Annotated in this window: 104 protein-coding genes (2 of these 104 cut by a window edge); 46 read left to right on the top strand and 58 right to left on the bottom strand. The window is 69.7% G+C overall.

All coding sequences use genetic code 11. The annotated features are described in order from the left end of the window. Window positions 1-959 carry the start of a helix-turn-helix transcriptional regulator gene (locus tag Q0Z83_RS09820; RefSeq protein WP_317793530.1) on the bottom strand. Its footprint begins 1612 nt before the window's first position, so only the first 959 of its 2571 coding nucleotides appear in the window; it begins with the start codon at window positions 957-959; its stop codon lies off the left edge, out of view. A gap of 305 nt (window positions 960-1264) precedes the next feature. Between Q0Z83_RS09820 and Q0Z83_RS09815 the strand changes: the two genes are divergently transcribed. Next, window positions 1265-1666: a DUF7144 family membrane protein gene (locus Q0Z83_RS09815; protein ID WP_317793529.1), complete on the top strand. Its 402-nt coding sequence runs from the start codon at window positions 1265-1267 to the stop codon at window positions 1664-1666. Here the strand turns inward: Q0Z83_RS09815 and Q0Z83_RS09810 are convergent. The 5 genes from Q0Z83_RS09810 to Q0Z83_RS09790 all read right to left on the bottom strand — a co-directional run bounded on the left by Q0Z83_RS09810 (window position 1663) and on the right by Q0Z83_RS09790 (window position 10800). Further along, entirely contained in the window at window positions 1663-4290 is a 2628-nt protein-coding gene (locus Q0Z83_RS09810; protein WP_317793528.1) for a LuxR C-terminal-related transcriptional regulator, read from the bottom strand. The genes Q0Z83_RS09815 and Q0Z83_RS09810 overlap by 4 nt on opposite strands. Window positions 4291-4402: 112 nt before the next feature. Then, complete coding sequence (locus Q0Z83_RS09805; protein WP_317793527.1) at window positions 4403-5872, bottom strand: alpha-amylase family glycosyl hydrolase; 1470 nt, start codon at window positions 5870-5872, stop codon at window positions 4403-4405. Then, the gene (locus Q0Z83_RS09800; protein ID WP_317793526.1) at window positions 5869-8538 is read right to left on the bottom strand and encodes an MGH1-like glycoside hydrolase domain-containing protein; all 2670 of its coding nucleotides are present in this window, start codon (window positions 8536-8538) and stop codon (window positions 5869-5871) included. Before Q0Z83_RS09800 ends, Q0Z83_RS09805 begins: the two co-directional genes overlap by 4 nt. A 30-nt stretch (window positions 8539-8568) precedes the next feature. Continuing rightward, the gene (locus tag Q0Z83_RS09795; protein ID WP_317793525.1) at window positions 8569-10239 is read right to left on the bottom strand and encodes a SulP family inorganic anion transporter; all 1671 of its coding nucleotides are present in this window, start codon (window positions 10237-10239) and stop codon (window positions 8569-8571) included. 66 nt (window positions 10240-10305) lie between these two features. Further along, window positions 10306-10800, bottom strand: coding sequence for a DUF1269 domain-containing protein (locus tag Q0Z83_RS09790; RefSeq protein WP_317793524.1), 495 nt, complete (start codon window positions 10798-10800; stop codon window positions 10306-10308). Window positions 10801-10935: 135 nt separating this feature from the next. On the opposite strand from Q0Z83_RS09790, the gene Q0Z83_RS09785 reads away from it, so the two are divergent. The 5 genes from Q0Z83_RS09785 to Q0Z83_RS09765 are packed head-to-tail and all read left to right on the top strand — an operon-like array spanning window position 10936 to window position 14630. Continuing rightward, window positions 10936-11163: a hypothetical protein gene (locus Q0Z83_RS09785; RefSeq protein ID WP_317793523.1), complete on the top strand. Its 228-nt coding sequence runs from the start codon at window positions 10936-10938 to the stop codon at window positions 11161-11163. Window positions 11164-11203: 40 nt separating this feature from the next. After that, window positions 11204-11647: a DUF7144 family membrane protein gene (locus Q0Z83_RS09780; protein WP_317793522.1), complete on the top strand. Its 444-nt coding sequence runs from the start codon at window positions 11204-11206 to the stop codon at window positions 11645-11647. After that, window positions 11631-12776: an AI-2E family transporter gene (locus Q0Z83_RS09775; RefSeq protein ID WP_317793521.1), complete on the top strand. Its 1146-nt coding sequence runs from the start codon at window positions 11631-11633 to the stop codon at window positions 12774-12776. The genes Q0Z83_RS09780 and Q0Z83_RS09775 overlap by 17 nt, the downstream gene beginning before the upstream one ends. Continuing rightward, window positions 12739-13233, top strand: coding sequence for a DUF1269 domain-containing protein (locus Q0Z83_RS09770; RefSeq protein WP_317793520.1), 495 nt, complete (start codon window positions 12739-12741; stop codon window positions 13231-13233). The genes Q0Z83_RS09775 and Q0Z83_RS09770 overlap by 38 nt, the downstream gene beginning before the upstream one ends. Next, window positions 13230-14630: a DUF2252 domain-containing protein gene (locus Q0Z83_RS09765; protein WP_317793519.1), complete on the top strand. Its 1401-nt coding sequence runs from the start codon at window positions 13230-13232 to the stop codon at window positions 14628-14630. Before Q0Z83_RS09770 ends, Q0Z83_RS09765 begins: the two co-directional genes overlap by 4 nt. Here the strand turns inward: Q0Z83_RS09765 and Q0Z83_RS09760 are convergent. After that, on the bottom strand, window positions 14567-15964 hold the full coding sequence (locus tag Q0Z83_RS09760) for a hypothetical protein (protein ID WP_317793518.1): 1398 nt from the start codon (window positions 15962-15964) through the stop codon (window positions 14567-14569). The genes Q0Z83_RS09765 and Q0Z83_RS09760 overlap by 64 nt on opposite strands. A 150-nt stretch (window positions 15965-16114) precedes the next feature. Here Q0Z83_RS09760 and Q0Z83_RS09755 point away from each other — a divergent pair, with 150 nt between their 5' ends. From Q0Z83_RS09755 to Q0Z83_RS09730, 6 genes are all read left to right on the top strand, one after another. Further along, window positions 16115-16534 (top strand): DUF6325 family protein, encoded by a 420-nt coding sequence (locus Q0Z83_RS09755; protein WP_317793517.1) that lies wholly within the window; start codon window positions 16115-16117, stop codon window positions 16532-16534. Window positions 16535-16543: 9 nt separating this feature from the next. Further along, on the top strand, window positions 16544-16999 hold the full coding sequence (locus Q0Z83_RS09750) for a DUF6325 family protein (protein WP_317793516.1): 456 nt from the start codon (window positions 16544-16546) through the stop codon (window positions 16997-16999). Window positions 17000-17004: 5 nt separating this feature from the next. Continuing rightward, window positions 17005-17286 carry an SHOCT domain-containing protein gene (locus Q0Z83_RS09745; protein ID WP_317793515.1) on the top strand — a complete coding sequence of 94 codons (282 nt, stop codon included), beginning with the start codon at window positions 17005-17007 and terminating at the stop codon, window positions 17284-17286. 346 nt (window positions 17287-17632) lie between these two features. After that, the gene (locus tag Q0Z83_RS09740) at window positions 17633-21481 is read left to right on the top strand and encodes a ThuA domain-containing protein (RefSeq protein WP_317793514.1); all 3849 of its coding nucleotides are present in this window, start codon (window positions 17633-17635) and stop codon (window positions 21479-21481) included. Between the two features lie 36 nt (window positions 21482-21517). After that, window positions 21518-22141 (top strand): hypothetical protein, encoded by a 624-nt coding sequence (locus tag Q0Z83_RS09735; protein WP_317793513.1) that lies wholly within the window; start codon window positions 21518-21520, stop codon window positions 22139-22141. Between the two features lie 59 nt (window positions 22142-22200). Next, window positions 22201-23223, top strand: a complete 1023-nt coding sequence (locus Q0Z83_RS09730) for a hypothetical protein (RefSeq protein WP_317793512.1) — start codon at window positions 22201-22203, stop codon at window positions 23221-23223. A 743-nt stretch (window positions 23224-23966) separates the two neighbouring features. On the opposite strand, the gene Q0Z83_RS09725 is transcribed toward Q0Z83_RS09730, so the two are convergent. The 4 genes from Q0Z83_RS09725 to Q0Z83_RS09710 all read right to left on the bottom strand — a co-directional run bounded on the left by Q0Z83_RS09725 (window position 23967) and on the right by Q0Z83_RS09710 (window position 27301). Then, window positions 23967-24191 (bottom strand): metallophosphoesterase family protein, encoded by a 225-nt coding sequence (locus Q0Z83_RS09725; protein WP_317793511.1) that lies wholly within the window; start codon window positions 24189-24191, stop codon window positions 23967-23969. Next, on the bottom strand, window positions 24188-25270 hold the full coding sequence (locus tag Q0Z83_RS09720) for a metallophosphoesterase (RefSeq protein WP_317793510.1): 1083 nt from the start codon (window positions 25268-25270) through the stop codon (window positions 24188-24190). The genes Q0Z83_RS09725 and Q0Z83_RS09720 overlap by 4 nt, the downstream gene beginning before the upstream one ends. 148 nt (window positions 25271-25418) lie before the next feature. Beyond that, window positions 25419-26582, bottom strand: a complete 1164-nt coding sequence (locus tag Q0Z83_RS09715; RefSeq protein ID WP_317793509.1) for an aldo/keto reductase — start codon at window positions 26580-26582, stop codon at window positions 25419-25421. Window positions 26583-26905: 323 nt separating this feature from the next. After that, window positions 26906-27301 carry a peptidase inhibitor family I36 protein gene (locus tag Q0Z83_RS09710; protein WP_317793508.1) on the bottom strand — a complete coding sequence of 132 codons (396 nt, stop codon included), beginning with the start codon at window positions 27299-27301 and terminating at the stop codon, window positions 26906-26908. A gap of 226 nt (window positions 27302-27527) precedes the next feature. Here Q0Z83_RS09710 and Q0Z83_RS09705 point away from each other — a divergent pair, with 226 nt between their 5' ends. Next, the gene (locus tag Q0Z83_RS09705; RefSeq protein WP_317793507.1) at window positions 27528-29174 is read left to right on the top strand and encodes a carboxylesterase/lipase family protein; all 1647 of its coding nucleotides are present in this window, start codon (window positions 27528-27530) and stop codon (window positions 29172-29174) included. Between the two features lie 55 nt (window positions 29175-29229). On the opposite strand, the gene Q0Z83_RS09700 is transcribed toward Q0Z83_RS09705, so the two are convergent. The 6 genes from Q0Z83_RS09700 to Q0Z83_RS09675 all read right to left on the bottom strand — a co-directional run bounded on the left by Q0Z83_RS09700 (window position 29230) and on the right by Q0Z83_RS09675 (window position 35301). Further along, a complete protein-coding gene (locus tag Q0Z83_RS09700; protein ID WP_317793506.1) occupies window positions 29230-30387 on the bottom strand; it encodes a (R)-mandelonitrile lyase in 1158 nt (385 codons plus the stop codon). 17 nt (window positions 30388-30404) lie between these two features. After that, window positions 30405-31388 (bottom strand): aldo/keto reductase, encoded by a 984-nt coding sequence (locus Q0Z83_RS09695; protein WP_317793505.1) that lies wholly within the window; start codon window positions 31386-31388, stop codon window positions 30405-30407. Window positions 31389-31455: 67 nt separating this feature from the next. Then, complete coding sequence (locus Q0Z83_RS09690) at window positions 31456-32343, bottom strand: aldo/keto reductase (protein ID WP_317793504.1); 888 nt, start codon at window positions 32341-32343, stop codon at window positions 31456-31458. Between the two features lie 13 nt (window positions 32344-32356). After that, the gene (locus Q0Z83_RS09685; protein ID WP_317793503.1) at window positions 32357-32752 is read right to left on the bottom strand and encodes a DUF2255 family protein; all 396 of its coding nucleotides are present in this window, start codon (window positions 32750-32752) and stop codon (window positions 32357-32359) included. 107 nt (window positions 32753-32859) lie between these two features. After that, window positions 32860-33897, bottom strand: a complete 1038-nt coding sequence (locus tag Q0Z83_RS09680; RefSeq protein ID WP_317793502.1) for a zinc-dependent alcohol dehydrogenase family protein — start codon at window positions 33895-33897, stop codon at window positions 32860-32862. Window positions 33898-33921: 24 nt separating this feature from the next. Then, window positions 33922-35301, bottom strand: coding sequence for a DHA2 family efflux MFS transporter permease subunit (locus Q0Z83_RS09675; RefSeq protein ID WP_317793501.1), 1380 nt, complete (start codon window positions 35299-35301; stop codon window positions 33922-33924). 100 nt (window positions 35302-35401) lie between these two features. On the opposite strand from Q0Z83_RS09675, the gene Q0Z83_RS09670 reads away from it, so the two are divergent. Then, on the top strand, window positions 35402-36286 hold the full coding sequence (locus Q0Z83_RS09670) for a helix-turn-helix transcriptional regulator (RefSeq protein ID WP_317793500.1): 885 nt from the start codon (window positions 35402-35404) through the stop codon (window positions 36284-36286). A gap of 57 nt (window positions 36287-36343) precedes the next feature. On the opposite strand, the gene Q0Z83_RS09665 is transcribed toward Q0Z83_RS09670, so the two are convergent. The 3 genes from Q0Z83_RS09665 to Q0Z83_RS09655 form a co-directional block, all read right to left on the bottom strand. Next, window positions 36344-37024, bottom strand: coding sequence for a flavodoxin (locus Q0Z83_RS09665; protein WP_317793499.1), 681 nt, complete (start codon window positions 37022-37024; stop codon window positions 36344-36346). A 46-nt stretch (window positions 37025-37070) separates the two neighbouring features. Then, a complete protein-coding gene (locus Q0Z83_RS09660; protein ID WP_317793498.1) occupies window positions 37071-37931 on the bottom strand; it encodes a helix-turn-helix transcriptional regulator in 861 nt (286 codons plus the stop codon). 79 nt (window positions 37932-38010) lie between these two features. Further along, window positions 38011-39189 (bottom strand): aldo/keto reductase, encoded by a 1179-nt coding sequence (locus tag Q0Z83_RS09655; protein ID WP_317793497.1) that lies wholly within the window; start codon window positions 39187-39189, stop codon window positions 38011-38013. Between the two features lie 506 nt (window positions 39190-39695). Between Q0Z83_RS09655 and Q0Z83_RS09650 the strand changes: the two genes are divergently transcribed. Next, the gene (locus tag Q0Z83_RS09650; protein WP_317793496.1) at window positions 39696-40691 is read left to right on the top strand and encodes an alpha/beta hydrolase; all 996 of its coding nucleotides are present in this window, start codon (window positions 39696-39698) and stop codon (window positions 40689-40691) included. Between the two features lie 47 nt (window positions 40692-40738). Beyond that, a complete protein-coding gene (locus Q0Z83_RS09645) occupies window positions 40739-40945 on the top strand; it encodes a hypothetical protein (protein ID WP_317793495.1) in 207 nt (68 codons plus the stop codon). A 4-nt stretch (window positions 40946-40949) separates the two neighbouring features. Here Q0Z83_RS09645 and Q0Z83_RS09640 read toward each other — a convergent pair whose 3' ends face one another. From Q0Z83_RS09640 to Q0Z83_RS09590, 11 genes are all read right to left on the bottom strand, one after another. After that, window positions 40950-41783, bottom strand: coding sequence for an oxidoreductase (locus Q0Z83_RS09640; RefSeq protein WP_317793494.1), 834 nt, complete (start codon window positions 41781-41783; stop codon window positions 40950-40952). A 107-nt stretch (window positions 41784-41890) separates the two neighbouring features. Beyond that, the gene (locus tag Q0Z83_RS09635; RefSeq protein ID WP_317793493.1) at window positions 41891-42748 is read right to left on the bottom strand and encodes an aldo/keto reductase; all 858 of its coding nucleotides are present in this window, start codon (window positions 42746-42748) and stop codon (window positions 41891-41893) included. An 81-nt stretch (window positions 42749-42829) separates the two neighbouring features. Continuing rightward, a complete protein-coding gene (locus Q0Z83_RS09630; protein WP_317793492.1) occupies window positions 42830-43894 on the bottom strand; it encodes an NAD(P)-dependent alcohol dehydrogenase in 1065 nt (354 codons plus the stop codon). Window positions 43895-43906: 12 nt separating this feature from the next. Further along, complete coding sequence (locus Q0Z83_RS09625) at window positions 43907-45364, bottom strand: aldehyde dehydrogenase family protein (protein ID WP_317793491.1); 1458 nt, start codon at window positions 45362-45364, stop codon at window positions 43907-43909. A gap of 76 nt (window positions 45365-45440) precedes the next feature. After that, a complete protein-coding gene (locus tag Q0Z83_RS09620; protein ID WP_317793490.1) occupies window positions 45441-46196 on the bottom strand; it encodes an IclR family transcriptional regulator in 756 nt (251 codons plus the stop codon). Between the two features lie 38 nt (window positions 46197-46234). Then, window positions 46235-46981, bottom strand: coding sequence for an enoyl-CoA hydratase/isomerase family protein (locus tag Q0Z83_RS09615; protein ID WP_317793489.1), 747 nt, complete (start codon window positions 46979-46981; stop codon window positions 46235-46237). Beyond that, window positions 46978-48552 (bottom strand): class I adenylate-forming enzyme family protein, encoded by a 1575-nt coding sequence (locus tag Q0Z83_RS09610; RefSeq protein ID WP_317793488.1) that lies wholly within the window; start codon window positions 48550-48552, stop codon window positions 46978-46980. The genes Q0Z83_RS09615 and Q0Z83_RS09610 overlap by 4 nt, the downstream gene beginning before the upstream one ends. Further along, window positions 48549-49718 (bottom strand): FAS1-like dehydratase domain-containing protein, encoded by a 1170-nt coding sequence (locus Q0Z83_RS09605; protein ID WP_317793487.1) that lies wholly within the window; start codon window positions 49716-49718, stop codon window positions 48549-48551. Before Q0Z83_RS09605 ends, Q0Z83_RS09610 begins: the two co-directional genes overlap by 4 nt. 27 nt (window positions 49719-49745) lie before the next feature. Beyond that, on the bottom strand, window positions 49746-50912 hold the full coding sequence (locus Q0Z83_RS09600) for an iron-containing alcohol dehydrogenase family protein (RefSeq protein ID WP_317793486.1): 1167 nt from the start codon (window positions 50910-50912) through the stop codon (window positions 49746-49748). Window positions 50913-50916: 4 nt separating this feature from the next. Continuing rightward, the gene (locus Q0Z83_RS09595) at window positions 50917-51990 is read right to left on the bottom strand and encodes a zinc-binding dehydrogenase (protein ID WP_317793485.1); all 1074 of its coding nucleotides are present in this window, start codon (window positions 51988-51990) and stop codon (window positions 50917-50919) included. 45 nt (window positions 51991-52035) lie between these two features. Continuing rightward, a complete protein-coding gene (locus tag Q0Z83_RS09590; RefSeq protein ID WP_317793484.1) occupies window positions 52036-53223 on the bottom strand; it encodes a CaiB/BaiF CoA transferase family protein in 1188 nt (395 codons plus the stop codon). A gap of 233 nt (window positions 53224-53456) precedes the next feature. Between Q0Z83_RS09590 and Q0Z83_RS09585 the strand changes: the two genes are divergently transcribed. From Q0Z83_RS09585 to Q0Z83_RS09540, 10 genes are all read left to right on the top strand, one after another. Next, entirely contained in the window at window positions 53457-54380 is a 924-nt protein-coding gene (locus Q0Z83_RS09585) for an NAD(P)-dependent oxidoreductase (RefSeq protein ID WP_317793483.1), read from the top strand. 26 nt (window positions 54381-54406) lie between these two features. Beyond that, entirely contained in the window at window positions 54407-54802 is a 396-nt protein-coding gene (locus tag Q0Z83_RS09580; protein WP_317793482.1) for a carboxymuconolactone decarboxylase family protein, read from the top strand. Between the two features lie 87 nt (window positions 54803-54889). Continuing rightward, window positions 54890-57124 carry a beta-glucosidase family protein gene (locus Q0Z83_RS09575; RefSeq protein ID WP_317793481.1) on the top strand — a complete coding sequence of 745 codons (2235 nt, stop codon included), beginning with the start codon at window positions 54890-54892 and terminating at the stop codon, window positions 57122-57124. 273 nt (window positions 57125-57397) lie between these two features. After that, window positions 57398-58054 (top strand): flavodoxin, encoded by a 657-nt coding sequence (locus Q0Z83_RS09570; RefSeq protein ID WP_317793480.1) that lies wholly within the window; start codon window positions 57398-57400, stop codon window positions 58052-58054. A gap of 7 nt (window positions 58055-58061) precedes the next feature. Next, entirely contained in the window at window positions 58062-58205 is a 144-nt protein-coding gene (locus tag Q0Z83_RS09565; RefSeq protein ID WP_317793479.1) for a hypothetical protein, read from the top strand. Between the two features lie 5 nt (window positions 58206-58210). Then, complete coding sequence (locus Q0Z83_RS09560; RefSeq protein ID WP_317793478.1) at window positions 58211-59482, top strand: FAD-binding oxidoreductase; 1272 nt, start codon at window positions 58211-58213, stop codon at window positions 59480-59482. A gap of 188 nt (window positions 59483-59670) precedes the next feature. Beyond that, a complete protein-coding gene (locus tag Q0Z83_RS09555) occupies window positions 59671-60528 on the top strand; it encodes a helix-turn-helix transcriptional regulator (RefSeq protein WP_317793477.1) in 858 nt (285 codons plus the stop codon). 326 nt (window positions 60529-60854) lie between these two features. After that, a complete protein-coding gene (locus tag Q0Z83_RS09550; RefSeq protein ID WP_317793476.1) occupies window positions 60855-62177 on the top strand; it encodes an extracellular solute-binding protein in 1323 nt (440 codons plus the stop codon). Beyond that, window positions 62174-63097, top strand: a complete 924-nt coding sequence (locus tag Q0Z83_RS09545; RefSeq protein WP_317793475.1) for a carbohydrate ABC transporter permease — start codon at window positions 62174-62176, stop codon at window positions 63095-63097. The genes Q0Z83_RS09550 and Q0Z83_RS09545 overlap by 4 nt, the downstream gene beginning before the upstream one ends. 1 nt (window position 63098) lies before the next feature. Continuing rightward, entirely contained in the window at window positions 63099-63968 is an 870-nt protein-coding gene (locus tag Q0Z83_RS09540) for a carbohydrate ABC transporter permease (protein WP_317793474.1), read from the top strand. 329 nt (window positions 63969-64297) lie between these two features. Here Q0Z83_RS09540 and Q0Z83_RS09535 read toward each other — a convergent pair whose 3' ends face one another. Continuing rightward, window positions 64298-65719 (bottom strand): aldehyde dehydrogenase family protein, encoded by a 1422-nt coding sequence (locus tag Q0Z83_RS09535; RefSeq protein WP_317793473.1) that lies wholly within the window; start codon window positions 65717-65719, stop codon window positions 64298-64300. A gap of 451 nt (window positions 65720-66170) precedes the next feature. Here Q0Z83_RS09535 and Q0Z83_RS09530 point away from each other — a divergent pair, with 451 nt between their 5' ends. The 4 genes from Q0Z83_RS09530 to Q0Z83_RS09515 all read left to right on the top strand — a co-directional run bounded on the left by Q0Z83_RS09530 (window position 66171) and on the right by Q0Z83_RS09515 (window position 70028). Then, window positions 66171-67448: an MFS transporter gene (locus Q0Z83_RS09530; RefSeq protein WP_317793472.1), complete on the top strand. Its 1278-nt coding sequence runs from the start codon at window positions 66171-66173 to the stop codon at window positions 67446-67448. After that, on the top strand, window positions 67445-68194 hold the full coding sequence (locus Q0Z83_RS09525) for an N-acyl homoserine lactonase family protein (RefSeq protein WP_317793471.1): 750 nt from the start codon (window positions 67445-67447) through the stop codon (window positions 68192-68194). Before Q0Z83_RS09530 ends, Q0Z83_RS09525 begins: the two co-directional genes overlap by 4 nt. Before the next feature lie 68 nt (window positions 68195-68262). Then, complete coding sequence (locus tag Q0Z83_RS09520) at window positions 68263-69306, top strand: MBL fold metallo-hydrolase (protein ID WP_317793470.1); 1044 nt, start codon at window positions 68263-68265, stop codon at window positions 69304-69306. Further along, entirely contained in the window at window positions 69306-70028 is a 723-nt protein-coding gene (locus tag Q0Z83_RS09515) for an alpha/beta hydrolase (protein ID WP_317793469.1), read from the top strand. The genes Q0Z83_RS09520 and Q0Z83_RS09515 overlap by 1 nt, the downstream gene beginning before the upstream one ends. 421 nt (window positions 70029-70449) lie before the next feature. On the opposite strand, the gene Q0Z83_RS09510 is transcribed toward Q0Z83_RS09515, so the two are convergent. The 6 genes from Q0Z83_RS09510 to Q0Z83_RS09485 all read right to left on the bottom strand — a co-directional run bounded on the left by Q0Z83_RS09510 (window position 70450) and on the right by Q0Z83_RS09485 (window position 76494). Continuing rightward, complete coding sequence (locus Q0Z83_RS09510; protein ID WP_317793468.1) at window positions 70450-71478, bottom strand: carboxylate-amine ligase; 1029 nt, start codon at window positions 71476-71478, stop codon at window positions 70450-70452. Further along, entirely contained in the window at window positions 71447-71950 is a 504-nt protein-coding gene (locus Q0Z83_RS09505; protein WP_317793467.1) for an RDD family protein, read from the bottom strand. The genes Q0Z83_RS09510 and Q0Z83_RS09505 overlap by 32 nt, the downstream gene beginning before the upstream one ends. Then, a complete protein-coding gene (locus Q0Z83_RS09500) occupies window positions 71947-72321 on the bottom strand; it encodes a hypothetical protein (protein ID WP_317793466.1) in 375 nt (124 codons plus the stop codon). Before Q0Z83_RS09500 ends, Q0Z83_RS09505 begins: the two co-directional genes overlap by 4 nt. Beyond that, window positions 72318-74999, bottom strand: a complete 2682-nt coding sequence (locus Q0Z83_RS09495) for a cation-translocating P-type ATPase (RefSeq protein WP_317793465.1) — start codon at window positions 74997-74999, stop codon at window positions 72318-72320. Before Q0Z83_RS09495 ends, Q0Z83_RS09500 begins: the two co-directional genes overlap by 4 nt. A 9-nt stretch (window positions 75000-75008) precedes the next feature. Further along, a complete protein-coding gene (locus Q0Z83_RS09490; RefSeq protein WP_317793464.1) occupies window positions 75009-75506 on the bottom strand; it encodes a DUF6069 family protein in 498 nt (165 codons plus the stop codon). Between the two features lie 88 nt (window positions 75507-75594). Next, window positions 75595-76494 carry a hypothetical protein gene (locus Q0Z83_RS09485; RefSeq protein WP_317793463.1) on the bottom strand — a complete coding sequence of 300 codons (900 nt, stop codon included), beginning with the start codon at window positions 76492-76494 and terminating at the stop codon, window positions 75595-75597. A gap of 210 nt (window positions 76495-76704) precedes the next feature. Here Q0Z83_RS09485 and Q0Z83_RS09480 point away from each other — a divergent pair, with 210 nt between their 5' ends. Further along, window positions 76705-77055: a MerR family transcriptional regulator gene (locus Q0Z83_RS09480; protein ID WP_317793462.1), complete on the top strand. Its 351-nt coding sequence runs from the start codon at window positions 76705-76707 to the stop codon at window positions 77053-77055. Window positions 77056-77118: 63 nt separating this feature from the next. Here the strand turns inward: Q0Z83_RS09480 and Q0Z83_RS09475 are convergent, their stop codons facing one another. The 6 genes from Q0Z83_RS09475 to Q0Z83_RS09450 all read right to left on the bottom strand — a co-directional run bounded on the left by Q0Z83_RS09475 (window position 77119) and on the right by Q0Z83_RS09450 (window position 82340). Then, window positions 77119-77901: an ABC transporter permease gene (locus tag Q0Z83_RS09475; RefSeq protein ID WP_317793461.1), complete on the bottom strand. Its 783-nt coding sequence runs from the start codon at window positions 77899-77901 to the stop codon at window positions 77119-77121. Further along, a complete protein-coding gene (locus Q0Z83_RS09470) occupies window positions 77898-78860 on the bottom strand; it encodes an ATP-binding cassette domain-containing protein (protein WP_317793460.1) in 963 nt (320 codons plus the stop codon). Before Q0Z83_RS09470 ends, Q0Z83_RS09475 begins: the two co-directional genes overlap by 4 nt. A gap of 178 nt (window positions 78861-79038) precedes the next feature. Further along, window positions 79039-79884, bottom strand: coding sequence for a DUF4097 family beta strand repeat-containing protein (locus Q0Z83_RS09465; protein ID WP_317793459.1), 846 nt, complete (start codon window positions 79882-79884; stop codon window positions 79039-79041). A 44-nt stretch (window positions 79885-79928) separates the two neighbouring features. Further along, entirely contained in the window at window positions 79929-80462 is a 534-nt protein-coding gene (locus Q0Z83_RS09460) for a toxin-antitoxin system HicB family antitoxin (RefSeq protein WP_317793458.1), read from the bottom strand. A 57-nt stretch (window positions 80463-80519) separates the two neighbouring features. Further along, the gene (locus Q0Z83_RS09455) at window positions 80520-81401 is read right to left on the bottom strand and encodes an aminoglycoside phosphotransferase family protein (protein ID WP_317793457.1); all 882 of its coding nucleotides are present in this window, start codon (window positions 81399-81401) and stop codon (window positions 80520-80522) included. Window positions 81402-81464: 63 nt separating this feature from the next. After that, on the bottom strand, window positions 81465-82340 hold the full coding sequence (locus Q0Z83_RS09450; RefSeq protein WP_317793456.1) for a LysR family transcriptional regulator: 876 nt from the start codon (window positions 82338-82340) through the stop codon (window positions 81465-81467). An 84-nt stretch (window positions 82341-82424) separates the two neighbouring features. Between Q0Z83_RS09450 and Q0Z83_RS09445 the strand changes: the two genes are divergently transcribed. Next, window positions 82425-83594: an MFS transporter gene (locus Q0Z83_RS09445; protein ID WP_317793455.1), complete on the top strand. Its 1170-nt coding sequence runs from the start codon at window positions 82425-82427 to the stop codon at window positions 83592-83594. Between the two features lie 34 nt (window positions 83595-83628). On the opposite strand, the gene Q0Z83_RS09440 is transcribed toward Q0Z83_RS09445, so the two are convergent. Beyond that, window positions 83629-83952, bottom strand: a complete 324-nt coding sequence (locus Q0Z83_RS09440; RefSeq protein ID WP_317793454.1) for a hypothetical protein — start codon at window positions 83950-83952, stop codon at window positions 83629-83631. Between Q0Z83_RS09440 and Q0Z83_RS09435 the strand changes: the two genes are divergently transcribed. Next, a complete protein-coding gene (locus tag Q0Z83_RS09435; protein WP_317793453.1) occupies window positions 83951-84577 on the top strand; it encodes a maleylpyruvate isomerase family mycothiol-dependent enzyme in 627 nt (208 codons plus the stop codon). The two genes, Q0Z83_RS09440 and Q0Z83_RS09435, sit on opposite strands and share 2 nt — an antisense overlap. Here the strand turns inward: Q0Z83_RS09435 and Q0Z83_RS09430 are convergent. Beyond that, window positions 84547-85350, bottom strand: coding sequence for a TetR/AcrR family transcriptional regulator (locus Q0Z83_RS09430; protein ID WP_317793452.1), 804 nt, complete (start codon window positions 85348-85350; stop codon window positions 84547-84549). The genes Q0Z83_RS09435 and Q0Z83_RS09430 overlap by 31 nt on opposite strands. A 102-nt stretch (window positions 85351-85452) precedes the next feature. On the opposite strand from Q0Z83_RS09430, the gene Q0Z83_RS09425 reads away from it, so the two are divergent. The 4 genes from Q0Z83_RS09425 to Q0Z83_RS09410 all read left to right on the top strand — a co-directional run bounded on the left by Q0Z83_RS09425 (window position 85453) and on the right by Q0Z83_RS09410 (window position 89641). Beyond that, window positions 85453-85710 carry a hypothetical protein gene (locus Q0Z83_RS09425; RefSeq protein ID WP_317793451.1) on the top strand — a complete coding sequence of 86 codons (258 nt, stop codon included), beginning with the start codon at window positions 85453-85455 and terminating at the stop codon, window positions 85708-85710. Window positions 85711-85823: 113 nt separating this feature from the next. After that, the gene (locus tag Q0Z83_RS09420; protein WP_317793450.1) at window positions 85824-87815 is read left to right on the top strand and encodes a sensor histidine kinase; all 1992 of its coding nucleotides are present in this window, start codon (window positions 85824-85826) and stop codon (window positions 87813-87815) included. 99 nt (window positions 87816-87914) lie between these two features. Further along, on the top strand, window positions 87915-88679 hold the full coding sequence (locus Q0Z83_RS09415; RefSeq protein ID WP_317793449.1) for a SigB/SigF/SigG family RNA polymerase sigma factor: 765 nt from the start codon (window positions 87915-87917) through the stop codon (window positions 88677-88679). Between the two features lie 59 nt (window positions 88680-88738). Then, window positions 88739-89641, top strand: coding sequence for a M56 family metallopeptidase (locus Q0Z83_RS09410; RefSeq protein WP_317793448.1), 903 nt, complete (start codon window positions 88739-88741; stop codon window positions 89639-89641). On the opposite strand, the gene Q0Z83_RS09405 is transcribed toward Q0Z83_RS09410, so the two are convergent. The 6 genes from Q0Z83_RS09405 to Q0Z83_RS09380 form a co-directional block, all read right to left on the bottom strand. Next, on the bottom strand, window positions 89638-90291 hold the full coding sequence (locus Q0Z83_RS09405; protein ID WP_317793447.1) for a hypothetical protein: 654 nt from the start codon (window positions 90289-90291) through the stop codon (window positions 89638-89640). The two genes, Q0Z83_RS09410 and Q0Z83_RS09405, sit on opposite strands and share 4 nt — an antisense overlap. Beyond that, the gene (locus tag Q0Z83_RS09400) at window positions 90288-90947 is read right to left on the bottom strand and encodes a hypothetical protein (RefSeq protein ID WP_317793446.1); all 660 of its coding nucleotides are present in this window, start codon (window positions 90945-90947) and stop codon (window positions 90288-90290) included. Before Q0Z83_RS09400 ends, Q0Z83_RS09405 begins: the two co-directional genes overlap by 4 nt. Next, the gene (locus Q0Z83_RS09395; protein WP_317793445.1) at window positions 90937-92328 is read right to left on the bottom strand and encodes a hypothetical protein; all 1392 of its coding nucleotides are present in this window, start codon (window positions 92326-92328) and stop codon (window positions 90937-90939) included. Before Q0Z83_RS09395 ends, Q0Z83_RS09400 begins: the two co-directional genes overlap by 11 nt. Continuing rightward, entirely contained in the window at window positions 92325-92606 is a 282-nt protein-coding gene (locus tag Q0Z83_RS09390; protein WP_317793444.1) for a hypothetical protein, read from the bottom strand. Before Q0Z83_RS09390 ends, Q0Z83_RS09395 begins: the two co-directional genes overlap by 4 nt. Next, complete coding sequence (locus tag Q0Z83_RS09385) at window positions 92606-96991, bottom strand: FtsK/SpoIIIE domain-containing protein (protein ID WP_317793443.1); 4386 nt, start codon at window positions 96989-96991, stop codon at window positions 92606-92608. Before Q0Z83_RS09385 ends, Q0Z83_RS09390 begins: the two co-directional genes overlap by 1 nt. 82 nt (window positions 96992-97073) lie before the next feature. Then, window positions 97074-97370, bottom strand: coding sequence for a WXG100 family type VII secretion target (locus Q0Z83_RS09380; RefSeq protein ID WP_317793442.1), 297 nt, complete (start codon window positions 97368-97370; stop codon window positions 97074-97076). Between the two features lie 224 nt (window positions 97371-97594). Between Q0Z83_RS09380 and Q0Z83_RS09375 the strand changes: the two genes are divergently transcribed. Then, the gene (locus tag Q0Z83_RS09375) at window positions 97595-98935 is read left to right on the top strand and encodes a hypothetical protein (protein WP_317793441.1); all 1341 of its coding nucleotides are present in this window, start codon (window positions 97595-97597) and stop codon (window positions 98933-98935) included. A gap of 318 nt (window positions 98936-99253) precedes the next feature. Here Q0Z83_RS09375 and Q0Z83_RS09370 read toward each other — a convergent pair whose 3' ends face one another. After that, window positions 99254-100252 (bottom strand): heme-binding protein, encoded by a 999-nt coding sequence (locus Q0Z83_RS09370; RefSeq protein WP_317793440.1) that lies wholly within the window; start codon window positions 100250-100252, stop codon window positions 99254-99256. Between the two features lie 206 nt (window positions 100253-100458). Between Q0Z83_RS09370 and Q0Z83_RS09365 the strand changes: the two genes are divergently transcribed. Both Q0Z83_RS09365 and malQ read left to right on the top strand, forming a co-directional pair. Next, window positions 100459-102075, top strand: coding sequence for a tetratricopeptide repeat-containing diguanylate cyclase (locus tag Q0Z83_RS09365; RefSeq protein ID WP_317793439.1), 1617 nt, complete (start codon window positions 100459-100461; stop codon window positions 102073-102075). Between the two features lie 106 nt (window positions 102076-102181). Then, window positions 102182-104029: a 4-alpha-glucanotransferase gene (gene malQ, locus Q0Z83_RS09360; protein WP_317793438.1), complete on the top strand. Its 1848-nt coding sequence runs from the start codon at window positions 102182-102184 to the stop codon at window positions 104027-104029. Here malQ and Q0Z83_RS09355 read toward each other — a convergent pair. Next, window positions 104004-105038 carry a hypothetical protein gene (locus tag Q0Z83_RS09355; RefSeq protein WP_317793437.1) on the bottom strand — a complete coding sequence of 345 codons (1035 nt, stop codon included), beginning with the start codon at window positions 105036-105038 and terminating at the stop codon, window positions 104004-104006. The genes malQ and Q0Z83_RS09355 overlap by 26 nt on opposite strands. A gap of 21 nt (window positions 105039-105059) precedes the next feature. Further along, window positions 105060-105737, bottom strand: a complete 678-nt coding sequence (locus tag Q0Z83_RS09350; RefSeq protein WP_317793436.1) for a hypothetical protein — start codon at window positions 105735-105737, stop codon at window positions 105060-105062. Between the two features lie 70 nt (window positions 105738-105807). Between Q0Z83_RS09350 and Q0Z83_RS09345 the strand changes: the two genes are divergently transcribed. Beyond that, entirely contained in the window at window positions 105808-106086 is a 279-nt protein-coding gene (locus Q0Z83_RS09345) for a chorismate mutase (RefSeq protein ID WP_317793435.1), read from the top strand. Between the two features lie 134 nt (window positions 106087-106220). After that, window positions 106221-107555: an aromatic acid exporter family protein gene (locus Q0Z83_RS09340; RefSeq protein ID WP_317793434.1), complete on the top strand. Its 1335-nt coding sequence runs from the start codon at window positions 106221-106223 to the stop codon at window positions 107553-107555. A gap of 26 nt (window positions 107556-107581) precedes the next feature. On the opposite strand, the gene Q0Z83_RS09335 is transcribed toward Q0Z83_RS09340, so the two are convergent. Continuing rightward, on the bottom strand, window positions 107582-108397 hold the full coding sequence (locus tag Q0Z83_RS09335; protein WP_317793433.1) for an SAM-dependent methyltransferase: 816 nt from the start codon (window positions 108395-108397) through the stop codon (window positions 107582-107584). A gap of 99 nt (window positions 108398-108496) precedes the next feature. Here Q0Z83_RS09335 and Q0Z83_RS09330 point away from each other — a divergent pair, with 99 nt between their 5' ends. From Q0Z83_RS09330 to Q0Z83_RS09320, 3 genes are all read left to right on the top strand, one after another. Then, window positions 108497-109741 (top strand): hypothetical protein, encoded by a 1245-nt coding sequence (locus Q0Z83_RS09330; protein WP_317793432.1) that lies wholly within the window; start codon window positions 108497-108499, stop codon window positions 109739-109741. 19 nt (window positions 109742-109760) lie between these two features. Further along, entirely contained in the window at window positions 109761-110633 is an 873-nt protein-coding gene (locus Q0Z83_RS09325) for an aldo/keto reductase (RefSeq protein WP_317793431.1), read from the top strand. 152 nt (window positions 110634-110785) lie between these two features. Next, on the top strand, window positions 110786-112399 hold the full coding sequence (locus Q0Z83_RS09320) for a xylulokinase (protein ID WP_317793430.1): 1614 nt from the start codon (window positions 110786-110788) through the stop codon (window positions 112397-112399). 39 nt (window positions 112400-112438) lie between these two features. On the opposite strand, the gene Q0Z83_RS09315 is transcribed toward Q0Z83_RS09320, so the two are convergent. Both Q0Z83_RS09315 and Q0Z83_RS09310 read right to left on the bottom strand, forming a co-directional pair. Continuing rightward, a complete protein-coding gene (locus tag Q0Z83_RS09315) occupies window positions 112439-113602 on the bottom strand; it encodes a hypothetical protein (RefSeq protein WP_317793429.1) in 1164 nt (387 codons plus the stop codon). A gap of 56 nt (window positions 113603-113658) precedes the next feature. Continuing rightward, window positions 113659-115134 (bottom strand): M1 family metallopeptidase, encoded by a 1476-nt coding sequence (locus Q0Z83_RS09310; protein ID WP_317793428.1) that lies wholly within the window; start codon window positions 115132-115134, stop codon window positions 113659-113661. A gap of 171 nt (window positions 115135-115305) precedes the next feature. Between Q0Z83_RS09310 and Q0Z83_RS09305 the strand changes: the two genes are divergently transcribed. After that, on the top strand, window positions 115306-115343 hold the start of the coding sequence (locus tag Q0Z83_RS09305) for a DoxX family protein (protein WP_317793427.1). It continues 367 nt past the right edge of the window; only the first 38 of its 405 coding nucleotides appear in the window; its start codon is at window positions 115306-115308; its stop codon lies beyond the right edge, outside the window.

Raw genomic sequence — 115343 nt, 5'->3', positions numbered from 1 at the left:
GGTGGCGAGTCGGGCCAGCGGCGGGCCACCCGGCGGCGCAGCGCGGAGCGCAGCATCGGGTGGTAGCGGAACCAGCGTCCGGTGCCGGTGCGCTCGACGAACAGGTTGCCCCGGGCGAGGTCCTCGAGCAGGTACTGGCCGTGCGGCTCGCCGCTGAGTGCGAGGGCGAGGTCGCCGCAGATCCGGTCCGGGATGCTGGTGCGCAACAGGAACCGGCGGACCTCGTCGGGCTGGGTGCCCAGCACCTCGCGGAGCAGGTAGTCCTCGACCAGCTCGTCGGCGCGGGCCGGGTCCGGGGTGTCCAGCAGCAGCCGCAGCCCGGCGCTCCAGCCCTCGGTCCGGCGGACCATCGTGGTCAGTCGGTCGGCCGGCATGCTCCGGCCGGTGAGGGCGAGCAGCTCGGCCGCCTCCTCCAGCCGGAAACCGAGGTCGGCGGGGCGGATCTCGGTCAGTTCGCCGCCGGCCCGCAGCCGGTGCAGGGGCAGGTCCGACTCACGGCGGGTGACCAGCACGAACCGGGCCTGCCGCAGCCGGAGCAGACCGGTCAGCGCGCCGAGGATCTGCGGGTCGGTCACCCGGTGCAGGTCGTCGAGGACCACCACGACCGGCTTGGTCCGCCGGACCAGTGCGGCGGCCAGCGCCTGCCGGTACTCGGCGTCGTCCGCCTCGGGGCCGGGAACGGCCTGGTCGCGCGGGATGACGCCGGCGGTGTGCAGGGCGAGGTAGAGGTCGGACCAGAAGGCGTACGCGTCGTCGTGCTGATTGTCGAGTGTGAGCCAGGCGACCGGCCCGCCCATCGACCGTGCCGCCGCCCATGAGCCGACCAGGGCGGTCTTGCCCCAGCCGGGACCCGCGCAGACCAGAGTCGCGGTCCGTTGCACCCCCTCGTCGAGCATCGCCGCCAGGCGCGCGCGCCAGATCAGCCCGGCCGGGAGCCGGGGTGGCGTCGTGTGTTCCACAGGTATTCGCACCATCGCACTGCCGACTACACGCTCACGCATCACGGCCCCCAGATCACAGATGACGCCCCCTACCGATCCCCGCTCGCGAAGCGCCTCCGGATCGGTCCCCCAGCTGACCGGCCTCACCGAAACACAAAAAGTGCTTGGCAGGCAACCCTCGGTATTTGCATACAGAGGGGAACGAACTAGTTCTCCCAGCCTGCAAGTTGCATTGATCAACAACAATTCATTCGTCTCGTACGAGGCGTTTCCACCGCTCGGGACGAGACGCTGGCCTCCCGTACCAGCAGGAGGGAACGACGATGACGACGACGACCGACGAGGCCGTGGAACCCGATCTGTCCGGAGTGGTGAACTTCGCCGGGGTCATGCTGCTGGCCCTGGGCGCCTTCCAGTTCGTGGAGGGCCTGACCACCCTGCTGCGCGACAGCGCCTACCTGGTCACCGCCGAGGGCGCCCTGATCGAGCTGGACCCGGCCGCATGGGGCTGGGGTCACCTGATCCTCGGGCTGATCTCGGCCGCCGCCGGTGCCGGGATCCTGCGCGGGCAGACCTGGGCCAGGGTGGTCGGCGTGCTGCTCACCGCCGTCGCCGCCCTGGCCCATTTCCTGCTCCTCGCCACCGCCCCGCTGTGGTGCACCGTGCTGATCTGCATCGAGATCGTGGTGATCTTCGCGCTCTGCCGGAAACCCGCCGCCCGCTAGATCAGACGCAGAGCCCGCGCCCGGCGCACTGCCTCGTTGCGCCGGGACGCGGACAGCTTGCGCAGGATGCTTCGCACGTGGGTCTTCACGGTGTTCACCGAGACGTACATCGAGGCGGCGATCTCCTCGGTCGGAAGCATCTCGGCCATGCCCCGCAGTACGTCCAGTTCCCGCTTGCTGAGCTGCTCGACCACCACCGGATCGGCACCCGCCGTCCCGGTCCCGCCGGGCGCGGGCGCACCCAGTGACCGGTACTGCTGGGCCAGTCGGTCGTCGTCGCGCAGCAGCCGCCGCAGCTCACCCCACACCTGGTTGACCGGACGCCGGCAGGACTCCGGGGCGGCCACCCGCAGAGCCCGCCGCAGCGCCTCCCGGGCGTTCGCCGTCTCGTCCCGGCCGGCCGCCACCATCGCCAGCATCAGCCAGGCGTCCAGGGCGATCGGGGCCCGGGTCCCGGCCGCGTCGGCCACGGTGCGCGCCCGGTCGTACGCCGCACCGGTCTCGCCCCGCGCCAGTAGCAGCGCCGCCCGGGCCAGCACGGCGTCCGGATCGGTGGAGTCGGCATACCCGGCCAGCAGACCGTCCGCCTCGTCGGCCCGCCCGGCCAGCAGCATCAGCCGGGCCCGGACCAGCCGGACCTCACGAGTCAGCCAGCGCGGCGCGCCGCTGTCGGTCTCCTCGACGGCCGTCAGCACCCCGATGGCCTGCCGCAACTCTCCGCGGGTCTGCAGGCGGCGGGCCCGGACCAGGGCGAAACCGGCCGGCGCGGGTCCGGTCACGCCGGTGCCGACCATCGGTTGCACGGCCCGCAGGCGCCGATCGGCGGCCTCGATGTCGTAGCGCTCCAGCGCCACCCAGGCCAGTGCGACCTCGGCGGTGGCGGGCCACCGCTCCCGGCCCAGCCCACACTGGCGGGCCAGGTCGATCGCCTGCTTGGCGGCCGTCTCGGCCCGACTCAACCGACCCCGGAACGCCTCCAACAGCGCCAGATTCTCCAGGCACGACATCCGTACCGTCTCGGCGCCCGCGGACGCGTTGGTGATCGCCTCGGTGAGCACCGTGGCCGCACCGTCGACCTGCCCGACCGCGCTGCGAGCCCGACCCTCCGCCGCGTAGAGCAGCATCGGCAGTTCGGGGTGGCGCCCCAGCCGGTGGGCGGGCGCCGCGGCCAGGAAGGTACGTGCGACGGGCGCCAGCTCGTCCACATCGTCCGGGCCGGTGTCGTGGGCGAGCAACAGCAGCCGCATCAGGAGGCAGGCCAGCGTCAGCCCGTCGTCGTCGACGGTGCCACGCAGCGTGAGCAGCTTGCCGGCCAGGGTGAACTGCTCGGCGGCCCGGGAGTGGTCGCCGTCGCCATAGGCCAGCGCGGCCCGCACGATCACCGGCTCGGGGTCGTCGAGTTGCTCGGGCAGGCCGGCGAAGATCCGGCCGATCCGCCCGGCACCACCCTCCACGATCAGCGAGCCGATCGCGTAGTCCTCGATCACCATCCGGGCCGCGCCACCCCAGTCACCGGCGTGCACGGCGTGCCCGACCGCCTCGACCAGGTGCCCGCGGGCGGCCAACCACAGCGCCGCCCGCTGGTGCAGCAGCGCCACCTCGTCCGGGTCGCCCCAGGACAGCTGGGCCCGCAGCAGCTCGGCGAAGAGCCGGTGGTAGCGGTAGAGGCCGGTGCCCGACCCGACCGGCTGGATGAACGCGTTCTCCCGGGTCAGTTCGGCGAGCATCCGGGGCGCGTCGGAGCGGGCGGTGACCGCGGCGGCCAGCTCCGGCGTGAAGGTGTCCAGCACGCTGGTCTCCAGCAGGAACCGCTTGGTCTCCGGCGGCTGCACCCGCAGCACCTCACCGACGAAGTACTCGGCGATCGTGGACTCGTCCCCGGAGATGGTGTCCACCAGCACCTTCGCGTCCGGGGTGCGTTGCAGCGCGCAGGCGCAGAGCCGGATCCCGGCCGCCCAGCCCTCGGTGTGCTCCAGCAGGGTGGCCAGTTCCGGGTCGGCCAGCTCGACGCCGTGCAGCCGCATCAGGCGGGACACCTCGGCGGCGGTGAACGCCAGGTCGGCGGTCCGCAGCTCGTGCAGCTGGCCGGCCAGCCGGTACCGGTAGAGCGGCAACGGTGGATCCCAGCGGCCGGTCAGCACCACCCGCAGCCGGCCGGCGTGGCTGAGCACGTACTCCAGGCCGATCGCCCAGTCCCGGCCGGGCAGCTGGGACGCGCCGTCGAGGATCAGCACGACCGGGGTGGCGTGCTCCTCGACGGCGGCGGCCAGACGGCCGAGGAAGCCCCTGGTCACCACACCCCCGGTTACCGGTGGAACGTCCACCCCGGCCCGGCGCAGCCCCTCCACCACGTACCCCCAGAAGGTGGGCAGCTGCTCGTCGCCGTGCTCCAGGGTGATCCACGCGACCGGCCAGTCCACCGGGACACTCCGCGCCCAGGAGGCCAGCAGCTGCGTCTTGCCGCTGCCGGCCAGCCCGGTGATCACGGTGACCGGTCCCTGCACCCCCTCGGTGACCCGGTCCAGCAGAGCCGGCCGGGTGACCATGAAGGGCGGTGCCTCCGGTACGGCGAACTTGGAGGTGAGAAGGGAACTGTCCGAGTCAGTGATCATGTCGATGGACACGTTGGCTACCTCCGATGGCCGCCGATTCGATCTCCTCGTTCAGACTCGTCTCGCCATCGGTGCCGCGCATCGTCCGGATCGGATAGTCCGGTGACGGTGAGTGTCCTTGGTGTTAACTTAACGTCACTACATGGGTTCCCCAAGGCGGCAGGTCAACGTACAGTCCGCTGCCGGCCAGTTCGCCGCCGTCGCGTTCGAAGACCTGACCGTCCAACAGGTCGATGAGCTGCCATTTCCGCCCGGCGAGACCCGGCCACGGCAGCTCGATGAGGCCCTGCGCCGGCCGATCACTGAAGTTGACCACCACAAGGTGACGCGGCGTGTCGTCGTGCCATGCCCAGGCCAGAAGGTCCCGATGACTCGGGTTGTCCGGCCACCCCCGGGTCTCCAGCATCCGCCACTCCCCCACCCGCATCGGGGCGGCCGCCGCCACCAGCCGGTGGTGGAAGGACACCAGATCCTCGTCGGCGGGCTCGTCCGGGAACCGGGCCAGGAAGACCGGCAGACGGGTCCGCCGGCCCTCGAACTGCCCGTCGTGCCACATCGTCGCCCCCGGCAACGTGGCGATCGCCACCGCCGCGGCCCGGCCCCGGCCACCCGGCAGGGCCGCCGCCGCCCGCGGCTCGTCGTGGTTCTCCAGGAACCGGATCAGCCCGTCCTGGTAGTCCCGGTCGGCGGCCAGGTGCTTGCGCACCGCCTCGGCGTCATCCCCGGCCAGCCGGTCGTAGAGCCGCTTGTCATAGCAGAAGTCGAACCCCTGCCGCTGCAGCGTCCACTCCATGTCCCAGTACGCCTCGGCGATCAGCACCAGATCCGGATGCCGCTCCCGGACCCGATCCAGCACGTACGGCCAGAACTCGACGGCCGGCGCCGCTCCCACATGCCGCCCCCAGGTCCGCGCGAAGACCTCGTTGGTCAGCAGCATCGCCATGTCGCATCGGATCCCGTCGCACTGCCCGCCGATCTCGGACAGCACCGCCGCGGTCGCGTCCCGCAGCCCCGGGTCGAACCCGTTGAGCTGGGCCACGTCCGGCCACGCCGGGAAGAACGGGTCCCGGCCGTGCGCCAGCACCCGGCCGTCCACGGTGAACCAGCTCGCCGGATCGGCCGCCAGGTCCTCCGGTGTGCCCTGGACGAACCACTCCGGATGTCCAGCGGTCGCCGGATGATCCGGGGCGACGTGGTTCGGCACGTAGTCGAGGATCAGCCGCACCCCGCGGGCGCGCAGCCGGGCGCGGGCCTCGGCCAGCCCGTCCGGGCCGCCGAGCCGGTCGTCCACCCGGTAGCGGCGCACACAGTACGGCGAACCGACCACGTCGGCGTGCCGCACGTCCGGCAGCGCCTCCCGGAACGAGCTCTGCAGTTGTTCGTCGGTGCGGGCCAGGGCCAGCCCGGCCGGGCTGCGCTCCCAGACCCCCATCAGCCAGACCGCGTCCACCCCCGGTACGGCCACCTCGTCCCACACCTCGGGCGGCACGTCGCCCAGGGTGACGTCCCGGCCGAACCGGCGACTCAGCCCGGTCAACCACGGCCAGGCGAAGATCTCGTAGACCGCCGGGGCGGACGGCCATCCGTTGCTCATTCCGGCTCCCCTTCCCGCGACCGCAACACACCGGCCATGCCGTGATCCAGCAGATCCACGCCGGTCAGGCCGGCGAACACGTTCGGGAACACGGCGACCAGGCCGGTCCAACCGGTCTGATGAGCGGCACCCAGGCCGGCCCCGTTGTCGCCGTGGAAGTACTCGCTGAAGGTGATCAGGTCACGCCAGTGCTCGGAGGCGAAGATCTGCTGGCCGCCGTGCACCGGGCGGGCGCCGTCCGGGCCGGGCAGGAAGATCCGGATGAGCCGGTCGGAGATCTCCCGGGCCACCTCGAAGAGCGTCATCTTCACCCCGGAGCCGGTCGGGCACTCCACCGTGAAATCGTCGCCGTATCCCACGTACAGGTTCATCAGCGCCCGGATCACCAGGACGTTCGCCGGGAACCAGATCGGGCCGCGCCAGTTGGAGTTGCCGCCGAACATCGCACTGTCCGACTCGGCCGGCTGGTAGTCGACCGAGAACGTGCTGTCGCCGACCCGGAACTCGAACGGATGGTCCCGGTGGTGCCGCGACAACGAGCGGATGCCGTACGGGCTGAGGAACTCCTCCTCGTCGAGCAGCCGGGTCAGGATCCGCCGCAGCCGGGTCTCGTCGAAGAGCGCCAGCAGGTGCTCCCCGTGCCGGCCGGTCACCCGCCCCCGGGACAGCACCGAACTGACACTCGGGTGCCGGTTCACGAAGTCCTGAACACCCTCGATCAGCTGCGGGTGGCGGGAGGTGAGCGCGGTCTCGTACACCGTCACCGCCGCCAGCGGCAGCAGGCCCACCAGGGACCGGACCGGCAACCGCTGTGCGCTGCCGTCCGGCAGCCGCAGCAGATCGTAGAAGAAGCCGTCCTCCTCGTCCCACATCGCCGCGCCACCGGCCTCCCGGTTGACCGCCACCGCGATCCAGGCGAAATGTTCGAAGTACGCCTGCGCCTGCTCCAGATAGACCGGGTCCTGCTGGGACAGCTCCAACGCGATCGACAGCATGCTCTGGCAGTAGAGCGCCATCCACGCCGTCCCGTCGGCCTGGTCCAGGTAACCACCGGTGGGCAGCGGCGCGCTCCGGTCGAACACGCCGATGTTGTCCAGCCCGAGGAAACCACCCTGGAAGACGTTGTTGCCGTCGTGGTCCTTGCGGTTGACCCACCAGGTGAAGTTCTTCGCCAGCTTGTGGAAGATCGACTCCAGCCAGGCGTGGTCGCCGTGGCCGTTGCGAGACTTGTCCAGCTCGTAGACCAGATAGGTGGCCCAGGCGTGCACCGGCGGGTTGACGTCGGAGAAGTTCCACTCATACGCCGGGATCTGCCCGCTCGGATGCAGATACCGCCGGCCGAGCAGCAGGTTCAGCTGGTCCTTGGCGAAACCGAGGTCGACCAGGGCCAGCGCGATCGACTGGAACGCCAGGTCCCACGCGGCGAACCAGGGATACTCCCACTTGTCCGGCATGGAGATGACGTCGTTGCAGATCATGTGGAACCACTCGCCGTTGCGGGTGCCCTGCGACGCCAGCGGATCCCGGCCGTGACCGGTCAGCCAGCGCTCCACGTCGTAGCCGAAATACTGCTTGCTCCACAGCATCCCGGCCAGCGCCTGCCGGACCACCTGCCGCTCGGCGTCGCCCAACTCGGGCGCGAGCAGCTCGCGGTAGTACTCGTCGGCCTCGGCCCGCCGCTGGTCGATCACCCGGTCGAAGGCGTCCGGGTCGGAGTCGGCGGGCGGCGCCTCGGCTGACCGGAACCGGACCACCGCCGATCCACCGGCCGGCACCTCCAGCGTGACCAGGGCGGCGGCCTTCGTACCGGTGAGGTCCGGGTTCACCGCCGCGGTGTCGCCGTGCACCACGTACCGGTGGAAGGCGTCCTTGACGTAGGGTCCGCTCCCGGCCGACTCGTTCTCGGTGAACAGCAGCGGGGCGTCACCGAGGACGGTGAACCAGCGGGTACCGAGACGATGGTGGACCGCCTCGACCGAGCCGTCGCGCGCACGGAGCACCGGCTTCGGCTCCGGCCGGTCCCACGACCAGGTGTTACGGAACCAGACCGTCGGCAGCAGCCGCAGCGATGCCGCCTCCGGGCCACGGTTGTGCACGGTGATCCGGCCGAGCAGGTTCTCCGGACCGGCCTTCGCGTACTCGATCTCCACGTCGAAGTACCTGTCCTCGGCGAAGATCCCGGTGTCGAGCAGCTCGTACTCGAAGTCCTCGCGCCCCCGGGACCGGTTGGTGGCGACCAGGTCCTCGTACGGGTACGCCTCGTGCGGGTACTTGTAGACCATCCGCTGGTAGGAGTGGGTGGGCGTGGCGTCGACGTAGAACCAGTACTCCTTGACGTCCTCGCCGTGGTTGCCCTCCCGGTTGGTGAGCCCGAAGAACCGCTCCTTGAGGATCGGGTCCCGACCGTTCCACAGCGCGACGGCCAGACAGAGGCCCTGCCGGTCGTCGCTGAACCCGCCGATGCCGTCCTCACCCCACCGGTAGGCCCGGGAGCGCGCGTCGTCGTGGCTCAGGTAGTCCCAGGCGTCGCCGCCCGGGCTGTAGTCCTCCCGGACCGTCCCCCACTGCCGTTCACTGAGGTACGGCCCCCACCGCCGCCAGGGGACGGCGGCGGAGTCGGCGTCACGCAGACGCCTCTGCTCGGCGCTTGTCTCGTTGATGGCCATGCCGCAAGGCTCGGTCACGGACCGTAGCGGCTACGTCCCCCGGCGCGGATGAAATGCGCCCACCGCGTCCTCGATCGTGGGATAGAAGTGTTCCGGGTCGATCGTTCGGGTCAGCTTGTACCTGTCGATCTTCGTCCGCACCGGGTCCTTCATCTCCGCGAAGACCAGCGAGATCCCCTTGGCGTTGAGCTCCTCGTCGAGGTCCTCCAACATGTCCGCGGCGGTGGTGTCGATGTCGGTGATCGGCTCGGCGGCCACCACGATCCACTCCGGGGCCGGCTCGAGCCGGGACAGATGCCGGACCTCGTCGCGGAACGTCCGCGCGTTCGCGAAGATCAGCGGCGCGTCGAAGCGGAACAGCACCAGCCCCGGCACCAGCTCGGCATCCGGGTAGGAACGCACGTCGTGATACCCGGCGACACCGTCGGCCCGGCCCAACACGGTGTGGTACGGCCACCAGGCCCGCCGGAACACGTTCAGCACCGACAGGCCCACCGCGACCGCGATCCCGGGCAGCACACCGAACAACGCCACTCCCAGGAACGCCGCCACCGCCAGCGCGAACTCCACCCGCCGCTGCTTCCACAACCGACGCATCCCGGCCGCGTCGGCCAGCGACAGCGACGCCGCGATCACCACCGCCGCCAGCATCGGCTGCGGCAGGTCCTTGAACAGCCCCGGCACCAGGACCAGCAGCAGCGTGATGGCGCCCGCGCCGACCAACCCGGTGACCTGGGTACGCGCACCCGCGCTCTCGGCCACCGCGGTCCGTGACCCGCTCGTGCTGACCGGGAAGCCCTGGAACAGCCCGGCCGCCAGGTTCGCCGCCCCGATGCCGATCATCTCCTGGTTACCGCGCACCTCCTGCCCGGACCGGGCGGCGAAGGTGGACGCCGTCGAGATGGTGTCGGTGACCGAGACCAGCGTGATGCCGAGCGCGCCGGCGGCCAGCAACCCCAGCTCCGACCACTCGACGCTGGGGATGGTGAACGGCGGGAAGCCCTGCGGCAGTGGCCCGACCACGCTCACGCCCCGCTCCTCCAGGCCGAGCCAGACCGTCGCCAGGATCGCGCCGAGCACCGCGACCAGGATGCCCGGCACCTTCGGCGCCCACCGCCGCAGCACCAGGATCACGGCCAGACCGCCGACACCGATCGCCAACGCGGCCGGCACCGTCTCGCCCGCCGCGACCCCACGCAGGAACGCGGTGGTCTCCCCGATCAGCCCCTCGCCGTCGGTGGAGAAACCGAACAGTTTCGGCAGCTGCCCGATCAGGATGGTCAACGCCAGGCCGTTCACATATCCGAGCTGGGTGGGCCGGGACAGCAGATCGGCGACGAAACCGAGCTTGGCCACCGCCGCCACGGTCAGCATCGCCCCGACCATCAGAGCCAGCATCGACGCCAGCGCCACCGCCTTGGCCGGGTCACCGTCGGCCACCACCAGCGGCAGCAGCACCGCGGCGATCATCGGGCCCAGCGACGAGTCCGGCCCGAGGACCAGGATCCGGGACGGGCCGAACACCGCGTACGCCACCAGGCACAGCACCGACGTGTACAGCCCGGTGATCGCGGGCAGCCCGGCCAACTCGGCGTACGCCATGCCCTGCGGCACCAGCAACGTGGTCAGCACGACACCGGCCACCAGGTCCCGCGGCAGCCATTCCCGCCGGTACCCGCGCAGCGTGCCGGCGATCTCCATCCGACCTCCTGAAACGAGGGACGCCGCCCGGTGGCCCCGGGCGGCGTCCAGACGTACCGCCGAACGTCAGTTCTGCTCGCCGCCGTGCAGGGCCTCCTGCAACTCCGCCTCAGTCTCCTTCGGCAGCGACGACTTGAGAACGGTGCCGCCGAACTGGCTCAGCGCCTCGACCGCCTTGTCCGGCGTGACCGCCTCGACGACCAGGAACAGCGCCGACGTGCCGGGCTGAAGCTCGTCACGAATCCGCTCCTGGAACTCCTTGTTGATCGCGCCCTTCGCGAGCTTGCCGGTGAGCGCGCCGAGGCCCGCGCCGACAGCCATGCCCAGGATCGGGATGAAGAACAGCATCCCGAACAGCAGACCCCAGAACATGCCCCACGTCGTGCCGCCGGCCACGGCGTGATGGTTGGTGGTGACCCGGAACTTGCCCTCGCGGTCCCGGGTGATCACCGCGATCGCGTCCGGCTGGATGATCAGGTCCTTGGCCAGGCGATTCGCTTCCTGCGAGGCCGCCGTGGCCGTGGTCTCGTCGGGGTACCCGATGGCGACCAGTGTTGCCATGTCGTTTCTCCTTCCGTGCCCTTCGAAGTCCCGCTAAGTCAGCCACGGCGGGCCCCTCATGGTCCTCATCCCTGTGGGAGGAGGTATGCGGACCGGCCGCCCGCGAGTCTCGACTCAGACGAGAGGAGAGACGCCATGCACGAGCGCTACGAGATCCGGGTCCGGGGGTTTCTCGGGCCACTGCTCCGCCGGGCGCTCGGCGACCTGCGCTGCCGGGCACTGCCGCACCAGAGCACCATCCGCGGGCGCCTCTCCGACGCCGATCTGGAGCGGTTACTGACCCGGCTGGACCGGTCCGGGGTCGAGGTGGTGTGCGTTTCATCCGTCACGGATGGCGTGCCCGCCCAGCGCCCGGCCGCATGATCGACCCGCTACAACCGACCCCCTGACTAGGGAGAAGACCATGACCGACACTGAGGCACGGAAGTCCTACGAGGACCCGTACGTGCCGCCGAGCCCTCGGCAGCCCTCCGGCTGGGTGGGGATGGTGGTGTTCGCCGGCGTCATGCTGCTGATGCTCGGCTCGTTCCAGGCGGTCGAAGGTGTGATCGCCCTGTTCCGCGACGAGTTCTACCTGACCACGAAGAGCGGTCTCGTGGTGCCGGTCGACTTCGACACCTACGGGTGGACCCACCTGCTGCTGGGTGGCATCGCGGTGCTCACCGGCCTCGGCATCCTGGCCGGTCAGATGTGGGCCCGGGTGGTCGGCGTCATCGTCGCCTGCCTGAGCGCCCTGGTGAACCTGGCGTTCCTGCCGGCGTACCCGGTCTGGTCCGTCATCGTCATCGCCATGGACGTCCTGATCATCTACGCCCTCACCGCCCACGGCCGTGAGGTCAAGGCCTGACGAAGGAACCGGCCCGGCCACGCTCCCACGCGGTGTGCTGGTCCTGCTCGGCACGGCCTGCCTGGTCGTCGTCGTAGGCGGGATGCGCGCTGTAGCGGAGCTGGTCGGGCCGGTGTTCCTTGCGCTGATGTTGACGGTGACGGTCAGCCCGCTCACGGGCTGGCTGCGCCGCCGCGGTGCGCCGGTCTGGCTGGCCGCGACGGCCACCATCCTCACCGTCTACCTGGGCCTGTTCGCCCTCGGCGGCGCCCTGGCGGTGTCGGTGGGCCGGCTCATCGACCTGCTGCCGGAGTACCAGGACAAGTTCGCGCAGCTCCGCGACGACGTGGCCACCGGGATCGGCGGACTCGGCGTCGACGTCGAGCAGATGCGGGCCGCGATGACCGGCCTGGAACCCGGCACGTTCGCCAGATTCGTCGAAGCCCTGTTCGGCGGACTGGCCGGCGCTCTCGGCAACTCACTGTTCCTGCTGGCCGTCCTGCTGTTCATGTGCCTGGACGCGGTCCACTTCCCGGCCCGGATGGCGACCGCGGTGACCGACCGGCCGCAGGTGGTCGCCGCACTGCACACGTTCGCCGTCGGCACCCGCCGCTACCTGCTCATCACGACCGTTTTCGGGCTGATCGTGGCGGCGTTCGACACCGCACTGCTGTGGTGGCTGGGCATCCCACTGCCGCTGCTGTGGGGGCTGCTGTCGTTCATCACCAACTACATCCCGAACATCGGCTTCATCATCGGCGTGATCCCGCCCGCCCTACTCGGCCTACTGGAGGGCGGGCCGGAACTGATGCTGTGGGTGATCACCCTCTACTGCGTCGTCAACTTCATCATCCAGTCGGTGATCCAGCCGAAGATCGTCGGCGACGAGGTGGGCCTGTCGGCGACGGTCACCTTCCTCTCGCTGATCTTCTGGGGCTGGGTGCTCGGCGCCCTGGGAGCGCTGCTGGCGATCCCGCTGACCCTGTTCGCCAAGGGCCTGCTGATCGACATCGACCCCTCCACCCGCTGGGTGAACAGCCTGCTCGGCGGCGCGACACCCTCGCCCGCCGAGGATGAGGCGGCAGACCCGGCCCCAGCCGACGATGACGTTCATGACGACGTTCACGGTATGGAAGTTCGACGAAGTTGAGCGGGCGGAGCGTGCCGCCTACATCATCAAGCAGGCCGAGTCAGAAGGCCTGGTCAAGGTCGTGGACTATGCGGTCGTCAGCTGGCCGCACGGCGCCCCGAAGCCGGAGACCCACCACGAGCACGAGTCGGGTCACCGGTACACCGGCTGGGGCGCCTTCTGGGGCATCGTCGTCGGTGGCCTGTTCCTGGTGCCGATCGCCGGGGCCGCGGTCGGTGCCGGCATCGGCGCCCTGGTCAAGGCCACCGAAGGCACCGGCATCGACAAGGATCAGCTGGAGATCATCCGCGCCGAGATCACCGAGGGCACGTCGGCGCTGTTCCTGGTCACCGACCACGGCGACCTGGACCGCCTCGGTGAGCGCTTCCACGGCCTGCACAAGAAGCTGATCGCCACCAACCTGACCGAGGGAGAGAAGGAGATCCTTCTCGAGACGTTCAGCGGCGGCAACCCGTGACCCCACCGATCGACCGCACCCCGGCCGCGCGCGCCGCGGCCGGGAAGGCGGCCCGCGAACAGGCGCCCCTCGACGGGCACGCCGAGTTCGCCCCGGCCGCCGACCGCCCGGACCCGGTCGCTCTCCTGCGTGCTCAGGAGGACGACCGGGTTCCGGAGCTTCTACCGATCCGGCACGAGCGGATGGCCGTGTCGCCGTTCGCGTTCTACCGTGCCGCCGCCGTGACGATGGCCAACGACCTGGCGGCCGCCCCGTCGACCGGCCTGATCAGTCGCCTCTGCGGTGACGCCCACCTGCTCAACTTCGGGGTCTACGCGTCACCCGAGCGCCGGCTGGTCTTCGACCTCAACGACTTCGACGAGTCCTATCCGGGCCCGTGGGAGTGGGACGTCAAACGCCTGGTCGCGAGCCTGGCCCTGGCCGGCCGGGAGAACGGCTTCAAACGCAGCCGGCGGGCCGCCGTCGTGCAGGCCGCGGCCCGCCACTACCGGGAGGCGATGCGCGAGTTCGCCGGCATGCGCGAGCTGGACGTCTGGTACGCCCGCGCCGACGTCGACGAGCTACGCGAACGTCTGAGCGGGCAGCGCGGCCGGCGGATCGACGCGGCCGGAGCGAAGGCCCGAACCCGCAACAGCCTGCAGGCATACCACAAGCTGACCGTCCTGGACGGCGACCGTCGGCGGCTGGCCAGCGACCCCCCGCTGCTGGTGCCGATCGCCGAGCTGATGCCCGGGGTGGCCCGCAAGCTGCTGGAGGACCAGATCCGCGAGCTGTTGGCGGGCTACCGGCAGAGCCTCGCTGACGACCGGAGGCGCCTGTTCGACGCGTTCGACTTCGTCGACCTGGCGCGCAAGGTGGTCGGCGTCGGCAGTGTCGGCACCCGCTGCTGGGTGGTGCTGCTGACCGGCCGTGACGACGGCGACCCGCTGCTGCTGCAGGTCAAGGAGGCAGGCCCGTCGGTGCTGGAGGGTCGGGTCGGCGCGGTGCCGGTGCCGGACTGGGACAGCGACGGCCGTCGGGTCGTCTCCGGGCAGCGGATCCTGCAGGCGGCCAGCGACATCTTCCTGGGCTGGCACAGCGCCGACGGCATCGACGGGCAGCACCGCGACTTCTACGTACGCCAGCTGCGTGACTGGAAGGGCGGCGCCGACCTCGCGTCGATGGATCCGGAGGGGCTGCTCACCTACGGCCGGTTGTGCGGCTGGACGCTGGCCCGGGCCCACGCCCGAGGCGGCGACCGCATCGCGATCGCCGCCTATCTGGGTTCCAGTGAGCGTTTCGACAAGGCTCTGGTGCCGTTCGCCGAGGCGTACGCCGACCAGACCGAAGCCGACTACGCCGCGTTCACGGCCGCTGCGTCCGGACGGCGCGCAATCAGCGTCACCCCGATCTCGTAGGCCGCCAGCAGAACCGCGATCACCAGTAGCGCGGTCCACGACGACAGGATCAGGGCCATTACCGCGGCGACGATCAGCCCGCCGACCCGTACCGCGTCGAGGTGCCCGGTGATGAAGCCGGGCGCCTGCCGCACCCCCACCACGGCCCAGCCCCACAGCACGACCGCACCACGCTTGATCGCACCCCGCAGCCACACCGGGAACCGGCCCGGCCCGACCAGGTAGGTCAGCGCCGCGATCGCGACCCCGATCCAGATCAACTGCTCGCCCCGGGTACGCAGCAGACTGAACACGGTGGTCATGGCCGCGTCCACCCCGGCCCGGTAGGTACCGTCCGGCACTTCGGCGAGGATCTGCCCGCGGACCGCCCGCAGCAGTGCGGTGATCGCCACCGACGCCACCACCAGCCAGAGCCCGAACTGGACGGCCGTCCGGCGGCGCCGCGGCGACACCACGAACGCGGCGATCAGCAGCAGGATCGTGCCGGCGGTGAACAGCACCAGATTCCGTTTGGCCGCGGCCAGCGCCTGCTGCGCCTCCCACAGCTGCCCCGAGTCATAGACGGTGAACTGAGCGAAGTTCGCCGGAAGGCTGACCCCGACCGCCTCCTCGACCCGCAGCCGCAGGTTCTCCGGGATGGCGCCGCTGCTCAGGTCGGGCAGCGACACCTGTTTGCCGAACAGCGTCGGCAACTGGTCGCTGATCTCCCGCAACACCTGGTTGATCAGGGGCAGCAGGTCGATCCGGATGCTGTCCTGATCGGCCGTGACGACCGTGCTGGTGCCCTCGATGACCGCGAGGACCCGCTGGTGGACCCGCCGGTTGACCTCGACCCAGATGGCCTGGAATCGGTCGCTGTCCATGATCTTGACGACCATGGTGCGGACCTGCTCGCGCAACTGGCCGGCGATCGGCCCGGCCGCGAACGCCGCCTGCGCCGGCAGCACGTCGCGCAGCCGCTGCTCCACGTTCAACACCTGGAACACCTCGGTCGTCGCATACTGCGCCACGGCCGCGTTCACCCGCGGATCCTGCGGCAGCGGCGCCACCGTGGCCACCCACCGGTCGGTGTTCAACGTCGTCCGCGCCGCCCACAGCCCGACCACACTGGTGACCAGCGCGAACGCGGCCAAGGCGGCGAGCACGGCGGCCAGCACGCCACGGACCGCGACGATCTTCGGCCGCCTCCGGCGCCCGACCTCCAGCTGCTCGCGCAATGCGGCGACTTCCGCTTTAAGGCGTTCAACTTCCTCATCCGGTACGGCCGTCGCGTCGACCGGTGACGCGGTGTCCTCCACGGGGCCGGGGGCGGTCTCCAAGGGCTGGCTCGTCATTACTCCTCCAACCTGGGCGGATTCGTCAACGACGCTCCCGGACCGGGCCGCTCGGAGCCTCATCCGGTGCGGATGAACCCCCGGGGACCACGTCGAGACTCATCCGCGGCGGATGACGTTCCGGCCGCCGTCGGCACGGACGCTGGTCACATGGCATTGGGGCCGCTCGAACTGATGGTGTTGTCGTTTCCCGCGGATCGGCTCGGTGAGGGGGTCCGTACGACGCTCGCCCTGTTGGCCGTGGCGGGCGAGATGCGTGTCGTCGACGCGCTGGTGATCCGCACCGATTCGGCCGGTGGCGCGTGCACGGTGGAGCTGAGCGAGCTCCCCTGCCTGCGCGGCGACCGCGAGATCGCCCGGCTGGCCAGCGGGCTGATCACCGAATCGGACATCGACGAGGTGGCGGGGATGGTCGACGCGCAGACCGACGCCCTCGCCGTCCTGCTGGAACATCGCTGGGTTCAGGACCTGGCCGGCCCGGTGGCCGCCTCGAGCGGAAGCATCGTGGCCCTCACCCACATCCCCGGAGCGCCGTGGCACAGCCGTGTCATGGCGACTTCCCTGACCTAGGGAGAGCGCATGGAGTTGCAGGAGATGGGACCGGTCGACTACCTGTGTGTGGAGTTCCCCGACGGGAGTCTCAACGGGAGCGCGTTCCCGCTGCTGGTGGACCTGGTGGATCGCGGAATCATCCGGATTCTGGACATCCTGTTCATCCGGAAGGAACGCGACGGGACGGTGACGGTCCTGGACGCGAAGGACGTCGAGCTGGCCGGGCTCGGCGTCTTCCACGGCGCGGCGTCGGGCATCCTCGGCGGTGACGACATGCGCGAGGCCGGCAAGTCCCTCGAAGGCGGGTCGGCCGCGGTGGTGCTGGTCTACGAGAACGCGTGGGCGGCGCCGCTGGCCATCCGGTTGCGGCGCAACGGCGCTCATCTGGTGGCGGGCGGGCGGATCCCCGTACAGGCGCTGATCGCCGCCCTTGATGAGACCGAAGCGGAGGCCGAGATCGCTGCGGCCGCGAGTGGAAGGTGATGGTGATGGGTCTTCTTCGTGGTGTCGCACGGACCGCGGTGATCGCCGGGACGGCGACCGCGGTCTCCAACCGGGTCTCGCGGCGGCAGGCCGGCCGCTGGTCCCGGCAAGCCGAGCAGCAGTACGCCGAGCAGCAGTACTACGCCGGCGGTGAGGAGGCCGAGGAGCAGCCCGACCCGACCTCGGCGAAGCTGGACCAGCTGCGTCAGCTGGGTGAGCTGAAGGCCCATGGTGTTCTCACCGAAGCCGAGTTCGAGCAGCAGAAGGCCCGGATCCTGGCCTCCTGACCCGGACTCCCCGCACCCGCGCCGGTCACCGTCGTGCAAACCAGCCACGGTGGCCGGTGCGCCGCGTTTGCGTCCATCGAGCTGCATATCTTTAGAATTCGGACTCGATTCTCATACTCGGACGTCAGAAAATCTGATCCACATATGTGGACGCAGTTCTTGACTGTGCTTTATGGCGTGTCCTACGTTCAGGCCCTCCGTGGTGGTGCCCGCCTCGCCATCACGTCCGCCGAACCTCAAGGGATCTCCCATGAAAGCGCCCTACAGGTCTGCCCGCTTCCGCATATCTACCGATTTAGCCAGGTTGTTTCGAGGTTTGTCTGGCCGGGCCGCCGTAGCTTCTGTCGTGCTGGCGCTTGTCGCCGCGACGACCGCCTCCGTCACCTTCCCCGCCACAGCACTCGCCGCCCCTGACACCGATGGCCGGCTCAACGTGTTGCTGTTCTATAAGCCCAACTTCCATGCCTCTCACGTGCAGGCGCGGCAGGCCGTGCGCGACCTGGTCAACGAACTCGGCACGCAGTACGGGCAGCCGGTGGAGATCCAGGAGACCGACGACCCCTCCGTCTTCAACACCAGCAACCTGGCCGACAAGGACACCGTCGTCTTCGCCCAGACCGGCGGCGTGCTGTTCAACGCCGCGCAGCGGTCCGCGCTGGAGGCGTACATCCGCACCGGCGGCGGTTACATGGGCCTGCACTACACCGGCTGGTCGGTCGGCGAGAGCGAGCACGACGTCAACCCGTTCTACGCCCGCCTGGTCGGCGCCGTCTCCGAAGGCCACCCGGAGAACCCCGGCGTCCGCCCCGGCCGCGTGGTGGTCAAGGACGCCGGCCACCCGCTCACCCAGGGCGTGACCGCCTCGATCACCCGCAGCGACGAGTGGTACGACTGGGTGGTCAACCCGGCACCCTGGGTTCGCACCCTGATCGAGGCCGACGAGACCTCCTACGGCATGGGCCGGCAGGGTTCCTCGCACCCGGTCACCTGGTGCCAGAAGATCGACTCCGGCCGGTCCTGGTACACCTCGATGGGCCACGAGGGCAGCGCCTACTCCGAGGCGTACATGCGGGCCCAGATGAAGAACGGCCTGGCCTACGCCGCCGGTCTGCTGGCCGCCGACTGCTCGCCTCCGGTCAAGGACACCGCCGGCGCCTGGAGCGGTGTCACACCGTGGCCGCTGGTCCCGATCAACATGGCGCTGACCTCCGACGGCCGGGTGCAGTCGTTCGGCAGCGTCGGCGGCTGGGGCAACGACACCACACCGTACGACTGGACCGGCAACAGCTCGGTCACCCAGGGCGGCCACATGGAGGTCGACATCTGGAACCCCGCGCAGCCACGAACCTTGGCGAACGTACGCGCAGGCATCATCCCGAACACCACGTACACCGACCTGTTCTGCTCCATGCAGGTACAGAGCCCGCACGACCACTCCACGATGACGGTCGGCGGCGACGACAGCCTGGGCGGCAACGCCCCCAACGACGCCGCGCTCGGTGTCACCAGCTACAGCACGAACAACGGGCTGCAGAACGAAGCACCCATGAACATCCCCCGCTGGTACCCGACCGGCACCACCATGCCCAACGGTGACGTCGTCGTGCAGGGCGGGAGCCTCCGCGGCGGTCCGGGTGGCCCCGGCGTGCTCACTCCCGAGGTCTACACCCCGGAGTCGGGCTCGGGCTGGAAGCTGCTCACCGGCGCCAGGAGCACCGCCGCGTACGGTGACGGCGGCTCCGACCACGCAGGCGCCGACGAGAACCGCTGGTGGTACCCACGGGCGTTCGTCGCCCCGACGACCGGAACGCTGTTCAACATCACCGGCACCCAGATGTACGAGCTCAACCCCGCCGGCAACGGCGGCACGGGCCAGATCGTGCTACGAGGTACCCTGCCGGGCGACATCGCCAACCAGGGCGCCGACGGCAACCCGGTCGGCGCCACGTCCACCGCCGTCATGTACCGCCCCGGCAAGATCCTGCAGGTCGGTGGCGGCTGGTGGGCCAACGGCGGCGGCCCCGACGGCGCCCGCGCCGCCTTCACCGTCGACATCACCGGCGGCACCGCCGACCCGGTCGTCGCGGCGACGAGTCCGATGAAATACCAGCGACACTGGGCCACCGCGACACTCCTGCCCGACGGCAGGGTGCTGGTCACCGGTGGTAGCCGGTCGAACAACGGCAACGACGGATACGTCACCAACCCCGAGATCTGGGACCCGGACACCGGCAACTGGACCGAGGTCGCCATCCCGCACGAGCATGCCCGGCTCTACCACTCCACGGCGCTGCTCCTGCCCGACGGCCGCGTGATGATCGGTGGCGGGGGCGTGCCCGGCCCGCGCAACTACACGGACGTCGAGTACTACTCGCCCGGGTACCTGTTCGACGGCGACAACGCCGCTTCACGCCCGGTGATCAACACCGCGCCGGAGAAGATCGGTTACAACGGCGACTTCCAGGTCACCTCGACCGGTACCGTCTCCCGGGTCACGCTGGTCCGTAACGGCTCGGTGACGCACGGCTTCAACAACGACCAGAACTTCCAGGACCTGGCGTTCAGCCAGTCCGGCAGCACGGTCGACATCACATCGCCGGTCAACGGCAACTACGCCCCGCCCGGGTCGTACATGCTGTTCGTCTGGGACGCCTCCGGTACCCCGTCGGCCGCGAAGATCGTCAAGATCGACCCGGCCGTCAAGATGACCCAGCTCAACCCGCGGGTCGTCGACCAGTTCGAGTACCCGCGGGTGCCCGCCGAGTGGCGCACCAACACCGCACCGGCCACCGTGGACGTCGCCGCCGGCAACAACCGGATGTCGCCGTGGACAGTCGAGAGCCCGGTCCAGCTGGTTCGTGGCACCGCCACGGGTCAGGGTGGTCTCGGCCTCACCGGCTACCAACTCGCTCTGGGCAACGCGGGCAGCATCGAACGTACAGTCAACGATCTCACCCCCGGCAGGACGTACCGGATCTCGTTGCGCTATGCACGTGACGCCCGGTCCGCCGGGACCGGGGCGGCGACGGCCACCCTGTCGATCGGGAACCTGAACACCACACTCACCGCCACCACAGCCCTGCCCTCGACGGCCGCCTACGGCACGTATGTCGGCATCTTCACGGCCGCGACGGCTGCACAGAAGCTCAGCCTGAAGGCTACCGGTGCCGACGCCGGCCTGACGGTCGACGACCTGGTGATCGTGGGCGACGACGCCCCACCGCCGACGGCCACCGGTATTCCGGTCCGGTATGAGTTCGAGGAGGGCGCGGGTACCACCGCCGCCAACACCGGCACCGGAGGCGGGGCCGGGGCTGCCGTCCTGACCGGGTCCACGGGCTGGTCCACCGACGGTGTGCTCGGCAAGGCGGTCAACCTGCCGGGCGGCGCGAACACCAACGCGGTGGACCTGCCGGACAACCTGCTGATGGGCGCGGCGAACTTCACCACCGCGTTCTGGGTGCGCCCCGACACGAAGAGCAACTGGACCGGACTGTTCCACATCGGTGACGGGCTCGCCGCCGCCGGGAGCTACTACCAGATCCAGATGCAGACCCAGGCCGCCGGCAACACCGGACTCGCGGTCACCTTCAAGGGCAAGACCGGCCCGGAGGAGCGGATCTACGCCACTCCGGTCCGGGACGTGGTCGCCGGCGAGTGGAACCACGTGGCCTTCACCCGGCAGGGTTCGGTCGGCACGCTGTACCTCAACGGCGAGGCGATCGCGACCCGGACCGACCTGACCGTCGGGATGACGGAGGTCGGCCCGACGACGAACAACTGGCTGGGTCGCAACGGCTACCCGGACGTGGCGTTCGACGGTCTGATGGACGACGTACGCGTGTACACGTCCACCCTGAGTGCGGCGGACGTGGCGGCGGTCTACCACGAACGCTCCGCCGAGGTGCCCGTCACCGTGACCGCCCAGCCCCGGTGCATCGCAGGCAAGGCGTACGTCGCGGTACGGGTGCTCAACGACCACGACTCGGCAGTCGACGTCGTCATGGAGACCCGGTACGGCAACCGGACCTTCGCCGACATCGCTCCCGGCGCCGCCGCCTTCCAGTCGTTCGCGGTGCGGGCGGCAACGGTCCCGGCCGGTTCGGTGACCGTCAGGGCCACCGCCACCGTCGGCGGCAAGGAAGCCACCACCACCGTCGACGCCGACTACGCCGCCGAGACCTGCGGCAGCTGACCCTCCTGTCCCCGTCCTGCCCTTTCTGGAGTACACATGAACGCACGCAACCGCCTACGCCCCATAGTCGTCGGGGTGGTCACCGTCGTCGCGGCCGCCTTCCCGTCGGCTGTCCGGGCCGAGCCCGGCGACTCGACCGACGTCGAGGTGACCGTCGACATTCCTGAGATCGAGGAGCCGGGCGTGCTCGCGCTCAGCATCGCCGGCAACGCGGTCACCCTGCGGGAGAACGGCTCGGACCTCCTCGTCCGGCAGTTCACCGGGACCCTGCCGACGGTGACCGTCACCGACACGCGCACCGCGGACGAGGTGCCGGCCGGCGCGAGCTGGGCTGTACTGGGCAGTTCGAGCCCGTTCACCGGCGCCGCAGGCCAGCCCTCGATCAGCGCCGGTCACCTCGGCTGGAAGCCGCGCCTGATCGACGGCGGCGACAGCGGCCAGGTCACCGAGGGCGAGGAGGTGGTGACGGTCATCGACGACCCGACCCAGCCCGGCAACAACGTCGGCCTGACCGACCAGGAACTCCTGGTCTCCACCTACGACTCGGCGGAGGTCGTCGGCGACTCGTACACCGTGAACGCCGACCTGTACCTGCGAACCCCGGCGGACGTGGCCGCCGGTTCGTACCGAGGGACCCTGACGATCTCCCTGTTCGAGTGATCCGATCCGGCGGGGGCCACGACGGCCCCCGCCAGCCTCCACTGTCGAAGGACTCCATCGTGACGGTCCACCTCCCGCGCCGAGCGCTCACCGCGCTCCTCGTCGCGGCCCTCGCCATTCCCCTCACCCCGGACGTGGCGACCGCCGAGCCGAACCGGGCCACGCTCACCTGGACGGTCCAGCCGGCCGCCGTCGGCGGCCCGGACGGCCGTCGCTGGATCGAGCGCGACCTGGATCCGGGTGCGGTGGTCACCGAGCACCTGGCGGTGCGCAACCTCAGCGACGCCTCCGCGGTCTTCGCCCTCAGTGCGGCCGACGGGTACCTCACGGACAAGGGCCGCTTCAACATGCTCGCCTCGGACCAGCCGTCCAAAGACGGCGGGACCTGGATCGCCGTGCAGAAAACGGTGACCGTCGCGGCGAGCGAGACGAAGGTGGTGCCGTTCACCATCACCGTGCCGCGAAACGCCATCCCGGGCGACCACCCGGCGGGTATCGCCGCGTCGGTCGTCAGCGGCGCGGGCACGGTGCAGCTGGAGAGTCGCGTCGGATTCCGGGTGCTGCTGCGCGCCGGCGGAGCGCTCCGCCCGGCCCTGTCGGCTGATCACGTCGGGGTCCGCTACGAGCGTTCCTGGAATCCGCTGCGCTCCGGCACGATCCATGTGACGTACGTGGCGGCCAACACCGGCAACGTCCGGGTCGAGCCCCGCGGCCGGGCCGAGGTCGCCGAACTGTTCGGCGCGCACGTCCGAGGCCGGGACGTCGCCGGGAGCGAACTACTGCCCGGCAGCAATCACACGACAGACGTCCGGATCGGCGGAGTGTGGGCGGTGGGCCGGCTGAAGACCACGCTCACGCTGACCCCGTCGATCCTCGGCACCACAGGAACCAGCACCGTCGCCGCCCCGACGACCGTCACGGTGACCACCTGGGCACTGCCGTGGGCGCAGCTCGTCCTGACGGCTGCGGTCGTCGCGCTGGCGCTGGCTCTGCGCACGGCGGTCCGCCTGCGCCGCCGCCGGATGACCCGGATGCTGGAACTCGCCCGTGAGGAGGGCCGCCGATCCGCGGGCTGCCCCTGACGTGTCGATCGGCAAACCAAAGCTCTATGGGGGCCGGGTCGCGGCAGAGATTTCGGGGGACGGATCAAATTCTCGTATATGAACGTCATTCGTGCTGTTCAGGGCCTGGCGAATCTGGTCGAAGCCGTTCATCCACGAGTTCGTCCGCTCGACCGCACGGGACTCCATCGGTCACGAAGCGTAGAGAACGCGCATGATCAATGGACTCTGCCTGTTTGCTTCCTGCTGGTCCCGCCTGTCCGAATCTTGGACCTATCGCCGAACGCTCTTAATACTCGGGCTGACAGGCTTTGAACCGGCGACCCCTTGTGCAAAATCGCGATGATCTTGTTCTTGTCATTGGTTACCGAAAATAAGCACTGAGCTGCGGAGATGCAGATTTCGATTGTCATCGCCCGTTAGTAGTTTTCGACAATTGGCACGGGTTTTCGAGGGGTAAACGGGGGCTGGTTACGGCGGCTTGCCGCTGGACGCCACTACACACGGATCGATTACACGTGGCCGACGATCGCCGCCAACCGCTCCTCGACGGTATTTCGCGGCCACGCAGATCTGATCCAAATATTAAGGTCCTCAGAATTTGTATCGGCCTACGCAATGCAAGTCTTCGGTTACCTCGCGCATGGTCCGCCCCTGTCCGGCTATGTCGATGCCCGACATGATTGTTGTATAGACACTGGCCGTATCGGGCGTCGTCGACGAAGACCCCGACCGTAGCTCGTCAGACGGGTGACATCGGATCCTCAAGCCTGTGGAGAGGCCAGTTCTACGACGGTGATGTCGGAGGGGGCGCCGACTCGGACCGGAGGTCCCCAGACGCCGGCGCCGCGGCTGACGTAGAGCTTGGTGTCGCCGTAGCGTTCGAGGCCGGCGACGGTGGGATTGGCCAGCCCGGCGAGCAGGGGGCCGGGCCACAGCTGGCCGCCATGGGTGTGGCCGGACAGTTGCAGGTCGACGCCGTGGGTCACGGCGTCGTCGATGACGACGGGCTGGTGGGCGAGCAGGACCGCTGTGCGAGTGCGGTCGCGGTCGCCGAGGGCCTTGGCGAAGTCGGGGCCCTGGCGGTCTGCTTCCCCATGACGTCGTTGACGCCGGCGAGGTCGAAGCCGGGCATCTCGGTGCGTGCGTTCTCCAGCGGGACGAGGCCGAGGTCACGGACCTTGGTGATCCAGTCGGCGGGGTCGTTGAAGTATTCGTGGTTGCCGGTGACGAAGTAGCTGCCGTGGCGCGCTCGGAGCTGCGTGAGCGGTTCGACGGCGTCGGCCAGCTCGTCGACGCTGCCGTCGACCAGGTCACCGACGACGGCGATGAGGTCGGGCTGGGTGCTGTTGATGGTGTCGACGACGCGCTGGGTGAAGCGACGGCCGAGGATGGGGCCGAGGTGGATGTCGCTGACCACGGCGATGCGGAAGCCGTGTGCGCTGCGGGGCAGCTTGGCCAGCGGAATGGAGAGTCGCTTGAGTTGCGGCCCGCGCATGACGCCGTAGGTGCCGTAACCGACGGTGCCGAGTGCCGCGGCGGCGGCGGTGCCGCCGACCACGCGTGAGACGAACATACGGCGTGACATCGCCGCCGACAATGCCGGTTCGGCGGTGCCGGCTTCAGCGCCGGTCTGCGAGGCCACTACAACGGGGCTGCCGTGGGCCGGGTGGTCAGAGGATCCGGTGGCGGCTTTCTGTGGTAGGTCGGGTGGCCCTGATGGGGTGCGGCTGGAGGTGTCGCGACGAGCCAGATACCAGCGCAGCGGTGGGCGTACGAGTTCACCGATGGCCAGGGCGAGGACCGTGTAAAGGAACAGGGCGAGCCACATGAAGCCGGGCCAGTCGATGACGCCCTCGAAGGCGAACGGGATGCCTGGCATGTCGTCGCGGACCGCGGCCAGCCCGAGCACCGGCCCGGCGATGAAGACCGCGGTTCCGAAGCGGCGCAGCGGACTCCGACGCGTTGTCGTGTCACGCACGAGGCGCCGCCATGCGTACCAGTGCAGTGCGACGAAGGCGGCGAGGAAGGCGACTCCCGCCACGACGAGGATGATGACGGTGGCCATGTGGTGCCGTTCTCCTGTGCTGGTGTCAACGGGGTGGGCGGGCCGACGCGGCGCGGTGGACACGACGTCGTGCTGCTGCCTGGTCTCAGTCTTTGGCACACGTGGACGGGCCGGGTCGGATATCGCGGCCCTTCCCGGCCCGTCACGGTCAGGGCAGCGGTGCTTCGACGCCGGACAGCGCGAGCACGAAAGCCGGCAGGCGCTCGCCGCTGACCGGGATCGCGTTCAAGGCGGTGGTGAACTCGCTCAGCTCGGCGGCGGTGAAGGCGAACTCCTCGGTGCCGATGTTTTCCAGTAGGTGCGACGTGCGGGTGGCGGACGGGATCGGCACGATCCACGGCTTCTGCGCCAGCAGCCAGGCCAGCGACAGTTGCGCCGGCGTGGCGCCCTTGCGAACTGCCCACTGTGACAGCAGGTTCACGATCGCCATGTTGGCGGTGAGATTCTCCGGCGAGTTGCGCGGCACCATCGGCCGGAAGTCGCCTTCGGCGAAGCGGGTGTACGGGTTGATCGTGCTGGTGGTGACGCCGTAGGCCAGCGGCGCCCAGCACACGAATCCGATGCCGAGTTCTTCGCACAGCGGCAGGATTTGCTGCTCGGGGCCACGCCACAGCAGGTTGTACTCGTTCTGGATCGCGGTGAGCGGCTGCACGGCGTGTGCGCGGCGTACCGTCTGCGGGCCCGGCTCGGACAGGCCCCAGTGCCGGACCTTGCCGGCCTTGATCAGGTCTTTGATCGTGTCGGCCACGTACTCGATCGGTACCGCCGGATCGACGCGGTGCTGGTACAGCAGGTCGATGTGGTCGGTCCTGAGACGTTTGAGCATGCCGTCCACGGCCCGTTTGATGTGGGCGGGCTGGCTGTTGAGGCCGGGAAGCTGCTGACCGGTGTCCGGGTCGATGTTCCAGCCGAACTTCGACGCGATGACCACGTCGTCGCGGACCTTGCGCAGTGCTTCGCCGACGATGCGCTCGGACTCGAACGGCCCGTAGGCCTCGGCGGTGTCGAAAAACGTGACGCCCTGGTCGACGGCCGTGCGGATGATCTTGACCATGTCGGCGCGGCTGCTGACCGGCCCGTACAGGGCGCCCGGCATGGTCTGGCAGCCGAGACCGATGCTGGAGACCTTGAGCCGGCCCAGTCGGCGGCGGCTGGTCAGCGTGGTGGCGGCGCCCGCCGGAGCGCCGTTGCCGGCGGGACGGCCGGCTGCTTGCGCGGCTGCTGCGGGGCCGGCGAGGCCCGCCACAGCGGGGGCTGCCGCTACGGCGGCTGCCCCGGCCAGGAACCGGCGCCGGCTGGTGGTGTCAGACATTGAGCACCTTCTCGTTGTCGCGACAGGGAGCATTTCCGGCCTCATGCAACCCGTGATGGCGACGAACAGGGAGGGTCTGTCTATAGGGGTGATGACAGCACCCCCCACAGGGCGTGGGATTCCCTGCGAAAAGCTTCGAAGCCTGATACAAGCACCTGAAAAGGCACTCAGGAAGGCTCTAGCGAAACGGAACCGGACCGTGTCGCCATAGTGGTATCAGTGGCGCTTCCGCTTGTCGCCGCTGTTGTAGTAAAGGCGATCCTGAGACTGGTGTTGGCTGTAAATGCGCGGCGTGGAGCTCCGTGGGCGCTGTCGCACTCGGGTCAGGGCACCCAGATGCTTGCCTGGGTGGCGGTGTCGAGGTACGGCGTTCCGCCGGGCGGCAGCTGATTCGGTCCGCCGATGCAGTCGTCGTTCATGAACAGCGCGGCGCTTGTCGGGTTGGTGTTGTATGCCGAGCGGGCGCGGCCGTTCCAGTTGTGTTCCACCAGGCTGATGCAGGCTCCGGACCCCGGCGGCCACGAGCTGAGAGTGAGCCGGGCACCGGTGTAGTTCTCGCCCTCAAACAGGCACACCGCGCTGGAGAAGGGGCAGGCGGCATCGGCGGTCGAGGCGGGATGCGCCGCGGCCGGCGTGGGTGCGCCGAGAAGCAACGTCGTGGAGAGTGCGGCGCCGATGAGGTGAGACCGGTGTCGGCGCATGGCCGTCGTGGCGTGCATTGCATTTCTCCTGTTCGGCAGGGGGATCGTGCTGCCCGGCGTGGTTCCGCGGTCAGCTTGACCGGAAGGAGGACCTGGTGGCAGGACCGGAGGTTCCGGGGAATGTCAGGTCCCCCATCGATTGGTTGCGATCTCTTGCGAGGGGTTTACCGTTTCGCGCCTCTCCGCGTAACGTCATATTTACGAATGAGAGTTCGTATATATGAACGCTATTAGCGGAGGCAACATGCTCAGAGCATCCATGCGCGCGTTACTGTGCGCCGGTACCGCCATCAGCCTGCTGTCGGGCTGGGCCTCCACCGCGGGGGCCGTCACGCCTGCTCCCGATCGAGTAGGCTCGGCCGCCCGAGCCGCTTCACCGGCCGGGCCACTGGTCGTGCGCACCTCGTCAGGCGCTGTACGCGGGTCGACCGCGGCAGGGGTACAGACCTTCAAGGGCATCCCTTACGCGGCGCCGCCGGTCGGCGCCAACCGGTGGCGGCCGACCCAGCCGGCCCAGCCGTGGAACGGCGTGCGCGACGCCACGCAGTTCGGCGCCGACTGCGCGCAGGCGCGTGGGACGGGCACGTCGGAGGACTGCCTCTTCGTCAACGTGTGGCGCCCCGAGAGGACCGCCCCCGGCGCCCGGCTGCCGGTGATGGTGTGGATTCACGGTGGCGGGTTCGTCGCGGGCAGCGGCGCTCAACCGGACTTCTCGGGTGAGGCGTTCGCACGTCGAGGCGTCATGCTGGTCACCATCAACTACCGGCTCGGCCGGTTCGGGTTCTTCGCCTTCCCGGGAATCAGCGCCGAGCAGCCCGGCCAGGTCGTCGGCAACTACGGCTACCTCGACCAGGTCGCCGCTCTCCACTGGATACGCCGCAACATCGGCGCGTTCGGCGGCGACGCCGGCAACGTGACGATCTTCGGCGAGTCCGCCGGCGGTGTCTCCGTGCACACCCTGCTGACCTCGCCGTTGTCTCGTGGGTTGTTCCACAAGGCGATCATCGAGTCTGGAGGCGGACGCGACGGGGTGCTGACCGGCCGGCCGCTGCGCGCCGACGGCACCGATCCGCTCTACCCGGTGTCGGCCGAGACGATCGGGGTCAACTTCGCCCGCCGGTACGAGATCGAGGGCACCGGCGCCGACGCGGTGGCCCGGCTGCGGGCGCTCGACACGGCCCAGATCGTCGACGGTGGTCAGGAGACCGCGGGTCCGGGCGGACCGCCGACGTATCCCGGGCCGATTCTCGACGGCCGGCTCGTGGTCGAGACTGCGGAGAGCGCCTACCGCGCCGGCCGGCAGATGCGGGTGCCGCTGATGATCGGAACCAACAGCGCCGACTTCATCGGTTTCGTCGCAGCTGACAGCAAGGATGCGCTGTTCGCACAGTTCGGAACCCATGCGGCGTGGGCGCGGGCCGTTTACGACCCCGATGGCACCGCCCCCTTGCAGCAGGTCCTGCGTGCGGTCGGGATCGACCGCGCACAGGCCGAACCGGCCCGGTTCACCGCCCGGGCTTTCGTTCGCGCGGGGTCGCCGACATATCTCTACCGGTTCTCCTACGTTCCGACCGCCCGCCGAGACCAGTGGGTGGATGGGGTTCCCCACGCCGCCGAGATCCCCTTCGTCTTCGACACGCTCGCCGCTCGTGGCACCGTGCCGAGCGCCGAGGACTCCGCGGTCGCGCGTATCACCAACACGTACTGGGCCAACTTCGCGCGATCGGGCGACCCGAACGGGCCCACCGTGCCGCGATGGACACGGCAGGTCGCCGGCCGTGACTGCATCACCGACTTCCGGCCCGACGCGACGGTGGTCTCCGGTCCGGACCCCCGCAAGGACCGGATGGACGTCTCCGAAGCCGCGGGCGGGCTGCCCCGGCCGAGCTGACCTAGGGAGAGGGGCATCACCGGCCAGGCCCGGCCGGTGATGCCCGGTCACTGACTCACCGGGAACGGCTCTCCAACACCTGGTCGAGGAGGCGGTGGGTCTTGGCGGCCTGGGCCTGGCCCACGTGCGCGTGCAGGACGGACACCAGGGCCCGCAGGTTCGTCTCGGTCAGGCCGGTGTTCATGCCGACGGCCAGATGCGACCGTAGTTGCGCGTCGGTGCCGTCGAGGTTGGCCAGGGCCGCGATGGTGGCCACTTCCCTGCTCTGCCAACTGAGGTTGTCGCGGCCGAAGATGTCACCGAACAGATGGGCCTTGAGGAACTGGTCGATCGCCGGGGTGAAGGCGATGTAGTCGGCGGCCGCCGGGGCGCCGAGCAGCCGGGTCTGGTTCTCGGTGCCGAGTTCCAGACTGCTGCGGTCGCTGGGCAGCGGAGCCGCTTGCGGGCCGGCCTCGTCGAGGATGCCGGCCGCCTTGCGCTCGTCGAGGACGGCCATGAACGTGGTGATGGCGTTGAGGCTGCGCGGGAAGCCGGCGTAGGCGTACATCTGCACGAGAATTTCTTTGATCTCGTTGACTGACAAGCCGGCGTCCAGTCCGGTGTTCAGCGCCTGACGCAGTTCCGGCAGGCGGCCGGCGGCGGTGAACGCCGCGACGGTCACCACCGCCTGCTGCCGCCGGTCCAGGCCGCCGATATCGGGGGCGGGTTCGGTCCACGCGCCGTACTGCTCGTCGGAGACCTTCTCCATCCAGGTGACGGTCTGGCCGTCGAGCGGGCCGGTCATGGCCAGGTGCGTCATGGTGGAATGCGGCGCGGCCCCGTGCCAGTGTTTGACGCCGGGCGGGCACCAGATGACGTCACCGGGCCGGATCTGCTCGATCGGGCCGCCCCACTGCTGGGTCAGGCCGGTCCCCTCGGTGACGACGAGCCGCTGCCCGCCGGGGTGGGTGTGCCACGCGGACCGGGCGGCGGGCTGGAATGTGACGTAGGCGCCGCCGTACGCGGCGGTGTTCTCCGGGGTGAACAGCGGCTGCACCCGGACCTGGCCGGTGAAGTTCTCCGCCGGTCCGGCGAAGGGGTCCTGGGTGCCGCTGCGGGTGATCATCTGTCTTCTCTCCTTGTCGGCCTCCGATGTCGGGCTGGCGGCTTCGGCGCCGGATGACGCAGTCATGGCGAGCACGGACATCGTCAGCGCGGTCAGGACCTTCCTCATGGGTGCCTCCGGGCGCGTCAGCGTTCGATCATCGCCATCTGCTCGTCGGTGTGGTGGTCGCCTTCGGCCGGGGTGAGCGCGTCGAGTGCGGCCAACTGGTCGCTTGTCAGCTCGACGGTGTCGGCTGCGGTGTTCTCCTGCACCCGGCTGACGCGTTTGGTGCCGGGGATGGGCACGATGTCGTCGCCGCGGGTGAGCAGCCACGCCAGGGCGACCTGGGCAGGGGTGGCGTCGACCTGGTCGGCGACGGCCTGCACCTCGTCGGCCAGGCGCAGGTTGCGCTGGAAGTTCTCGCCGGTGAAACGCGGGTTGTTCTTACGGAAGTCGGAGTCGTCGAGGGCCTCGATGTCGGCGGGGGTGCGCAGGGCGCCGGTGAGGAAGCCGTGGCCGAGCGGTGAGTAGGCAACCAGGCCGATGCCCAGTTCCCGCAACACCGGCAGCAACGGCTCCTGGTCACGGGTCCACAGCGAGTATTCCGACTGCAGGGCGGTGACCGGGTGGACGGCGTGGGCGCGGCGGATGGTGTCGATCCAGACCTCGGACAGGCCGATGTAGCGGATCTTGCCGTCCTTCACCAGCGACGCCAGGGCGCCCATGGTGTCCTCGATCGGTGTGTTCGGGTCGATGCGGTGCTGGTAGTACAGGTCGATGTGGTCGGTGCCCAGCCGTGTGAGGGAGCCCTCGACGGCGGTGCGGATGTTGCCGGGGCTGCTGTCCAGCGTCCACGGGCCTCGCCCGTCGTGGGCGACGAGACCGAACTTGGTGGCCAGCACCACCTGGTCGCGGCGGCCTTTCAGGGCTTTGCCGACCAGTTCCTCGTTGACGTACGGGCCGTAGATCTCCGCGGTGTCGATCAGGGTGACACCGAGCTCCAGAGCGCGGTGAATGGTGCGGATCGACTCGGCGTCGTCACTGCCGGCGCCGGTGTAGCCATGGGACATGCCCATCGCGCCGAGGCCGATCCGGGCGACTTCGAGTTCTCCGAGCTTGGCGGTACGCATGTACTTTCCTCCGTGTCGTCGATGGGGGCGGGCCCGTTGCCCGGGCGCCGGGCAACGGGCGGGCCGGTCACGCTTCGGGGATGTCCCGGTGGAAGTTCTCGAGGGTGACGACGGCAGGTTCGGGGCCGCCGCGCTTGCCGGTGTCGAGCGCGTCGATCGCGGACAGCTGATCGGCGGTCAACTCGAAGCCGAAAACGTCGAGGTTCTCCGCGATCCGGGCGGGTTTGGTCGACTTCGGAATAGCCGAGCGGCCCTGCTGCAGGTGCCAGCGCAGCATCACCTGGGCCGGGGTCTTGCCGTGGGCGGCGGCGATCTCGGCGATGACCGGGTCCTGCAGGGTGCTGGTGTGCTCGCCGTCGCGGTAGAAGGTGATGCCGCCGATCGGCGACCACGCCTGGGTGAGGATGCCGTGCTGGGCGCCGAAGTCCTGCACCTCGCGCTGGGCGAAGTACGGGTGGACCTCGATCTGGTTGACCGCGGGCACCACCGTAGTCTGGTCGAGCAGCGCGGTCAGGTGGTCGACCATGAAATTGCTGACCCCGATCGCGCGGACCTTGCCGTCGGCGAGCAGCGTCTCCAGGGCGCGGTAGGCCTGCAGGGTCTTGTCGAAATCCGACGGCAACGCCTGGTGCAGGATCAGCAGGTCGATCTGGTCGACCCCGAGCTTGCGGGCGCTCTTGTCGAAGCCGTGCAGTGTCTGCTCGTACCCGTAGTCACTGATCCAGATCTTGGTTTCGAGGAACACCTCGGAGCGGTCGATGCCGGCCGCGGTGACGGCGTCGCCGACACCGCGTTCGTTGCCGTACGCCGCGGCGGTGTCGATGTGCCGGTAGCCGGCCGCAAGTGCTGCCTCGACGGCGGTGCGGGTCTCGTCCGGCGGGGTCTGGAACACACCGAAGCCGAGGGCGGGCATGTCGACGCCGTTGTTGAGCGTCAGGAGCGGAACGGTGGTCATGGGACTTGTCCTTTCAGAAACGGGGAAGCAGGCGGAGGGTGACGGGGTAGGAGTGCTCGCCCACGACCGAGCCGACGATGGTGGGGCCGTAGCGGTCGTATTTGGCGTGGTAGGCCGCGTCGATGCCGGGATGGGCGCCGGCATCGGGCTCGGTAAATAGCACGTCGTGTTCCAGGCCACCGGCCCGGATACGGCCTTTTCCGCTGCGGGTGGCGCGGGCAAACCAGCCGTTGGCCGGGCCCCGCGCCGATCGGATGTAGAGGTCGTCGCCGGCGCGGACGACCCAGATCGTCACGTACGGGCGCAGCGTGCCGTCGGTTCGTAGCGACGTGACGGCGAGTTCCTCGGCCCGGCCGATCCTTGCCAGGTCGTCGCCGGGCCAGGACGTGGTCGCCGATGTGTCGGGCACAGCTTCTCCTCTGATGGTGCAGGTTCGCTGATCCAGCCAACTACGCCGCCGCGGGCGCAGGGAGACACTGCTGTTACCTGTATCAGCAGAGTCCCCCAGGGCAGGTTTCAACCGCTGATGCGGACCAGTGACTTGGTCGCGCGGCGCTCCAGCATCGCGGTGTAGGCGTCGTGGATGCCGTCGAGGCTGGTCTCGTGGTCGAAGACGAGGCCAGGGTTGATCCGGCCGGTGACGACGTCGTCGAGCAGGTCCGGGATGTAGCGGCGGGCCGGGGCGACACCGCCGCGCAGGCCGATGTTGCGGAAGATGACGGTCTGGATCGGCACGACCGCGTCGTGCGGCACGCCGACGGAGCCGACGATCGAGCCGACCCGGGCGACCCCGAACGCGGTGGCCATGGACTGGCCGGTGCCGACGCATTCGAGGGCGGCGTCGACGCCCACACCGGCGGTCATGTCCATGATCACCTTGGTGGCGTCGTCACCGCGTTCGCTCACGATGTCGGTGGCGCCGAACTGCTCGGCGAGGGCCTGGCGGGCGGGGTTGCGGCTCAGGGCGATGATCCGCTCGGCGCCGAGGCGTTTCGCGGCGATGACCGCGCAGAGCCCGACCGCGCCGTCGCCGACGACCGCCACGGTGTCGCCGGGCTTCACTGCGGCGCTGACCGCGGCGTGATGGCCGGTGCACATCACGTCCGACAGGGCGACCAGGGATTTCATGACGGCGTCGCTGTGATCGCGGCCGGGCACGGCGAACAGGGTGGCGTCGGCGAACGGCACCCGGACGTACTCGCCCTGGCCGCCGTCGACCCCGTGGTTGCCGAACGATCCGCCGTTGAGGCAGTTGCCGGTCCAGCCGGCAGCGCAGTTGGCGCACGTGCCGTCGCAGAAGGTGAACGGTGCCACCACCAGGTCGCCGGGTCGCACGGTGCTGACCTCGGCGCCGGTCTGCTCGACGATGCCGATGAACTCGTGGCCGATGGGGCCGAGCGCGTGCGGGTTGACCCCGCGGTAGTACCACAGGTCGGAGCCGCACACGCAGCCGAGGGTCACCCGTACGATGGCGTCGGTCTGGTGTTGCAGTCGGGGGTCTGGCCGTTCGCCGACGGTGATGTCGCCGGGGCCGCCGTAGATGGTGGCGCGCATGCGGTGGTCCTTTCGCGGAGCGGTTCAGGAACGGGCGGGACGCAGCGTCAGGCTGGTGGCAGCGGTCACCAGCACCAGGACCGCGGTGGCGATCACACTGAGCCGCAGTCCGGCGACGAACGTGGCGCGGCTGGCCACGACAGCGCCGTAGACGGCCACCCCCAGCGATCCGCCTACCTGGCGGAAGGTGTTGAACACGCCGCTGGCGGTGCCGGCCCGCTCCTGCGGGACGCTGCCGAGAATCAGTGTGGTGATCGGCGGCACGGTGAACGAACCACCGACGCCGACGGGAACCATGACGGCGGCCACCAGCAGCGTCGGCGCAGCGGTGGGCAGCGCCGCCAGCCCGAAGAGGCCGGCCGCCATCAGCAGTTGTCCGCCGACGATGGGCACGGCCGGCCCGAAACGGGTGGCGGTACGCGCGGCGAGCGGGTTGAGGACCGCGACCAGAGCGGTCATCGGCAGGAACAGCAGACCGGTGATCAGCGGCGACGTGCCGCGTACCTGCTGGAAGTACAGCGACTGCAGGAAGACGACGCCGTAGAAGCCGGCCATCGCCAGGAAGCCGACGGCCAGCGCGACGCTCACCGTGCGGGACTTGAACAGGTCCAGCGGAACCATGGGGTGCCGTCCGCGGACCTGTGCCGTCAGGAAGACGACGGTGGCGGCGAAGGCGACGGTGAACGCGGTGACGATCGGTGCGCTGCCGTATCCGAGGTCGCCGCCTTCGATGACGGCGAAGGTGAGCGCCCCCAGAGCCAGCACCGCCGCGACCTGCCCCGTCCAGTCGAACGGCACGGCGGTGCGCGGCGAGTCCGCGGCCCGGCGCAACGCCAGCACCGCGACAGCGCCGACCGGCAGGTTGAGCAGGAAGATCAGCCGCCAGTCGAGCTGCGTCAGCGCACCGCCGAGAACCGGTCCGGCCGCGGCGGCGATCGAACCACCCATCGCCCAGAACGCGACGGCCCGGGCCAGGGCCGCGCCTTCGCGGTAGGCGGCGCGGATCAGCGCCAGCGACGTCGGCGTGACCAGTGCGGCGCCGACGCCCTGCACGACTCGCGCCCCCACCAGCCAGCCCAGGTTCGGTGCTGCGGCACACGCCACCGACGCCACCACGAAGATCACCATGCCCCATCCGTACGCCCGGCGCGCCCCGATCCGGTCGGACAGGGTGCCGGCGAACAGCAGCAGGGCGGAGAACATCAGGGTGTAGCCGGTGACTACCCATTGCAGGCCGGACAGGCTGCCGCCGAGGTCGGTGTTGACCGCGGGCAGCGCCACGTTGACGACCTGGGTGTCGAGGGTGACGACGGCGAAGCCGAGCATCGCCACGGTCAGCGACGCGTGCCGCCGGGCCGGCGGGGCGGCGGGCCTGGTGGGCGCCGCCGGCGAGGAAGTGGACATGCGTTCAGCAAACCCTCAGCCCGCCCGGCCAGGGAGGTACGGCCTATGGGGGTAACGACAGTGACCCCCTCATCACGGCAGGCCTGTCTAGCCTGGCGGTATGGGTATCGACAACCGCGCCGAGGTTCGCGCGTTCCTCACCTCACGCAGGGCCAAGGTCAGCCCGGAACAGGCGGGCATCCCCGAGTACAGCACCCGCCGGGTCGCCGGGCTGCGCCGCGGTGAGGTCGCGGCTCTCGCCCAGGTGAGCGTCGAGTATTACACCCGGATGGAACGCGGCAATCTCGCCGGTGTGTCCGACAGTGTTCTGGAGGCCGTCGCCCGGGCGCTGCACCTCGACGAGACCGAGACCAACCATCTGCATCATCTGGCCCGTGCCGCCGGCCCGACAACGGTTCGCGCCCGGGTTCGCCGCGACCCGGTACCGGAGATCCGGCCGACGATCCGGCGTCTGCTCGCCTCGATGACCGGTGTTCCCGCGCTCCTGCGCAACTACCGGTTCGACATCGTCGCCGCCAATCCGCTCGGCACGGCTCTCTATTCCCCGGTGTTCGGCGCGAACGCGGCGCCGCCGGTCAACTCGATGCGGTTCACCTTCCTGAACCCGCATGCTCAGGCGTTCTACCCGGAGTGGGCGCAGACGGCCCGCGCCGCGGTCGGTGCCCTGCGTATCGCCGCCGCCCAGAACCCTCACGATCAGCAGTTGATGAACCTCATCGGCGAGTTGTCGATGCGCAGCGACGACTTCCGTACATGGTGGGCCGCGCAGGACGTCTACCAGCATCGCAGCGGCACGAAGCGGTTCCGGCATCCCGTGGTCGGTGAACTGGAACTGGATTACGAGGCTCTGGACGTACCCGGCGATGCGGCGTTGACCATCGTGACCTACTCCGCCGACCCCGGCACCCCGTCCGGTGACAGTCTCGAACTGCTCGCCACCTGGGCCGCGACGCAGCAGAGCGCCGCAGTCCGGGCAGAACGGTGACCACGCCGGGTCCGTGGCCGGGCGGCGCCGGTTCGGCGATGCCGGCGCTGGTGTTCGTCAGCGGGTGAGAAGGCCGATGCGACGCAGCCAGGCTTCGACCGCGGGGGCGGCGTCGGCGACCTCCTCGCCCCGGATGGCCAGACCCTCGCCGAGGGCGGCGCCGGGGCACGAGGCGGCGTAGTCGCGTTCGGTGGTGCCGAGCCCGCTCATCGCGTGGGTGGTCAGCGGGTGAATCGTCTTGCCGGTGAAGTCGAGCCCCTCCACGAGCGTCGTCATGATCATGGGTGCACGCACGTTCCAGATAGGGCTGCCCAGCAGGACCGTGTCGTAGCGTTCGATCGAGGTCAGCGGGTTGGCGATGCCCGGCCGGGCGCCCTCGTTCTGCTCGCGTACGTTGCGTTCGACCGTCGGCCGGTAGTCGTCGGGGTAGGGGTCGGATGCCTCGATACGGTGCACATCGCAGCCGATGAGCCGGCTGATCATGCCCGCGACCACCTCGGTGTTACCGACCGTCAGGCGGCGTCGGCCGCCGTTGAAGTAGTTCTCTCCGGCGCGCGAGAAGTAGGCCAGCAGCACCGCCTTGCCTTCCTGCGGGGTGGCTGCCGGGCCGGACGCCGACGCTGGCGCCGCCGCAGAGGATGCCGGAGCGCCGGCTGGGGAGTCGCTGCAGCCGGTCAGCGCCGCGCCGGCGCCGAGCAGCGCGCCGCGCAGGACAGCGCGGCGGGGGTGCCTGTTCATCGCATCTCTCTTCTCTTGCCGTCCGCCGGCCGGGAGCGGGGCGTCGTCACGGTGGGGTGGTGTCCTCGGCTCTGGCCGCCGCCTCGTTGGCCAGCAGACGCAGGCCGTCGGCTGAGGCGCTGCCGGCCTCGGCGCAGTAGACGATGAGGACCTGGTCGTCGTCGGCGGCCGGCAGGAAAACCTCGAAGGTGAGTTCGAGCGGGCCGACCATGGGGTGGTGCAGACGTTTGACACCGGTCGTGTGGGCTTGCACGTCGTGGCGTGCCCACCGGGTACGGAACTGGTCGCTGCGAGTGCTCAGTTCACCGATCAGTGCGGTCAGCGCCTGGTCGTACGGATGGCGGGCGGCCTGCACGTGCAGCAGCGCCACCGCGTCGTCGGCGACCTTCGCCCAGTCGGGCCAGAACTGGCTGGCACGAGGGTCAAGGAACACGAATCGCGCGTGGTTGGGTGGGTCGGCACGCTCATAGAGCGGTGCGAACAGGATCCGGCCAAGCGCATTGGCTGCCACCAGGTCGGCGCGTCCGTCGACCACGAACGCGGGGATTCCGGTGAGGGCGTCCAGCATGCGCAACAGGTTAGGCCGCACCTTCCGGCTCGCCGACGGCCTTTTACGCCGTGCCGCGGGTCCGCTGTTACGGGCCAGATCGGTCAGGTGGGCGCGTTCGGCGTCGTCGAGCCGCAACGCCCGGGCGACAGCGTCCAGGACACTGTCGGAGACGCCCCGCAGGTTTCCACGCTCCATGCGGGTGTAGTACTCGAGGCTCACCCCGGCGAGGCGCGCCACCTCCGAGCGGCGCAGCCCGGCGACCCGGCGGGTGCCGTGCACCTGTAGTCCCACCTGCTGCGGAGTGATCCGCGCCCGGCGGGAGATCATGAAGTCGCGGATCTCACTGCGGTTGTCCACGCAGCCCAGGCTAAGGATCCGGCGCCGGCGGAGGGGGTCCCTGCCTTTACCCCTCAGAGCAGAGACCCCATCCTGAGCCTCACGGCATCGGTGCCTCGACGCCGGTTCCGGCGAGCACCGCGGCCGGCAGCCGTTCGCCGCGGATCTTGATGGCGTTCAGGGCGGTGGTGAACTCCTGCAACTCATTGCCCTCGAACGTCACCTCTTCGGCGCCGAGGTTCTCCAGGAGGTGTGACGTGCGGGTGGCCGTCGGAATCGGCACGATCCACGGCTTCTGCGCGTGCAGCCACGCCAGTGACAGCTGGGCGGGGGTGGCGCCCTTGCGGACACCCCAGTCGTTGAGCAGTTGCACGACCGCCATGTTCGCGGGCATGTTCTCCCGCGAATGCCGCGGCACCATCGCCCGGAAGTCACCTTCGGCGAAGCGGGTGTACGGGTTGATGGCGCCGGTGGTGAAGCCGTACGACAGCGGCGCCCAGCAGACGAACCCGATCCCCAGTTCCTCGCACAGCGGCAGGACCTGCTGTTCAGGGCCACGCCACAGCAGGTTGTACTCGTTCTGGATCGCGGTGAGGGGCTGCACCGCATGGGCGCGGCGGATCGTCTGCACTCCCGGCTCCGACAGGCCCCAGTGCCGGACCTTGCCAGCCGTGATCAGTTCCTTCACCGCGCCGGCCACGTCCTCGATCGGCACGGCCGGGTCGACGCGGTGCTGATACAGCAGGTCGATGTGATCGGTACGCAAGCGCTGCAGCATGCCGTCGACAGCCTGCTTGATGTGGTCGGGCCGGCTGTTGAGCCCACCCCGCTCGCCGGTCTGCTGGTTGACCTCGAACCCGAACTTCGTGCCGATCACCACCTGGTCGCGCACGCCTTGGAGGGCTTCACCGAGAATGCGCTCGACCTCCAGTGGCCCGTACACCTCAGCGGCGTCGAAGAAGGTCACTCCCTGGTCGACTGCGGTCCGGATGATGGTGATCATGTCTTCGCGGCTGCTGACCGGCCCGTACAGGGTGCCGGCCATCGTCTGGCAGCCGAGGCCGAGGCTGGAGACCTCCAGTGAGCCGAGCCGTCGGCGGGCGGCGAGGGTCACCGCGGTCGACGTGGTGTTGCCGCCGGCCGCCGCCGTGGAGGCGGACGCCGCCGACGTCGTCTGCCCCGATGAGGTGCAGCCCGCAAGTCCGGCGACCAGAGGAGTCGCCGCGAGGCCGGCTGAGCCCAGCAGGAATCGGCGACGGCTATTGTTGCTGTTAGACATCGGGCACCTTCTCGTTATCAACGAAGTTGGCGATTCTCCTACTCATTCAATCCGTTCGGGCGACACGGTGGGAGTCCCTGCCGAAAGGGGTTAAATCAGTGCCCCTTTCGCAGGTTTGAAACTCATTCGGCGAAGGTATGAGCTGATCAGCGGGCCAGCGAGGCATCTTGAGCCGCAGGGCGGGCATCCTCGCCACCGCCGACTGAACGAGTACCGATGTGAGGGCATCCCGACGGGGAGTCCCGCCATCGCCGGCTCATAACCGGCGACTGTAATGCAATTTCGCGACGGAAACGAGCGGCAGGCGATTCCCTGGTACTCAGGGATCACCAAGGCGGCGGGGACCGCATCAGGCACCGCGCGATGGGGGCACTGCCGTTACCCCTCTCATCATCACCTCCCTCCCGACGGCGAGCTCGGGTTGCATGGGCACCGGCATACCGCACTCTCGGCTCGGAGGCGTTGTTGATGAGTATGTTCAGCCCATCCACCGGGCGGATCCGGTCATGAGGAATCGATCCATCGCCGCGCTGATCGCGGTCGTGCTGGCCGGTTCGCTGATCGCTGTTGCGCTGGTTCGGCGCGGCGACGCCGAGACCGATGCCCTCAGGGCGTCCCCTGAGGCGTCGGTGCCGGCCGAGGTGGTCACCCGCTATCAGAGCACCGCCGCGCAGCGGCAGGGGCGGGTTGTGCGGGTCGACTACACCGCCGGATCCGGTGCTGCCACGATCGGCAAGCACGCCCTGGTGTATCTGCCCGCCGGTTACGACACGCAGGACCAGCAGCGGCGCTACGACATTCTGTATCTGATGCACGGCGCCGGGATGAACGCCGAAAGCTTCCTGCGCGGCAGCGGTGAACCGTCGACGTTCAAGAATCTGCTGGACCACATGATCGAGGACGATCGGATGCGTCCGACGATCGTCGTGACGCCGAGCTTCTATCCGGACGGCGACGCCAGTCTGGATTTGCATTACGCCGGGCAGCTCGACCGGGTCTTTCCTCGCGAGCTGGAGGACGATCTGATGCCGGCGGTGGAGAGCCGCTACCGTACTTTCGCTCGGACCGCCGATGCAGCGGGTTTCACCGCCTCGCGGACGCACCGGGCTTTCGGTGGTTTCTCGATGGGTGCCGTCACCACGTGGTACGTACTCATCGACAGCCTCGACTATTTCGCGTTCTTCATGCCGATGGCCGGTGACTGCTGGGTGATCGAGGACTCCGGCGGCTCCGGTGCACCGGAGCAGACCGCGGCCCGCTTGGATCAAGCCGTCCGCGAGTCCGGCTACCGGCGTGACGAGTTCCTGATCACGGCGTCGGTCGGCGGCAACGATGGAACGCGCTTCCAGATGGAGCCGCAGATCCGCGAGATGCGCGAGCTCACCGGAAGTTTCGACACCTCCGACGACGGCAACCTGCGCTACACCGTCGATCCTGACGGTGGGCATGACGGCGAGTCGGTGAATCGGCAGTTCTACCAGTCGATGCCGTTGTTCTTCTGACCTCGCGCCGCATCCGGTACCCGTCCCTTCGCCTTGAGGAGATCACTATGGGGTTGAGAACCGCTTCGGTGGTGGGGGCGGTGGTTCTCACGGCCACCGCTGCCGCGGTTTCCGTGGTCGTCGCGGTGCCACTGCCGACCGGGGGCATATCGGAGACGGGCAGGGCGGGCAGCGGTGTCCTGGTGATCGGGGACGACTCCTCGGACGCCTGGACCTGGCGGGACTGCCCCGAGGTGATGGGTCTCGGCAGTTGACGTCTCAACCGGGGTAGTCGGTGCTGAGGCTCAACTGCCGCCATTGGTCGATCTCCTCGCGGTGGCGGTCAAGGGTGGCGCTGACTGCGGTGACCGCGTCGGAGCCGAGCAGCAGCAGCGCCGGTGCTCGTCCGGAGGTGACGGCGGTGATGATCGCTTCGGCGGCTCGGGCCGGGTCGCCGGGCTGAGTGCCGTGGGTGGTGTCGTTCTCCTTGCGGCGCCGGCCGGCGGTCGCGGCATAGTCGCCGATGGGCGTGGCCGACTGGGTCAGCGATCGGCCGGCGAAGTCGGTGCGGAACGCTCCCGGTTCCACTGTCGTCACGGTGATTCCCAGTGGCTCGACCTCCTGGCGCAACGACGCTGAGATGCTCTCGAGTGCCGCTTTGCTGGCGGAGTAGTAGCCGGAGCCGGGCTGGTGGACCCGTGCTCCGATCGATGAGATGTTGACGATCGTGCCGCTGCGGCGGGCACGCATTGCCGGCAGCACTGCTTTCATCAGGGCGACCGGGCCGTGCAGGTTGGTGGCGAACAGGCGGCGGACGTCGGCGTCGTCGCCTTCCTCGACGGCGGCTCGGTAGCCGTATCCGGCGTTGTTGACCAGGACGTCGATGCTGCCGAAACGCTGCTGCGCCCGGTGTACCGCGGCGGCGGCGTGTGCCGGAAAGCTGAGATCCAAGGCGAGCGGTAACACCGTGTCGGGACGGCGCTCGGCCAGGGATTGAATGCGAATGGTTTCGCGGGCGGTGACGACCGCGTTGTCGCCGCGGCTGACGACCGCCTCGGCGAGGGCATGGCCGAGACCGCTGGAGCATCCGGTGATGAACCAGGTGGCGGTCATCGTTGTCCTCCTCCACGGCTGAGAGGCGGTCGGGCTACCCGGCCACAGCCTCGGCGCGAGGTCGTCGCCGGGTAGCCCGCACGCGCAGGGTCGGTCTGTGCCGCTGGTCAGTCGACGCGGCGTCCGCCCAGCCAGGTGACCATCGCGGGGTCACGGTGGTCGAAGAACAGGCTGGCACCGGTGTCCAGGGCGCCGATGCGGATCATCTCGTCTTCGGTGATCTCGAAGTCGAACACGTCGAGGTTCTCGGCCATGCGTTCGGGCCGCACCGACTTCGGGATGGCCACGACGTCGCGTTGCAGCAGCCACCGCAGCACCACCTGGGCGACGGACTTGCCGTGGGCGCGGCCGATCTCGGCCAGGACCGGGTTGGTGAACAGGTCGTTCTTGCCTTCAGCGAACGGCCCCCAGGATTCGATCTGGACACCGTGCTCACTCATGAGCTGCTGATAGTCGGCGCGATGGAAGAACGGGTGCGTCTCGATCTGGTTGACGGCCGGGACGATGTCGTTGTGGGTGATCAGGTCGACGAGCCGGTCGGGGTAGAAGTTGGAGACCCCGATCGCCTTGGCCAGGCCTTCGCCGTAGATCTTCTGCATCGCGTGCCAGGAGCTGTAGTAGTCGCCGAGCGGCTGGTGGATCAGGTACAGGTCGAGGTAGTCCAGGCCGAGGCGTTGCAGGGACTTGTCGAACTCGCGGCGTGCAGTGTCCTCACCGGTGTGCTGGATCCACATCTTGGTGGTGATGAACAGTTCTTCACGGGGGATGCCGCTCTTGGCGATGGCCCGCCCGACGGCTTCTTCGTTGCCGTATGAGGCGGCGGTGTCGATGGCCCGGTAGCCCGCGGCGAGGGCGTCGGTGACGACCTGCTCGGCCTGGTCGTCGGCGACCTGGAAGACGCCGAAGCCGAGGATCGGCATGGTGACACCGTTGTTGAGGGTGATCGTGCGGTTCTGGTCAGCCACGGTTGTTTCCTTCGGATCGGTGCCACGTTCGTCTACGGGTCCAGGCTAGGGAAATGCCGTGTTTTGTGGGGGTCTCTGTTGTTACCCCTCTTGCGGGTGCCCGTCTGCCATCGTCTGGACGTCGATGACGAAGCGGTAGCGGACGTCTCCGCGGTCGACCCGGTCGTAGGCCTGGTCGATCTCGTCGGCGCCGATGATCTCCACGTCGGCGACAATGCCGTGGTCGGCGCAGAATTCCAGCATCTGCTGCGTCTCGGCGATGCCGCCGACCAGCGTTCCGGCCAGCGAGCGCCGGTTGTGCAGCAGGGAGAACACGTCGACGGTGATCGGCTGCTTCGGCACGCCCAGCATCACCAGCGTGCCGTTGAGGTTCAGCATGCCCAGGACGGCGTCGTAGTCGAGGGCGGCCGGCACGGTGGACAGGATCAGGTCGAAGGCTCCGGCGAAATCGGTGAAGATCGCCGGATCGGTGCTCAGACGGTAGGCCTCGGCACCGCGTTTGAGTGCGTCGGCTTGTTTGTCCATCGTCAACTCGAACACGGTGGTGTGAGCGCCCAGGGCCGCGGCGATGGCGACACCGACGTGCCCGAGGCCGCCGAAGCCGAGGATCGCCAGCCGGGTGCCGGGCCCTGCGTTCCAGTGCCGCAGCGGGGAGTACAGGGTGATGCCGGCGCAGAGCAGTGGGGCGGCGTTCGGCAGCGGGATCGTGTCGGGGATGGCTACTACGTACGCCTCGTCCACGACGATCTTCTCGCTGTAGCCGCCGAGGGTGTTGCGGCCGTCGTGGCCGGTCGAGTTGTAGGTGCGCACATGTCCGCGGTTGCAGTACGGCTCGAGTCCGGCGCGGCAGAACTCGCATCGGCGGCATGAGTCGACGAGGCAGCCGACGCCGACGCGGTCCCCGACGGTGAAGCGGGTGACGCCGGGCCCGACCGCGGCCACGGTGCCGGCGATCTCGTGGCCCGGCACGATCGGGTAGGTGGTCGTGCCGAACTCGCCGCGGGCACGGCTGACGTCGGTGTGGCAGATGCCTGCGTAGGCGATGTCGATGAGCACGTCGGAGGGGCCGGGCTCGCGGCGTTCGATCTGAACGGCGCGGAACGGCTCGGACGGTCCGGTGGTGGCGCGGGCGTTGACGGTGATCATGGGGGCGCCTCGTCAGCCGATGGACTTGTACTCGAGGTATTCCTCGATGCCGTAGCGCCCGAATTCCCGGCCGATGCCGGACAGTTTGAAGCCGCCGTGCGGGGCGCGCGGGTTGATGGCCGAGCCGTTGATCCGGATGCGCCCGGCGCGCAGCCTCGTGGCCAGGGCGCGGGCGCGGTCGTCGTCGGCGGCCCAGATGGCGCCGGCGAGGCCGTACTGGGTGTCGTTGGCGATGCGGAAGGCGTCGTCCTCGTCGTCGAAGGGGATGATGACCACGACGGGGCCGAAGATCTCCTCCCGGGCGATGCGGGTGTTGTTGTCGCCGGAGAACACCGTCGGCCGGACGAAGAAGCCGCGGTCGAGTCCGTCGGGTGCCTCGGTGCCGCCGGTCAGCAGCCGGGCGCCGTCTTCGAGGCCGGAGTGGATGTACTCGCGGATGCGCTGGCGCTGGGTCGCGTTGGCGACCGGGCCGAGCGTGGTCGCCGGGTCGTAGGGGTCGCCGAGCACGTAGCTCTGTGCCGCGCGGACGGCGATCTGTTCGGCTTCGGCGAGCCGGGAGCGTGGGACCAGCACGCGCGACAGGCCGCCGCAGACCTGCCCGGAGTTGCGGAACGCGTCTTCGATCCCGACTTCGATGGCCCGCTGGAGGTCGGCGTCCTCGAGGATGATGTTCGCGGATTTGCCGCCGAGTTCCAGGGCGACTTTCTTGACCTGCTGGGAGGCCAGTTCCATCACGCGGCGACCGGCGCGCACCGACCCGGTCAGCGACACCATGTCGACCATCGGGTGGGTCACGAGTGCTTCGCCGACGTCGGGGCCGGTGCCGGACACGAGGTTGAAGACGCCGTCCGGCAGTCCGGCGGAGGCGACCATCTCGGCAAAGATGAAGGAGCTCAGCGGGGCGACCTCGGTGCCTTTGAGTACGACGGTGCAGCCGGCTGCCAGTGCCGCGCCGGCTTTCATGCAGACCATGCGCATGGGGCCGTTCCACGGGGTGATTGCGGCGACGACACCGGCCGGTTCCCGCGTGACGATCGTGTTGCCGACCTGCTCGTGCCAGACCACCGACGGCAGGCTTTCGGCGATGCTGCGTAGGTCTTCGACGGCTGCGGCGGCCTGTGATTCGTGGGCGATGCGGGCGGGCTGGCCGATCTCGCTGACGATCGCCCGGGTGATCTCGTCGGCTCGCTCCGCGGTGAGGGTGGCGAGTTTGTCGAGCATGGCGATGCGTTCGTCGACGGTGGTCCGGGACCAGGCCGGGAACGCCGCCGCGGCGGCGCGGGCGGCCTTGTCGACGTCCTCGGCGGTACCGGCGGGAATGGTGGCGACGGGCTCTTCGGTCACCGGGTTGATGACGGTGAGGGTCTCGGTTCCGGTGGAGGGAACCCAGGCGCCGTTCACGAAGATCCGGTTACGTTCGATCATCGAACAACCTCCAGATAGTTCGTAAATACGAACCATCGATCGCATTAACGATTTGTGCTCACGCTAAAGCGCACGTTCCAGCGATGTCAACGGGAGGTTTCGCGGCGCGTCGGCAGACCGGTCAGAGTGCCTCGCGCGGGGTGGTGACGTGCTGGGCCCACAGTTCCACGTGTTTGAGCAGGATGCGGCGCAGCCGCGACTCGCGCGGCTCGGCCTCGGCCGTCGATCCGACGAGAATGGCGACGGCCACCGCCTTACCTGCCCGATCACGCACGACGCTGGCCAGCGCCATTTGAGCGCCGTGGTGGCGAAAGTTCCTGGCCACGCCGGACTTGGCGATGTCCGGGAACTGCGCGAGGAACTCGGAGACCAGTTCCCCGTCCTGCCTGCGCAGATATGCGTCGCGTTCGCCGGCCGGCGCGATCGCCAGCAGCGCCTTTCCCCCGGCCGTGTCGATGAGCCGGCGGCGGATGTTGCTGCGGGCGGCGAAGCCGGTCATGGCGTCCGTACCCGACTCGCCGATGTAGATGAGGTGGTCGCCGGCCTGCACGCCGAGGAACACCGTCATCTTCGACTCCTGATGCAGGGCGTCGAGATCGGCCTGCGTGACGTGCCCGGCCCGGATGTTGCCGCTGGCCAAGGTGAGCGCGTAGACCGCCGGCCCGAGGTAGAAACGCTTGTCGACCTCGTACAGCCAGCCCTTGGCAAGTAGGCCCCGGATGAAGCCGTGTACCGAGGACTTCGGCGCGTCCAGGGCGCGGGCGAGCTCGGCGAACCCTATGCCGGGCCGGTACACGACCTCCTCGAGGATCTGGGTGACACGGTCGATGGTGCGGTGGCCCTTGGCGGCCTCACTGTCGGCTTGTCCTTCGTTCACGCCCGGGACGATACCGCATTACGACCCTGAGTTCGTACCTACGAACCGACGAAGTTCGGTGAGCGCTTGCCGGCCGCCGCCGACAGGCCCTCGGCGAAATCAGCGGTGCCGAGCAGGGCGGCCTGGGCGGCGGCCTCTTCGTCCAGCGCCGCCTCGGCCAGGGCCGTCACGCGTCGCCTGAGGGTGGCCCGGATGGCGACCAGCGACAACGGCGCCGAGGAGGCGATCTGCTCGGCCAGCGCAAGCGCACCGGCACGAGGATCGTCGGCGAGCTGGTCACAGAGCCCGATCGCGAGCGCTTCCGCAGCGCCGACAGCCCGCCCGGTGTACAACAGCTGCGCCGCGTGTTGTTCGCCGACTGTCCGCGGTAGGGTGACCGACAGCGCGAAGCCCTGATGGAATCCCAGCCGGGCGAAGTTGGCGGTGAACCGTGCCTGCGGGCCGGCGACCCGGAAGTCCGCGGCCATCGCCAGACCCAGACCACCGCCGACAGCGGCGCCCTGCACCGCGGCGACGATCGGCTTGGCGGCGGTGAACAGCCGCAACGCCTGCCGATAGATCCGGCGGATGCCGTCCTCGCCGATGCCCCGCAGGTCCGCGCCGGCGCAGAAGTGCCTGCCTTGCGAGCACAACACGACGCAGGAGACCTGCGCGTCGCCGTCCAGCGCGTGCAGGGCGTCGGCCAGGGCGGTCAGCAGCGTCTCGTCGAAGAAGTTGTTCGGCGGCCGGCGGATCTCCAGTATCGCGACCCGGCCGGAGACCGAGATATTCACCAGGTCGTTCACTGCTTCTCCCCTGCCGCCGCCAGATCCGCACGGGCCTGTGCGGCGAGACCGCTCTTGTCGATCTTCCCGGAATGCGTCGTCGGCAGCGTTTCGTGCTGCAACCGCCATCGGCTCGGCATCGCGAACGACGCGATCCTGCCGCGCAGGCTGTCGACCAGCTCCTGCTCGGTGCGGCCCGGCTCGACGACGACGACCGCCATGACCTCTTCGCCGAGATCCGTCGACGGCACGCCGAAGACCGCCGCCTCGATGACACCGGGCAGTGCCGCGAGGGCCTGCTCGACGGCGGCCGGCGCGATGTTCTCCCCACCTCTGATGATCATGTCCTTGGCCCGGCCGGTGATCCAGAGGTAGCCGTCGTCATCGACGTGGCCGAGGTCGCCGGTGTGCAGCCAGCCTTGCCCGTCGATCGGGCTGGTGTCGACGCCGAAGTAGCCGATCATCTGGGTGGGGCTGCGGACGAGGATCTCGCCGTCGGCTTCGGCGATCCTGATCTCCACCAGCGGAAGGGGCCGCCCGCAGCTGCCGGGCCGGTCGCGGGTGTCGCGCCCGGATGCCGCGGTGGCTTGGCCTCCGTTCTCGGTCAGGCCCCATCCGGTCGCCACGCGGGGGTCGACACCGGGCAGCCCGCCGCGCAGCTGAGCGAGGAACTCCGCGTGCACCGGCGCCCCGCCGACGGTGACCGACCGCAGCGAGCTGAGGTCACGACGGTTGCGGTCGGGGTGTTCGAGTACCCGCGACACCATCGTCGGCACGGCGCTCCACCGGGCGATGCGCCACTGTTCGATCAGGCGCAGCACTTCGGCGGGCTCGAACTTGCCGGTCGGCATGACCAGAGTGTCGCCGACGACGATGGCGCGCAGCAGGGTCTGGATTCCGCCGATGTGAAACATCGGGCCGGTGTGCAGTCCGGCGTCTCCGGTGTTGTCGTCCACCTGGTGCGGCAGCCGTTTGGTGACATGCAGCAGCATGTGCAGGCCGGCCAGCAGTGAGCGGTGTGACAGCACCACCGCCTTGGGCCGCCCTTCGGTGCCCGAGGTGAACACGAGCGCGGCAGGGGCGTCCTCGTCGCACGCCGCCGCGCCGGACGGCGGTGCGAACGGCGTGGTGTCGGCAGCGAGGTCACAGCTCCAGCGGCCGGTGGGTGCGCCGGGTGGGAGGTGGCGGCTGGCGCGGGAGTCGGCCAGCACGAGCGCCGGTCCGACGGTAGTCAGGCATTCGGCGACGTCGGCCGGGCTCCACCAGGCGTTGCCGAGTACCGGCACCGCGCCGACCGTCACGGTCGCCCAGAAGTTGATGATCCAGTCTTGGCTGTTGAATCCGATCATCACCACCCGGTCGCCCGGGCCCACCCGCCGGGCCAGCTCGGTCGCCTTGACTCGGGCTGCGTGACGGAGCTGGGCGAAGGTGAGCACCACGTCGCCCTGCACGACGTGCGGGCGCTGGCCCCATCGGTCCGCCATGTCCAGCAGCGTGGCCACCTGGCGTGGACGGTCGGTGTAGGTGCGCATCAGCACGCCGCGGACGGCCTCGGTGCCGATGCCGTCGCCCCATGTCTGCGGTCCGGTCATGACCCGCTCCTTCTCGGCAGGACCACCGTGGCCGTACCGGGCATGCAGTTCTGTTCGCGCTGGTTGATCGCCCACGTCTCCAGCCGCACGACCGCGTCGCCGTCGGCGTCGATCTCTTTGCCGGTCACGGCTCCTCCGAGGCGCACCACGTCGGAGAGGTAGACGTGCGACCGGTACTGCCCGTGGATCGCCTTGAGCCGGCCGGTATTGCCCATCCAGTTGGTGATCGAGTGGATCTGCCAGCAGGTTCGCTGGATGCCGACGTCATAGGCCATCTGGGCGCCTTGCAGCTTGGCGGCGTAGTCGTTGTAGTGCACCGAGTACACCGGTTCGAGGGCGTGGGTGTGCGGATCCCGGAACGCCCACTTCGGGTGCTTGCGGTAGCGGCGCAGGGCCACCGCATGCGCTGAGAGCCGCGGGATCGGTGCGGCGCCGGAGGCGACGAAGGCGATCTCGTCGGTCAGTCCGATCGGGCCCTTGGTGATGACGTTGAGGTCGTCGCCGACCTGCACGTCCTCCCAGTACCGGGGTTCGGCGCCGCGCGGGATCTCGGCGAGGATGTCCTCCTCGATCTGGGTGAGTTGCTGCGCCGTCCACGGGTGCGGGATCTCGATTGCTCGCGTGCTGCGGCGTTTCTGCATCTCCCCGCGTTCGAAGCGCATGCGGGAGCAGATGAACCGGGCGACCAGCTGTTCGTCCTGGTTCCAGTATTCCTGGCGCAGGTAGTCCTTGATGCGCCGGCCGCCGAACGAGCTCTCGACGGGATCGTCGAACCCGTCGAACCAGACCCGTGCGGTGATCTTGTCGCCCACGCGGATCGGCGCGTGGAAGCTGATGTCGGTCTCGGCGTGGAACCCGCCGAGTCCCCGCCACCCCACCTGGACCGATCCGAGGCAGGCGAAGATGAAGCTCGGTGGCGCGATGATGGCGCCGTAGGGGCCGGCGGTGGCGTATGCCTCGTTGGTCCAGAGCGGGTTGTCGTCGCCGATGCCCTCCGCGAAGCGCAGGATGGCCAGCCGGGTGGCGTACTCGTTGTTGACGCAGGCGTCGGTGCGCAGTTCGGTGCCGATCAGGTTGCGCATCTCGGTGAGCATCTGGTCGGTGAACTTGCCGGCGGCCAGTTCCTTGCCGATCCCCGCGTCGGAGGGTGTGTCGGTCGTGGTCATCGGTGTCCTTCGCGAAGGGGCAGGGGTCTACCAGGCGTGTGTCAGTAAGGCGTGTACGTCCTGTTCGCTGGGCACCCGCGCGGCGGTGGTCAGCGCCCAGTCGTGCATGGCGTGGGTTGCGGCGGCTTTCAGATCTGCGGAGCTGACGTCGACGGCCCGCAGCCGGGTGGGCACGCCGAAGAGCCCGAGCAATCGTTCGATCTCGGCGATCACTGAGGCAGGATCGCGGTCGGTCAGGCCGAGGTAGTCGGCGGCCGCGGTCAGCCGGTCGCCGATCACGTCAGCGGCGAAACGTAGAGCGTGCGGCAGCAGCATCGCCTCGACCATTCCGTTGGCCGACGACGACAGCGGGCCGACCGCATGCGACAGCGCTTGGGCCAGCCCACCCCCGGTGGTGTCACTGCCTTGGCCCGCGAGCAGCGCTGCGAGCATCAGGTGCAGGCGCGGCTCGGGCTGCCCCGGGTCCTCGCCGAGGCGGGGCAGCCAGGTGACCACCAGGCGCAGCGCGTGGGCCAGCAGGGCGTCGGCGAGCGGGTCGGCGGTCGGTGCGGTCAGGCCCTCGACGGCCATCGCGAACACGTTGAGCGCGGCTGACCGTACCAGCTGTTCGGGGGCGGTCATCGCCATCGACGCGTCGAGGGCGACGCCCTGCGCCCGGGCTTTGGGGTCGTAGAGGGCGAGCCGTTCGCCGGTCCGCAGGTCGCGGACGGCGGCGCCGGCTTTGGCGTAGGCGGTGGTGGGGGTGGTGGCGACGACCCATTGCGGCAGTTTCGGCGCGGACAGCCGCGGACTGATCAGTTTCCCGTCGGTTCCGCGGCGGGTGCACAGGTCGCGGATGTCGGTCTGCTCAGCCAGCAGGATCACGGCGGCGCGGGCGGTGACCACGGCGGAGCCGCCGCCGACCGGGATGACGGCGTCAGCGTCGTGGTCGGCGAGGAAGTCGCGGGCCGCCTGCACCCCGTCGAGCGGGCTGTGCGCCCGGACTCCGGTGTACTGTCCGGCCAGCCGGTCGCCGAGCACCTCGCTGACCTGCCGCATGACCCGGTCGTGTTCCAGCATCGAGCGACCACAGATGATCACGGCACGCCGGGCTCCGGCCCGGTCGAGTTCGCGGGGCAACGCCTGCAGCGCTCCGGCACCGCAGAAGGTGCGAAACGTCGGCGTCAGGTGGCGGATCGTCAGCGTGGTGTCCACCCGGTCAGAGCTCCACGACGGCCCGGCCGCCGACGCGGCCCGCGTGCAGGTCGTCGACGGCCTTGTCCAGGTCGTCGAGGCGGTACCGGCCGGTGACCAGCGCGCTCGCGTCGAATCGGCCGTCAGCCACCCAGGCGGTGAAGGTCGCGAAGTCACGGACCGGATCGCAGCTGCCGCCGACACAGCCGATCAGGCTCTTCTCTCCGTTGAGCAGGTCGAAGCTGTCCAGCTGGAAAGGCACGCGGGGAATGCCGACCAGGATGTCGGCGCCGCCGCGGATACCGGCCCCCCGCACGCCGGGCCGCACCGCGGCGAGACTGATCGGGATGTTGGCGCCGAGTCCGGTGCAGTCCAGCCCGATGTCGACCCCGCGGGTGCCGTCGGCGTGCGGGGTGCGGTCGAGGATGGCTTCGACAGGGTCGACGGCTGATGCGTTGACCACGTCGGTGGCGCCGAAGTGCCGGGCGAGTTTCAGCTTGTCGTCGTCGATGTCGACGGCGATGATCGGCGCGGCGCCCAGGATCGAGGCGGCGGCGACCGCGCACAGGCCCACTCCTCCGGTGCCCCACACCGCCACGCTCTGACCGGCCCGCACTGCGGCGGTGTTCATCACGGCGCCCGCACCGGTCATCAGCGCGCACCCGATGATTGCGCCGAGATCCGGTGACAGATCCGCGGCGGTCTTCACCACATACTGTTCGTCGACCAGGGCGTGCGTACCCCAGGTGAAGGTGTTGTGGGTGGTGGCGATCTGCCCGTCGGACAGGGCCACGGCGGTAGGCGCGGGGCGGCGGCCCTGCAGCGGCGTGCGCGGGATCCAGGTGACAACGACCGGATCGCCTGGTTGCACGTAGGTGACGCGGCTGCCGACCGCGGCGACGGTGCCGGTGGATTCGTGGCCCAGCACCATGGGTGTGGTCCGGTTGTCGTCGAAGATGCGGTCGAGCTGGCTGTGGCAGACACCGAACGCCTGTTGCTGCACGACCACCTCGTACGGGCCGGGAAGAAGGTTCACCTCGTGCAGAACGAGGTCACGTCGCTGCGGTGGAAGGACGGCGATCCGGGCTTGCACTGCCATGGGTCTGCTCCTTGAACTCTGCCGTGTCCGTCGTTGCGTGCGGTTTCAGACCACGCCGGCCTCGTGCAGCTTGGTGATGTCGTCGGTGCTGAGGCCGAGTTCGTCGCGCAGCACTTGATCGGTGTGCTCGCCGAGGCGGCCGGCGCGCGACGGTTCGGTCATCGGGGAGTCGGACAGCAGCAGCGGGCTGCCGAGAGTGGTGAAGGTGCCGTGCTGATCGGTGACCTCGTGCAGGACGCCGCGGGCCCGCACGTGGGGGTCCTCGAGCAGTTCCGGCAGCGTCACGACCGGGGCGCAAGGAATCCGGGCGGCTTTCAGCCGCTGCGTGAGCTCGTCCTTGTTCAGCTGCCGGGTCCATGCCGCGACCAGCGCGTCCACGTCGTCCATGTGCGCGCAGCGGCCCGCCATCGCGGCGAAACGCGGATCGTCGGCCGCGGGCTGATCCATCACGGCGCGCAGCCGGTCCCAGTGCGCATCGGTCGGGCACAGCACGGCGATCCATCCGTCGGCGGCGGGGTAGGTGTTGTACGGCGCGACTGCCAGGCCGCCGTGCCGGTTGCCGGTGCGTTCCCGGCTGACGGTGCCCGGGCTGAGCAGTCCGGCGATGTTGGAGGTCAGTGACGGCAGGATGGCGTCCTGCAGCGAGACCTCGACGTGCTGCCCGCGGCCGGTGCGGGTGCGCTGGAACAGGGCGGCGAGGACTCCGGCGACCAGGTGGGTGCCGGCCATGAAGTCGACGACGGAGGGTCCGGTCCGCACCGGGGCGCCGTCCTCGAAGCCGGTCGTGCTCATGATCGCGGTCCGTGCCTGGATCGTCAGGTCCATCGCGGGTTCCCCGGCGTAGGGGCCGAAGGATCCGAAGCCGGTGCCGGACGCCATGATGAGTCGTGGGTTGATCTCGCTGAGCTGGCGGTAGCCCAGGCCGAAGCGGTCCATCGCGCCGGGTGAAAGGTTCTGCACCAGGACGTCGGCGGTGCCGGCGAGCTCGCGCAGGATCTCCTGGCCGGCGGCGGACTTCAGGTCCAGGCGGATGGCGCGTTTGCCGGAGTTGAGGAACTGGAACTGGATCGGTTCCCCGTGCTCGTCCACGGCCGGCAGGCGACGGTACGGGTCTCCGTCGGGCGCCTCGATCTTGATGACGTCGGCGCCCAACCGGGCCATCAGCATCGTGCAGTACGGCGCGAAGTAGAACTGGCCGAGGCAGATCACCTTCACACCCTCAAGGGCGGTCATTTCAGCCTCCGTCGTCGTGCCCGACCCGCCATGCGGGGTTCGTATTTACGAACAGGAGTACGCATTTGCAACCTCGACACTAGGGCGGCCTCGTCACAGCTGTCAACGACCCCGCAGTCGGCGACCCATTGACACCCCCGGCCGGGCCGACCTACGTTCCATTGCGGGCATGTTTCATATATGGGTTCTCTAGTTCGTATATAAGAACCCGGGAGCTGTGAAGGGATCACACCATGAGGGTGGGTTTCATCGGCCTCGGCACCATGGGCACAGGCATGGCGCTGAATCTGCGCACGGCCGGCCACGACCTGATCGTCCACGACCTCGACCGCGGGCGTGCCGAGCCGCACGAACGCGCCGGCGCACGATGGGCCGACAGTATCGCCGAGGTGGGGGCCGCTTCCGATGTCGTCTTCACCTCGCTGCCCGGCCCGGTTGAGATGCGCGAGGCCGCCCTCGGCGGCGGTCTGCTCGCCGGCATGCGGCGGGGCACCGCCTGGTTCGACCTGACCACCAACTCCCCCACCGTGGTACGCGAGGTACACGCCGACTGCCTCGCCGCCGGGATCGACTTGTTCGACGCGCCCGTCAGCGGCGGCCCGCACGGCGCGGCATCGGGCAAGCTGGCCATCTACGTCGGCGGCGACGCCACCCTCTTCGAGCGGTACCGGGCCCTGCTCGACGCCATCGGCGACAAAGTGCTGCACGTCGGCGACATCGGCGCCGGAAACACCGCCAAGCTGGTGCACAACTGCGCGAGCATCACCATCCGCGCTGCCATCGCCGAAGTGTTCACCCTGGGCGTCAAGGCCGGGGTCGAACCGTCGGCGTTGTGGCATGCGATGCGGCAGGGAGCGATCGGCCGGTCCCGCACGTTCGACCGGATCGGCGACCGGTACCTGCAGTCCAGCTTCGACCCGCCGTCGTTCGCGCTGACCCTCGCGAACAAGGACCTGCGCCTGGCACTGGAACTGGCGGGGCAACTCGACGTCCCGATGCACTGCGCCGAGGTCGTCGCCGAGGACTTCCGGGAAGCGCTGGAGCGCGGCTGGGGCGGCCGCGATTCACAGTCACCGATGGCGCTGCAGAACGAGCGTGCCGGTGTGACGGTCAAGCTCACCGCTGCCGAAGTCCAAGACGTCCTCGACCGGGGCTGACCTCGCAATACCCTCAGGGAGAAACCATGGAGATCGACAGCACTGCCGGCAGCCGGGAGATCGGTCGCCGTATTCTCGGCGAGCTGATGGGCGAGGACTACCTCGCACAGAAGGCCCAGGCCCGCAACTCGTTCAACGCCGTCCTGCAGGACTACTCCGAAGAGGTCTGCTTCGGCAGGATCTGGGCGCGCGAGGGCCTCGACCGTAAGCAGCGCAGCATCGTAAACATCGCCATGCTGACCGCGCTCAACCGGCCGAACCAGCTGGCCCACCACGTCGAGGGTGCGCTGACCAATGGCTGCACGGTCACCGAGATCCAGGAGATCCTGCTGCAAGCCGCCGTCTACTGCGGCCTTCCCGCCGCCGGCGAGGCATTCCGCGTCGCCGAGGGTGTCCTTCGTTCCCACGGCCACCTCGACTGACACCGGTCCGCCGCGGCCGGCACCGCCCTCCCCCGGTGGTGCCGGCATCGCCGTCCTCGATGCCGCGAACCACCAGGAGACTCCGCGATGACCTTCGCCGACCTGCTTCCCGAACTCACCCTCGCCGAGAAGGCGGCACTGTGCCTGGGATCCACCTTCTGGCACACCGCGCCGGTTCCCCGGCTCGGGATCCCCGCGCTCATGCTCTCCGACGGCCCGCACGGCCTGCGCCGCCAGCCCGACGGCAACCAGGCCGGAATCTCCGGAAGCCTGCCCGCCACCTGCTTCCCCACCGCCTCGGCGCTCGGCTCCTCCTGGGATCCCGACCTGGTCCGGCGCATCGGCGCGGCGATCGGCGCTGAAGCCCGCGATCATGGTGTGAGCGTGGTGCTCGGCCCCGGCGTCAACATCAAACGGTCACCGCTGTGTGGCCGCAACTTCGAATACTTCTCCGAGGACCCTCTCCTGGCCGGCGTCCTGGGTGAGGCGCACGTGACCGGCGTGCAGAGCCAGGGCGTCGGCGCCTGTGTCAAACACTTCGCCGTCAACAACCAGGAGACCGACCGGCTGCGGATCAGTGCCGACGTCGACGAACGCGCGTTGCGCGAGATTTACTTGCGGCACTTCGAGCGCATCATCGTCCGGGCCCGCCCCTGGATGGTCATGTGCGCCTACAACCGCGTCAACGGAATCCGCGCCTCCGAACATCACTGGCTGCTCACCGAAGTGCTGCGAGGTGAGTGGGACTTCGACGGAGTCGTCGTGTCCGACTGGGGGGCCGTCCGCGACCGTGTCGCCGCGTTGTCGGCCGGCTTGGATCTGGAGATGCCGCCGAACCTCGGCGTCAGCGACACGGCGATCGTGGCGGCCGTACACGACGGCACTCTCGACGAGAAGATCCTCGACCAGGCGGCACTGCGGATACTCCGTCTCCTCGACCGGGCACAACCGTCGGCTGACCCGGCCGTCATCGACCATGACGCCCACCACCGCCTGGCCCGGGCCGCAGCCGCCGACTGTGCCGTACTGCTGAAGAACGACCGCGACATTCTGCCGCTGCGCCCCGACGCCGGCGACACGATCGCGGTGATCGGTGAACTGGCCCGCACACCCCGTTTCCAGGGCGCCGGCAGTTCACAGGTCAACCCCACCCGCGTCGAGGTGCCCGTCGACGCACTACGTGCCCTGGTCCCCGCCGCAGTCGCCGTGGACTTCGCCGCCGGCTACCGCCTCGACGGCGACGACGACGAACAGATGAGCGTTGAAGCGGTCGATCTGGCCGGGCGCGCCCGCGCCGTCGTCCTGTTCCTCGGCCTGCCGGCCGGCGCCGAGTCCGAGGGCGCGGACCGCCGCCACATGGATCTGCCCGGTAACCAGACGGCGTTGCTGACCCGGCTCGCCGCGGTCAACACAGATGTGGTCGTCGTGCTCACCAGCGGCTCGGCGGTGCGGTTGACACCATGGGACCGGCATGTCCCGGCAGTCTTGGAGACCTGGCTGGCCGGGCAGGCCGCCGGTGGTGCGATCGCCGATCTACTGCTGGGTGTGGCGAATCCGTCCGGCAAGCTGGCCGAGACGCTGCCGCATCGGCTGCAGGACACCCCGGCATACCTGAACTTCCCCGGCGAGCACGGGCACGTCCGCTACGGAGAGGGAATCTTCGTCGGCTATCGCGGCTACGACGCCGTGGGCCGCGATGTCGCCTATCCGTTCGGGCACGGGCTGTCCTACACCACCTTCGCCTACCACGACCTCACGGTCACGGTCACCGGGACCACCGCCGACGACCTGGCCGTAGTGGTCACCTGCACCGTCGTCAATACCGGCCTACGGCGGGGCAAGGAGGTCGTACAGCTCTACACCGGCCACCCCGCAGGTCCGCCCCGTGAGCTCACGGCCTTCGCCAAAGTCGACGTCGCGGCGGGAGCCCGCGAGCACGTCACGTTCCACCTCGACGCCGACGACCTGTCGTCGTGGTCGTCCCGGCACCGCCGGTGGCTGCTCGACGGCGGCACCTACACCATCAGTGTCGGAGCGTCATCGCGTGACCTCCGGCTGACCGCCACGGTCGACCTGCCGAAAACCCCGGTGGATGCGCCTCTCACGGGCGAGTCAACGCTGCGCGAGTGGCTGGCCGATCCCTCCGGCGCCGCCAGGCTGAAGGCAGCGATCGGCGTCGACGCCGACGGGAAGCCGGTCGGCGTCCTGGCCGACCCCGAGTCCCTGACCGTACTCGGCGACTTCCCACTGCAGGCTCTCGCCGCGTTTCCGAGATTCGGTATCAGTCAAGCCGCCATCGCTGAGGTGTCCGACGTTGCTTGACGAATGCGCTGTTGCTCTGTTCGCGCGCCCCATCGGTCGGACGGCTTGCATGAACCACCACGAAGCTTGCCTGTGATCAGCGAGCGGAAAGGGTCCCTGTCATTACCCCTTTCAGCAGTGCCTTTCTCGCGCTGATGGGCCGGGGTTTGCTGGAGAGGATCGAGCGGCGGCATGACGCCTTTGCTCGATCTACCAGCCAGGTTCAGACGCGATGACAGAAGGATCAGATCGCCGGTGACAGCTACAACACGCAGAAACGTCCTCGCGTCCGCAGTGCTCGGGATCGCCGGAATCGGCTTGGCCGGATGTTCCCGGCTCGGGCTGGGCGGATCGTCCGGAGATGGCGAGCCGCTCGAACGCCCGTTGGACGGCGCGCGGACCCTCATCGCGTACTTCTCCGTGCCGCTGACCGACGACCCGGACGACATGAACCGCGACGAGGAGAACAGCACGCATGTCGTCGACGGCAAGGTCTTGGGCAACACCCAGTACGTCGCGCAGCTGATCCAGGCCCGCACCGGCGCCGAGCTGTTCCGGATCGAGACGGCGGTGCCGTTGCCGCTGGACTATGCGGTACTCGCTCCCCAGGCCGAGCAGGAACAACAGACCGGTGCCCGGCCAGCCTTGAAAGCCCTCGTCCCGAGTCTCGCGGACTACGACACGGTGTTCGTCGGCTATCCGATCTACTGGTACGACCTGCCGATGCCGGTGTACACCTTCCTGGAAGACCACGACTTCGCCGGCAAGACCGTCATTCCGTTCAGCACCCATGGCGGGAGCCGGCTGTCGGGCACGGTCGAGGTCATCACGGAGAAGCTCTCCTCCGCAACAGTGTCCGGTAACGCCTTCACGATCTCGCGTGACGACATGGGCGAGGCCGAGGACGAGGTCCGCAATTGGCTCGACGGCCTCGGCGTAGCGGGCCGGTAGACCAGGTATGGCGATCAAGGCGAAGATTCTCGTCCTCCTTGTGGTCATGGCGGCGGTCCTGGCGGCACTGACCTGGGTGAACCGTCAGCACCAGCGCGAACCCGGCTCTCCGGCGGGCTTCGCGGCGGCCGCGGGCGGCGGGCAGCGGTGAACATCGTGCGAAGGATCCTGCTGTGGAGCACCGCGGTCGTCTTCCCGCTGCCGCTGGTGCTGACTTACAACACCCTGGCCCGGGAACCCGAAGGCCTGCGTTTCTATGTCTCCCTCGGGCTGACGGCCTACGCGTGGTGGCTGCTCGCGATCATGCTCAGTGTGCGGCCACCGTGGCTGGACCGGCTGGTCGGGTTGCCGGCGGTCTACGGTCTGCACGGCATGTTGGGCGTGCTCGCGATCGGCTTCGCCTACGTGCACCGCGACAATTCCTATGCCGGGCAGCCGCTGGCTGCGCTGCTCGGAGACTGGGGCTTCTACGCCGCCGTCGTGGTGCTGTGTTTCTCGGTGTTCTTCCTCAGCGGCTGGCTGGTCGACCGGATCCGGATGCTGCTGGAGGCCAAACGGCTACTGGAACGGGTGTTGCGGCACCAGGTTTCGGTGTGGGTGCACCGGCTCAATCTCGTGATCGTCGCGATGATCTGGCTCCACGCGCATCTGCTCGTGCGGGTGAATCAGTATTTCGGGTTCATGATGCTCTTCGACGTGTACACGGTGGCCGTCCTCGGCCTCTACGTGTGGAAGAAGTGGATCGCCGCGGACTACTACCTGACGGGTGCGGTCGTGGGTAACGAGCCGCTCGGCGGCACGAGCCGGCGCCTGTCCGTGCAGCTCGATCATGCGGAAACCCGGATCAGGCCGGGTGACTTCTTCTTCCTCCGGTTCGAGGGCACCGCAGCCGTGCCCGGGGAATGGCATCCGTTCTCGGTCACCGACGACGACCAGAAGACCTTGAGTTTCACCATCCGTCAGCATGGTGACTTCACCCGGCGACTCACCGGCGTCGACCTGGGAGTGCACGTACGGCTGGAAGGACCATTCGGCCGCTTCGACTCGATCGCCGCCCGGCAGCATGCCGACACACCGCTGGTGCTGCTGGGCATGGGCGCGGGCGTCGCCCCGCTGCTGAGCCTGGCGGCCGCCTACCACACGACCCGCGAGATCCACGTGCTGTGGGCGGTTCGCCAGGCGGACGACGCCTATTACCGTGAGTTACTCGCCCGGTATCAGGCATCTTCCGGAAACCGCATGACGGTGACGGCCAAGGTAGGTCGATTCAGTCGTGCGGACCTTTCCGAGCTTCTTCCGCAACAGGTCGTCCGAACCGGAGCGTTCTTCGTCGTCGGCCCGAATCCCGCTGTTCTGGCCAATGAGCGCCTGCTGCGACGAATAGGCGTTTCGGCACGACGGATCCATCAGGAGCGGCTGACGATGTAGCGGTCCGGGGTGTGCGATTCCGGAGCCGGCGCTGTATGGGCCATGCCGGCTCCGGGAGATTTTTGCGTCGTGATTCGCTCACCGACATACTGTTTGTGAACGGCGCGTTACCAGCGAGGACATATTCAGCGCGTATTCGTTACTAACGAACGGGGTCCATCGGCGTCGATGCTGGCAGACTGACGGTTATGGCAGCAGAACAGCCGGGCGGTAACGGCGGCACCGAGCTGGGACGTTTCCTGCGCGCACGCCGCGCCCAGGTGACGCCGGAGCACGCCGGCATCAGCACAGGCCCTGGCTGGCGTCGCATTCCCGGGTTACGCCGCGAAGAGCTCGCCGCTCTGGCCGGAGTGAGTGTGGACTACTACATCCGGCTGGAACGCGGCAAGGAGCACCGGCCCAGCCCGGCCGTCATCGGAGCCCTGGCCTCCGCGTTGCGCCTCGACGCCGCCGAATACGGGCACCTGTTCGACCTTGCTCTGCGTGCGACCAGCACGCTGCCCCGGCCGCGCCCGGCACCGGGTGCCATGCGGACGCCCGCGCCCGGCACCGACCTGCTGCTGGAACGCCTACGGCCGTACCCGGCGAGACTGCTGAACCGGACGATGGACCTGCTGGCCGCCAACCGTGGTGGGCTGCGCACGCTGCCTGGCATCGAGGACTGGCCGGCCGAACACCGCAACATCGTCCGATACGTGTTCCTGCATCCCACCGCCCACAAGTTGTTCGCCGACTGGGACGCAGTGACGAAAGGCTGCGTGGCACGGCTGCGTGCGGTGGCCGGTCTGGAACCGGACGCACCTGACCTGACCGAACTGGTCACGGAGATGGCGGCAGAGAGCACGGACTTCTCCCGGCTGTGGGACCGCTACGAGGTGTGCCCGTTCACCGCCACCTCCAAGACCTTGCACCATCCGCAGGTAGGCACGATCACCTTGCAGGTGCAGGCCATGCAGGTGGAGGGTACCGCCGGGCACCGTCTGGTGACCTATGTCGCCGAACCCGGCACTGCTGATCACGACGCGCTGATCCTCCTGGACCGGTAGCGTCCTCTCCTTTCACCCTGCTCTCGTCCGGACGACCACGTCGGGATGGGGGTAATGAGATTCCCCTGAATCTCCTTACCGGGTCAGCAGGGTCCTGCCAGGTGATCGCGGTTTCCCCTAGCGTCGTGCCTTAACCCGGTTCGCAAGTCTGCGACTTGCGCATTCCCGGCTCGAGTTCGACGCCCGGCCCGAAGATCCTGCTCGCCGAAGCGTCGACGTCGACCACATGACGGCAAGCCTCAGCGCGCCGCCAGAGTGTCGCAACGCCCCGGCGGCCGGGCTCCCCGCGGCAGTTCTTCTCGCCGCTGTCGAAAACGGAGACAGTGATGAAACGTCGTGATTTCCTAACCCTCAGCGCCGGCACTGGCACTGCGGCAGCCCTTGCAGCATGCGGCAGTTCGGGACCGTCCAACTCGGGCGGCTCCGGCGGCGCCGCCGGAGCCGCGTCGTACTGGGCGCTGAGCGGGCAGCCGAGCGAGCCGATCCGGCGAGCGGCGATCGACCGGTTCAACAAGGCCAACCCCAGCACTCAGATCACCGGCACCTACTTCGCGAACGACGCCTACAAGCAGAAGATCAAGACGGCCCTGGGCGCGGGCGAAGGCCCGTCGATCATCTTCAACTGGGGCGGCGGGGGCCTGAAGACCTACGTCGAGGCCGGTCATGTGGAGGACCTGACCGACTGGTTCGCGCAGAACGCGACGGTCAAGGACAAGATCATCCCGGCGTCGTTCGGTGCGGCCACGGTCAACGGCAGGATCTACGCCAGGCCGGTCGAGAGCGTGACACCGATCGTGCTGTTCTACAATAAAAGGGTTTTCGACCAGGTCGGTGTCCAGCCGCCGCAGACCTACGGCGACATCCTGGACCTGGTTCCGAAGTTCAACGCCAAGGGCATCGCACCGTTCTCGCTGGCCGGGCAATCGCGCTGGACCAACATGATGTGGGTCGAGTTCCTCCTCGACCGCACCGCCGGCTCGGATGTGTTCAACCGGGTCTTCGCGGGCGAGAAGAACGCGTGGTCCGACCCGGCGGTACTGGACAGCCTGACGAAGGTGCAGGACCTGGTGCGAGCCGACGGGTTCATCAAGGGCTTCTCGTCGATCACCGCCGACTCCAGCGCCGATCAGGCTCTGCTCTACACCGGCAAGGCCGCGATGATGGTGCACGGCAGCTGGTCGTACGGGCTCCAGAAGGCCAACGGCGGCGACTTCGTCTCCAGCGGCGCCCTGGGCTACATGAACTTCCCGCCGGTCGACGGCGGCAAAGGTGACCCGAGCAACGCTCTGGGCAACCCTGGCCAGTACCTGTCGATCTCGACGAAGGCCACGCCGGAGCAGAAGGAGATCGCCAAGAAGCTCTTCTCCACGACGCTGCTCGAAGACGAGGAGATCAAGGGCTGGGTCGGCGCCGGCTATGTACCGGTACTCAAGGGCAGCGAAACGCAGCTCAGCACGTCACCGAACGCCGACTTCCTCAAGTTCGTCTACGACACAGCGGTCAACGCCAAACTCTTCGCCCAGTCGTGGGACCAGGCGCTGAGCCCGACCGCCTCCGAAACCCTGCTCGACAACATCGCCAAGCTGTTCCAGCTTCAGATCAGCCCGCAGCAGTGGGTCGACGCGATGAACGGGGTCATCGGCAAATGACGATGCTTGCTCCGCCCGCGGTCCGCGTCACCGAGTTGCCAACCACCGACCGTGGGCGGGGCCGCTCCGTCGTCTGGATGGCGCTGCCCGCACTTGTGGCATTCCTGTCGTTCGGTCTCATCCCGCTGCTCGGCGCGCTCGGGCTCAGCTTCACCACCTGGGACGGCATCGGCAACATCCAATTCACCGGCCTGGACAGCTGGAAGGCCGCACTGACCGACCCCGGCCTGCCGCACACCCTCGCGGTCACGTTCGAGATCATGATCCTGTCATGGCTGGTGCAGACGCCGATCTCCATCCTGATCGGCGTCTTCATCGCCGGCCGGCAACGCTATCGGGGCCTGCTCGCGGTGCTCTACTTCATTCCACTGCTGCTGAGCTCGGCCGCCATCTCCATCACCTTCAAGGCCATCCTCGACCCGAACTTCGGCCTCGGCTCCGGCCTGGGCATCGGCGTGCTCAATCAGGACTGGCTCGGTGACCCCACGCTGGCCATCGCGGTCCTGATCTTCGTGGTGTCCTGGCAGTTCATCCCCTTCCACTCGCTGATCTACCAGGGGGCGGTACGGCAGATACCCACCGCGTTGTACGAGGCGTCGCAGATCGACGGCGCCGGCCGGCTGCGCCAGTTCTTCTCGATCACGCTGCCGCAGATCAAGTACACGATCATCACCTCGTCGACGCTGATGGTCGTCGGCTCGCTGACCTTCTTCGACCTGATCTATGTGCTGACCGCCGGCGGCCCCGGCGACGCCACCCGAGCGCTGGCGCTGGCGATGTACCAGAAGGGTTTCATGGCCAACCTGATGGGTCCGGCAAGCTGCATCGCGGTCATCCTCGTACTGGTCGGCGTCGCCTTGTCCCAGTTGCTCCGGCGGCTCGGTGGCCGCGGCGACGAGAGCCAGATGGAAGGCATGTGAGATGACGGCCGTCGACTTGGGCCCCGCACAACGGACCACTCCCCGAACACGGATCATGCGGCTCAACTGGCTGGGCGCAACCACCGGGTGGCTATGGCTGCTCGTCGTGATGGTGCCGATCTACTGGGTCGTCATCACCAGCTTCAAGACCCAGTCCAACTACTTCGTCACCAACACGTTCGCACCCCCGTCAGAGCCGACTCTCAAGAACTATTCGATGGTCGTACAGAACGACTTCGTCCGCTACTTCGTCAACAGTGTCGTCGTCTCGGTCGGCGCGGTGGTCCCGGCGGTCACGATCTCGTTCATGGCGGCGTACGCGATCGTCCGCGGCGCCGGGAACCGGTGGCTCAGGTCGATCAACTCGCTGTTCCTGCTGGGCCTGGCCATCCCGCTGCAGGCAGTGATCATTCCCGTCTACCTGATCATCATCCGGCTCCAGATGTATGACACGCTGATGGCGATCATCCTGCCTTCGATCGCGTTCGCCATCCCGCTGTCCGTCCTGGTGCTGGCGAACTTCATCCGCGACGTGCCGCGCGAATTGTTCGAGTCGATGCGGCTCGACGGCGCGACCGAGTGGGGAACCCTGTGGCGGCTGGCCTTCCCGCTGACACGTCCCGCGCTGGTCACGGTGACCATCTACAACGCGCTTGCCGTCTGGAACGGATTCCTGCTGCCGCTCGTGCTCACCCAGACCCCCGAACAGCGCACCATGCCGCTCGCGTTGTGGACTTTCCAGGGGCAGTTCGGGGTGAACGTGCCGGCCGTCGCGGCATCGGTAACCCTCACCACGATTCCCATCGTCCTGCTATACGCGATCGGCCGGCGGCAACTACTGAGCGGACTGACCGCCGGATTCGGTAAGTAGCACGTCGGAGACAGCCCACGGGCCATGAGCCCGATCCGGGGGCCGTCAGCTGCCACCGCAGCTGACGGCCCCGATTTCGCTAAAGCGCAGGGCGGGCCCGAGGGGTACCGCCGTGAGGGGTTACCGCAGTGACTCCCAGAACGACGCGCTACTGCCTAACCTCGCGATCCAAGTCATCCGTACCGGTCAGAACGCACGACGCCTGCAGACCGCAGGCGTCACCGTGGCCGGCTACCGCGGCCGCAGCAGGGGCAGGAGGCAAAAAGATGCCGGGATCAGCCCTTGGCACAAGACCGCGAGGGCTGTCCCGGCAACCGCGTCGCCGAGGTTCAGGCCAGCTGCGACACGACGGACTTCGTCTCCAGGTAGTTCTCCAGAGCCTCCGGACCGCTCTCCCGACCCCATCCCGACTGCCGATAGCCGCCGGCGGGCATGTGTGCCCCACCCGCACGGTGCACGTTGATGCCTACCCGCCCGGCCCGCAGACGCCGCGCCACCGAGTGTGCCAGCGCGCCGTCGCGGGTCCAGACACTGGAGGCGAGCCCGTACGAGCTGTCGTTGGCCAGTGCAACGGCTTGTTCGGTGTCGGAGAACGGCATGACACCCAGCACCGGGCCGAAGATCTCCTCGCGCATCACCGTCATGGACTGATCGACCTCCGCCAGGACCGTGGGCTCGAAGAAGAAGCCCTGTTCTCCGACGCGCGAACCGCCGCTGACGACGCGGGCGCCGTCACGTACGCCCTGCCCGACATAGCCTGCGACCCGGTCGAGTTGCTTCTGCGAGATCAGCGGGCCGAGGTCGGCGTCCGGGTCGGTTCCCGGTCCCAACCGCATCGCACGACCGGCCTGCGCCACCCCTTCGACGACCTGTTCGTACACCGACTCGTGCACGAACAGCCGGGTGCCGGCCGCACACACCTGGCCGGAGTTCCAGAAGACCGCGGATGCCGCTCCGGGGATCGCCTCGTTCAGGTCGGCGTCACCGAACACGATGACCGGGGACTTGCCGCCGAGTTCGAGCGTCAGCTTCTTCATGTTTCCCGTGGCCGCGTGCACGATGAGGCGACCGACCTCCGTCGACCCGGTGAACGAGATGAGGTCGACGTCCGGATGCTCGGCCAAAGCGGCGCCGGTCTGCTCACCGACTCCGGTGACCACGTTGACCACGCCAGCCGGAACGCCGGCTTCGAGAAGGATCTGTCCCAGCCACAACGACGTCAGGGGCGTCTCCTCCGCGGGTTTGAGCACGCACGAGCAGCCCGCGGCCAGAGCCGGGGCAAGCTTCTTCGCGGCCATGCTCAGCGGTGCGTTCCACGGCGTGATGAGACCGGCGACGCCGATCGGTTCGCGCAGGGTGTAGCCCTGCACGCGGCGGTCGGCGGGCCCGAGGTCGATCGTCCGGCCGTGGATCTTGTCGGCCCATCCCGCGTAATAGCGGAACTGGGCGGCGGCCTCGAGCACCATGCTCTTGGCCTGCGCCACCGGCAGACCGAGGTTGAGGCTCTCCCACCGGGAGAGGTCGTCGGCCCGTTGCCGCATGAGGTCACCGGCGCGCCACAGAATCGCGCCGCGCTCAGCGCCCGCGAGTGCCCGCCACCGTCCTTGCTCGAAGGACTCCCGCGCGGAGGCGACGGCCAGGTCGACGTCCTTCGTGCCGCCGTCGGCCACCGACGCGATGACCGAACCCGTGGCGGGGTCGAACACGGGAATCGTCGTCGACGGCGTTGTCCAGCTGCCGTCGATGAGCATGCCGACAAGGCTGTCGCCCTGGAGAAACGCCGGAGGCGGGGCACTCGTACTCGAGGACATCGCAGTCGACCAGACCTTCCCGAGAGTTCCTAAATACGAACCATTGGTCGCTATGACGACATAGTTTCACCCTGGTACATGGGTGTCAACGGGACCACAGCACTCGCCGCAAACCTCGTTCCCGGCTATTGACGGGCAGGTTGCGACACCGTTACCTTCCGGAAACAGTTCCGTATTTCAAATCCCAGTTCGTATATAAGAACTCGACTCGGTGTGGAACCACGCCGCAACACCCCGGCACCGACACCGAGCGACCACACATGATCCGCCCTCGCCGAAGAGCATCAGAGGAGTTGGTTCCATGTCCGTTCCACATTCCCCCGAAGACCTGCGAAGCGACGTCCCGTCATCGGCTGAGCCGCCGCCTACCGCCCCCGGCAAAATGCGCAAGGTGGCCCTCGCCAGCTTCCTCGGCACCGTCATCGAGTTCTACGACTTCGGCATCTACGCCACCGCAGCGGCCCTCGTCTTCGCCAGCGCCTTCTTCCCCGCCCTCGGCGAGCAATCCGGCACCATCGTCGCGTTCGCCACCCTGGGCGTCGCCTTCGTAGCCCGCCCACTCGGAGCCGTCCTGTTCGGCCACATCGGCGACCGCCTGGGACGCAAACGCACCCTGATCGCCACCATGTCGCTGATGGGCGCCGCCACCGTCCTGATCGGCCTGCTGCCCACCGCCGCGACCATCGGCGTCATGGCACCGATCCTGCTCGTGCTGCTGCGCATCGCGCAGGGCCTGGCCGCCGGAGGCGAATGGGCCGGCGCCGCCCTGTTCACCTCCGAACACGCCCCCAGGGACCGCCGCGGCTTCTGGGCGATGTTCACCAACCTCGGCGGGGCGACCGCGAACATCCTGTCGATGGGCACGTTCCTGCTCACCGGCCTCTACATGAGCGACGACGACTTCGTCGCCTGGGGATGGCGAGTACCGTTCCTGATCAGCGTCGTCCTGGTCTTCGTCGGCCTGTACGTCCGGCTGCGCATCGAGGAGACCCCCGCCTTCACCGCCTCCGCCAAACGCGGCGAGGCCGGCACCGGCCTGCCCTTCAAAGAAGCCCTCGCCCACCAGTGGAAGGAAATCCTGCTCGGCGCAGGATCACTGGTGATGGCCTTCTCCCTCGGCTACATCGGCATCGCGTTTCTCACCAACTACGGCACCGCAACGCTCGGACTCGCCCGCACCGACGTACTCGCCGCCGGCATGTTCGGCAACCTCGTCAACTGCCTGGCCATCTTCTCCGGAGGCGTCCTCAGCGACCGCTTCGGGCGCCGCCGCGTCCTGCTCACCGCCAACGGCGTGGGCGTCGTCTGGGCCCTGCTGCTGTTCCCCGTCCTCGACATCGGCACCCTCGGAGCCTTCTGGCTCGGCCAGACGGTGACATTCATGATCGCCGGCATCGGATTCGGCATCGCCGGCTCGTTCCTGTCCGAGCTCTTCCACACCCGCTACCGCTACACCGCCTCAGGGCTGGCCTACAGCAGCGCCGGTGTCCTCGGAGGCGCCATCCCACCCCTGGTGGCGGCGACCCTGATCGGCACCTACGGCGGTTTCGTGTTCGGCGCCTTCCTGGCCGGATACTGCCTGCTCGGCTTGCTGTGCACACTCGCGGTCAAGGAAACACGCGGCCGGGACCTCGTCGAGGACGCGCTGCCGCGCGAGGCGACCGGATGAGTTTGCAGATCACCGCCGTCGGCGTAGGGCGCGTGTTCGGGCTGCCGAAACCGTCGCTGACGTACCAGCGCGGCTGGGGTGAAACCCTCGACATCCCGTTGATCATGTTCGTGATCCAGGGCGGCCGCGCACCCGTGGTCGTCGACACCGGAGCCGACCTCGAGCGGGCCTGGAAGCACCACAGCATCCGGATGCAACAGACACCCGCCGAACAACCGGCCGCGGCACTGCGTCAGCTGGGCGTGGACCCGGCAGACGTGCACGTGGTCGTCAACACCCACTTACACTGGGACCACAGCTCCAACAACCACCTCTTCCCCAACGCGCGGATCGTCGTCCAGCAACGCGAGATCGACTACGCCCGCCACCCGGTGCCCTGGCACCGGCGGCAATTCGAGCACCTGCCGGATCTGGACGCCGCCTGGCGGTCCGCCGAGAACCGCATCAACGCGATCGACGGCGACACCGAGCTGGCACCAGGGATCTCGGCAGTAGCACTACCGGGGCACACACCCGGCTCACAGGGCATCGTGGTGCAAGCCGCCACCACCCGCTACCTGATAGCCGGCGACTGCGTCGACCTCTACGAGAACTGGTCCGGTGACGACGAAGCCGAGCACATCCCCTCCGGGTTCTTCACCGACATCGTCGCCTACCAGGACAGTCTTCAGCGCATCGAGAAACTCGACTGCGAAGTGATCCCGAGCCACGACCCCCTCGTGCTCGAACGCCGAGTGTTCCGCTGAAGCAGACACCCATCCGGCTGCTTGCCCTGCGAACCGATCCGACCCCGGAGAAGGACCACGGACCGACGATGGAAACCACTACCCCGCACCTCGCGAACGCGGCCGTGCCGAACGCTGAAAAACCGGCACGGCAGATCGACGGATTCGCGGTGCGAGGCGGCGTCTGGGCGACGGCGATCCCGTTTCCCAGCCCGCTGGCCTACTCCTACTCCTACTCGCTGCGATACCCCGCAGGCCTGGTCGTGGTCGACCTCGGATGGAACGGCGACACCGCCTGGGATGCCTTCTGCCGTGGCCTGGCCCGAGCCGGTGGCAGCCTCGACGACGTGATCGGCGTCGTCGCCACACACGCCCACCCGGACCACTACGGTCTCGCCGGCCGGATCCGGGAACACACCGGTGCGTGGATCGGGGCGCATCCCGCCGAGCGCTCCCAGATCCGCGTCGGCGAATCCGAACGCCGATCACGGCTCACCGCCATCGACGGCTGGCTGCGCGGCTGCGGCGTGCCCAGCACAGTCCTGACCGGTCTGCACGACGAAATGACCCGCCTGGAAGCGGCGATACCGTCGATCGAGCCGGACATCCTGCTCACCGACACCGCCAAGGTGCCCGGCACCAGCGGACGGCTGATCGCACTGCACACGCCCGGCCACACCCCCGGCTCGCTGTGCTTCCACGACAGCGAACGCGACCTGCTCTTCACCGGCGACCACGTCCTGCCGAAGGTCACCCCCAACATCGCGAAACGACCCGGCTCAACAGCAGACCCGCTACACGACTTCATGTCCTCCCTGCACCGGCTACGGCAGTTCACCGACGCCACGGTGCTGCCGGGCCATGAATGGACATTCGACCGGCTCAGCGAACGACTGGACGCCATCGGCGCACATCATCGAACACGACTGGCGGAGGTCGAGCAGGCCGTCCGGCACGGCTGCGGCACCGTCTGGGAGGTGGCTCAAGCGGTGACCTGGGCCCGGCCCTTCAACACTTTCACCTCCCGATCCCTGCGGTCGGCGCTGGGCGAAACCTACGCACACCTGCAACGGCTCACCGCCGACGGCCGGCTGACGCACCGGCCGGGACCACCGGAGAACTGGAGCCGATGATGGCGAACTTCGTCCTCCTGCACGGCGGCCGGCACGGCGGCTGGTGCTGGCGCCGGGTCACCACCCGGCTCCGCGCAGCCGGCCATGAGGTGCACACACCCACCCTGACCGGGTCGGGAGAACGCGCACACCTACTCACCCCGCACATCGGCCTCGACACCCATGTGCGTGACCTGGCCGCCGTCTTCCACTACGAAGACATCACCGACGCGGTACTCGTCGCGCACAGCTACGGAGGCATGGTCGCCTGCGGCGCGATGCAACAGATCGCCGACCGGGTACGCAGCCTGGTACTACTCGACGCCCATCTACCCCACGAGGGCGAGTCGGTCTTCGACCTGAACGGGCCGCAACGCGCCGACGCGATGATCGCCCTGGCGAACCAGTCCGGTGAAGGCTGGTACATCCCGCCGGCCGACGCCGGCCGCTACGGCATCACCGACCCCGCCGACCGGGCCTGGGCCAACGCCCGGATGACCGCACAGCCCTTGAAGACCTACCAAGACCCGTCCGGCCCGACCGATCGAGCCTGGTCACATCCCGGCCTGTTCGTCGAATGCGTCCCTTCATCACTCGAACCCCACTTACTCGACCGGGCCCGCGCACGCAGCGCCGCCGATACCCGTATCGGCTATCGCGTGCTGTCCGCTGCCCACAACGCGATGGTCACCGCACCAGAAGCGCTGACGACCCTATTGACCGAGGTGCTCGCCTCCGAGTAGGCCGACGACCAGGCGAGGCCATAGCGTGTAGTGCGGCGGGTCCGAGACCGCGGCCGCCGCACCGTCCATCGGCACAGATACGGGTCACAGACGACTTTGATCGGCCATCCGCCGTCGACGGGAACCACGACATCAGTCACGAACGACGCCAGATCCAAGCCAGGAACGCGGCGGCGTACGCCTGCTTCCTGCCCAACCAATCACGCTGCGCGTACCAGAGCCCGCTACCGCTATGGCACTCACCCGCCTGGATCACCGCATCCGACCTGGGTGGATCCATCGCTTCGTTCCGCAAACGAGTTTTCGGAGGACGGATCAAAACTTCATAGAAAAACATCGAACCTTGACCGGCATTTACGCTGGTCAGGGTTACGAGTAGTCGGGCTGACAGGATTTGAACCTGCGACCCCTTGCTTGTGGGTCAGATCCGGGCCGGGACCGTCTCGGCGGCCAGTGCTCCGACGAATCCGCTGGTCGGACCATATTTCTGCCAGAGGTGGCGCTGACGTCGCGCGCCTGTCCCCTCCCGCCGCAGCCGCTCGATCCCGGCGTAGACCTCCCCGGTGTCGCCGGCCGCGTCCAGCTGTGGGGTGATCTTGGTGAGCAGTCGGGCGGTCTGACCGGCCCGGCCGCGCGCGACCGCCAACAACTCCTGGCTGACCACCTGCCCCGGAGCCGGGACCAGCTTCTCCCGACGGCGGATGTCCTCGATCAGGGTGGCCACCAACGCGCGGGTGATCCCGGCGAACAGCACCGTGTCGTCCACGCTCAGACCGGTGTCGGCGACCCGTACCTCGATCGTCGGATAACGCGCCGACAGCCGGGCCAGGAAGTAGACGCCCGACGCGTCGACCGCCGTGCCCGCGGCGACCAGTGACCTGACCTCCTGGTCGTAGCGTTCGGCGCTGGGCCAGACGGCCGGCGGCCGGAAGGTCGGCCAGTGCAGCTGCTCCCGATAGCGGACACTGTCCCAGCCGGTGTCACCGGCCCGGGCCACCGGCGAGTTCACGGTGAGTGAGAGCAGGGCGGGCAGCCACGGCCGGATCCGGGACAGCACCGCGGTGGCCAACTCCCGGTCCGGGATGCCGATGTGCACGTGACAGCCGCAGGTGCCGCCGGCCGCGGACGCCTTCGGGAACCGTTCGGCGAGCCGGTGGTAGCGGTCCTCGCCGGTGAGCGCGTCCAGCGGCCCGGAGCGGAACGGCGGCGCCCCGCTCGCGACCAGGTAGACCCCGGCGGCCTCAGCGGCTTCGGCGGCGGTCAGGCGCAACCGGGTCGATTCCCGGCGCAGTTCGTCCAGCCCGGTGCAGACGGACGTGGCCGTCTCCAGCTGGTAGGCCATGTACTCGGGTTTGATTCGGTCGTCGTCGATCCGGCGCATCACGTCCGGGGCGGCCGGCGCGACCGCCCCGTCCGGGTCAAGTAGTAGGAACTCTTCCTCGACTCCCATGGTCAGCACCACTCGAAGGTGCGATAGGGGAGGTTCCGGAGGCCTCATCCTCGCGGGGTGAGCTCCGGACGACGGTGGTTCGGGCCAGCTTGTCGTGCAGGCCCTGATGCCTACGGTCGAACAACAACCACAAGGCCAGGATCGGCAGGTACGCCAGCAGCAGCCCGCGGACGAGTCCGGCGACCAGTCGTGGCGACCGGCCGTCCCGGTTCACCACCCGCAGCCCGAACACCAACTGCCCCGGGGTGCGCCCGGCCAGGATCCAGAACCCCGAGCAGTACAGCGCCATGAGGGTCGGCAGGAACACCACATAGGTCGAGAGCACGATCTTGGCCAGCTCCCGGCCCTCGCTGCCGAGGACCGAGGCGACGAGCGCGAAGGTCAGCGTCGCCACCCCGGCCATCACGGACACGATCAGTGCGTCCAGCACGTACGCCGCCAACCGGCTGACCAGCCCGGCGTACGGGTTCATGGCGCCGTCTCGGTGTTCCCGTTCCGGGTCCAGCGCAGGGTCAGACGGTCCACCGCGTCGTCCCCGGCGGCCGCTCCGGCGCGGACCCGGCCGACGACCTCGCCGACCATGTTGTCGCGCTGGCCGCGAACCAGGGCGCGGATCCGCTCCGGTTCGCGTTCCAGCAGCTGTAGCACTCGGTCGAGCTGGATCTCGACGACCCGCTCGACGATCGGTGAGGTGGCGATCGCGGTGATCAGCGAGTCCATCAGACGGGTCCGGCTGGCGGCCCCGCGCTCGGCCAGTTCCTTCTGGTCGGCCAGCGTCTCGGCGGCACGGGAGATCGCGCCGATCGCCACATCGCCCCACTGCAGCAGGCCGGGGATTCTCATCGCCGCCTCCGGATCACCATCTTGCGGATTTCCGTCGGCACCACCACGAGCGTGCCGGCGACCAGGCAGATCAGCCACTGGCCGAGGTCCAGGCTGACCGTCGCCAGCAGCTTCTGGAACAGCCCGAACTCGGTGGCCAGCACGATCGCGGCCGCCGACATCCCGGTGGTGATCAGGAACCGCTTGTCACCGAAGGTCTCCAGGCTGAACACCGAACGGATGTCGCTGCGCACGGTCAGCGAGAAGGCCAGGTTGGCGATGGAGAAGGCGGTCAGGCCCATGGTCCGGCTGGTGTCCAGGTCGTAGGTCCCGTCGGCCCACCAGATCACCAGGAGCGAGAGCACACCCATCACCAGGCCGAGGAAGCCCAGCCAGCCCAGAGCGCCCCGGGTCAGCAGCGGCTCGTCGGACCTGCGCGGCTTGTGCGACATGATGTCCGGCTCGGCCTTGCCGTAGCCGATGCCGACGGACTGGAACACCTGGGTGGTGAAGTTCAGCCAGAGGCTCTGCAGCGGCAGGAACGGCACACCGGCGGCGATGTTGAAGATGCTCGACCCGAGGAACGTGATGATCATGCCGACCAGCACGCCCATCTGGAAGAAGATGTACTTCTTCAGGTTCGCATAGAGACCCCGGCCCAGCTCGACAGCCTTCACGATGGTGGCGAAGTCGTCGTCGGTGAGGATCATCGCGGCGGCCTCTTTGCTGACCTCGGTGCCGGTGATCCCCATCGCGATGCCGATGTCCGCCTTCTTCAGGGCGGGCGCGTCGTTCACCCCGTCGCCGGTCATCGCGACGATGTGGCCCTTGCGTTTGAGCACCTCGACCAGGCGTACCTTGTGCTCCGGGGTGACCCGGGCGATCACGCCGATGCCGTCGATCTCCCGGTCCGCCTCCTCGTCGCTCATCGCGCCGAACTCGGCCCCGGTGATGGCCCGGCCACGGATGCCGAGCTTGCCGGCGATGGCCGCCGCGGTCACCGCGTGGTCGCCGGTGATCATGCGGACCTCGATGCCCGCGGAGTGCGCCTCCTTGATCGCGGTCAACGCCTGCGGGCGGGGCGGGTCGACGATCCCGACCAGAGCCATCGGCTCCAGCCCGGCCAGCAGCGGCAGCAGATCTGCGCCCGGGTCGAAGTCGTCCGGGTCGAAGTCCTTCCGGGCGGTGGCCAGCACCCGCAGGCCCTGCTGGGCGAGCCGGGTGTTCTCGGCCAGGTACTTCACCGCGTCCTCGTCGGCCACCTCGCACCGGGCCAGCAGCTGGTCCGGGGCACCCTTGACGAAGCAGCGGACCACCTCGCGGCCGTCTTCGGTCGTCATCCGGTGGAACGTCGCCATCAGCTTGTACGCAGCGTCGAACGGCAGCTCGGCCAGCCGTGGGAACCGCTCCCGGGTCGCCTCGGAGTCCAGCCCGCCCTTCTCGGCGAGCACCACCAGGGCGCCCTCGGTCGGGTCACCGATCATGTCGCCGTCCCGGACCACCGCGTCCGAGCAGAGGATCATCGGCAGCAGGTACTCCTCCAGGGACACGTCCGGGTCCCCGGCCACCTTCTTGATCACACCGTCGGTCGAGTAGCCGCCGCCGGAGACCGTGTACCGCCGGCCCGGGATCACCAACTCCACCGCGGTCATCTGGTTCAGCGTCAGCGTGCCGGTCTTGTCGGAGTTGATCGCCGACGTGGAGCCGAGGGTCTCGGTCGAGCGCAGCCGTTTCACGATCGCGTTCGACTTCGCCAGCATCTGGGTGCCGAGCGACAGGATCGTGGTCACCACGGCGGGCAGGCCGGTCGGGATCGCCGACACCGCGAACGCGACGGCCGCGGTGAACACCACACCGAACTCGTTGCCGCGGGCCAGGTTGATGATCACCGAGGCGAGCAGCGCGATCCCGGCGATCACCAGGATCTGGTTGGTGAGCTTGCTGAGCTGGCGGGTCAGCGGGGTGTCCGCGTCCTTCTCGGTCTGCAGCATGCCGGAGATCCGGCCCACCTCGGTGTTCATACCGGTCGCGGTGACCAGCAACTCCCCCGCGCCGCGGGTCACGTTGGTGTTCATGTACGCCATGTCGGAGCGGTCACCCAGCGCGGTGTCGGCCGACGCCACCGCCGCGATGTCCTTGGACACCGGCAGGCTCTCGCCGGTCAGCGCCGACTCGTCGATCTCCAGGGTCGCCGCGCGCAGCAGCCGGCCGTCGGCCGGAACCACGTCACCGGCCTCCATCGAGACGACGTCACCCGGCACCAGTTCCTCGGCCGGGATCTCGATCAGGGTGCCGTCCCGACGTACCCGCGCCTTGATGATCATCATCTTCTGCAGTGCGTCGATCGCGGCGGCCGCCTTGCCCTCCTGGTGCAGGCCCAGGGCGGCGTTCAACAGCGTCAGCGCGATCAGCAGGATGCCGGTGCCGTACTGCTTCAACGGGTAGAGGCTGCCGATACCGGCGGCCAGCAGCACGATCTGCATCGGGTCGGCGTACTGCCGGACGAAGGACCGCCACCAGGGCTCCTTCTTCGCCTCGGCGAACCGGTTCGGGCCGAACTTCTCCCGGCGTTTCACGACCTCGTCTTCGCTGAGGCCGCGATGCCTGTCGACCTGTTCGGCCTCGAGCGCCTCAGGGACGGACAGCACATGGAACGCGGGTGCCTCCGCGGCGTTCGGCGGCTCGGTCATCGTGGCCATCTGCACTCCTTACCGGTACGGACGGGGGTAGGGACGGGGCGCCTGACGCGGGACCACCGGGATGATCGACGTCTTCGCCGTGCCCGCGACCAGCGAGCCGATCGCGACGCCGAGCACGAAGTTCAAGCCGGCCGTGTACATCCGCACGCCCAGGTCGGCGTCGGTCACGAACGGCGCCAGCATGGCCACCACCGTGGCCAGGGCGATCACCCAGCCGAAGAAACGCATGGGCCGGGGCGTGGTCAGGATCAGCACGTGGATCAGGCCGGTGGCGGCCAGCGCGGCCAGGGCGGCACCCAGCGCGTACCAGCCGGTCGAGGCGTCACCCCAGACCCCCTGGCCCTTCGGCGCCAGCACCTCGATGTCGAACAGGCCGCGGCCCAGCAGAATGCCGGCGATCGCGATCAGGGCCGCCACGGCCGCGGTCGCCGCGCCGCCGGCCCACAGTTTCCCGGCGTTGATGGTCGGGCTCGGCCGGGGGTCGCCGGGCGTGTTCAATCCGGACATGGGTCCTCCTCGCGGGACACGGGTAACCGGCCCCGAGCGTCGCCGCGCCCGGGGTCACAGCGCCTCATCCGGCGTGGATGAACCCGTCTCAGGCGGCCGGCAGCGCCTCCGGCCGGCGGCGGGCCACGCCCGCGAGCAGGTCGGCGATCTGGATCCGTGGGTCGGCGCGGGAGTCGGCCATCACCAGGCCGACCAGCGGTGACGGGCCGTCACCGACGGCCAGCGCCCGTTGCAGCCGGGCCAGCCGGGCGGCGGTCAGGGCGCTCTGCTCGTCGTGGATCACCAGGACCTGACGCCGGCCGGCGCTCCAGTGCCGGATGGTGTCGGCCAGCGCCCGCAGCATCGGCTCCAGCGGCGGCGGGATGCTCCGGTCGCCGTCGTCCAGGCGGGCCACGATCGTCGCGACCCGCGCCTCGGTGATCCGGCCGAGCACGTCGGCGGCCGGCCCGCCGACCCGGGCCAGCGAGTCACGGGCCCGCAGGAACCGCCCGGCCTCCGGACCGCCGGGCACCCGACGCCGGGTGCGAACCATCCCGGCGAAGGCGTCCAGGAAGGCGGTCCAGTCGGCACCGGCGTCCCGGGCCAGATACAGATCGTCGGCCGCGGACCGGTGCACCCGGGTCAGCGATCGATAGGACGCCTCCCCCAGCAGCAGGTCGACGACCTGGGTGACCAGGAAGAACTCCTTGTCGATCCGGTGCACGTGAGCCCGCCCGCGCAGCCCGGTCAGCAACCGGTCCAGGGCCGCCGGGGCATCCGGCCGGCGCAGGAACCAGCCCGACTTCACCTCGACGGGTGAGATCCGCATCGCGGCGATCAACTCGACCGCCTCGGCCGCCGACAGGTCCACACTCGCGTGGGTGATCACCGGTTCGGTCGAGCGCAGCAGGTTCGCGCCGGAGAACCCGGACTCGTCACAGGCGATCTCCAGGACGGGCCCGGCGGGTGTCCCGGTCGGCGGCAGCCCACCCTGCAACGGCGACGGCATGCCGACCATGCTGGGCCGTCCGTCCCGGCCCGACAACCGAATTCAGCCGGTTCCCCGATGGTTCGATACGTTTCGAACGGTTCGCCGCCCGGGGTCATATCGTTTCCCATCACTTGCGCCGAGGGGATCGCGTAAACGACGCGCAAGTTGCACGATGTCCTTACCGGACGTCATCCGGCCACGCCGATCGTGGCCGTTCGAGGAGGGCACATGCGGATCGGTGACGCCGCTGCGGCGGCCGGAACGACACCCCGGGCGCTGCGCTTCTACGAGGCGAACGGCCTGCTCCCGCCACCGCAACGAACCGTCACCGGACAGCGCGTCTACGGCCCACGCGACGTGTCCCGGCTACGTCTCATCCGGCAACTGCTCAGCCTGGGCCTGACCGTCGCCGATCTGCGCGACCGCGCCGACCGCCTGCACCTGCTGGAGAACAGGACACCCCCGGGGTACGGCGATCCGCGCCCGACCGGTGTCGTCTCCCGGCACATCGCCACGCTGAACGCCGAGATCGCCCGCCTGACCCGCCTACGCGACCGCTTGGCCGCCCGCACCCGCTGAACGATCGACGGGGGCTCTTCCCGCTGTGCTGAGACAGCGGGGAGAGCCCCCGTCGAGACGCGGTCAGCGGGCGGCGCGCTTGTTGTACTTGCGTTTGGCCCACACGTAGGACAGTGCCGAGATCACCGCACACCAGGCCAGGGCGATCACCGCGCTGTCGCCGATCCCGGTGCCGAGCAGCAGACCGCGCAGGGTCTCGATGATCGGGGTGAACGGCTGGTACTCGGCGAACACCCGAAGGCCGCTCGGCATCGTCTCGGTGGGCACGAAGCCACTGCCCAGGAACGGCAGCAGGCTCAGGAACATGGGCGTGTTGCTGGCCGTCTCCACACTGTCGGCGACGATGCCGAGCGCCACCGCGAACCAGGTCAACGCGAACGCGGTCGCGGTCAGCACACCGGCCACGGCCAGCCATTCGAGCGGGGTGGCGTTCGGCCGGAACCCGATCAGCAGGGCCACCCCGAGCACCGCGAACAGGGCGATGAAGATCTGCACCATGCTGCCGAGCACGTGCCCGGTCAACACCGACGCCCGGGCGATGGCCATGCTGCGGAACCGGTCGACGATGCCCTCGGTCATGTCCATCGCCACCGAGATCGCGGTTCCGGCGACCGCCCCGGCCACGGTGAACAGCAGGATCCCGGGGGTCAGGTAGTCGACGTAGGCGTCCCGGCCGCCGCCCAGCCCGGCACCGACCGCACCACCGAACACGTACACGAACAGCAGCAGGAAGATCACCGGGAGCCCGATCAGCATGATCGTCAGCGACGGATAGCGCCGCAGATGCAGCAACTGCCGCCGGAACATGGTGCCGGAGTCGGTGAGGGTGTGTGCCAGGGTCGTCATCGGGTCTCCTCGAAGGTGCCGGCCGGCTTGCCGGTGAAGGCGAAGAACACGTCGTCCAGATCGGGCGTGTGGATGGTCAGGTGGTCCGGCGCCACATGGACGCCGTCGAGCGTGGCCAGCACGGCCCGCAGCGACGCGATGTCACCGTCGCTCGGCACCTGCAGGGTCAGGGCGCTGTCGTCCCGGTTGGTGACATTCAAAACCGATGCGGCGGTACGGAGAGAGCCCGGCTCAGCGAAGCGGAGCAGCAGGTGGCCGCCCGGGATCCGGCGTTTGAGCTCGCCGGGTGTGCCCTCGGCGACGATCCGGCCGTGGTCGAGGACAGCGATCCGGTCGGCGAGCTGATCGGCCTCCTCCAGGTACTGGGTGGTGAGGAAGACGGTCACCCCCTCGGCGACCAGCTCCCGGACGATCTGCCACATCTCCACCCGGCTGCGCGGGTCGAGCCCCGTGGTCGGCTCGTCCAGGAAGATCAGCCGCGGGTCGCCGACCAGGGTCATCGCCAGGTCGACCCGGCGCTGCTGGCCGCCGGAGAGCAGCGACACCGGATTGGCCGCCGACTCGGCGAGGTCGAACCGCTCGATCAGGCGGCCGATCCTCCGCCTACCCTCGGTGCGGCCCAACCGGTTCAGGTCGGCCATCAGGCGCAGGTTCTCCCGTACCGTCAGAAGTTTGTCGACCGCGGCGAACTGCCCGGTGAGGCCGATCGCGGCGCGCACCGCGTCCGCCTCGCGGACCAGATCGTGTCCGGCCACCCGGACCGAACCGCCGTCCGCCTCCAGTAGCGTCGCGAGGATCCGGACCATGGTGGTCTTGCCCGCGCCGTTCGGGCCGAGCAACGCGAACACGGTGCCCTCGGTGACGGACAGGTCGATGCCGTCGAGGACGGTCGTGGTGCCGAAGGTCTTGCGCAGGCCGGCCACCGAGACGGCGGGCCGGGTGGTGACGGTCGTGGACATCTACGCCTCCAGGCGGTTTCCGGGCAGGATCCATCGCCGCCGGTGCCGCACGGGCCACCGCCGGGGTGATGGGCAGGACTCATCGCCGGCCGTGCCTCATGGGAGTCGGCCGGGGTGATGGGTGGGATTCATCGCCGGCCGTGCCTCGCGGGCACGGCCGGGGGTGGAGGAGGGCGGATCAGGCCCGGCGGATCACGATGTCGCCGAATGCGGTGCGGGCTCGCACCTCGGCCTGCTCGTCGGTCGTGGCCGGGCCGTCGGTACTGGTCATCTCGTTACGGACCCGGCCGTAGTGGGTGTGCACATCGAGGCGGGCGGCGGTGCCCGACCGGATGCCGATCTCGATGCCGCCGGCCGCGGTACGCAGCGTCGCCGTGCCACGGACCAGCTCACGGACACGAATCTCGCCGTTCGCGGTGTTCGCGGTCAGCGAGGCGGCCGCGTGGTCGGTGACGATGTCGCCGTTGGCCGAGTGAATCCGCAGCTCGCCGCCGGCGTGCCCGACCCAGCTCTCGCCGTTGCCGTTCTTCAGCACCGCCGGACCGCTCACCGACCGGAGCCGGAGCTTGCCGGAACCGGTCGTCAGCTTGGCGTCGCCGTCCACGCTCTCCACCGCGATCAGACCGTAACCGGTGTTCAGTACGGCGTTGCCGACGTGGTCGGCCTGCACGTCGCCGGCACCGCTGCGCAGTCGGCAGTCGCCCAGTTCGCCGGAGCATCGGATGCCGCCCGCACCGAGCCTGGCCTCGACCTCCGAACCGATCGGCAGCTCGACGAGCACATCGAGGACGCCGACCTTGCCGAAGACACCGAACGTGGGGTGCCGTGGACCGCGTACGGTCAGGGTGCCGGAGAGGAACTCGACGCGGGTCTGCTCGGCGGCCCGCCGGTCCCGCTCCTGGTCCTCCTCGGCCGGACGCACGTGGACGACCGTGTCCGACCGGTCGCTCGCCACCACCCGCAACTCGCCGGCGAGGATGTCGATCTCGGCGGTGATCGGGCCGGGAGTGTCGAAGGTGGGCATGGGACGGCTCCTGTCGGTCGGGGGGTTCGTCTGGCTCGACCGGCTCATCGGACCCAGCCGGTGAATCGCTGGCCACCGCTGGTCGCGGTCACCGTCGTGGTCGGGGTGGCGGGCCGGTCGCCGTCGGCCGCGGCCGAGGCGGCGCGGATCAGCCACGTGTTGATCGAGACGCCGGAGCGGGCGGCGGCCTGGTCGATCCGGTTCTTCAGGTGCTCGGGCAGGCGCAGACTGATCCGGACGGTCGCCTCGTCCTCACCGGGCGCGGCCGACGGAGCGGTCGCCGGGATCGGGTCGGGCGGCGGCGGGGCCGGAGTCTCGTCGGTCCACACGTCGGCCGGGGCCGGGGTCACGACGAAGCTGGGCTCGCGGTTGCGCAGGCGCAGGTCGACCGAGCCGGGAGCCAGGTCGCGGGTGATCTCGGCGGCCGCCTCGGACAGGGCGTCCAGCAGGGCGAGGCGGGTCGCCGACTCGAGTGGGGCGGTGAGCCGCTCGGCCAGCTCACGAGCGTCCTCACCGCCGGCGGCAGCAGCGAGCGCGAGCTCATGACGCAGCGCGTCGATGTAGGGGCGCAATTCCATGGCACCACTATGGCATCACAGTGATGCCACGCGCAACCCGATGGCGTCACCGTGGCATCACGCCCGGAAGACCGACACCAGCCGATGGCATCGCACCGGATCCTCGGTCAGCCCCGCCCCGAGTCCCCACAACCAGTAGTCGACGGCCCGATAGAGCACCCAGTCCCGCCCGTGCGCCGGTTCGACGCCGGCGGCCCGGACCACGATGTCGAAGCAGCGCACGACGTCGTCCGGTCGTGGCATCTCATCCAGCCGGGTCCACAGCACCCGCCCCAGGTCGAAGGCCCGATCACCGCGCATCAGCACCGGATCGACCACCAGCCAGGGCTCCCGGCCCCCACGCAACACCTGCTCCGCATGCAGGTCGCCGTTCACCGCGTCGTCGCCGGCCGCCAGGGACAGTCGTTGACCGATCACCAGCGTCTCGTCGAGGATCCGACCGTCGAACGGGCGGCCGAGCCGCTCCCACTCCTGCGGCATCGTCGCCATCCGGCGGGCGACGGCCGTCCCGGTGTCCGGCACGTGATCCGGCGCGGGCACCGCAAGGCGGTCCATCACCACGCCGAGCTCGTGCATCGCCTCGTCCACCGGCACGTCGTTCAGCGAGGTCGCCGACAGCCGTTCCAGCAGCATCACGCCGGCCTCGGCATCGGCGTCGACCAGCCGGACCGTGCCGCGCCCGTCCCAGAACCGCAGTGCGGCGATCAGCTCGGCGACATCCGGTCCCGGCGGGGTGAGCCGCAGAACGAACCCCTCACCCTCCCGGATCACCGGCACGACCAGTGCGTTCGAGCCGTGCGCGGGCGCACCGTCGATGGTCAGCCGCCACCGTGCGCACTGCTCGCGGACCGCCTCCGCAAGCCCGGCCAGCCATTCGCCCCCGCCGCGCCACCAGCGAGGTGACTCCAGAAACGACCGCGGAACCGTGAACCCACCCATCCGGAGCACGTTAGATCAAACCCGGCCGGACAGGGCGGCGGACCCACGGTCGACCGGGTCGGGTCAGAGGTAGGGGGCCATGGCTTCGACTATCGAGCGGAAGCGGGTGGCGGCCGGGCTCGGCGGTCGGTCGGTCCGCCAGGTCAGGCCGACGACACGTTCGGCTCCCGGAGCCGTCAGCGCCAGACCTGTCGAGCCGGTGGCACCGGCGAAACCCTCCGGGACCAGGGCGATGCCCAGGCCTGCCCCGACCAGACCCTCGATGGTGGCCAGGTCGCCGATCTCCAGGGCGATGCGCGGGGTCACCCCGGCCGCCGCGAACAGGCCGTCGACCAGGGCACGGAACCCGAAACCGGGTGGCACGGTGATGAAGTCCTCGCCGACGGCGTCGGACAGGCGCGCCCGACGGCGCGAGACCAGGCGGTGGCCCGGCGGCACGATCAGGGCGAGCTTCTGGGTCTGGAGAGCCAGCCAGCCGTACGGCCCACGCGGCTGCGGAGAGATCAACGCCAGTTCGGCCGCGCCCGACTCCAGGTCGGGCAGGATGACGTGGCCGGGTTCCTGGCGCAGTTCGATCCGCAGCCGAGGCGCCCGCTCCCGGACGTCGTGCAGGATCCGTGGCACCAACGAGGTGGCCATCGAGTCGAGGAACGCCAACCGCACCGTCCCCGACTCCGAGTCGAGCAGCCCGGCCAGATCGCGGCGCAACCTGTCATAACGGCCGACCACATCGCGCGCCGCGGCCAGGGTCAGGTCGCCGAGCGGGTTCGGGTGCACACCCCGGGCGTCCCGCTCGAACAGGCGCACGCCCAGCTCGGCCTCGACCCGGGCCAGCAGCCGGGACAGGCTGGGCTGGGTGGTGCCGAGGGCGGCGGCCGCCCCGGTCACGTGTTGATGATCACCCAGGGCGAGCAGGGCACGGAGATCTTCCAGCTGCATCGCGCTGAGCATACGCCGTACGCATGCGGTCGATGATTTTCATGCATTGGACGTATGCCGCAACCGGGGCGAACAGTGAGTGGCGTGAGCAGATATCACCGGGCCTGCCTCGCCCTGTTCGCCGCCGGCGTGGCCACGTTCGCCCTGCTGTACAGCACCCAGGCGCTGCTGCCGGAGCTGTCCGCGGCGTTCGGCGTGACCCCCGCGCAGAGCTCCTGGTCGCTGTCACTGGCGACGCTCGGGCTGGGGGTGGCACTGCTGGTGACCGGGCCGCTGTCGGAGAAGATCGGCCGGACCCCGCTGATCCACCTGTCGCTCACGCTGTCCGCGCTGGTCGGGCTGGCCTGCGCGTTCGCACCGACCTGGCACGCACTGCTCGGGCTCCGGCTGGCGCAGGGTGTCGCCCTGGCCGGGCTCCCCGCGGTCGCCACCGCGTACCTGCGCGAAGAGTTGCCCGCCGACCGGCAGGGACGAGCGGCCGGCCTGTACATCGGGGGCACCGCGCTGGGCGGGATGACCGGGCGACTGCTCAGTTCGATGGTCGCGGAGGCGTACGGCTGGCGGCTGTCCCTCGCGGCGGTGGCCGCCGTCGGCCTGATCTGCTCGGTGATCGTCGCGTCGCTGCTCCCGGCGTCGCGGAACTTCGCGGCCGGACCGCACGTGGCCCTGTCCCGGCGCGCGTTCACCGACCCGGCCCTGCTCAGCCTGTACGGCGTCGGCGCGGTGGCGATGGGCGCGTTCGTCGCCGTCTACAACGCGATGGGGTTCCGGTTGACCAGTGCGCCCTTCGCGCTGGGAGCGGCCGCGGCCGGCGCGGTGTTCCTGGTCTATCCGGCGGGCACGCTCAGCTCGGCGATCTCCGGACGACTCGCGGACCGGTACGGTCGTCGTGCCGTCATGCCGTTCGGGTGCCTGCTGACCGCGGCCGGGCTGCTGCTGACCGTGCCCGACAGGCTGCCGCTGACCGTGGCCGGGCTGGCCGTGATGACCGCCGGATTCTTCTGCGTGCACGGGGTGGCCAGTGGCTGGGTGCCGGTGCGCGCCCACGCCAACGGGGTGCCGGCCGGGCAGGCGGCGTCGCTCTACCTGTTCGCGTACTACGCCGGCTCGTCGGTCTTCGGCAACCTGGCCGGGACCGCGTGGTCCTACGGCGCCTGGCCGGCCGTGGTGCTGCTGGCATCGGCCTGCCTGGTGGTCAGCGGCCTGCTGGCGACCTCCCTGCGCCGGGTCCCGTCCCTGGTCGCCAGCCCCTGATCGCCGCCTTCGCGCCGGCCCGAGAACAGTACGGCTAGACCCGGATCAACCGGGTCGCGTCGAGGAGACCGGCGGCCGCCGCCGGATCGCCGGTGATCCGAGCCGGATCGATGTGGGCACCACCGATGATCAACGCCTTCCAGCCCGCCGTGGTCGCCTCGATCACGGCGTCGACGTCGCCGGGGATCGGCTCCCTGACGATCGCGGTCCCGCTCGGGGACACCGTGGCGAGATAGTCGACAGGCGATCTCCCGGCGGTCCGGGAGTCGGTCAGCCTGAGCCCGAGCCGCGCGGCGGCGGAGACGGGGCGGGCGTGCGCGCGCATCGCGAGGATGTCGTGTTGTTTAGTAGCAACCATGTCGGATGCCGTCTGGACCACCGTTCATCACGAGCGCGCCGCCCTGGCCGGAGATCTGGAGACGCTGCGACCCGAGCAGTGGACCGCACCCACCGCCTGCCCCGGCTGGGATGTCCACGACGTCGTCGCCCACCTGGTCGACGGTGCGAAGACGACCAGGTTCGGGTTCGTCCGGGACATGGTCGCGGCGCGGTTCGACTTCGACCGGCAGAACGAACTCGGCATCGCCCGTGAGCGGCGTGCCGACCCGGCCGAGACGCTCGCCGAGTTGCGGGCCGTCACCGGGCTCACCCGGACCCCGCCGGCGCCGCTCGCCACCCGGCTGGTCGAGGTATTCGTGCACGGTGCGGACATCCGGCGGGCGGTCGGGCTGACCGGCGACTATCCGCCCGAGCAGGTCGCGGTGGCGCTGGAGTTCCAGGTGCGCACGAGCGTCAAGATGGGCGGCGGCCGGGAGCGCGCGGCCGGCGTGCGGCTGGTCGCCGAGGACACCGCCGTCCGGATCGGGACCGGCCCGGAGGTACGCGGAACCGCGCTCGCGCTCCTGCTGGCGGTGTCCGGTCGTCCAGTGGATCCCGACGAGCTCACCGCCCCTCAGGGGTGGGCGAGTATCCGACCCAGGTGATAGTCGAGGGTCCGGCGCACGTCGGCGACCGAACGACGGCGGTGCAGCAGGTCGAGACCGAGCCCGGTGACACCGGCGACCAGCAGGTCCGCCTCACGGCCCGGGTCGACGCCCGGGCTCGGGCCGGCCGCCGCGATGAGGGCGGCGATCAGGTCTTCGAGCGGGCTCTCCGCGGCGAGGAACACGGCGGCGAAGGCAGGATCGGTGAGGCTGCGCGCGTAGTAGGCGGTCAACACGCCCAGCCCGGCGCGGCGCTCCTCGTCGAGCGGCAGGAACTCCTCCAGGGTGGCCCGCAGCAGAGCACGCGGATCCGACGGGTCGGGTAATGCCGCGATGCGTCCCAGCACCCGGCGCTCGTTGTCGGCGTGCAGCACCCGCAGGGCCGTGACCAGGAGATCCTGCTTGCCCGCGAAGTGGTACTGGACGACCCGCGCGGACACTCCGGCCTCCGCGGCCACCTCACGGATGCTGACCGACTGCAGCCCGCGGCTCCCGGCGATCCGCCAGACCGCTTCGACGACCTGCCGCCGCCGGCCGGTGACCGACGATCCGCCGCCCTCCGCGGACGGCGGCGAAGGAAGTGCGGACGGCGCCGAAGGATGTGCGGACGGCGGCGAAGGAGCAGGGCCGGGCGGAACCGATGGGACCGGCGGATCGCGGCGAGCACGATAGGCCCGCGCCTGACACGCCCGCGAACAGTAGACCGGTCGACGCCCCCGCCCGCCCGAGAGCACCGGCCCACGACAGACCGGACAGACGGTTTCGTCACGCATCTCGTGAGTCTATCCGCGCCGAATCCGTGACGAATCCCCTTCACAAGCACGAGAGAAGCTGATTTCGTGGATACGTTCGTATCACAGACGGGGGATAGCGAAATGAACGAGGCCGGCTACCGATTCGCCATGATCATCACGCTCGCGATCGGCTTCTGGGAGGGGCCGATGGCGATCATCTTCCGGGTGTTCACCGACAAGGAGCCGACCCTCCTGACCGCCGCCAACCATCTGCCCTCCCCCTGGTGTTACATGGCCGCCGTCGCGGCCACCGTCGCCGCGTTCGCGTTGATCGCGGTCCTGGACCTCAGGCGGAAGGCACTCCTCCGTGACGAGCCGGGATCAGCCACTACGCGGTGACCGGCCCGCAGGTCCCCGACCAGGAAGTTCCCGGAAAGGCTCAAGCCCTCTGGGGCGGTGCCGATGCGCAGGATGTCGTTTCCCTCAGCGACGAGCGGGGCGAGGTGGTGGGTGTGACGGCCTCTCATGTGCCGGTGCCGTGGGATGCCGCCGCCCGCCTGGCGGCTCGCCTGCTCGGCACGCCCATGGCGGTGATCAGCGCGGACGAGGCGTTGCTGGGCACGTTCGGGTTTCCGGCGGCCTGCCCGGTGCGCCGGTTCGGCTCGGGCGGTCCGGTCTCGGTCGGCGATCTGCTCACCGAGCCCGGCTTCGCCGGACACCCGTTGATAACCGATCTGGGGGTACGGTCGATGGCCGCCGTTCCGGTGCCGGCCGGCCCGGATCGCCCCCGCCGTACGGTGACCGTGCTGGACACCAGCGCCCGCACCTGGGTGGAACACGATCTGGCCGCCCTCTCCGAGGTGGCCGCGATGCTGGCGTCCGGCGAACACACCACCGAGGTGGGCGGGCTGGTCGTCCAACGTGGTTTCGTCAGCGCGCTCCTGGACAGTCTTCAGGTCGGCGTCCTGGCGATCGACGGCGATCGACGGCCGGTGCTGTTCAACCGGATGCTGCGACGGTTCTGCGGACTGGACGACGCGATGCCGCCGGTCGAGGCGATGGTCGCGGCCGGCACCCGGCTGCGGCACCTGGACGGGCGCCCGTACCGGCCGGAGGAGATGGCCGTGGTCCGCGCGCTCGGCGGGCACAGTGTCCGTGACGTGGAGGCGGTGCTGCGAACCCCGGGCGCCCCCGATCGATACGCGCTGACGAACGCCGAACCGGTCTACGGCTCGGCCGGTGAACTGCTGGGCGCGGTGTCCACGGTCCGGGACGTCACCGAACGGCGGCGCCGGGAACGGTTCCGCGACTGCGAACTGGAACTGACCCGGCTGCTGGCCGCCTCGGACGGGCTCGATCAGGCCGCCCCACCGCTGCTACGGGCCATAGGTGAGGCCCTGGACTGGCCACACGTGGCACTGTTCGTGGTCGACGAGGTGGCCGACGTGCTGCGTACCGCCGCCTACTGGAGCGCGCCGGGCGTCTACGTCGACGACCTCGTGCCGGAGCGGATCCCCCGCGGCGACGCCGGCCCCGGTCTGGTGTGGGCGACCCGCCGGCCGGTGTGGATCCCCGACCTGACCGATCCGCGATTCACCGAGACCCCGGAGGCGTACGCGTTCGCCCACGCCGCCGCCGAGCGCGGGCTGCGGGCCAGCCTGACCGTGCCGGTCTGTGACGGCGACCAGGTACTCGGGGTGCTGGCCACCCTCAGCGCCACCTCCGAATACGACGAGTTCCTGCTCACCGGGCTGATGGACGGCGTGGCCGCGCAGCTCGGGCAGTTCCTCACCCGGATGCGCAGCCGGGAGCTGACCATGCAACTCAACCGGGCCCGCGACGACTTCCTGACCCTCGCCGGGCACGAGCTGCGCACCCCGCTCACGTCGATCATCAGCTACACCACGCTGCTCACCGACGAGCTCGACGACCCGGACCGGCAGCAGATGATCGCGGCGGTCCGCCGCAACGTCGGGCAACTCCAGCGGATCATCGACGAACTGCTGGAGCTGACCGCGCTGGAATCCGGCCACCACCGGATCCGGGCCCGACCCACCGACCTGGTCGCCGTGATCGAGGCGGCCGTCCACGATCTGCGGCCACCGGACGGCATCCGGGTCCGCACCGAACTACCGGCCGACCTGATCCTCGACGCCGACGAGGAACGGCTGCGCCAGATCGTCGACCAGCTGCTGTCGAACGCGGTCAAGTACTGTCCCACCGGCGGCGACGTGCGGGTGGCCGCGGCCGGGGACGGGCCGGACGTGGTCGAACTGTCGGTGGCCGACACCGGCATCGGCATCCCGGACGGCGATCGGGAGTTGCTGTTCACCCGCTTCCACCGGGGCGCCAACGCCCGGCACACCGCCATCCCCGGCAACGGGCTGGGCCTGCCGCTGGTCCGCGGGCTGGTCGAGGCACACGGCGGAACCGTCCACCTCGATCCGGCGTACCGGCCCGGCACTCGCATCGTGGTCCGGCTGCCGCGGCATTCTCGCGGGTGAAAATTGTTTAGCCACCCCGGTGGGTGGGGCACACCGATGGGACTCGCAGTCAAGCAGTCGGCTGCCGCTTGTGCCCGCAACCGCCGAAGGCGAGGAACCATGACCGCTCTGGCCACCACCGACCGTGCCGGCGAATTGATCAACGACCTGGCCGCCATGCCGGTCGACCACCCGTCCCGCGCAGTCGTCCGGGACCGGGCGATCGAGGCGTGGATGCCGCTGGCCCGGCACCTGGCCAACCGCTACGCCGGCCGCGGTGAGCCGGTCGACGACCTGCAGCAGGTCGCCGTGATGGGCCTGATCAAGGCGGTCGACAGGTTCGACGCCGACCGCGGCATCGAGTTCGCCGGCTTCGCCATCCCGACCATCGTCGGCGAGCTGAAGCGGCACTTCCGGGACCGCACCTGGTCGATCCGGGTACCCCGACGTCTGCAGGAGCTGCGGCTCGCGATCACCGGCGCGAACAACGACCTCACCCACACGCTGGGCCGCTCCCCCACGGTCGCCGACATCGCCGCGCACCTGAACATCAGCGAGGAGGAGGTGCTCGAAGGCCTGGAGGGCGCGCGGGCGTACAACTCGACGAGCCTGTCCACCCCGGCCAACGCCGAGGGCAGCATGGAGCTCGGGGACACCCTGGGCGGCGAGGACACCGGCTTCGAGCTGGCCGAACTGCGGATCGCGCTGGGCCCGGCGATGGCCGCCCTGGACGAGCGCGAGCAGAAGATCATCAGCCTGCGCTTCTACGGCAACCTCACCCAGTCGGAGATCGCCGAGCAGGTCGGTGTCTCCCAGATGCACGTCTCCCGCCTACTCGCCAGGGCCCTCACCAAGCTGCGCACCCGCCTCGACGACTGCGCCTGATCCGGTCACCGGACCTTTGCCCCGGGCATCCGCCGGGGGTGACGCGTTAGCCTGCCCTCATGTTCGACCACTTTCTCGTCTCGGTCGTCGTCGTTCCGCCGGTGTTGCTGGTGCTGGTGCGGGTGCTCGCCGACCGGCTGTCGCCACGCGTGGCGGCGCCCGTGGTGGCCTGGTCGGCGGCCGGGGCCGCGGCCGCCAGCCTGATCAACCTGCTGGTGTTCGCGCTGAAGGCGGTGGCCGAGCTGCCACCCGTGGCGCACTGGTTCGGATGGTCGGCACAGTTCGTGGAGAACGACACGGCGCACTATCCCTGGGTGTCGTGGACCGGCGTGGTGCTGCTGGCCGCGGCGGCCGTGTCGATGACGCTCACCTGGCGGCGGCAGCGGCGGCTCCTGGCCCTGGCGGCGGCCACCACCACGACGGGCGGGCCGCTCGTCGTGGTGGCCGACCCGGCGCCGCACGCGTTCGCCGTACCGGGACGGCCCGGTCATGTGGTGGTGACCACCGGGATGCGCGACGCCCTGTCGCCGGCGCAGTTCGTCGCCCTGCTGGCGCACGAGCGGGCGCATCTGGCCGCCCGCCACCACCTGCTGATCCGGGTCACTGAGCTGGCCGCGGCCGCCCACCCGGCCCTGTGGTGGGTGTCCCGGCACGTCGACTACCTGGTGGAACGCGCCGCCGACGAGCGGGCCGCGACCGAGGTCGGTTCGCGGCGGACGGTGGCGCAGGCGATCGGCGCGGCGGCGCTGGCGGCGGCCGCGCCACTGGCCCCGGCCGGGCTGCACGCGGCAGCGCCGGGCGGGGTGGTGCCGCGTCGGGTCGCGAGCCTGCTCAAACCCCGCGCCCGGGTGGCCGCGGTGGTCGGCGCGGTGCCGCTGGCGCTGGCGTTGTTCTCGCTGGCCTGGACCGTGGAGGCGGCCTGGGACCTGGGCGAGCTGCTCACCGCGGCGGTGGGCCGTTAGACCGAGCTCTCCAGGATCGAGATCAGCTCGTCCTCGGTCGGCACGTCGATGCGGTCGGTCCAGCGCAGGGTGCCGACCACCGTGTCGAAGAGCAGGCAGACCGCGGTCAGCACGTCGCTCTCCAGGTCACCGTCGGTCAGCACGGTGTAGGTGAGCAGCGCCCACACCCCGGCCACCTCGGGATGCGACACGTAGTAGCTGACCTTCAGCGACGGTGCCTTACGGCCGACCGGGTCGCTGTTCACCACCTCGGTGATCCGGGCCGCCGGGCCGCCGCCGATCTCGACACGGGCCCCGTCCGGCCCGGCCTCCTGCAGCAGCGCGCCGATCAGCGCCCGCGGGTCCGGAGCGTCCTCGTCCGGCTCCTCCAACACGGTGATCAGCAGTGAGCCGGGCACCCGCCAGCCGTCCCGATACTCGGTCAGCGGCAGCACCACCGCGCGGGCGCCGTTGCGGGCCGCGTCGTCGGTGGCCTCGGTCAGCTGGGCGGTCAGCATCTTGCGGAACGGCGCCGCCTTGTCACGCGGCAGCGAGTCCGGCAGGCGGGCCTTGACCAGCGCCTCGATCGTCCGGGCGCGCAGCTTGGCGGACTCCGGCGTGGTCGGGATGTGCGCCCAGCCGTCGGGCATGATCAGTTCGAAGTCGATCACTGCGGGGCCTCCCCGGTCACACCGACACCGTCGGCGGCGATGATGGTCATCAGCTGCTCGACGCCGGCGCCGATCACCGCCATCTGGTCCATCTGGAACACCCGGGTCCGCAGCACCACGTCGATGCCGCTGTCCAGGCGCATCGCCGCGTCGACCCGGCCGTAGGCGCCACCCTGCGGGGTCTTCCCGATCGCGAAGATGCGTACGCCGTCCGCCCCGGGCACGCTCACGTAGTGCAGCACCGGCTCCCGGGCGTCCTCGGGCAGCCCGGACGCGCCGACGGTCTCCATCAGATAGCCGGGATCGTCACCCATCGGCCGGTGGAACTCGACCACCAGCGGGATCGGCGACCACAGCACCTGCTCCTCGTGGAACGCGGTGCCCCAGGCCAGCCGGGCGTAGCCGGGCAGCTCGTCGGCCTTGGCGATCAGCAGGTCGGCGGTCTCCCGGCCGATGTTCTCGGCGGTGAACGGGAACTCGCCGGCCGTCCACTCCGCCTTCGCGGTGGCCAGGACCCGGCCCGCCCAGGTACCGAAGAACTCGATCAGGTGGTCGGTGAACTGCTCGCGCTCTCCGGCGGCGCCGCCGGGGGCGGGCACGAACTCCCAGTGGAACGGGATGTCGGTGAGGGCGATCAGATCGGCGTCAGTTGACATCGGGGATCCATTCCTCGAGGCGCCCACCGTTGTAGATCAGGCCCGAGCCGAAGGTGAAGACGGCGTTGAACCCGCCGAAGGCGAACCACGCCGGGGACAGGCTCCCACCGACCGCGTTCATCACGTTGTTGAGGTTGCGGAAGCCGTCGAGACCACCGATGACACCGGACCAGTCGCGGGCGAACTGCCCCGGATTACGGAACAGGTTGCCCCACATGCCGAGCGCGCCGCGACCTTGAATCAGGAACGACTGCCAGAACCCGATCTCCGGCGTGATCTGCCCCATCCGGCCGAGCAGCCCGTTGATGCCGGGCAGGTTGAACCAGTCGGACGTGTTCTGCCAGCCGGTGACCGCGTTGTTCGGCACGTGGAAGTCGCCCGGGCCGAGCTGCTGGGTGACCGAGACGTTGCGGCCGCCGCCGTTGGCGCCCGGACCGAGGTTGTCCAGCTGGATGGGTCGGCCGTTCCAGCCGTTCTCCAGGTTCAGCCGGGGCGGGCGGCCGGGGATCCGGTTCATCCCGCCGGTCAGGTTGTTCAGGGTGCGGGCCGAGTTGGCCAGGCCCTTGCCGAACAGCGAGATGGCCGCGCCGATACCGGCCAGGCCCAGGCCGACGGCGCCGAGCACGACGTCCATCACGCTGCCCTCGCCGTTGGCTAAGAGCACACTGTCCGCGACCAGCGTGATGACGCCGGCGACCACCGTTCCGAGGATCAGGAGATTCACACCCGGGAAGATCAGGCAGAGTACGGCCAGAACCATGCCGATGATCGCGAAGATCTTGCTGATCTGCTTGAAGAACGCGTTGACCTTGTCCTTCCAGGTGTCGGTCAGCCCGTCGTCGTAGCGACGCGCGCTCACATTGTCACCCAGCCGCTTACCCGCCACGTCGAGGGCGTCCAGGGCGGCGGTCAGCTTGTTCTTGGCCGCGGTCAGCTTGGCGTTCGCCTCGTCGACGGCCCGCTGCTTGTCGGTGTCCTTCTGCTGTTCCTCGGGGCTGAGCGTGCCGTCCGCGCCCTTGACCCCGTCCGGTTTGCCCTTGGCCGAGCCGACCTCACCGGTGGCGGACTCCTCAGCGGACTTGGCGGCGGCCGTCTCGGTCTTCGCCTCCTCCAGCTCGGGGATGTAGATGCCGATCTCGGTGGCCGCGTCGTGGTAGCGGACCGACGCCTTGTCCAGGTCGTCCTTGATGGACTGGGCGTCCTTCTTGAGCGGCTCGACGTACTGGCCCTTGAGGCCCTCACTGCCGGTGTCGACGATCCGGGCGAGCTTCGCGATCGTGTCCGAGAGCGTCGTCGCGATGTTCTCGTAGTCGCGTTTGGCCTGGTGGATACGGTCTACGGAGGCCCGGTTCAGGGTGTTGAGGCGGGAGTCGTCGCTCACTTGGACTCCCCGAGAGTCTCGTGCAGCTGGCGGTCGGCGTCGGACCAGGCCTGGTTGACCTGCTCGACCCGCTTCACGAACTTCTTCATCTCCTCGACCATCTTCTCGCGGTGGATCTTCCAGTTGTCGGCGAAGTCGCCCATCGACGAGTTGGCGTTCTGCTGCCCCCACTTGCCGCCGTCGGTGTCCTGCAGGTGTCCCGCCCCCTCGAACGCGGTGATCAACGAGTTCAGGTCGTTGACCAGTTCGCCCAGGTCCTGGACTACGAGGTCGGCCATCACATCTCCGATTTCGGGTTGAGCAGGGGGATCTGGAGGTTCTGCAGCGAGCCGTCGCCCAGGTGCGCCTTGGCCGCGCCGGCCACGACCCGCTCGGCCAGGTGCGCCCGGGACAGCCGGACACCGACCAGGTCGCCCGCGCTCAGCGTGGGCGGTGAGAGCAGGATGCCCCGCCGGTTCTTCTTCACCTCGACCTGCCAGCCGGAGAAGCCCATCGCCACCGAGGAGATCTCACCGGCGATGACGACCGCCCGGTTGGTGCCGGACGCCTGCCGGATCAGCTGGCGCACGTAGTCGCGGGCCAGCATGTCGCGCCAGCTCTCGGCGTCGTCGATGAGCAGCACCACCGGGCCGTCACCGGGCTCCATCAGCTCGGCGAAGTCCGGGTCGCGCGGATTCTCGTCGGTGATCACACCACGGACACCGGGACGCCCGGCCAGGTCACGCAGCGGCGACCGGAGCGGAGCGCCGATCACGATCTCGGCGCCGCCGCGCAGCAGCGACTCGGCCATCACCCCGAGCGCCGTGCTCCGGCCGGAGCGGGCCGGACCGGCGATCAGGAACGTGGGCAGGTCGTTGACCAGGTCCATGCCGATCGGCTCCAACTCGTCGCCGCCGACCCCGATCAGCGCCCAGCCCGGCGCCGGAGCGGGCAGCGTCGCCCACACCTGGTCGAAGGTGAGCTCGGTGGGCATCACCGCGATCCGGCTCGGGCGCCTCTCCCGCGGCACCGACGACTCCCGCTCGGTGAGTCGGCCGGCCAACGCGTGCATGGCGGCCACCTGGGCGGGACCGGACGGATCCGGGGCGATCAGCGCGACCTGCATCTCGATGGCGCTGCCGGCCCGGTAACCGCGGCCCGGCGGCATCTGCTCGGGGATCTTGCGCGGGTTGAGGCCGGCCATGCTCGCGTCGGCCCGGTCGGACAGCCGCAGCACCACCTTCTCCTCGGTGAGTGAGCTGATCCGGCCGCTGAGCAGCGAGTGGTCGCCGGTGATGACCAGGTGCACACCGGCGCTGGCGCCCTCGCGCAGCAGTGTGTAGATCAGGTCGGTCAGCGCTCCGCCGTCGTGCTCGCTGAGGGTTCCCATGAACCCCTCCCAGCGGTCCAGCAGCAGCATCACGTGCGGCAGCCGGTCCTCGGGGGCGGCGGTGGCCCGCTGCTCGGTCAGGTCGGCGAACCCGCCCTCACCGAGCACCCGCTGGCGGCGCTGCACCTCCTGGTGGAGGCGGTTGAGCAGGCGGACCGCCCGCTCGGTGTCGGACCGCTGCACCACGGCGCCGCAGTGCGGCAGTTTCGTCAGTGGCAGCAGCGCGCCGTTGCCGCAGTCCAGGCCGTACAGGTGCAGGTCGGTGACCGACGAGGCGGCCGCCGCGGCGGCCGCGATGCTGCGCAGCGCCTGCGAGCGGCCGGAGCGGGGCGCCCCGGCGATGTGCAGGTGCCCGAACGTCGACAGGTCGATCCGCATCGGCTTCTGCTGCTGGTGGCGAGGCAGGTCCTGCACCGCCCAGGCGAACGTCGGCTCGCCGCGCTCGTCGTACTCCGGCTTGGCCGGCAGGTCGGCCACGTGCAGGGTCGGCAGCGGCGGCAGCCACGGGCGACGCTGCTGAGGGAAGTTCGCCATGTCGTTGGCCAGCCGGATCGCCGAGACCAGCACCGACAGGTCGGTCGCCTCCTCGGTCTCGGCCGCCCCGCGCGGGCGTTGCGGCACCGGACGGCCCAGGTGCTGCCAGTCGACCGCGTAGAGGAACGGAGCAACGGTGGTGGCCTGGCTCTGTCGGCCCGGGCGGCGTCCACCGACCCGGCCGGTCTGGAACGGGATGAGCGAGCTGTGGCCGAGGCGGGCGTAGCCACGGCCGGGGCTGGACGCCGGGATGGTCGCCGCCTCGCGGGCGTCGATCACGTCGGTGCTCTCGCCCGCGTCGGTGACCCGCAGCGCCACCCGCAGGTTGGTGTTGGCGCGGATCTCGGCCGACACCACACCGGACGGCCGCTGGGTGGCCAGGATCAGGTGGATGCCGAGCGACCGGCCCCGCTGGGCGATGTTGACCAGGCCGGTGACGAAGTCGGGCAGCTCCCGGGCCATCGACGCGAACTCGTCGATGACGATCAGCAGCCGTGGGATCGGGGCCAGGCCACCACGCCGCTCGGCGTAGTCGATGTAGTCCTCGATGTCCTTGGCACCGGCCGCGGCCAGCAGGTGCTCGCGGTGGGTCAATTCGGCGCCGAGCGAGGTCAGCGCCCGCTCGACCAGGTGGGTGTCCAGGTCGGTGACCATGCCGACGGTGTGTGGCAGGTCCACGCAGTCCTTGAAGGCCGCGCCACCCTTGTAGTCGACCAGCACGAAGTTCATCGCGTCCGGCCGGTTGGCCACGGCCAGCGACGCGACCACGGTCTGCAGGAACTCCGACTTACCGGAACCGGTGGTGCCCGCGACCAGGCCGTGCGGGCCGTGGCTGACCAGGTCGAGGGCGAACGGGCCGTCCAGCGCGTACCCGATGACCGCCCGGGTGTTGCGGCCGGACGCCGTCCAGCGGGCGTTGATCGCGGCCGGCGACGGGTCCTCCAAATTGATCACCTCGAGCAGCCGGGCCGAGCCGGGCAGCGCGGACTCGCTCTGGTTGTCGCTGACGTCGCGGATCGGGGCGAGCCGCCGGCCGGTCGAGCTGAACCACTCGTCGACCACCTCGTCGACCCGGATGTCCACGATCCGGGCGGCGCGCTGCTGGTCCAGGGTCGCCGGTACGCCCACACCGCCGGCCACCACGGTGGTGCACTCCTCGGGCAGCGTGCGCTGGTCACTGTCCACACAGATGCTGTAGACGCCCACCGCCGGGCCGGAGAGCAGGATGTTCACCACACCCGGCAGCGAGCGCAGGCGGCGGGCGCCGTCCAGGACGACGACGATGTCCGGGTCGGTGATCACCGCGTTGGCCCCGGCGTTGAGACGGGCCTGGCGGCGGCCGTCGATCAGCTCGATCAGCTCGGCGACTCGGCGGGCGATCGTCTCCGCGTCGGTGCCGAGCAGGGTGAGGGTGCTCTGCCCGAGCAGCGGGCGGGTGTGCGGCAGCCAGGCCGCCCAGTCCCACAGTCGGCCGCCGGCCGGATCGGTGAGGATGTAGACCTGCACGTCACGGGGGCTCTGCAGGACGGCGAGCTGGCCGACCAGCCAGCGGGCCACCCGGCGTGGCCACTCGTCGCGGCCGGCCACACCGACCACCCCGGCCTGGGCGATCGAGAAGGCGACGGGCACGTCGGTGACGGTACGGACGTCGCGGCGAGGTACGCCCTCGCCGTCGAGTTCGATGCTGATGTCGCTGGGCAGGTCGGCGGTGCCGACGCGGACCGTCAGGTGGTCGGGGTCGGTGCGGCGCCGCTCCCAGAGCCGTGACCTGGGGCCGGCCGCGATGACCAGCAGCTCGGCCGGGTCCGGGCTGGCCACCCGCAGATCTCGGCGCTCGAGTTCCAGGGCGGCGTCGATCTCGCCGTCGATCCGGTCGCGGATCGCCTGGTACTCCTTGACCCGGCTGCCGTGGCTGCGTTTGCCCTGGCGGCGGCCGGTGAACCAGTTCGCCACCACCATCACCGGCGACATCGCGGCCATCATCAGGTAGAGGGCGTTGCTCATGGCGGTGGCCATCACGATGCCGAAGACCGCGGGCAGCGCGGCGGCCAGCCAGGGCATCGGGTTGACATCGGGGGTCTTCGGCTCGGCCGGGATCCGGAACTTACCGGGACGCTGCGGCGGCAGCAGCCGGGGCGGGCGGTTGTAGTCGAGGTATTCGCTGTCCGGGGACGTCTCGACCATGGCGTCCGGGCGCAGCACCGGGTGGGCCTCGAAGACCGTCTCGCCGACGAACAGCTGGACGGTCTCGCGCCAGGTGGTCTCGCCGTCGGGCACCGGTTCGCCGTCCAGGCGTACGCCGTCGACCGCGCTGCGGATCCGGACCGTCGCGTCGATGGCGATCCACACGGTCGCGACCACCGGCGGCTGTTCCGGCCCGAGTTGGACCGTGCTGCCCGGGGCGGAGCCGATCCGGTGCTCACCGGCGCCGAGGCTCCACACCCGGCCCGCACCGGCGCCGGCGACCGCCCGCAGCGTGACCAGGCCGCCGATGACGACCGGTCCGGGTGCCGGCTGGTGCAGCGACACGACGGTGCCGTCGTGGATCCCGCTCTGCGCGAGCGGCAGGTCGAGGTCGAGCCGCCCGCCGTCGCGGTAGACCCGGTCCTCGTCCAGCGGTGGCATCCGGGCCACGTAGGACGGGTCGAGACCGTCCAGCAGCGCCTTGACTACGTCGCGCACCGGTGTGGTGGGTTCGGCGTCCACCAGCACGTCGACTGACCACGCCGACGGATACACCAGGGTGATCAGCGCCCGCACGTTCGTTGCATACCTTTCCGGCAGATATGGGGTGGGACAGGCCGCCGCGCCGGCCCTTCTGCGGGCCGGCGCGGCGTCGAGGTCACTTGTTGAGCGACTGGGCCAGCTGGGTGTCCATGTCACGCATCGCGTCGACGGCCTTGTCCAGCCACGAGGAGAGCTGCTCCAGCGTCTCCATGACCTGGTTGGCCGACGTCACGAACTCGGTGTGCACCTCGTCGAACTTGCCGGACGCCTGATCGGTGACGAAACCGGACGCGGTGAGGTTGTCGACGATGGACTTACACTCGGTCAGCCGCGCGTCGATGTCGTTCTTGTTGTTGCGCATCCGGGTCGCGCTGTCCGACATCTCGGTGTACGTGATGTTGAGGTTCGCCATCGCAGGTCCCTTCGAGTGGTGCCGGGTGATGGCGCGCACCATCCCGACGATCAGTAACGGGATCAAAGTAGGGCGATAAGGCTTTCATGTCTATGTAGGTTTGGACACTCCGGACGTACCCCCTTTACCTCGACGCCCTAAGATTCGGCGATCATGGGCCATCGTCATTACGAATGAAGTGGCTCTCATCGATGAATGACGCACCGAGGCTCGAGGAGAAAACAATGAACTGGCTGGGCCGATCGGTCCGCGCCGCACTGCGGTACGCGATGACCGGGCTCACCGCGGCCGCCGCGGTGGCCGTCTTTGCAACGGGTCCCGCCTTCGCGGATCCACTTCCGGCGCCGTCCGATAAAGGACAGTCCGCTCCGTACTATGTCGTCACTCAGAGTTACAACGGGGAGCCTGAGTACCTGTACGAGATCGCCGAGCGGTTCCTCGGTGACGGCAACCGTGCGATGGAGATCTTCGAGCTGAACAAGGGGCGCTGGCAGCCCGGTGGTCAGCAGGTCACCAAGGCCGAGGTGATCGAGCCGGAGTGGGTGCTGCGCCTGCCGCCGGACGCCAAGGGCGAGGGCGTGAAGACCGGCGTCCTGCCCTACTTCGAGGCGGCCGGGGCCGGTGCGCCGACCGACGCCGCCTCCGCCTCCACGCCCACCGAACCGCCGCCCGCCACCATCACCCCGGCACCCGCCCCGACCACTCCGGCCGCCGATTCCGGCAGCGGCTGGCTGGCGCCGGTCCTGATCGGGCTGGCCGCTCTCCTCGTGGCCGCCGGCCTCGTCTGGCTGGGCGTGTTCCTGGTCAAGCGGCAGCGCGCGAAGAAGCCGAAGCCGGTCGCGCTCGCCGTGATGGGCGACTCCGACGCCTGGGCCGTCGACCGGGCCGCCCGGGCCCTGGCCACCGCCTGCGCCCAGCAGGGCCGGTCCGTTCCGGACACCATCGCGGTGGTGCTCGGCCCGGAGGCGATCACCGTGCGGCTGGCCACCCCGGACGAGGCGGCCCCGGCCGGCTGGCTGGTCAGCGACGCCGGCCGGGTCTGGTCGTCGACCGTCGGCGAAGTGCAGCGGGCCGTGGTCGACAACAGCCTGCCGGCGCCGTTCGCTCAGCTGGTACCGATCGGCCTGACCGGAACCGGTCAGGTGCTGCTCAACCTCGCCCAGTCCGGTGGTGTGGTCAGCGTCGAGGGTGACGCCGACCGGGTCGTCGAGCTGACCCGCGCCTGGTCGGTGCGGCTGGCCCGCAGTCCGTGGGCCTCCGGGCTCAAGGTGGTCCGGGTCGGATTCGAGCTCGACCCGGCCGAGCGGTTCACCGGCGTCGAGGCGCAGTCGGTCGCCGACGTCGCCCGGATCGCCGAGACCAACCCCGGTGGTGGTGTGCTGTTCCTGGCCACGCCGCCGCGCGGGCAGGAACTGGTCACCGTCAACGGGCTGCTGGACACGCCGGGCCGACTGTGGTCGGCGGTCGTGGTCAAGGCCGACGAGGCCACCTGGCGGGTGTCGATCGACGCCGCCGGGACGGTCCAGACCGGACTGCTCCCGCAGCGGACCAGTCTGCGGGTCTGACCGCCCGCAGCGTGGGGTGCGGGCGTGGAGTGCGCCGCAGCGCACCCCACGCCCGCCGGGTGGGGGCCGGTCAGGTGCTTGCACTGACAGGTGAGGGCGGCACCATCCTGATGCCCGCGGTCGGCCTGGACCCGGCGGATCTGGCCTCCATCCGCCTGTGGTTCGAGATGGGCGAGCCGGCGCCGTCCACGCAGGCCGAGGAACTCGCGATCGGCGCCCTGCACGGCATCGTGCGCGCGGCCGTCGGCCCCGACTGGCAGCCCCTGTCGGGGTGGAACTGCCGGGGGAGCCCGGCGCGTCGGGCTCCCCCGGCGGGTTTTAGCGGGGCATCTTGGCGTACGAGCCGGTGTCCACGTCGTCCGACACCTTCTCCATGGTGTTGATGCTGACGTGCGGCCACTTGATCCGGCCCGGGCCACCGTCCCGGCGCGGGAAGAAGTCCAGCTGGACCACCTGGACGTACTGCAGCCGCAGCCGGGTGCTCCCGTCCGGCTCCTCGATCTCCTGCAGGAAGAACGTCGCCTTCATCTCGGAGGCGTTGGCCTGCTTCACGATGAACGGGATGTTGCTGATCCCGGCCCGCTCGACGGTCGAGTCGAACTCCAGAACCGTGGTCTGTGTGATGTTCACCCCCTGATTGGCCGCCTTGAGCAGCGCGGTCGGGTCGGTCGGGTCGAACAGGTTCTGGAACGGGTTGTCGTGGAAGTGCTTGTAGGCCGCCAGGTACGGGCTGTTCAGGTCCTGACTGACCCCGATCGGCAGCGAGTTCACCGTCGGGATCACCGGCGCACCCGGGTTGACCTGGAAGTCGCCGAGCGCGAGCACCGCGTCCCCGTGCGGGATGGTGGCCAGCCGGGCGATCCGCGGGCCACCCTGCTCGACCCCGTCCAGCAGGTTCAGCAGCAGCCCCGGCTCGTGGTGGATCGGCAGGTCGGGGCGGCCGGCCAGCCCGCTCTGCGGGAAGTCGTCGGCGACGATCTGGGCGATGGCCTGCTCGTAGTCGATGGCCACCAGCGTCTGGTCGCCCTTGATCGCGCCGATCTCGATGCCGCGGTTGGGCACCGCCTTGTCGACGAGCTGGAACTTGAGTTCCTCGTTGTACTGGTTGACGAGCAGCCGGAACGGCGGCCCGCCGGCACCGTCGGGTGGCGCGAACGGCAAGGCGATCATGTTCCAGCCACGTCCGGGCAGGCCCGGCTTGTTCGCCCAGGTGCCCGGCAACAGCCGGAACGGTCCGAGATCCGGGTCGCCGGTACGCGCGGGCTCGAGGTGCCGGCCCTCGCGTTCAAGACGTTCGATGTTTGCGGCACTGGTCACGGGTGCAGCCTTTCCACAGATTCGAGAAAAAGATTCACGTGGCCGCCGAGCGGATCCCGGCTTCCGCCCAAAGGAACGATTCCGCGTTTGTCAGATACCGCCAGGGCGTAAAGAATCACCAGGTCAGGGCCGATCAACCCACTCGGGTAGGAATGATCGGCTGATACGCCGTCACCGTTTCGGTTCGGGCATTCGATAATGGACCCGTGACCGGCCGGGAGACATCTCAGATGCAGGGGCTGGAGGCCGAAACGGCAGTGGTGATCGACGATTCACCGAACCGCCCCTCGATACGTGACCAGCTGATCACGCGTCTGCAGGAGTTGGAGTTGCTCACCCCGAAGAACTTCGAAGGGGTGTCGGCCCCGGCCGCGGTCGTCGAACTGCAGGCCCGCAACCACGGGTACGAGGACCTGGTCCAGCGGGCGCAGCTGATCCTCGCCGACGTGGCCGGCCGCCGCGGTGACATCGCCGAACAGGGCCGGGTCGCCAAAGCCGTCACCCTCTGGGCCGAGCAGCACGACGACGACGTCCTGCTGGCCCGCGGGCACCGGTTGCAGGCGATCTTCTACCGCCGGCTCGGCGACAGCGCGCAGGCTCTCGCCCACGCCGTCACCGGTCTGCAGCACGCCGAGCATCTGCCCGAACGCCTCCGCTGCAGCCAACTGATCACGCTCGCCCTGCTGCTCGACCTGAACGGCCAGTACCAGGAGGCGGAACGCCGGTTCGGTGAGGCACTGCTGATCGCCGAGAAGAACGACGACCCCGACCAGGCGCTCACCGTCATCAACAACATGGCGTTCACCGCGTACGAGAACGAGGACTTCGACACCGCCAACGACCTGGCCCGGCAGATGCGCACCATCGCCGCCGACCACGGCATCCGGCTGGACGGCCTCTACCTGGACACGCTGGCCCGGATCTCGATCATGCAGGAGCACTACGCCGACGCCGAGGCCACCCTGCAGCCGGTCCTCGACGACCCGACGGGGCCGCTGCTCAGTGAGGGCGACAGCCTGCCCGAATGCCTGCTCACGCTGGTCGAGATCTACCGGGCCACCGGGCGCGCCGAACTGGCCGGGCAGACCCTCGACTGGGCCGGCGAGGTCTGTGACCAGCGGGGACTGGCCGGGATCGCGGCTCGCGTGCACCGGGCCCGGGCCGAGTGGCACGCCGGCGCCGGGCGGTTCCAGCAGGCGTACGAGGAGTACCGGCTCTACCACGCCCGGTCCGAGGCGCTGCACTCCGCCGAACGCGAGGCCCGCGCCTACGCCATGCAGGCGGTCTTCGAAGCCGAGGAGGCGCGCCGGACCTCCGAGCGGTTCGAGGCGCTGGCCTACCAGGACGCGCTGACCGGCCTCTACAACCGGCGGTACGCCGACGAGCGCCTGGCCGCCGCGGTCGCCGCCGCCCGTCGCAGCGGTGAGCCGCTGTCCGTGGCGGTGGTCGACGCCGACCACTTCAAACGGATCAACGACCAGCTCACCCACGCCGCCGGGGACGCCGTGCTGCGGGAGTTGGGCGCGCTGCTCCGCGGGTTCGTCACCGGTTCGGAGATCGCCGCCCGGCTCGGTGGAGAGGAGTTCCTGCTGCTGCTGCCGGGGGTCGGCGCGACCGCCGCGCAGCACAGGTGCGAAACCCTGGCCGCGATGGTACGGGCGAACGACTGGAGCGGTCTGGCCGGCACGCTACCGGTGACCGTGAGCATCGGCGTGGCCACCCACACCGACGGGCCGGTCACCCCGGATCTGCTGCTCGGCCGGGCCGACCACAGTCTCTACGCCGCCAAGCACGCGGGCCGGGACAGGGTCAGCGCGGGCTGACCGCGTCCGGCTCGATTCCGAGCGCGACGGCCGTACCGAATGATCTGCAACGCGGCCGCAACGCCGCCGGAAACGTCCCGCACCGCCCAGCCGGGACCGTTCTCCTATGACCGTGACGCCGCACGCCTGCACCGACAGCGAATACGCCGCGCTGGGGGTCGTCCCGCGCTGGACCGATGCCTTCGGCATCGTCCGCGGAGTCGCGGACCGGACCGGGGAGATCCTCGCCGAGCGTTTCCGGCGTGACACCGCCGGCGCCGACGTCGTCATCGCGACGCCGGGTCGATGGCACCCCCGGTTGTACGGCAAGGTCGAACTCGAGGACGGCGACGTGATCCGCGCCGACGGATTCGTCGACCGGCCCGGCTACCACCGCCTGACCAGCGACGACGGGTCCACCCACCTGGTCCTGGCCGCGCCCGAACAACTGCCGCAGCCGCCCCGCACCGGTGGTCTCGCCGTGCAGCTCTACGCCGCGCGCAGCCGTGACTCGTGGGGCATCGGCGACTTCCGTGACCTCGCCCTGATCGCCCGGTCGGCGGCCGCCCGCAAGTCGGGTGTGCTGATGGTCAGCCCGGTACACGCGATGGCCCCGGTCGCCCCGGCGATGAACTCGCCCTACAGCCCGGCCAGCCGGCAGTGGCTCAACGTCATGCACATCGCGCCCGGCGACGCCCCCGGCGCGGAACGGATCGATCTGTCCGACCTGGCCATCGCCGGCCGGGCCCTGAACGCGCAGCGGCACATCGACCGGGACGCCGTCTGGAAGATCAAGACGGCCGCCCTGGAGCGGGTCTGGACGATCACCCGCCGCGACGAGCCGGCCGAGTTCCAGGCGTGGGCCGACGAGCGTGGCGCCGACCTGGTCGCCTTCGCCACCTGGTCGGTGCTGGCCGAACTCTACGGCGGCGACTGGCGCAAATGGCCGGACCGCTACCGGCACCCGAACAGCCAGGCGGTCACCGTGTTCACCGCCGCGCACGCCGACCGGATCCGCTTCCACATGTGGTGCCAGTGGGTGGCCGACCGACAGTTCGCGGTCGCCTGCCGCAGTGGCGTCACCGTCTGCGTGGACGTGGCCGTCGGGTTCGACTTCGGGTCGGCCGACGCCTGGCAGCACCAGGACCTGCTCGCCTTCGACTTCGAGGTGGGCTGCCCGGCCGACCCGTGGAACCGGGAGGGCCAGCGCTGGTCGCTGCCCCCGTTCGACCCGTCCCGCCTCGCCGCGGCCGAGTTCGCGCCGTTCACCGCGCTGATCCGGGCCGGGCTGCGGCACGCCGGGGCGCTGCGCATCGACCACGTGATGCAGTTGTGGCAGCTGTTCTGGGTGCCGGTGGACGGCGGCGTGGACGAGGGCGCCTACGTCCGGTATCCGGTCGACGCGCTGCTCGCCGTGCTCCGGATCGAAGCCTGTCGGGCCGGTGCGTGGATCGTCGGCGAGGACATCGGCACGGTCGCCGCCGAGGTCCGCGAGACCATGGCGGCGATCGGGATGCTCGGCTACCGCACCGAGATGGGCCGGCTGTCCCGGTTCAACCCGCAGAACTCGATGGGCGCCGCGAGCACCCACGACCAGGCCACCATCGCCGGCATCCTGACCGGCTCGGACGAGACCGACATGGACCGGATCGGCAAGGCCTACGACCCGGCGTTCATCGCCGGCACCCGCCGTGACCTGTGCGAACAGGCCGGGATCGACCCGGCCGGGCCGTTCGGGCCGGAGCAGGTGCGCGCCGCGATCCTCGCCGAATACTCCGAACTCGCGGCCAGCCCGTCCCGGGTCGTCGTCGCCACCCTCGACGACGCGGCCGGGGTCAGCGAACGACCCAACATGCCCGGCACCGTCGACGAATACCCGAACTGGCGGATCGCCCTGCCCGCGCCCGTCGAGGAACTGCTGGCGACGCCGCTCGCCCGCGAGGTGCTCGCTACGCTGACGGCCCGTCCGGACTGACCGTTTCGGCCGCCCGCGCCTCTGGAGAGGTGCGGGCGGCGCCGTACACGATGCCGCCGGCTCCGGCCAGCATGCCGGCCAGCCGCAACGCGGCGATCAGATCAAGATCACCCCATCCGGTACGGACCGTCGCCGTATCGAAGATCAGGTTGCCGGCATCGCCGTAGCGCAGTGGCGCGGACAGCACACCCAGGTAGAACACGGCCAGTGCGGCGATCGCGAGCAGCAACCCGCCGATGGCCACCGCCGTTGCGGCGACGTTCCTCGCACCACCGGCCTCGGCCTCCTCAGCGGGCCCCACCTCGTCGACGTCATGCGTTCCGCCGGCGACTCCGGTCCCGTCGATCACGGCCGCCGCCCGCGTCACACGGTAGGCGCCGAGCACCGCGGTCCCGATCGCGAACAGCGCCACCACCAGCGGGATTCCGACGGCGGTGAGCAGGTCGCCGACCTCGCCCTGCCGTTTCTGGCCCGCGACGACCAGTCCGAGGTCGGCGACCGCCACGATGATCAGCAATGCACCGACCGCCGCGGCCAGAACCGCCGGGTGCCCGCGCCGAGGCTCGGTCCGCACCGGCTCGGCCTCGGCCTTCACCGTCAGCGCCGCGTCCGCCGGCTCCGGACCCGCGACCGGCCTCGCCGTCAGCGCCCACAGGAATGCGGCCGAGGCCAGCAGGACCGCGAGGATCGTCAGCCACTCGTCGGCGACCGCGTCCCGCACGAACGAATGCGTGTCGCCGGATGCCGGCTTGAGCACCTGCGGACCGACGACAGGTGAGGTCAGTATGTCCGGAATCGCGACGGCGACGGCCAGCACCGCGATGCCGGCGAGCAACGACCACCGCACCCGGCGGGCCGCCTCGTGCCGGGCGGCGACGAGGACACCGAGAGCACCGAGCGCCAGCAGCCCGGCCTGGGCCGCGAGCTGGTCCGCCCCGAACAGCGCACCCACGATCGCGACCGAGCCGGACGCGGCAGCCGTCAGGAGAACCGGTCGCGAGTTCTGCACGCATCGATCATCGCAGACCGGTCAGGTCAGGGCCGCAGCACGCTGCTCGGCCTTGCGGATCAACTCCCGGACCAGCTGTTCGGAGCCGTCCGAGTTCTCCCACCCGAGGTCGGCGACCACCACGATCGCGTCATTGACCCGGGACAGCGCCGCATAGTGGTTGACGGTCGCCGGCTCCTCGTCGGCGTAGGCGAACTTCTGACCGATCCGGACCAGCATCGAATCGCCGCTGGACTCGATCACGTCCCACCGGTGCTGCCCCTCGCCGAGCCCGCCGGGGCACTTCTTCAGCGCCGCGCCGACGTCCTCGAACTGCTCGGCCGCTCCCCCGCCCCGGTGCCGCCCGACGAACTCCACCACCACACTCGGGGTACTGGCCTCCTCCTGACCCGGCACCGCGTACCGCACCGCCACCGCGTCCGTCCGGGAATCGTCACTCGGGTAGCGCTCCTCACCGCACGGCCGCAGCGGCCGCACGTGCGAGAACTGCCCCTGCTCCAGCGGCTCGGCCTGCACCCCACCGACGTCGTCCGGTTGCAGCAGAGCCGAGGCCGGGATTCCGGTCGCCGCCGCGGTCGTGCTCGACTCGACCGGAACACTCGTCTCAGCGACCGGACTCGTCGTCACCACCGGGTCGGCGGCGGAGGTACACGCCGTCAACGAGACGCACAGAAGCCCGGCACTTGCCGCGAACCACATCGATCTACTCTGCATCCCCGATCACTGCCCGCGAAACCGCTCCCCCACACCCGTCCGGCAGGATGGCGGCATGGCTTCTCTTGCGGACGTGCGACAGGCGATCGACAGCGTCGACGAGCAGATCGTCGCCCTCCTCGCGACACGCGAGGGTCTGGTCCGGCAGGCCGCCACCTTCAAAAAGGACGAGCAGGGGGTACGAGCACCCGCGCGCGTCGAACAGGTGCTCACCAAGGTGCGCGCCCTGGCCACCGAGCGGAGCGCCTCGCCGGAGGTGGTGGAGAGCGTCTACCGGGCCATGATCACCGCGTTCATCGACCTGGAGCTGACCGAGCACCGACAGCGCGGCTGACCCGACGCGCGCCCGGGCCGGGCCACTCCGACGAGGGCGACGGTGATCACATTTGCCCTTTTTGAGCGATTGGCCGACGAAACCGCCGATAGTTTTTGCGTCGGATACCCGTACGCGGAAAGAAAGCTGTTTCGTTGTTTCAGTCGCTCCTCCAGTCCACCGATCCGATCACGGTCGTCGCTGTCGGCCTGACCCTGTGCGCCGTCGTCGCGACGCTGCTGCGGCGCAAGGTCAAACCGGCAGTCGAGCTCACCTGCCGTGCGCTGCTCGCCCGGATGGTTCCGCACCTGCCCGGGCTGGTGCGGCGGCTGGCCCGTCGATGCGGCGACCGTTTCGAGGCGGAGACCGCCCGGTCGGTGCTGGTCACCGCGGCCGCGGCCGGCATCGCCTGGACCGCGGCGGACACGCTCAACCTGGTCGGCCCGGTCACCGCGGCGATCTCGGCGACCCTGTCGGTGCAGCTCAGCTCGCACGCCTCGGTCCGGGAGGGCGCACAACGCCTGGTCGGCACCCTCGCCGGGATCGCCGTCGCGGTCGTCGTGTGGAGCGTGTTCGGCATCGACGAGTGGGGCATCGCGGTCATCGCCGGCTGCGGTCTCGCCCTGGGCCGACTGCTGCGACTCGGCGACGGCTCGGCCACCGTTCCGCTCACCTCGCTGGGCATCCTGGTCGGCGGCACCGCCGTCACCGAGGCGTTCGTCTGGCAGCGGGTCGCCGCCACGGTCCTCGGCATCGTCGTCGGCGTGATCGTGTCACCGCTGGTCAGCGGCATGACCCCGCTGGAGCGCGCACGCTGGAAACTGGCACACCTGTCGACCGAGATCGCCGCCCTGCTGAGCCTGCTCGGCAAGGGCGTCCGCGAGGGGTACGACCGGGAGCAGGCCACCGCATGGCTGGCCCGCTCCCGCGAACTCGACGAGGACCTGGCCGACGCGGTCGCCGCCGTCGACGAACTGACCCGGCAGGCCCGCTGGTCACTGACCACCTCGGTGACCCGGGTGACCCCGCTCGACCAGACCCTGCGCGCCCTCGAACACGGCGTGCAACAGGTCAACTCGGTGGCCCGCTCGATGTTCGACGCGTCCGCCACCCCCGGCGCCCCGGGCGTCCCCGCGCAGATCGGCCAGGTCCTGGCCACCGCCGCCGACGCGTTCACGGCACACGCGGCCCTGGTCGCCGACCGCCGCGCCGACGCCGACCACGACACCGGCAACCTGCACGAACTCCTCAACGGCCTGCGCGAGGAACGCCGCCGAACCCTGCGCAAGGTCCGCACCGAAGTCGACGACACCGGAGTCCTGGTCCTGACCGGCTCGATCATCACCGACATCGACCGGATGGCGGGCTCCCTGGAGCGCTCGGCCCCCGCTCTGGCGGTCGGCGCCCGAGAGCCGGGCCCGAGCATCCCGGCCGTTTCCGAGGTGCTACCCGCGGTCCGCTTGATCTGGGAGAAGGCCCTGAGCCGCTAGATCCGGAAACGTCCGGGCGCCGTGAGTCAGGGCTTTCGGCCGACGGCCGTCCAGACGTTGATGTCGGAGCGGTCCGGGATCACCGCGCCGGGGTCGGGGCGCCACTCGCTGGCCGGGACCACTCCCGGGTCGACCAGGTCCAGGGTGTCGAACAGGGCGGCGAACTCGTCGTGCGGGCGGGTCCACACGTCGGAGCGGCCGGTTTCGACCAACTGCTGGTAGAGGGCCTGCTGTTCAGGCGTGCCGAAGTCGGACGTGGCATGCGTGGCGACCAGGTAGCTGCCCGGCGGCAGGGCGTCGAGCAGTTCGGTGACGATCGGCTGCGCGGCACCATGGCCGTGGATGAAGTGCAGGACGGCGATCAACATCAGACCGACCGGCTGCTTCAGGTCCAGAGTGTCGTGCAGGACCGGGTTGGCCAGGATCGCCGCCGGGTCGTTCAGATCGGCTTCGATGTACGCCGTCCGCCCCTCCGGACTGCTGTTGAGCAGAGCCCGCGCATGCACCATGACCAGCGGATCGTTGTCGACGTAGACGATCCGGCTCTCCGGTGCGTGCCGCTGCGCGACCTGGTGGGTGTTGTCGGCGGTCGGCAGCCCGGTGCCGATGTCGAGGAACTGCCGGATCCCCGCCTCCTCGGCGAGGAACCGGGTGGCCCGCTGCAGCAGGGCCCGGTTGGCGAGGGCGCCGTCCCGAACCTTCGGAAAGTGCCTCTGCAACTCGTCGCCGGAGGCCCGGTCGGCGGCGAAGTTGTCCTTACCGCCGAGCCAGTAGTTGTAACGCCGGGCCGGGTGCGGCTGGGTGGGGTCGATGCCCCGGGCGGCGGCGGTCCTGTCATCCACGCCCGCTATCTAACACGGACAGTGGACCCCGCGATAGTGCGGTGTCCACGAACGTTCGCCGGGTCATTGTTGTCGTACCCCTGTGCTGGAATGCCGGGTGTGCCGAGACGTCGTGATCCGTCGGGCCCGCCGGTGGTGCACCGCACCGCTCGTGTCGGGTTGCGGCTGACGCGTGCTCAACGAGAGCGGAGTTTCGGCCTGCTGCGTTCCGGCGCCGACGTGTGGGCCTGCGTCCTGGAGATCAACGCCTGGCGGCGGCGGCGCGCAGACACGCCGATGGCCGGTTATCAGCAGTTGTGCAAGCTGCTGACCCAGGCTGGTCCGGGCACCTTCGGGGAGTTGGACACCACCGGCGCCCGGTCGGTGCTGCGCCGCTATTCCGACGCCTGGTTCTCCGCTGCCGCCCGGCGCAAGGCCGGGCATGCGGAGGTGCGGTTCCCGCGTCGTCGACGCGGGCTGCTGCCGGTGCGCTGGTATCACGGCACGTTCGACCTCGACGGCCGCCGCCTCCGGCTGTCCACGGCAGCGGGTAGCCCGCCGTTGTGGCTGCGCCTGGACCGGCTCGTGCCCTACCCACCGGACACCGTCCGGTCGGTCACGCTGCTGTTCGACTGCGGCCGGTTGTGGATCGACGTCACCGCCGAGCTCCCGGTCACGGTCTACCCACCCGAGCAGCGACCGGACCCGCAACGGGTGGCCGGGGTCGACCCCGGCGTCATCCACCCCTACGCCGTGGTCGGTCTGCACGGTCCGGCGCTGCTGGTCTCCGGTAGGGCGATCCGCGCCGAGCATCGCATGCACCTGGCCGACACCAAGGCCCGCCGCAGAGCCACCGCCGCCCGCGCCCCGAAACCCGGCCAACGCGGATCACGCCGGTGGCGCAAGACCCGCCGCCGCGCCCGGCTCGTCGAGACCCGGCACCGCCGCAGGATCCGGCAGGCCCGACACGAAGCCGCCAAGACCGTCATCGGCTGGGCCGTTGTCGGACCCGTATTCCCAAGCCTCGGGGCCGCCGGCTGGTCTGCCGGTCCTGTCGGTTCGCCGGACACCGCGACCTCGCGGCGGCGTTCACCATCGCCACCCGCACCCCGGGCGGCGCACCCGTCACCCCACCGGAGCACATCCCGGCCGGGGCGATCACGCACCGTCGAGCCGGCCGGCACCTACCCGGTGCCGGCCGTTCCCGACGTGATCCACGCCGCCCCCGGGCGGCACCAGGATCAGTTGGCCCGCGGAGGCCCGCCCCACCACCAGGGGAGTCGCTCGCCCACCCCGACAGGAGTGAGCGAGGATCCACAACGAACAACCGGACCACCCGGCGAACGTTCGTGGACACCGCACTAGATCCACTATGGTCGGGATCGTGGAGCTGTTCGACGGACTGACCGGTGTGGCGCGGATCGGGCTGGGGCTGGCCGCGGTGGGCCGTCCCGGTTACATCACTCTCGGCCGGGAGCGTGACCTGCCCTTGCGGACGGTCGAGGCGATGCGGGCGCGGGCACATCAACTGCTCGATCAGGCGTACGCCGCGGGCGTGCGCTATTTCGACGTGGCCAGATCGTACGGGCGGGCGGAGGAGTTCCTGGCCGGCTGGCTTCCGGGGCACGACGACGCGATCGTGGGCAGTAAGTGGGGGTACACGTACACCGCGGACTGGCAGGTCACGGCGGACGTGCACGAGGTCAAGGACCACAGCGTGGGTACGTTCGAACGCCAGCTCGCCGAGACCAGGGCGTTGTTCGGTGACCGCCTGGCGTTGTACCAGGTCCACTCGGTGACCCCGGACAGCCCGGTGCTGACCGATCGTGAGCTGCACCGCAGGCTGGCCGGGCAGGGCGCCGTGGTCGGCCTGTCGACGAGCGGGCCGCGGCAGGCCGACGCGATCCGGGCCGCGTGTGGGATCGAGGTCGACGGGGTGCCGTTGTTCCGGAGTGTGCAGGCCACCTGGAACCTCCTCGAACCGAGCGCCGGCCCGGCACTGGCCGAGGCGCACGCGTCGGGCCGGGTCGTGATCGTCAAGGAGGCGCTGGCGAACGGCCGTCTCGCCGACCGGGACGAGGCGGCACTGGCCACCGCGCTGCGGCAGCCGTGGGCGACGATCGTGCTGTCCGGTGCGGTGACCGGCGAGCAGTTGGCGTCGAACCTGCGGGCGGCCACCGTCGAACGGGACAGTCCGCCGATCGCCGAGCCGGCCGGGGACTATTGGACGACCCGGTCGCGCCTGCCGTGGACCTGATGGCGGAGAGCACGTAGCCGTACCGAATCCGGGGTTTCCGCCGCCCGCGAACCCGGCGGCGCGGCCGCCGCGGCGACCAAACCTCCTTGCAGCGCTGCAAAGATCGCCGGGGCGGTCACGTTCCACCTGTTGGCGTGCGGTATGACATGTCCATGACTGATACGGATGCACGGCCGCCGGCCGGCTTGCGCGCAGCGATCGACGAGGGCCGGACCGCTCTCGGGATCGAGTTGGGGTCGACGCGGATCAAGGCCGTGCTGACCGGACCGGATCATGAGGCGATCGCGGTGGGCAGCCACGACTGGGAAAACCAGTTCGTCGACCGGACCTGGACATACTCCCTCGATGCGGTGTGGGAGGGCCTGCAGGGCTGTTTCGCCGCCCTGGCCGACGATGTCCGGAACAGGTACGGCACTGAGCTGCGCTCGGTCGGCGCGCTCGGGGTGTCGGCGATGATGCACGGCTACCTGGCGTTCGACGCCGAGGGCGAGCTGCTCACGCCGTTCCGCACCTGGCGCAACACCAACACCGGTGACGCGTCCGAGCAGCTCAGCGAGTTGTTCGGCTACAACATCCCGCACCGCTGGAGCATCGCCCATCTGTTCCAGGCCGTCCTGAACGGTGAGGAGCACCTGGGCCGGCTCGCCCACCTGACGACGCTGGCCGGTTACGTGCACTGGAAGCTCAGCGGCCGCCAGGTGCTCGGGGTCGGCGACGCGAGTGGCGTGTTCCCGATCGACGTGACCACGGGTGGTTACGACGCGCGGATGCTGGAGCAGTTCGACGAGCTGGCCGCCGGGCGGGTGCCGTTGAAGCTGGCCGACCTGCTGCCGGCCGTGCTGCCCGCGGGTGAGGCGGCCGGCACGCTGACCGAGGCCGGCGCGCGGCTGCTCGACCCGAGCGGCACGCTGCAGCCCGGTGCCACGCTGTGCCCGCCGGAGGGCGACGCCGGGACCGGTATGGTGGCGACCAACTCGATCGCCCGCCGCACCGGCAACATCAGCGCCGGCACCAGCATCTTCGCGATGATCGTGCTGGATGGTCCGCTGAGCCGGATGCACCCGGAGATCGACCTGGTCACCACGCCGGCCGGCGATCTGGTGGCGATGGTGCACTGCAACAACGGCGCCAGTGAGCTGAACTCGTGGGCGGGTCTGTTCGCCGAGTTCGCGGCGGCGCTCGGTGCTCCCGCTTCCAGTGGGCAGATCTTCGAGACGCTGTTCAAGTCGGCGCTGACCGGCGCGGCCGACGGTGGCGGGCTGATGGCGTTCAACTACCTGTCCGGCGAGCCGATCACCAAGCTGCACGAGGGGCGGCCGCTGTTCCTGCGCGAGCCCGGTAGCGCGCTCACGCTCGGCAGCTTCATGCGCACCCAGCTCTACTCGGCGCTGGCCACCCTGCGGATCGGCATGGACGTGCTGCAGAAGGCCGAGTCGGTCCAGCTCGACAGCATGTTCGCGCACGGTGGCCTGTTCAAGACCGAGGGTGTGGCGCAGAAGCTGCTCGCGGCCGCGATCAACACGCCGGTCTCGGTCGGCAACCTGGCCGCCGAGGGTGGTGCGTGGGGCATCGCGGTGCTGGCCGGGTTCGTGACCGCGCGGCAGCCGGGGCAGAGCCTGGCCGACTTCCTGAACACGTCGGTCTTCGCCGGTGCGCAGTTGGACACGGCGTCGCCCGAGGCCGAGGACGTGGCCGGGTTCAACGCGTTCATGCAGCGGTACGTGGCGGCGCTCCCGGTCGAGGCGGCCGCGGTCGAGCACAGCTGAGCCGATGGTGGCCCTCTTCGCGGAGGGCCACCGTCCGTCTCACCGGTAGATCTTCCAGGTGGCTCGCAGCGCGGTCTCGCGGATCTCCTCGGCCGCGGCCAGGTCGATGCCGTCCGTCATCGTCACCCGCACGTCCGAGATCACCTCGCGGTATCCGGTGATGCCCCGCAGTCGCGGCGGTTCGTCCTGGTAGACGATGCCGCCGACGGTCATGTCGGTGGCGATGGCCGGTGGCTCGGCGACCTTCCCGGCCGGCGTCACCGGGCATTCGCCGATCCGGCGTTGCATGACGCTGATGATGCCGCTCGCGTCGGCGTTGATCCCGACCATCACCGAGACGGCGGCGTCACCCTTGGCGAAGGTGCGCCGGACCGCGGGTCTGGTGTCGCCGAACCGCTGCAGGGCACCGTGGCAGTCGTGCTCGGTGAGGACGGTGCGGCTCTCGACGGTGTCGTCGGCGACGGTCCGGAATCCGGCCGGCAGATCCGCGAGGGTGAGCAGGCCTTTTCTGAGGTCGTCGAGCGATGGGCCGGCGGCGATCTCGGGCACCCGCCGCGCCGCTGATCTGACGATGTCGACGAAGCGGTTCTGATCGGCTTCGGTGGTCCGGGTCTCCTCGATGGTCAGGACGACCGGTCCCCAGCCCACCACCGCCGAGTGGCGTCGGCTCGGCACGCCCTGCTCGTACCGGCTCACCCGGACCATGCCGGCCGCCTGGAGGCCGACGTCGGGCAACGGCAATCTGGTGTTGCTGATCGTGTAGCCCTCGCCGGTGACGACCGGGCATTTCGTGGGTGGATCGGCGGTGTAGCCGATCCACCGGGCGATCGCGTCGGGGCCGTAGGCGAGCAATTGGAGCGCGAGGACGCTGCCGTCGGTGTTGCGGAAGGCGCGGCGCACGGCCGTGATCTCGATCGATCCGGTGTGGCCGAATTCGCTGAACCCGGCGACCGAACACGCGTCGGTGTCGAGCACGTCGATCGGGCCCACCGCGTCGCCGTCGAGCCGGGTGTAGCCCTTCGGCAGATCCGCCACATCGATCAGGCCACGGTTCAGGTCCGACGCCGTGTAGTACTCGTCGCCGAGCGGCGGTGACGCGGCCGGTGCCGGGACGGAGGCGTCGGTGGCGGCCGCCGTGCCGGTGACGGCGACGGCGACCGCCAGAACCGGGGCGGCGCAGGTCAGCGCGATGATGCGTCTCATCCGGCCCACGGTAGGCAACCATCCGGGCGATACCGGTATTTATCGCCCGGATTCGGTCAGTGGTGTGCGGCTGCGATCTGCGGCCAGGACTTCGGCTGCGCGGGTACGGCCAGAGTGCTCACCCCCAGGTCGGGGCGACCCGGCGTGTACAGCCACGTCTGCAGGAACGCGTCCAGATCGACTCCGGAGATCCGTTCCGCGAGCGCCTGGAACTCGGGCGTGGTGCCGGCGTCGTAGCGCCGGCTGTCCGTCCACGCTCGCAGGATCGCCGAGAAGTCCTCGTCGCCGACCAGTTTGCGCAGGTGATGCAGGGTCAGCGCACCACGGTCGTAGACGGCGCCGTCGAACAGGTCGCCCGGGCCCGGGTCACCCGGCAGCACCTGCCAGAACGGGTCGTCGGCCGGATACAGCGTGCCGTAGACGTAGTCGGCGATCTCCTCGGCGGTCCCCTCACCCTGGTCCTCGGACCAGAGCCACTGGGCGTACGACGCGAAGCCCTCGTTGAGCCAGATGTCCTTCCACTGACCGACCGAGACCGAGTCGCCGAACCACTGATGTGCCAGTTCGTGGACGATCAGCGAGTTGTTCGAGCCCCGGCTGAAGGAGCGTCCGTCGTACACCGGCCGGGTCTGGGTCTCCAGGGCGAAGCCCTGATCTCCGGCGCCGGTGACCACGCCGCCGCGCGCGCCGAACGGGTATGGGCCGAAGAGCCCGGCCAGCCAGTCGGTGATCTCGTCGGACCGCTCGACGCTGCTCTTCGCGGCTGCGGCCGTCGTCTCGTCGAGGCGGGTGTTGTACGCCGTGACGATCGGGCTGCCGTCGGCCGACGTGTCCTGGTAGGTGTCGAAGTCACCGATCGCGAGGAACGTCAGGTAGGTGGCCTGCGGCTTGTCCTGCCGCCACGACCAGCGGCTCCACCCGTCGAAGGCGGGCGTCGCCCAGCGCGTCGGGGTGCCGTTGGAGATCGCCTCCACGCCGTCCGGCACGAGCACCGACACGTCGAAGGTGGCCTTGTCGGTCGGGTGGTCGTTGCTCGGGTACCACCACCAGGCGATCTCCGGCTCGTTGACGGCCAGCGCACCGTCCGGGGTGCGGTTCCACGAGGTGAAACCGGCGGCGACGACGTTCGACGGGATGTCGTCGTACTCGACCACGATCGTCAGCGGAGCGCCTTTCGCGATCGTGCGGGCCGGTGTCACGACCAGCTCGTGGTCGCTCTGCCTGGCGAAGGTGGCGGTCCGGTTGTTGACCCGCACCGACTCGGTGGCCAGCGCGAAGTCGAGGTTGAACCGGGACAGGTCCTGGGTGGCCGACGCCAGGATGGTGGTGGTGCCGGTCAGCCGGTCGGTGTCGGGGTGGTAGCGCAGGCGTATGTCGTAGTGCGCGACGTCGTATCCCCCGTTGCCGTATTCGGGGTAGTAGACGTCGCCGACGCCGGCGCTCCCGGGCGCGGGTACGGCCTGGGAGGCGGACGGGACACCGAGGACGACGGCCAGTACGGCCGCCGTCACGGTGAAGGTTCTGCCTAGCAAGGGTGTCTCCCTTCACGGAAGGATTCCGATCGGGGAAACGTACCAACACATTTAAAAGGATCTATTAACGGGTCGTTCGGCCGATAGGTTCGGAAAACCTCGCACGCGACCGATCAGTTCGGGTGGGCTCGCCGGTCTCTACCGGTACCTACTTCAGCGAAGGACCCGATCATGACTGTTGCCGAGAGCGTGCCCACGCTGCGTTTCCG

Source organism: Actinoplanes sichuanensis, assembly GCF_033097365.1.
Classification (GTDB): Bacteria; Actinomycetota; Actinomycetes; order Mycobacteriales; family Micromonosporaceae; genus Actinoplanes; species Actinoplanes sichuanensis.
This window is presented reverse-complemented; position numbering and strand designations above follow the sequence as displayed.

Coding starts and splice junctions, on each gene's coding strand:
- Q0Z83_RS09815 (WP_317793529.1), top strand. CDS start 1,265: ATGACGACGACGACCGACGAGGCCGTGGAACCCGATCTGTCCGGAGTG.
- Q0Z83_RS09805 (WP_317793527.1), bottom strand. CDS start 5,872: ATGAGCAACGGATGGCCGTCCGCCCCGGCGGTCTACGAGATCTTCGCC.
- Q0Z83_RS09800 (WP_317793526.1), bottom strand. CDS start 8,538: ATGGCCATCAACGAGACAAGCGCCGAGCAGAGGCGTCTGCGTGACGCC.
- Q0Z83_RS09795 (WP_317793525.1), bottom strand. CDS start 10,239: ATGGAGATCGCCGGCACGCTGCGCGGGTACCGGCGGGAATGGCTGCCG.
- Q0Z83_RS09790 (WP_317793524.1), bottom strand. CDS start 10,800: ATGGCAACACTGGTCGCCATCGGGTACCCCGACGAGACCACGGCCACG.
- Q0Z83_RS09785 (WP_317793523.1), top strand. CDS start 10,936: ATGCACGAGCGCTACGAGATCCGGGTCCGGGGGTTTCTCGGGCCACTG.
- Q0Z83_RS09780 (WP_317793522.1), top strand. CDS start 11,204: ATGACCGACACTGAGGCACGGAAGTCCTACGAGGACCCGTACGTGCCG.
- Q0Z83_RS09770 (WP_317793520.1), top strand. CDS start 12,739: ATGACGACGTTCACGGTATGGAAGTTCGACGAAGTTGAGCGGGCGGAG.
- Q0Z83_RS09760 (WP_317793518.1), bottom strand. CDS start 15,964: ATGACGAGCCAGCCCTTGGAGACCGCCCCCGGCCCCGTGGAGGACACC.
- Q0Z83_RS09755 (WP_317793517.1), top strand. CDS start 16,115: ATGGCATTGGGGCCGCTCGAACTGATGGTGTTGTCGTTTCCCGCGGAT.
- Q0Z83_RS09750 (WP_317793516.1), top strand. CDS start 16,544: ATGGAGTTGCAGGAGATGGGACCGGTCGACTACCTGTGTGTGGAGTTC.
- Q0Z83_RS09745 (WP_317793515.1), top strand. CDS start 17,005: ATGGGTCTTCTTCGTGGTGTCGCACGGACCGCGGTGATCGCCGGGACG.
- Q0Z83_RS09735 (WP_317793513.1), top strand. CDS start 21,518: ATGAACGCACGCAACCGCCTACGCCCCATAGTCGTCGGGGTGGTCACC.
- Q0Z83_RS09720 (WP_317793510.1), bottom strand. CDS start 25,270: ATGGCCACCGTCATCATCCTCGTCGTGGCGGGAGTCGCCTTCCTCGCC.
- Q0Z83_RS09715 (WP_317793509.1), bottom strand. CDS start 26,582: ATGTCTGACACCACCAGCCGGCGCCGGTTCCTGGCCGGGGCAGCCGCC.
- Q0Z83_RS09710 (WP_317793508.1), bottom strand. CDS start 27,301: ATGCACGCCACGACGGCCATGCGCCGACACCGGTCTCACCTCATCGGC.
- Q0Z83_RS09705 (WP_317793507.1), top strand. CDS start 27,528: ATGCTCAGAGCATCCATGCGCGCGTTACTGTGCGCCGGTACCGCCATC.
- Q0Z83_RS09700 (WP_317793506.1), bottom strand. CDS start 30,387: ATGAGGAAGGTCCTGACCGCGCTGACGATGTCCGTGCTCGCCATGACT.
- Q0Z83_RS09695 (WP_317793505.1), bottom strand. CDS start 31,388: ATGCGTACCGCCAAGCTCGGAGAACTCGAAGTCGCCCGGATCGGCCTC.
- Q0Z83_RS09690 (WP_317793504.1), bottom strand. CDS start 32,343: ATGACCACCGTTCCGCTCCTGACGCTCAACAACGGCGTCGACATGCCC.
- Q0Z83_RS09680 (WP_317793502.1), bottom strand. CDS start 33,897: ATGCGCGCCACCATCTACGGCGGCCCCGGCGACATCACCGTCGGCGAA.
- Q0Z83_RS09675 (WP_317793501.1), bottom strand. CDS start 35,301: ATGTCCACTTCCTCGCCGGCGGCGCCCACCAGGCCCGCCGCCCCGCCG.
- Q0Z83_RS09670 (WP_317793500.1), top strand. CDS start 35,402: ATGGGTATCGACAACCGCGCCGAGGTTCGCGCGTTCCTCACCTCACGC.
- Q0Z83_RS09665 (WP_317793499.1), bottom strand. CDS start 37,024: ATGAACAGGCACCCCCGCCGCGCTGTCCTGCGCGGCGCGCTGCTCGGC.
- Q0Z83_RS09655 (WP_317793497.1), bottom strand. CDS start 39,189: ATGTCTAACAGCAACAATAGCCGTCGCCGATTCCTGCTGGGCTCAGCC.
- Q0Z83_RS09650 (WP_317793496.1), top strand. CDS start 39,696: ATGAGGAATCGATCCATCGCCGCGCTGATCGCGGTCGTGCTGGCCGGT.
- Q0Z83_RS09645 (WP_317793495.1), top strand. CDS start 40,739: ATGGGGTTGAGAACCGCTTCGGTGGTGGGGGCGGTGGTTCTCACGGCC.
- Q0Z83_RS09640 (WP_317793494.1), bottom strand. CDS start 41,783: ATGACCGCCACCTGGTTCATCACCGGATGCTCCAGCGGTCTCGGCCAT.
- Q0Z83_RS09630 (WP_317793492.1), bottom strand. CDS start 43,894: ATGATCACCGTCAACGCCCGCGCCACCACCGGACCGTCCGAGCCGTTC.
- Q0Z83_RS09625 (WP_317793491.1), bottom strand. CDS start 45,364: ATGCGATCGATGGTTCGTATTTACGAACTATCTGGAGGTTGTTCGATG.
- Q0Z83_RS09610 (WP_317793488.1), bottom strand. CDS start 48,552: ATGACCGGACCGCAGACATGGGGCGACGGCATCGGCACCGAGGCCGTC.
- Q0Z83_RS09605 (WP_317793487.1), bottom strand. CDS start 49,718: ATGACCACGACCGACACACCCTCCGACGCGGGGATCGGCAAGGAACTG.
- Q0Z83_RS09595 (WP_317793485.1), bottom strand. CDS start 51,990: ATGGCAGTGCAAGCCCGGATCGCCGTCCTTCCACCGCAGCGACGTGAC.
- Q0Z83_RS09590 (WP_317793484.1), bottom strand. CDS start 53,223: ATGACCGCCCTTGAGGGTGTGAAGGTGATCTGCCTCGGCCAGTTCTAC.
- Q0Z83_RS09585 (WP_317793483.1), top strand. CDS start 53,457: ATGAGGGTGGGTTTCATCGGCCTCGGCACCATGGGCACAGGCATGGCG.
- Q0Z83_RS09580 (WP_317793482.1), top strand. CDS start 54,407: ATGGAGATCGACAGCACTGCCGGCAGCCGGGAGATCGGTCGCCGTATT.
- Q0Z83_RS09575 (WP_317793481.1), top strand. CDS start 54,890: ATGACCTTCGCCGACCTGCTTCCCGAACTCACCCTCGCCGAGAAGGCG.
- Q0Z83_RS09565 (WP_317793479.1), top strand. CDS start 58,062: ATGGCGATCAAGGCGAAGATTCTCGTCCTCCTTGTGGTCATGGCGGCG.
- Q0Z83_RS09555 (WP_317793477.1), top strand. CDS start 59,671: ATGGCAGCAGAACAGCCGGGCGGTAACGGCGGCACCGAGCTGGGACGT.
- Q0Z83_RS09550 (WP_317793476.1), top strand. CDS start 60,855: ATGAAACGTCGTGATTTCCTAACCCTCAGCGCCGGCACTGGCACTGCG.
- Q0Z83_RS09545 (WP_317793475.1), top strand. CDS start 62,174: ATGACGATGCTTGCTCCGCCCGCGGTCCGCGTCACCGAGTTGCCAACC.
- Q0Z83_RS09540 (WP_317793474.1), top strand. CDS start 63,099: ATGACGGCCGTCGACTTGGGCCCCGCACAACGGACCACTCCCCGAACA.
- Q0Z83_RS09535 (WP_317793473.1), bottom strand. CDS start 65,719: ATGCTCATCGACGGCAGCTGGACAACGCCGTCGACGACGATTCCCGTG.
- Q0Z83_RS09525 (WP_317793471.1), top strand. CDS start 67,445: ATGAGTTTGCAGATCACCGCCGTCGGCGTAGGGCGCGTGTTCGGGCTG.
- Q0Z83_RS09520 (WP_317793470.1), top strand. CDS start 68,263: ATGGAAACCACTACCCCGCACCTCGCGAACGCGGCCGTGCCGAACGCT.
- Q0Z83_RS09515 (WP_317793469.1), top strand. CDS start 69,306: ATGGCGAACTTCGTCCTCCTGCACGGCGGCCGGCACGGCGGCTGGTGC.
- Q0Z83_RS09510 (WP_317793468.1), bottom strand. CDS start 71,478: ATGGGAGTCGAGGAAGAGTTCCTACTACTTGACCCGGACGGGGCGGTC.
- Q0Z83_RS09505 (WP_317793467.1), bottom strand. CDS start 71,950: ATGAACCCGTACGCCGGGCTGGTCAGCCGGTTGGCGGCGTACGTGCTG.
- Q0Z83_RS09500 (WP_317793466.1), bottom strand. CDS start 72,321: ATGAGAATCCCCGGCCTGCTGCAGTGGGGCGATGTGGCGATCGGCGCG.
- Q0Z83_RS09495 (WP_317793465.1), bottom strand. CDS start 74,999: ATGGCCACGATGACCGAGCCGCCGAACGCCGCGGAGGCACCCGCGTTC.
- Q0Z83_RS09490 (WP_317793464.1), bottom strand. CDS start 75,506: ATGTCCGGATTGAACACGCCCGGCGACCCCCGGCCGAGCCCGACCATC.
- Q0Z83_RS09485 (WP_317793463.1), bottom strand. CDS start 76,494: ATGCCGTCGCCGTTGCAGGGTGGGCTGCCGCCGACCGGGACACCCGCC.
- Q0Z83_RS09480 (WP_317793462.1), top strand. CDS start 76,705: ATGCGGATCGGTGACGCCGCTGCGGCGGCCGGAACGACACCCCGGGCG.
- Q0Z83_RS09475 (WP_317793461.1), bottom strand. CDS start 77,901: ATGACGACCCTGGCACACACCCTCACCGACTCCGGCACCATGTTCCGG.
- Q0Z83_RS09470 (WP_317793460.1), bottom strand. CDS start 78,860: ATGTCCACGACCGTCACCACCCGGCCCGCCGTCTCGGTGGCCGGCCTG.
- Q0Z83_RS09465 (WP_317793459.1), bottom strand. CDS start 79,884: ATGCCCACCTTCGACACTCCCGGCCCGATCACCGCCGAGATCGACATC.
- Q0Z83_RS09460 (WP_317793458.1), bottom strand. CDS start 80,462: ATGGAATTGCGCCCCTACATCGACGCGCTGCGTCATGAGCTCGCGCTC.
- Q0Z83_RS09455 (WP_317793457.1), bottom strand. CDS start 81,401: ATGGGTGGGTTCACGGTTCCGCGGTCGTTTCTGGAGTCACCTCGCTGG.
- Q0Z83_RS09450 (WP_317793456.1), bottom strand. CDS start 82,340: ATGCAGCTGGAAGATCTCCGTGCCCTGCTCGCCCTGGGTGATCATCAA.
- Q0Z83_RS09435 (WP_317793453.1), top strand. CDS start 83,951: ATGTCGGATGCCGTCTGGACCACCGTTCATCACGAGCGCGCCGCCCTG.
- Q0Z83_RS09440 (WP_317793454.1), bottom strand. CDS start 83,952: ATGGTTGCTACTAAACAACACGACATCCTCGCGATGCGCGCGCACGCC.
- Q0Z83_RS09430 (WP_317793452.1), bottom strand. CDS start 85,350: ATGCGTGACGAAACCGTCTGTCCGGTCTGTCGTGGGCCGGTGCTCTCG.
- Q0Z83_RS09425 (WP_317793451.1), top strand. CDS start 85,453: ATGAACGAGGCCGGCTACCGATTCGCCATGATCATCACGCTCGCGATC.
- Q0Z83_RS09415 (WP_317793449.1), top strand. CDS start 87,915: ATGACCGCTCTGGCCACCACCGACCGTGCCGGCGAATTGATCAACGAC.
- Q0Z83_RS09410 (WP_317793448.1), top strand. CDS start 88,739: ATGTTCGACCACTTTCTCGTCTCGGTCGTCGTCGTTCCGCCGGTGTTG.
- Q0Z83_RS09400 (WP_317793446.1), bottom strand. CDS start 90,947: ATGTCAACTGACGCCGATCTGATCGCCCTCACCGACATCCCGTTCCAC.
- Q0Z83_RS09390 (WP_317793444.1), bottom strand. CDS start 92,606: ATGGCCGACCTCGTAGTCCAGGACCTGGGCGAACTGGTCAACGACCTG.
- Q0Z83_RS09380 (WP_317793442.1), bottom strand. CDS start 97,370: ATGGCGAACCTCAACATCACGTACACCGAGATGTCGGACAGCGCGACC.
- Q0Z83_RS09375 (WP_317793441.1), top strand. CDS start 97,595: ATGAACTGGCTGGGCCGATCGGTCCGCGCCGCACTGCGGTACGCGATG.
- malQ (WP_317793438.1), top strand. CDS start 102,182: ATGACCGTGACGCCGCACGCCTGCACCGACAGCGAATACGCCGCGCTG.
- Q0Z83_RS09350 (WP_317793436.1), bottom strand. CDS start 105,737: ATGTGGTTCGCGGCAAGTGCCGGGCTTCTGTGCGTCTCGTTGACGGCG.
- Q0Z83_RS09345 (WP_317793435.1), top strand. CDS start 105,808: ATGGCTTCTCTTGCGGACGTGCGACAGGCGATCGACAGCGTCGACGAG.
- Q0Z83_RS09320 (WP_317793430.1), top strand. CDS start 110,786: ATGACTGATACGGATGCACGGCCGCCGGCCGGCTTGCGCGCAGCGATC.
- Q0Z83_RS09315 (WP_317793429.1), bottom strand. CDS start 113,602: ATGAGACGCATCATCGCGCTGACCTGCGCCGCCCCGGTTCTGGCGGTC.